Here is a 96,025-nt window from a genome sequence, read left to right on the forward strand (position 1 = left end):
CCGAAAACCATGGCAAAATCAAACGCCAGCAAAAGTATTTGCTGACTAAAATGTCCAGCCCCACCACACGGGGGTATGAGGAGCCGGAACCAAAATATATTTGGCACTGACATTCATCGACACACTATTGAGTTCTCAAAGAACACACGCACACACCATCTCGCAGGTTTAACCCCGGTCGATCGGTGAGGCAACTTATCAAGCTTAGCTCAGGCGGGAACCCGAATCAAAATCGGGGTCTCGTTCGAGCTAGTGTGATCGTCAGGCGCTCTACGTCCTACCTCGTTTCCCTGGTCCTTTGCTCAGCCTTTCGGCTCAGCGCGTCGGCCCCGGGTCGGTGTCCGTGTCGCTCTGACTCGAATAAAGTTACGTGTCGGCGTGCACGATGTCAAATCGCCTGGTCAGGAATGGTTTTCGACGAAACGAAATCGTCTCCTGCCGTTCACATGATCAATCCGCGGCGCCGACCCGCTCCACCTGACCACCCAATGCCTGCAGCTGCTCAACGAATTTCGGGTAGCCGCGGTCGATGTGGAAGACGTCGTGCACTTCGGTGGTGCCATCGGCAACCAGACCGGCGAGTACCAATCCGGCACCGGCGCGAATATCCGACGACCACACCGGCGCACTCGACAGCCGCGGAATTCCGCGCACCACCGCGTGATGTCCATCGGTCCGGGCATCGGCGCCCAGCCGGATCATCTCCTCCACGAAACGGAAGCGGGCCTCGAAGATGTTCTCGGTGATCATCGAGGTGCCGTCGGCAATCGCCGCCAGGCCAATGGCCATCGGCTGCAGATCGGTCGGGAATCCGGGAAAGGGCAGCGTCGAGAAATTGACCGCGCGCGGCCGATCGGCCTGAATCACCCGGAAACCGTCCGGTTCGAATGAAATGCGCGCACCGGCCGAACGCAGCTTGTCCAAGACGAGGGACAGGTGCTTGGGATTCACTCCGGTAACGCGGACATCGCCCATGGTCATCGCCGCAGCGATCCCCCACGTCGCCGCCACGATCCGATCACCGATCACCCGGTGCGTCGTTGGTGCGAGACGCTCGACGCCCTGAATGGTGAGCACCGATGTACCCGCCCCACTGATCCGCGCCCCCATCCGCACGAGCATGTTGCAGAGGTCGACGATGTCGGGTTCGCGGGCGGCGTTATCGATGACCGTTTCGCCCTCGGCCAGCACGGCCGCCATGAGGATGTTCTCGGTCGCACCCACCGAAGGGAAGTCCAGCCTGATCCGCGCGCCCTGCAGTTCCTCCGCGCGCGCGACGACACAACCGTGCTCGATTTCGCTGGTCGCGCCGAGCAGGCGCAGACCGGCCTGATGCATATCCAACGGGCGCGAACCGATCGCGTCGCCGCCCGGCAGTGCGACGACCGCACGATTGCAGCGGGCCATCAGCGGACCGAGTACGCAGACGGACGCGCGGAATTGCGTTACGGCCGGAAAATCCGCGTGGTACTTCGGCTCCGCGGGCGTGTTGATCGTGACCACCGAACCGTCGATAGCGACATCGCAGCCGAGACCGCGCAGCACATCACCCATCAACGGCACATCGAGGATGTCCGGGCAGTTCGTAATGGTGGTCGTGCCCTCGGCCAGCAAGGCAGCCGCCATCAACTTGAGGACGCTGTTCTTCGCACCCCCGACCGCGACCTCACCGACGAGTCGATTCCCGCCAGTAACCAAAAACCGTTCCATGCCGCCTCTCCGCGTATTCGGCGCACTATTGGTGCAAAGGATAGTTGCGTTGCGGGCCGCTGGTAGCGGTGCCGGGGTTATCTCCAGGTAGCTGGTCGGACTTCCCGAGTGTCCAGCAACTTTTTGCGAGCGTGTTGGGCGCCGGACGGTCGGTCGCGGGCTGTGTCCCGGGTCTCCCCAAGTTACCCACGTCTACACCAGATCAGTCGTGCGGGATTCGGATGGTGAAATCGCGTCGGTCGTTCAGTCCGATGTCTGCTCCCCACCAGGCTTCCACAGCACATCGCCACCCGGGTTGGCGGCTCGGCTCAGGATGAACAACAAGTCGGAGAGACGGTTCAGGTACTTCGCCGGAAGGATATTCGTATCGTCCGGATGCGCCTCGATCGCGGCCCAGGCGGAACGCTCCGCGCGGCGCGCAACCGTACGGGCGGTGTGCAGGAGGGCGGCCAACGGTGTGCCGCCGGGCAGAATGAACGAATTCAGTGCTGGCAGTTCGGCATTGAACTCATCACACCAGGCTTCGAGGCGGTCGATATAGGGCTGGGTGACGCGCAGCGGCGGGTACTTCGGCTCGGCGACCACCGGGGTCGACAGATCCGCACCCGCGTCGAACAGATCGTTCTGCACCTGCCGCAGTACCTTCAGCAACTCCGGCGCGGGTGCACCGAGCGCGATGGCCACGCCAATGGCGGCATTGGTCTCGTCACAGTCCGCATAGGCGATCAGCCGCGGATCCGTCTTTGCCACCCGGGAAAAGTCGCTGAGACCCGTCGTTCCATCGTCGCCGGTCCGCGTGTAGATCCGCGTCAGGTGCACACTCACATGGCCCACCCTATCGCTGCGAGCACACCCATATTTCAGCTAGCGGATTTCGCCTAGAGACCGGGCAGACGGCGGGTGCGATCCGACGGCCGGGATTCGACCCAGGATAGGAAGGCTGCCAATGAGCCACGGTCCAGGGCCAGTTCGTAATTGCCGTCATTATCCGAAACCGCGGTGACCGCGATCTCGTCGGTCATGATGTCGTATTCGTCACCGCGCGGGCCGCGCCGATCACCGATCTCGATGCCCTGGCGTCGAATGGTGGAGTCGGGACCCAGCTTGAGGCTGGAGAGTTTGTAAAAGACGAGCCGATCCTCGTCGTATCGGATCAGGCCGTGCCGCCAGCCTTGACCGCCGCGCGCGGGCAGCACCCGCAGGATCGCCGCAGTACCGCCTCGGCGCAACATGATCAGCCGATAGGTCGAAGCGAGCGCCAAGAGAACGAGCGTGAGCACCAGAATGATCAGGAGAACCATCCCGGTCTGCAATGCTGTTCGTCCCTTCGCTCCGCCGCCGTGCCGACGACACAATGTCCGATTGGCGGTGTTCGCGGGCCCTCCCCGCGGTTACGTAAGCTACCGCTTCCGAGCCCGAGCGCACACCGCCGTTTGGTCATTCAACCACGGCCCCGAGTTTACAAATGGCCGGGCCTTGTCTTTGCGGAATCGGACCCGGAAACGCCACTGTCGGCGGCGAAGACAACTTCACCGCCGACAGTGGCGAATGCAATCCCGATGCGGTGCTTACGCGTTCGCGTTCGCCTCGACCGCGCGCACCTGACCCTCGGCCGCCAACTTCGCTTCCACGGTCGCGTCGGCGTCGGCCAGCACCCGACGGGCCGCCTCGACGTCGATCTCGTCGGCGAACTCCGCGGACTCGGCCAACACCCGGACCGAGGTCGCGGTCACCGAGAAGAACCCGCCGTGCACCGCCGCGGTGATCCGCTCACCCTCGGTGGGCACGATGCTCACGATGCCGCCCTCGATCAGCTGGCCGAGCAGCGGCTCATGGCCCGCCAGGATGCCGATCTGGCCCTCGGTGGTCTGCGCGCTGACGAACGTCGCCTGGCCGGACCAGAGCAAACGCTCGACGGCGACGAGATCAACTGACATCTCCGACATGGGTGACTACTTTCCGGCGATCTTCTTCGCGGCCGCCTCGACGTCGTCGAGACCACCGCAGGAGTTGAACGCCTGCTCCGGGAAGTGGTCGAACTCACCCTTGCAGACGCGGTCGAACGCCTCGATGGTGTCGGTCAGCGGCACCACGGAACCCGGCTGGCCGGTGAACTTCTCGGCCACGATGAAGTTCTGGCCGAGGAACTTCTCCAGGCGACGGGCCCGGCCGACGAGGACCTTGTCCTCTTCGGAGAGCTCGTCCATGCCGAGGATGGCGATGATGTCCTGCAGTTCCTTGTACTTCTGCAGGATCCGCTTCACCTCGTTGGCGACCCGGAAGTGCTCCGCACCGACGATCGAGGCCTCCAGGATGCGGGAGGTCGAGGTCAGCGGGTCGACGGCCGGGTAGATGCCCTTCTGCGAGATCGGGCGGGAAAGCTCGGTCGTCGCATCGAGGTGGGCGAAGGTGGTCGCCGGGGCCGGGTCGGTGTAGTCGTCGGCGGGCACGTAGATGGCCTGCAGCGAGGTGATGGACCGACCACGGGTCGAGGTGATGCGCTCCTGCAGCTCACCCATCTCGTCGGCCAGCGTCGGCTGGTAACCGACGGCCGAGGGCATGCGGCCGAGCAGGGTCGACACCTCGGAACCAGCCTGGGTGAACCGGAAGATGTTGTCGATGAACAGCAGCACGTCCTGGTGCTGCACGTCGCGGAAGTACTCGGCCATGGTCAGGGCCGAGAGGGCGACGCGCATACGGGTGCCCGGCGGCTCGTCCATCTGGCCGAAGACGAGGGCGGTGTCCTGGAGGACGCCCATCTCTTCCATTTCCAGGTGCAGGTCGGTGCCCTCACGGGTGCGCTCACCGACGCCCGCGAACACGGACGTACCGGAGAACTCACGCGCGATACGCGTGATCATCTCCTGGATCAGCACGGTCTTACCGACACCGGCACCACCGAACAGACCGATCTTGCCGCCCTTCACGTACGGGGTCAGCAGGTCGATGACCTTGATGCCCGTCTCCAGGATCTCGGTCTTACCCTCGAGCTGGTCGAATGACGGGGGCTTGCGGTGGATGCCCCACTGCTCGCCGTCGCGGCCGAGGCCGGGGGTGTCGAGGCAGTCGCCGAGGGCGTTGAACACGTGGCCCTTGGTGATGTCGCCGACCGGCACCGAAATCGGCTTGCCGGTGTCGGTGACGGTGGCGCCACGGACCAGACCGTCGGTGGGCTGCATCGAGATGGTGCGCACGATGTTGTCACCGAGGTGCTGGGCGACCTCGAGGGTCAGGGTCTTGGCCACCGAGGTCAGAGTGATCTCGGCGTGCAGAGCGTTGAACAGCTCAGGGATCGAACCCCGCGGGAACTCGACGTCCACGACGGGGCCGATGACGCGGACGACGCGACCTGTTTTCGCGCCCGTCCGGCTCTCTTGAGTGACAGCTGCGGTCATTAGTTGGTTCTCTTCCATGTCTTATTTGCGGCCTTCGGGGGCCCTACGTGGTTACGCTGCGCTTCCGCCTCCGGGCCCTGACCTCAGGCCGCGGCAGCTTAGTCGCGGTCGGAGCTCGAAGCCAGCGCGTTCACGCCGCCGACGATTTCGCTGATTTCCTGCGTGATCTGGGCCTGCCGCACCGAATTCGCCTGCCGGGTAAGCACATTGGCCAGTTCGTTGGCGTTGTCGGTGGCTGCCTTCATTGCGGTGCGCCGAGCCGCGGACTCGGATGCCGCTGCCTCGAGCAACGATGAGTAGATGCGGGTGTTGATGTACTTGGGCAGCAGTGCCGCCAGCAACACATCGGCATCGGGCTCGAACTCGTACTGCGCGGTGAGTTCCGCGGTCGGCGAGTCGCTGAAGCTGTCCTCACCCATGTCGTAGTCTTCGTCGACGAAGCTGACCTGGATCGGCGCCAGCCGGCGCACCTCCGGGGTCTGGGTCAGCATCGAGACGAAACGGGTGTACACGATGTGCAGTTCGTCGACACCCTCGATATTGCCGGTCCCGTTCGGGGCGGGCACCTCACCCTCGGAGCCCGCCATGAAGGCGTCCACGAGGTGATGGCACGCGGCCGAGGCATCGTTGTACTTCGGCTGCTGGGAGAACCCGGTCCACGCATTGACCACCGGACGACTCCGGAAGGTGTAGTACGTGAGGCCCTTATTGCCCATCACGTACAGCACCGGCTCCTTGCCCTCGCCACGCAGGGTGACCATGAGCTCCTCGGCGCGCTTGAGCACGTTGGAGTTGTAGCCACCGCACATACCGCTGTCACTGGTGATCACCAGCACGGCGGCCCGGCGCGGGTTGGCCCGCTCCGTCAGCAGCGGGTGCGACAGACTCGTCGACGCACTCGCCAACTCGCTGAGCACCTTGGTGATCTCCTCGGCGTACGGCTTCGCGGCCGCAACCCTGGCCTGGGCCTTGGAGATTCGCGAGGTCGCGATCAGCTCCTGGGCCTTGGTGATCTTCTTGATCGAACTCACACCACGAATGCGGGAGCGCAATTCACGCAAGCTTGCCATCAGCGGTTCACACTCCCTTCAGTTCATTCGTGAGAATCGAATAGCGCATTGCTCGCTCGATTACTTCTCGACGTGCTTGCGGGTCACCGACAGCGATTCGACCTCTTCGTGGTCGAGTTCACCGGCGGCGGCCTCGTTCACGACGCGCGAACCGTCGGAAGCGAGGAAGCTCTGCTTGAACTTGTCGGTGGCCTCCTTGATCGCGTCGGCGGCGTCACCCTCGAGGCGCTTGCTACCACCCTCCAGGGCGTCGAACGCGCTCTGCGCGGTGCGGTGCAGGTCCTCCAGCAGTTCCGCGTTGAAGCGGCGGATGTCGGCGACCGGAACCGAGTCGAAGTAGCCGCCATCGACCAGGAAGATCGAGACGATCTGATCCTCGACCGCGACCGGCGTGTACTGGTCCTGCTTGAGCAGCTCGACCCAGCGCGCGCCACGCTCGAGCTGCGCCAGCGACGCGGCATCGAGGTCGGAAGCGAAGGCGGAGAACGCCTCCAGCTCGCGGTACTGCGCCATTTCCAGACGCAGCGAACCGGCGACGGTCTTCATGGCCTTGGTCTGGGCGGCGCCACCGACACGGGAAACCGAGGTACCGACGTTGATCGCCGGGCGGACACCCTTGTTGAACAGGTCGGACTCGAGGAAGACCTGGCCGTCGGTGATGGAGATGACGTTGGTCGGGATGAACGCCGAGATGTCGTTGGCCTTGGTCTCGATGATCGGCAGACCCGTCATCGAACCGGCGCCCATCTCGTCGGACAGCTTCGCGCAACGCTCCAGCAGACGCGAGTGCAGGTAGAAGACGTCACCCGGGTACGCCTCGCGGCCCGGCGGACGACGCAGCAGCAGCGAGATGGCGCGGTACGCCTCGGCCTGCTTGGTCAGGTCGTCGAACACGATGAGGACGTGCTTGCCCTGGTACATCCAGTGCTGGCCGAGGGCCGAACCGGTGTAGGGCGCAAGCCATTTGAAGCCAGCGGAGTCCGAGGCCGGTGCCGCGACGATGGTGGTGTACTCCATCGCGCCGTGCGCCTCGAGCGCGGACTTCACGCCGGCGATGGTGGAGCCCTTCTGGCCGATGGCGACGTAGATGCAGCGCATCTGCTTCTTCGGGTCGCCCGACTCCCAGTTGGCCTTCTGGTTCAGGATGGCGTCGATGCAGACCGCGGTCTTGCCGGTCTTGCGGTCGCCGATGATCAGCTGACGCTGACCACGACCGATGGCGGTCAGGGCGTCGATGGCGGTGATGCCGGTGGCCATCGGCTCCTCAACCGGCTGACGCTGCAGCACGGTCGCGGCCTGCAGCTCGAGCACGCGCTGCTCTTCGGCCTCGATTTCGCCGAGGCCGTCGATCGGCTGGCCGAGCGGGTTGACCACGCGGCCGAGGAACTTGTCACCGACGGGGACCGAGAGCACGTCGCCGGTGCGGCGAACCTGCTGGCCCTCTTCGATTTCCGCGAACTCACCGAGGATGACCGCACCGATCTCACGGTCCTCGAGGTTCAGCGCGACGCCGAGCACACCACCCGGGAACTCGAGCAATTCATTGGCCATCGCCGAGGGCAGGCCACTGACGTGCGCGATGCCGTCGCTGCAGTCGGTGACAACACCGACTTCTTCGATGGAGGTTTCCGGGGTGTAGCTCTGGGTGTAGCTCTCGATCGCGCTACGGATCTCATCGGTGGAGATCGTCAGCTCCGCCATAGTCTTCCTGCTCTCGCTGTCTGGTCTGAATGTCGGGGGTGGTGGGTGTCAGGCCAGAGCCCGACGCAGCCGTTCCAGTCGGCCGGTGGCGCTGCCGTCGATCAGGTCGTCGCCGACGGTCACAACGACGCCGGTCAGCAGACTCGAATCGACCTGCACGTGCACCGTGACCGGCTTGCCGTAGATGCGCTGCAACGATGCCGCGAGATGGTCCCGCTGCTGGTCGGTCAGCGCGACCGCGGCGCGCACATGCGCGACGATCTGGTCGCGCCGAGCGGCGGCGAGATCGGACAACTCGTCGAACGCTTCGCCGATGCTCGTCCTGGACCGAGTGACCACCTGGTCCGCAAGGGTCTGGGTGATGGACTCGGCCTTACCTGTGAGCAGCCGCTCGATCAGCGCGCGCTTGGCCTCCGTGGGCTTCACGCGATCCGAAAGTGCCTGCTCCAGATCGGGGTTGTCGCCGATGATCCGGGCCAGCCGGAACAACTCGTCCTCGACCGCCCCGAGCCGTCCGCTGTCGGCGGCCGACTCCAGCAGCGCCTCCTGGCCGAGCAACACCAGGGTGTCGACCAAATCGGCGGTGCGCGACCAGTTCTGGGCCACCGCGGTGGTCAGCACCGCCAGGGTGGCGGGGCTGACCTTGCCGCTGAAGACCCGTTCGCTGAGTTCGGCGCGCACCGAGCCGGGAACCGACACGTCCGCGAGCGCAACACGCAGCGAACGCTGGTCATCCAGCACGGCGACAACGGCGAACAGTTCCGACCCCGTTGTGGCCGCAACACTGTCGCTCCCGGTCAGAGCGGCCCGAAGTGCCTCCCGTGCCCGAGAGCTGGCCTCGCGGCTCGCTGCGTACATGCTTCTCACTTTCGCGTCGCTACCTTCCGACCCCGATGCTGGCATTCGACTGATCGAGTTCGGCGAGGAACCGATCGATCGATGCCGCCTGCTTAGCTTCGTCCGAAACCGACTGTCCGATAATCTTTTCGGCCAAATCGACGGCAGTTTTGCCAACTTCGGCGCGCAGCTCGGTCAGGATCTGCTGGCGCTGAGCTTCCAGCTGGCTGTGACCGGCGGCGACGATGCGGTCGCTTTCGGCCTGTGCTTCCGCGCGCATCTGCGCGAGGATCTGCTGGCCCTGGGTGCGTGCGTCCTCGCGGATGCGCGCGGCCTCGAGCCGGGCGTCGGCCAACTGCTGCTGGTACTGCTGCAGCGTCAGCTGGGCTTCCTCCTGCGCGGCCTCGGCCCGCTGGATGCCGCCCTCGATCTTGTCCGTACGTTCATCCAACACCTTGATAAGGCGCGGGATGACGTACTTGTAAAAGATGACGCCGATGATCGCGATGCAGACCACCGACCACACGATGTCGTAGGTCTCGGGGATGAGGGGATTGATGTCGTCCCCTGTCTCCGCGGCGAGCATAGAAAGCGTGTTCATGGCTATCTCAGAAGATGAAGCCGGCGACGAGGCCGATCAGCGCCAGGGCCTCGGTGAAGGCGATACCGAGGAACATGTTGGTGCGGATGGTGCCCTGCATCTCAGGCTGACGAGCGAGGCCCTCGATGGCCTTACCGACCACGATGCCCACACCGATGCCGGGGCCGATAGCGGCCAGACCGTAGCCGATGGCGCCGAAGCCCTTGAACTTCTCGGAGGTGGTTGCCGCTTCCTGGGCCAGGTACGCGAGGCTCATGAGTCTACTTTCCCTTTCTGTTGCTCACCCGCCGGTCGGCGTGGTGTAGCAGGTATTCGGTAGTTGTTCGGTCAGTGCGAATCAGCGTGTTGCGCGAGTCCGATGTAAACGGCCGTCAGCAGGGCGAAAACGTAGGCCTGCAGGAAGATGACCAGCATTTCGAACAGCGTGAACCCGAGTCCGGCGAGCAGCGAGAAGGGTGAGAACACCTTCATCCAGGCCGCCGCGTCGAAGAGGAAGAACCAGGTGGCGCTGAAGAACAGCACCAGCATGATGTGACCGGCCAGCATGTTGGCCATGAGTCGGACGGTCAGCGTGAACGGACGCAGGATGAACGTCGAGACGAACTCGATCGGGATCAGCAACACGTGCAGAGCGGGCGGAACATTCGGAACCACGATGCTGCTGCGCATATAGGTGACGAACCCGTACTTCTTGATACCCACGAAGTTGAACGCGAGGTACGCGATGAGGGCCAGCACCAGCGGCATGCCGATTCGGGCGTTCGACGAGATGTTCAGCCCCGGAATAGTGCCGGAGAAGTTGAGAAACAGAACCGCGAAGAAGATCGTCGCGATCAATGGGAGGTACTTGCGACCGGTTTCCTTACCGAGCACCTCTTCGGCAATCTGATCCTTGACGAACACCAGACCGGTTTCGGCGATGTTCTGCAGGCCGCGCGGGACGATGCGAGGATTGCGGAATGCCAGCACCATGACGAGCACCAGCACTGCGGTCATCAGCAGCCGGATCAGCATCAAACGGTCGAGTTCGAACGGCGTACCCTCGAACAGCACTGCTGGAGGGAAGAAGTCGGACAGCGATGGCGCGTGGAACTCGCCCGCCAAAGTGGTGACGCTCAGCGTTCTCTCCCGTGTTCGGGCCGCGGGTACGGTCATTCCCGCGGTTCGATCGGACATTGACGATCAATTGGGTCGACTCAGGTCGGCTCGAAATTCGTCAGCTGCTGTGCGGCAACCCGCATGGGCGTCTGTACGTAGTGTCGGCGACATCGTCGACATGCAGAACCGGAACCCATCGGAGCCCGGCACGGCAGTAAGCATAGCTGCCACCTGGCGGGATCTTGGTGATCCCCCCTTGCTTGGTCGCTTGCTTACCAACACTTTACCAAGTTATCTACGACAGCGTGTAGGTGGGTGGGATTATTGCTGCGCAGAAGGTGAATCGGACCTATCGGTCGGTACGTTTACATACGGAACCTTCTGTCGCAGAACGCCATACGTCTCCGCGCCGAGCACGACGAGCAAGGACCCGACCACCGTCAGGAACAATGCCATCCGGTCGTAGAAGTCGAAGCGCTGCAGCACCGCGATCACGATCATCGCGACCAGCAGCTTGCCCACCCAGCTCACCAACATGACCAGGCCTGCGGTGCTCGGCGGCAGCTTCGCGCCGAACAGCACCACGGCCGCGGTGGTGAGAATGAACCCGCCGCCGATGGCGGCGCCGAGCAGCGCGCCCCAGAGTCCGGACAAACCGGCCACCGCCGAGGCGATGGCCACCGACAACACCACCAATACCGCCAATCCGATCACGCCGTAGCGCAGCGCCGCCTTCAAAGGGGCGTCGGGACCGGGGATCGGATTAGTGAGACTCACGACCCGAACTTTACCTGGACCTTGCATTACGAATCCGCGGGCTCCTTGCGACGCAAGCCCGGTATCGCGGTCACCACCAGCGCGAAGACCAGCCCGCCCGCCATCATCAGCACGACGATCCGTCGATCATGGATCAGCGAAGTGCCGACGGCGCCGAACGCCAGTACGCCGACCCATAAATAGATCACCAGCACAACGCGGCGGTGCGAATGTCCGATCTGCAGCAGCCGGTGATGCAAGTGCATTTTGTCCGGTGTCGAGAAACTGACACCGGCGCGGACCCGGCGCACGATCGCCAGCAGCAGATCCAGTACCGGAATGAACATCACCGCACCGACCAGCAGCAGCGGCGAAAGCAGACCGACAATGTCGCGAGGTCCGTAGCCCGCCAAGTTGATTCGGCCCGAGGCGCCGGTCGACACCGCCGCCAGCATGAGCCCGATCAACATCGAACCGGAATCGCCCATGAATATCCGTGCGGGCGAAAAGTTGTGTGGCAGAAATCCCAGACAGGCGCCCGCCAGCGCGGCGGCGAGCAGGGCTGGTGGATAGGTGTCGACCGAACCGCCCTGGTTGTAGAGCAGGCCGACGGTGAATACGAAGACCGCGCCCGCGCAGATCAGACCGAGTCCGGCGGCCAGACCGTCGAGTCCGTCGACGAAATTCATGGCATTGACGATGGTCACGGTGATGCCGACGGTGACCAGACCGCCCTGGAGTGCGTCCAACACCACAGTTGTGTCGTTGAACGGGTTGTAGATGACGTACCAGCTCAGGCCCATGACCGCCATCACACCGGCGGCGGTGACCTGACCCGCGAATTTGGTCAGCGCATCCAGGCCCCACCGGTCGTCGACGATGCCGACGACCACGATGATCGTGGCCGCGACCAGCACCGCCGGAATATCCGGCGCGTAATCGAAACCCCTTCGCAGCGCGGGCAATTGGTGCGCGAAGAGGACAGCCCCGACCACCCCGACGTACATGCCGACCCCGCCCATCCGCGGAATCGGTTTGACGTGCACATCGCGCTCACGCGGTACCGCAACGGCACCGAATGCGATGGCCAGCACCCGAATTCCGCCGGTCGCGAGAAAGGTCACCGTCGCCGAGATGAGAATCACGAGCAGCAGCTCGCGCAACGGAACTACAGCACCCGAACCGATCATCCGATTATCTGATCCGCCATACGATCACCGCGTCCCGAGGTCACCGGGTCGCGACGCTGGTCAGCGCCTCCGGGGACATCCCGAGCACATCGGCGATATCGCCGACCGATACCGCGCCCTCGCGCAGGATCCGTGGCTGATCCGCGGTGAGGTCGACGATGGTGGAGGCGACCGCGTGTTCGGCCGGGCCGCCGTCGAGGTAGACCCCGACCAGATCGCCGAGCTGATCACGCGCCTCGGCGGCGGTCTTGGCAGGCGGCTGCCCGGAGATATTGGCACTCGAGACCGCGAGCGGGCCGACCTCGCGCAGCAGTTCCAGCGCGACCGGATGCAGCGGCATCCGCAACATGACCGTGCCGCGCGTATCACCGAGGTCCCATGCGAGCGAGGGTGCTTGCTGCACAACAAGACTCAGCCCGCCGGGCCAGAATGCCCGGATCAGTTCGCGAGCCTGCGGGCGCACCGAGAACACCAGGCCGTCGATCGTGTGCCAGGAACCGACCAGCACCGGTACCGGCATATCCCGACCGCGCCGCTTCGCGGCGAGCAGTTCGCTCACCGCGGTCGAATCGAATGCGTCGGCGGCTAGGCCGTACAGCGTGTCGGTAGGCAGCACGACCAGACGTCCGGATTTCAGGGCGCTGGTGGCCGCGGTCAGTCCGGCGGCGCGCGAGTCGGCATCCGCGCAGTCGTAGACGGTACTCACGGCCCCCATCCTGTCACGCTCCCCCGCCTCCCCGAATACTCAGGCCATACTTTTGGGCGTTCCCGACGAGTTACCCATGTACTCACGAAATCAGTTGTCACCGTCTTCTTCGGGCTTCGCCCTCGGAAGTTCAACTGCGGGTCGCGGCGACGAAACGGGGCTTATCTGCAAGGTCGGGGTGTTCGACGATGTCGGTGAAATCACCCTGTTCGGCCAGGAGCGCGGCGAGATCGGAGCCGTTGGTGTCATCGTGTTCGATGGCACAGGAGCCGCCGGAACGCAGCAGGCGGGTGATGGTGGGCAGCATCTGCCGGATGACGTCCAGTCCGTCCGGACCGCCGAAGAGGGCCAGCCGCGGGTCGTGATCGGCGACCTCGGGATCGAGTTCGGCGTCTTCGGGGATGTAGGGCGGATTGGCGACGATGAGATCGACCCTGCCATTGAACTCGGTGAGCAGATTCGGGTCGGTGACATCGTCGGCGTAGAGGGTGATCGGCGTATCGCCCTCGGCAATGCGCACGTCGGCATTGCGGCGTGCCCACTGCAGGGCCGCGGGATCGATCTCGATCGCGTGCACGTCCGCATCCGGGCGGGCCTGGGCGATGGCCAGCGCCAGCGCGCCGGATCCGGTGCAGAGGTCGAAGACCACCGGTGCGTGATCGTGTGGCAGCGCCTCCAATTGCGCCAGTGCCCAGGCGAACAGCAACTCCGTCTCCGGACGCGGGACGAAGACGCCGGGACCGACCGCCAGGTCGATCTCGCCCATCGATACGGTACCGGTCAAGTGCTGCAATGGAATTCGCTCCGCGCGCCGGGCGACCAGTGCGCGGTACTGCTCGATCACCTCGGGGGTGACCAGGGGTGTCAGTGCCAACCGGGTCCGTTGCACGCCGAGCAGATGGGCAGCCAGATGTTCGGCATCGGCCTGCGGACTGTGCACGCCCGCGGCGCGCAAGGTCTCGACGGCTTGGTTGATGGCCGGGCGCAATGCCACGCGAGTTCCGGACATGGTGTCGACACTCCCCGTTCTTGGCGTACCCGGTGCGCTACCCATGTTGTCACCGAGTCGGTTGATTTCTCCGGAACATCGGGCCGGTGCCGTCGACTATTCGGCCGCCATGCGCGCTTCGCGATCCGCCTTCCCCAGCGCATCCAGGAGCGCGTCCATATCGCCGTCCAGCACGGCGTCGAGGTTGTGCGCCTTGAAACCGATGCGATGATCGGCGATCCGGTTCTCCGGGAAGTTGTAGGTGCGGATGCGTTCGGAGCGGTCCACCGTGCGGATCTGGCTGGCCCGGCCCGCCGCAGCCTCCTGATCCGCCTGCTCCTCGGCCAGTGCCTGCAGCCGGGCCGCGAGCACCTGCATGGCGCGGGCCTTGTTCTGCAGCTGGGAACGCTCGTTCTGGCAGGTCACGACGATGCCCGAGGGCAGGTGGGTGATGCGGACCGCGGAGTCGGTGGTGTTGACGCCCTGGCCGCCCTTACCGGAGGAACGGTAGACGTCGATGCGCAGATCGGATTCATCGATCTGCACCTCCTCCACCTCGTCGGGCTCGGGGTAGATGAGTACGCCCGCGGCCGAGGTGTGGATGCGGCCCTGCGATTCGGTGACCGGAACGCGCTGGACGCGATGCACACCGCCCTCGAATTTCAGGCGCGACCAGACGCCGTCCCTAGTGGCGTCGCGGCTTTTGATCGAGAGCGTCGCATCCTTGTAGCCGCCCAGGTCGGAGACGGTGACACCGAGGATTTCGACCTTCCAGCCGTGCCGCTCGGCATAGCGCACGTACATGCGGGCCAGGTCCGAGGCGAATAGCGCGGATTCCTCGCCGCCCTCGCCGGATTTGACCTCGAGCACCACATCGTCGCCGTCGTGCGGATCGCGCGGAGCGAGTAGGTCGGCCAGCTGCTGCTCCAACTCGACGACCTGGCCCTGTAGATCGGGGACCTCGGCCGCGAAGGCGGCATCGTCGGCGGCGAGCTCTTGTGCGGCGGCGAGATCATCGCGCGCAGTGGTGAGTTTGTTGTAGGTCGCCATGATCGGGGCCAGCTCGGCGAAGCGTTTGCCGACCCGGCGTGCGGCGCCCGGATCGTTGTGCAGCGCCGGATCGGCCAGCTGCAGCTCCAGGCCCGCGTGCTCGGCCAGAATGTCATCGATCGCGGACGGTTGCGTCACGGTGCTTCCTCTCTTACCAGTACCGGCCATATAAAAGCGCCGACGCCCGGCCTGCTGAGCAGGACCGGGCGTCGGCGAGGAAGCTACTTGCTGTCTGCGTCGGCCTTCTTGCCTGCACGCTTGCCGTAGCGAGCCTCGAAGCGGGCCACGCGACCACCGGTGTCGAGGATCTTCTGCTTGCCGGTGTAGAAGGGGTGGCACTGCGAGCAAACTTCGACGGTGATGTGTCCCGACTCCTTGGTGCTGCGAGTCTGGAAGGTGTTGCCGCAACCACAGACGACCGTGGTCTCGACATACGCCGGATGAATTCCTGCCTTCATGGGTGTCCTCTCGATATTGGTCGCCGGGTCGCCCGTGCAGATCGCGCGGACGTGAACCGGAACCGACTAGGCGGGAGGTCTGCTCACCAGAGCAGACGCAACAGCCGTTCAGTATGCCAGAACGGCGGTTACGCTCCCAAAACGCCCCCGGCCCCCGGATTTGTTCCCGCCCAGGTAGTCCCCAGGTTCTCATTGCCGGTTGAACTATTGGCACGCGGTGATCGTGTTCTTACAGAACCCTTAATTCGGGTAGTGCGCTACTCGTGGATACGAACACCACTGTTCATAGAGTTGAAGGCCTGATGCACATCGGCGTGCCGAGACAGAAAGGAGAACCCTGTGAACAGCCGCGTTGCGCTGGCGGTCTTCGTTTCGTTGATTTTCACTGCCGCGGTCGGCTGGTTTACCGCTCCGGATCGCTCGGACACCTACGTGTACGCGAAACCCACTGCCGCACAGTTCGATCCAGCCAATACCGCCGTGAGCACCGGTAGCCCGGCCGCCACGACGGCGATCATCCTGGCCTTCATGATCGCCGGCGCGGCAGGCATCGGCCTCGCCTTCTTCAGCCCCAGAACGCCGAAAGGGCGCTCCCCCGCCTCCCCGCGCCTTTTGCCGGACGTCGGGTGCGTGGAGACCCCCGTTGCGGACCGGCGGCAGCCAGCGAACTCCAGTTCTGGGCGTACCCGACGAGTTACCCATGTGCGCACGAAACCAGTTGTGGCGTATGCGCAAAAAGTACGGGGACTCCGCTCGAGCGGAGTCCCCGTTCATTCACTCGTCCAGCGCACCCGGCGCGGTCTTGCTGACCTGCATCAGGAACTCGAGGTTGTTCTTGGACTTCTTCAGGCGGTCGATCAGCAGATCGATCGCCTGGTGCGAGTCCAGGCCGGACAGTACGCGGCGCAGCTTGTGCAGCACCGCGGCCTCGTCGGGGCTCAGCAGTAGCTCGTCCTTACGAGTACCGGACGGGTTGACGTCCACGGCCGGGAAGACGCGCCGTTCCGCGATCTTGCGGTCCAGCTTGAGCTCGGCGTTACCGGTGCCCTTGAACTCCTCGAAGATCACCGTGTCACCGGTGGAACCGGTCTCGACCATGGCGGTCGCGATGATGGTGAGCGAGCCGCCGTTCTCGATATTGCGCGCCGCGCCGAGGAACCGCTTGGGCGGGTACAGCGCGGTCGAGTCGACACCACCGGAGAGGATGCGGCCCGAGGCGGGCGAGGAGTTGTTGTACGCACGGCCCAATCGGGTGATCGAGTCGAGCAGCACCACCACGTCTTTGCCCATTTCCACCAGGCGCTTGGCGCGCTCGATGGCGAGTTCGGCGACCGAGGTGTGATCTGACGGCGGCCGGTCGAAGGTGGAGGCGATGACCTCACCCTTCACCGAACGCTGCATATCGGTGACCTCTTCCGGACGCTCATCGACCAGCACGACCATGAGGTAGACCTCGGGGTTGTTGATGGCGATGGCGTTGGCGATGTCCTGCATGATCGTCGTCTTACCGGCCTTGGGCGGGGAGACGATCAGGGCGCGCTGGCCCTTGCCGATCGGCATGATCAGGTCGATGACGCGGGTGGTCAGCTTGTTCGGCTGGGTCTCCAGCCGCAGCCGCTGGTTCGGGTACAGCGGGGTGAGTTTGGAGAATTCGGGGCGCCGCTTGGCTGCCTCGACCTCACCACCGTTGACCGTGTCCAGCCGCACCAGCGGATCGAACTTCTGGCGCTGGTTGCTCTGCTCACCATCGCGCGGAGCGCGCACCGCACCGGTGATCGCGTCACCGCGGCGCAGGCCGTTCTTGCGGACCAGGTTCATCGAGACGTAGACGTCGTTCGGTCCGGCCAGATAACCCGAGGTGCGCACGAAGGCGTAGTTGTCCAGCACGTCGAGGATGCCAGCGACCGGCTGCAGAACGTCATCCTCGCGGATCTCGAGCTCGCGGGCCTCACCGCCACCGGCGCCGCCCTCGCGGTCGCGACCACGACGACGTTCCCGGAAGCGACGTCCCCGCCGTCCGCGACCGCCCTCGTCCTCGTCACCGCCACGGTTGGCGTCGCTACGGCCACCGGCCTCGCCGCCACGGCCGCCATTGGCACTGCCGTTCTGACTGCGTTCGCCCTGGCCACGCTCGCCGCCCTGGCCACGCTCGCCGCCCTGGCCCCGCTCGCGACGGCGTTCGCCCTGCTCCTGGTCCGATTTGGGCTCGTCACCACGGGCCTCGCCCGCAGCGGCCTCGCCACCGGCGCGCGCCTGGTCACGCCCGCGGCGCTGCCTGCCGCGACCGCGCTGACCGGCCTCGCGACCGGAATCCTCGGTGGTCTCCGACGGCGCGGCCTCGGCCTGCGCCTGCTCGGCCTTCGGCTCGGCCGACTTGTCAGCAGACTTCGGCGCTGCGGCTTCCGCGACGGTCTCCTGCGCGGGAGCGGCCTTGGCCGGGGCCGTTTTCGCCGGGGCAGGAGCCTCCTTCACCGCGGCGGCGGCAGCGGGCGCCACATCGAGGGTGCCTTGCTCGGCCTTTACCGGCGCCGCCTTGGCGGCATCCGCATCGGACTTCACCTCGCCACGCGCGGACTTCTCCGGCTTCGCCGACTTTCCGGCCTGATTCTCCTTGATGGCGGCGATCAAATCGCCTTTGCGCATTCCAGAGGTGCCTCGGATACCGAGCTCCCCCGCGAGCGCGCGCAACTGCGGCAACAACATTCCAGTCAGCCCCGATCGTGCGACGTCGGTTTGTTCGCTCATCTTCGAAATCTGTCCGGAGTCACTTTCGCGGTCCCCCGTCGGGTTGGAATCCACCCCGGGTGTCGCGAGCAGGTCCGTATCTGTCACGGAAATCCTTTCCTTCCCTCGATTGCCGTGTGCCGTTTCGAGGGTTTCGTCCCGCAGTCCGGGCGTTGTGCCGGACTCGGATGCGAGGGCCGAACGCAAAGTTCGGACCGGCGCTTTTGCCGTATCACCTGCCCCGCCGGACCGGCGGCTTCGCCACCAGTTCCTGAAAGGTGGAAGAGATCATTCCAGTTGCGCAGCTACGCAGCACCCCCATGGCCTGGAGGCTCGAGCCTGGAGCCTGCTGGAGCGATTGCCCTGATGAAGCACCGGCGTCTGATGCGCACGATGTACGGACGTGCTCAGGATAGCTGGCAACCTGGAATCTCGGCAAGGCAGACTCGCCGTCAGTCGACCCGGACGCCTTCCGCGAGTCCCGGCTCGACCACACGCAGGCCGTCGATGGCGGCGAGTTCACGGAGTTCGGCGGGGAATTCGCTGGTACCCAAGGCCAGTACGGTGGGTCCGGCGCCGGATACCGTGGCCGCGATGCCGGCCGCCCGCAGGCGAGCGATCCACGTCGTGGTCAGCGGCAGCGCGGGCGCACGCTGGGTCTGGTGCAGACGATCTGCCGTCGCGGGCAGTAGCAAGTCGGGACGCTGCGTCAGGGCGATGACCGCGAGTGCGGCACGACTGACGTTGAACGCGGCATCGCCGTGTGGCACGACCTCGGGCAACAGGCCGCGGGTATGCGCGGTCGATGACCGCTCTTCCGGAATCAACACCACCGGACGCAGCGCCGGATGCGGATCCAGGCGCACCGCGCGGTAGACGCGACCGTGATCGGATGCCGCGACACCGTCATTGGCGGCGTCCGCGGCGGTTTCGGTCCAGGACACCACGATTCCGCCGAGCACGCTGGCCGCGGCGTTATCCGGATGGCCCTCGAATTCCGAGGCTAGCTGCACCAATTGGTCACTGCCAATGGCCAGTGCGGGATCCAGTTTCGCGGCCAGACCACATCCGGCGGCGAGACCGCCGACCACGGCCGATGCCGATGAACCGAGACCGCGCGAATGCGGAATCACGTTGCGGCACACCACATCGAGACCATCGGCCCAGACGCCCGCCGCCTCCAGGCCGCGCTCGATCGCACGTACCACGAGATGCGAAGGGCCCCATGGCACATCGTCGGCGCCCTCACCCTCCACTCGGATGGTGAGGCCGGAATCGGTAGTGCGCACCTCGATCTCGTCGCAGATACCCAAAGCCATACCGAGCGAATCGAATCCGGGGCCGAGGTTGGCACTGGACGCGGGCACCCGCGCGGTCACGGACAGACCGGCGGGCAGCGTCCTGGTCATGACTCCGCCGCGCTGGTGCTCCGCTCCGCCATGCCCAGAGGGCGCTGTGACATGATTCGCTCGCTGCGCTCGCTCATGCAGTTGGCTCTCGCGCGAATTCAACTCAGGCCAGCTCTAGTTCGTGGGCGACCGCGATCGGGTCGACCGGAATAGCCTGTACCTGCGGCATTCCCGCGAGTGCGTTATCCGGATCCTTGAGACCGTTGCCGGTCACCGTGCATACGACGGTCAGCCCGGAATCCAACCAGCCCTCGTTGCGCGCGGCGAGCAGGCCCGCGATGCTGGCCGCCGACGCGGGCTCGACGAAGACACCCTCGGTCGCGGCGACCAGTCGGTATGCCGCCAGGATCTCGTCATCGGTGGCGGCGCGGAAGGCGCCACCGGACTGCTCCTTGGCCTCCATCGCGCCGTTCCAGGACGCGGGCGCACCGATCCGGATCGCGGTGGCGATGGTCTCCGGCTCCTTGACCGGGGCACCGTTGACCAGCGGCGCGGCACCGGCGGCCTGCACACCGAGCATGCGCGGCAGCCCGCTGGTGATGCCATCGGCGTAGTACTCGCGGTAACCGCGCCAGTAGGCGGTGATATTGCCCGCGTTGCCGACCGGAAGGGCGTGCACATCGGGGGCCTTGCCGAGCACATCGCAGATCTCGAACGACGCGGTCTTCTGACCCTCGATGCGGGCCGGATTCACCGAATTCACCAGACCGACGGTCGGGAATTCCGCGGTGACCTTGCGGGCCAGCTCCAGACAGTCGTCGAAGTTGCCGTCGACCTGGATGATCTTCGCGCCGAGCATGACGGCCTGGGCCAGCTTGCCCATGGCGATCTTGCCCTGCGGGATCAGCACGGCACAGCTCATACCGGCGCGGGTCGCGTAGGCGGCGGCCGATGCCGAGGTGTTGCCGGTGGACGCGCAGAGCACCGCCTGCTGACCGCGGTACTTCGCATCGGTGATCGCCATCGTCATGCCGCGGTCCTTGAAGGACCCGGTCGGATTCAGGCCCTCGACCTTGAGATACACATCACAGCCGGTCAGCTCGGACAGGTGCGGTGCCGGCACCAGCGGGGTGCCGCCCTCGTACAGGGTGACCGGGTCCCAGTCGGCGGCGCCAGCCAGCCGATCGCGGTAGGCGGCGATCAGGCCGGGCCACCGGGAGTGGACTCCGACCTGCGGCGCGACGCCAGTCGTCGGCCCACCCGTCGCCCGGCCGCCACCGTTCACAGAATCGCTGCGCGATGCTGTCGTCATTCTTTGGTGCCTTCCAATCTCAGAACGCTGGTCACGGATGTGACGGACTCCATCTCCGCCAAGGCGGCGACGGTATCCGCGAGCGCCGACTCCGACGCATGGTGGGTGACCACGACCAGGCGTGCACCCTCGCCGTGCCCTTCCTGACGGACGGTGGAGATGCTCACCTCATGCTTGGCGAATTCGCCCGCCACCTTGGCCAGCACCCCGGGACGGTCTGCCACCTGCAGGTTCACGTGGTAACGCGTGGGCGTATCACCAATCGGCGCGATCGGTAGCTCAGCATAAACCGACTCGCCCGGAGCACGGCCACCGTAGAACTTATTGCGCGCGGCCATCACCAGATCGCCGAGCACCGCGGAGGCCGTCGGGGCACCGCCAGCGCCCTGACCATAGAACATCAGCCGACCGGCGTTCTCGGCCTCCACGACCACCGCGTTGAACGCACCGGTCACCGCGGCCAGCGGATGCTTGCGCGGGATGAGCGCCGGGTAGACGCGCACCGAGACGCGCTCCTTACCGCCCTCGTTCGGACCGGGTTCACCGGGGCCAGCGGGGACCCGCTCGCAGATGGCGAGCAGTTTGACCGTGCAGTCCAGCGCGGAGGCGGTCTCCAGATCCTCCGCGGTGATCTTCGAGATGCCCTCGCGGTACACATCGGCCGCGGTCACGCGGGTATGGAAGGCCAGTGAGGCCAGGATCGCGGCCTTCGCGGCGGCGTCGTATCCCTCGACATCCGCGGTCGGATCGGCCTCCGCGTAGCCGAGGCGGGTGGCCTCTTTCAGGGTGACCTCGTAGTCGGCACCGGTCTCGTCCATGGCGGAGAGGATGAAGTTGGTGGTGCCGTTGACGATGCCGACGACCTTGTTCACCCGGTCACCGGACAGCGACTGGATCAGCGGGCGCACCACGGGGATCGCGCCCGCGACGGCGGCCTCGAAGTACAGGTCGGCGCGGCTGCGCTCGGCGGCGGCGGCGAGTTCGCCGGTGTAGTCGGCCAGCAGGGCCTTATTGGCGGTCACCACGGATTTGCCCGCGTTCAGCGCGGCCAGGATGAGGCGGCGGGCCGGATCGATGCCGCCGATGACCTCGACCACCAGTTCGACATCGTCGCGGGCGACCAGCGCGTCCGCGTCGGTGGTCAATAGTTCGGCCGGAATGCCACGGTCGGCGTCCAGGCTGCGTACCGCGACACCGCGCAGCACCACTGGCGCGCCGACCCGGGCCCGCAGGTCATCGGCGTGGTCGCGCAGAATCCGCACCACCTCGGTGCCGACATTGCCCATCCCGAGGACCGCGACGCCGATCGGGCGATCGGTTCCCCACACTCCGAACTTCGCGGCTTCGGGCACACTCGCCACCCGACCACCGGCCGTGATCGAATCGCTACGCGATACTGCGTTCATTGCACCTCCAGGCTGAGCAGATCCGCCACCGTTTCCCGGCGCAGAATGAGTCGCGCTACGCCATCACGCACGGCGACGACCGCCGGACGAGTCAGCTGGTTGTACCGGCTGGACATCGAATAGCAGTACGCGCCGGTGGCGGCGACGGCGACCAGGTCGCCGGGGCCGACATCGGCGGGCATCCACGTGTCGCGGATGACGATATCCCCACTCTCACAATGCTTTCCGACGACTCTGGCGACCACGGGCCCGGCCTCGGAGGAGCGCGAGACCAGGCGGCAGTCGTAGTCGGCCTGGTACAGCGCGGGGCGGATATTGTCGCTCATGCCGCCGTCGACGCTGACGTAGCGGCGGCGCAGTCCGCCGTCGAGTGAGACGTCCTTGATGGTGCCCACCTCGTAGAGGGTGACGGTGCTCGGACCCGCGATGGCGCGGCCCGGTTCGACGGCGATCTTCGGCTCGGGCAGTCCGGCGCGGCTGGCCTCGGTGGCCACCAACTTGCGCAGGCTCGCGGCGAATTCGTCCAGCGGCGGCGGATCGTCATGGGGCAGATACGAAATACCAAGGCCGCCACCGAGATCCAGCGTGGCGATCTGCACGGTGCGCTCGATGCCGAACTTATCGATGGCTTCGCGCAGCAGGCCGAGCATGCGGCGCGCGGCGATTTCGAAACCATCGATTTCGAAGATCTGCGAGCCGATATGGCTGTGCAGACCGACAAGTCGGAGATTATCGGCCTCGAAGACGCGAGCCAGCGCCGCCATGGCATCGCCGCCCGCGATCGAGAAGCCGAACTTCTGATCCTCGTGTGCGGTCGAAATGTATTCGTGGGTATGGGCTTCCACGCCGACGGTGACCCGGACCAGCACATCCTGCACGACACCGGCGCGGCCCGCGATGGCCTCGAGGCGCTCGATCTCGATCAGCGAATCGAGCACCACATGACCGACGCCCGCCTCGACCGCGGCCGTCAACTCGGCGGTGGATTTGTTATTGCCGTGCAAGGCGATTCGGTTCGCCGGGAAACCCGCGTGCAGCGCGACGGCCAGTTCACCGCCGGAGCACACATCCAGTGACAGGCCCTCGTCGCGGATCCAGCGGGCGATCTCACCGCACAGGAATGCCTTGGAGGCGTAGTGCACTCGCGCGTCCGGGCCGAAGGCGGCGACCATATCGCGGCAGCGGGAACGGAAGTCGTCCTCGTCGATGACGAACAGCGGGGTGCCGAACTGGGCGGCGAGTTCCTGTACCGAGACACCGGCCATCCGCACGACGCCGTCGGCGTCACGAGAAGCATTGCGTGGCCAGACATTGGCGGGCAGATCGATCATCTGCCCGGGACCGCTCGGACGCTCCGCGAGGCTGGGTGCGTGCGGGATTTCTGCGTGCCGGGGACCGGCAGGATGGACACTCACATGCGCTCCGGTGCACTAACGCCGAGCAGCCCGAGGCCATTGCTCAGCACTTGACGGGTGGCATTGGCCAGGGCGAGCCTGGCGGCATTGGTCGGGGTGACGGGTTCATCGCCGAGGGGCAGCACGCGCAGATTCTTATTGGTCTGGAACCGGTGGTAGGCACCGGCCAGTTCCTCCAGATACCGTGCGACGCGGTGCGGTTCCCGAAGACTCGCCGCACTGGCGACCGCACGCGGGTACTCGCCGATGGTGCGGATGAGTTCGCCCTCTTCGTCGGCGGTGAGCAGACCGAAATCCGGTGTCACCGTGTCGTATTCGAATTCGGCGGCGTTGCGCGCGATGGACGCGGTCCTGGCGTGTGCATATTGCACGTAGTAGACCGGGTTTTCGTTGCTCTGACTGGTCCACAGGTTCAGGTCGATATCAATGCTCGAGTTGACCGAACTGCGTACCAGCGAGTAGCGGGAGGCATCGACGCCGATGGCCTCGACCAGGTCGTCGAGGGTGACCACGGTGCCAGCGCGCTTGCTCATCCGCACTGCCACACCGTCTTTGACCAGGTTGACCATCTGCCCGATCAGCACCTCGACGGTGGCCGGATCATCGCCGAACGCGGCAGCGGCGGCCTTCAACCGGCCGATGTAGCCGTGATGGTCGGCACCGAGCATGTAGATGCACAGGTCGAACCCGCGCGAACGCTTGTTCTGGAAGTAGGCGATGTCACCGGCGATATAGGCGGCATTGCCGTCGCTCTTGAGGACCACCCGGTCCTGATCATCGCCATATTCGGAGCTGGCGATCCACCAGGCCCCGTCCTTCTCGTAGAGATCGCCGGAATCCTTGAGCTTGGTGACGGCCTGTTCGACGGCACCGGACGCGAACAGCGAACTCTCATTGAAGTACACATCGAAGTCGGTGCCGAATTCGTGCAGCGACTCCTTGATGTGGGCGAACATCAGCTCGACGCCCGCGGCACGGAACAGCTCCGTCTGCTCCTGTTCGGACAGGGTCAGCGCCTCGGGGTGCTCGGACACGATCTTGGTGGCGATCTCGCCGATGTACTCGCCTGCGTAGCCGTTCTCCGGAGTCGGCGCGCCGGTGGCGGCGGCGACCAGCGATTTGGCGAAGCGGTCGATCTGCGCGCCGTGGTCGTTGAAGTAGTACTCGCGGGTCACGTCGGCGCCCTGCGCGGCCAGGATGCGGCCCAGCGCGTCACCGACCGAGGCCCAGCGGGTGCCGCCGAGATGCACCGGACCGGTCGGATTGGCGGAAACGAATTCCAGGTTGATCCGGGTGCCCTTCAGGGCGTCCGAGGTGCCGTAGCTCGCGCCCGCGGTCAGCACCTGGCTCAAAATCGCGCCCTGCGCGGACGCGGCCAGCCGGATATTCAGGAAGCCGGGACCGGCGACCTCGGCAGTTTCGACGGCATCGGCGTTGGCGAGGGCCTCGGCGAGCCAGGTCGCCAACTCGCGCGGATTCGTTCCGGCCTTCTTGCCTACCTGCATGGCCACATTCGTGGCATAGTCGCCATGTTCCGGATTACGGGGGCGCTCCACGTTGACCTCGTCGGGCAGGACCGCAGGGTCCAGTCCATGTTCGACAAGCACCTTCGCCGCGGTCGCGCGAAGGAGATCTGCAAGGTCAGCTGGAGTCACGAGTCTCTATCCTATGGTCTGGGCAGGTGTACGCCTCGAGTGGGCACCTCGGCGGAGCACTCCGCAACCACCCAGCACCATGGATCAATACATGGAAAGAGCACAGCGAGCTATGCCGAGCAGCACGAGCGCCAAATCGGCCAAGGCCGTCCGGGCCGCGGGAAAGGTCGCACCTTCCCGCAAAAAAGGTGACGGCAAGGTACCGATGGGCAAAGGCCCGTTGCGGAAGCGCCAGATCCCATGGCTGGTCATCGGTGCCGCCGTGGTGATCGTCGCACTGATCGGGGCACTCGCCTTCAGCCTGGTGCCGAAGTACCGGGACAAGGCCGAACTCGAGAAGTTCACACCGACCGCGCAGAAGAAGGATCCCTCGGATCAGATTGCCGGGGTGACCAAGAAGGATTACCCCGCTGGCCTGCATGTCGCCGGGACACAGCGGGTCGCCTATGACCAGACGCCGCCGTTCGGCGGTCCGCACGACCAGGTCTGGGCGAACTGCATGGGCGTGGTGTACAGCAAGCCGATTCGGGTGGAAAACGCGGTGCATTCGCTCGAGCACGGCGCGGTGTGGATCGCCTACAACCCCGACAAGGTCGACGCCGCGGGTATCGACGCCCTGAAGCAGAAGGTCGAGGGTAAGCCGTTCACGCTGATGTCGCCGTTCCCGGGCCTGGCGTCGGCGGTCTCGCTGCAGTCCTGGGGTCACCAGCTGAAGTTGGACAGCGCCGACGATAAGCGGGTCAACCAGTTCATCACGGCACTGCGCGAGAACCAGTACGCCTACCCCGAGGTGGGCGCGAGCTGCTCCAACCCCGCCTTCGACGCGAACAATCCGACGCCGTATGACCCGACGCCGCCCGGACCCGACGCGGTTCCGATGGACGGCAAGGGCCTGAGCCAGGACCAGACCGAACTCGGCGGCGCGGCCGGTGGGCTGCCCGGCATGCCCAATATCCCCGGCGTGCCCAGCATCCCCGGCGTGCCCAGCATCCCCGGCGTGCCCAGCATCCCCGGCGTGCCGAATATCCCGGGTATGCCCACCGGAATTCCGACCCAGCCCACGGAAGGTCAGTAGATGCCCGCCGATACGGATATCGAACCGGACATTGCCACCGATTCCGCGGGTTTGGGCGCACAGGCGCAGCGGCAGCGCACCCCGCTGCTGGTACTCGGCGCGATCGGCATTCTGCTGATCGGATTCGCCGTCGGCGTGCTTGCTCGGCTCCCGCTGGACGGCAATTCCGAACCCGATCCCGGCGCGGTCGATATCGGATTCAGTCAGGACATGTCGGCGCATCACGCGCAGGCGGTCGAAATGGCCGGTGTCGCGCTCATCGGCTCCACCGATAACGATGTGCGCAGGCTGGCCTACGACATTCTGACCACCCAGCAGGGCCAGATCGGCCGGATGCAGGGATGGCTGCAGATGTGGGGTAAGCCGAATCAGAATATCGACGGCTTTATGGGCTGGATGACCGAACAGCCCGGCCACGCGCACTCCGGCGTGGGTGCCACCTCGGGCCACACCATGTCCGGTCCATCGTCATCGATGCCGGGCATGGCGACCACCGCGGAGCTCACCGCATTGCGCCAGGCCACCGGCCCCGCCCTGGACACGATGTTCCTGCAACTGATGCTGCGCCACCACCAGGGCGGACTCACGATGATCCAGTACGCGGCCCAGCACGCGGAAACCACCGCCGTGCGCACCCTCGCCGCCGCCATGGCGACCACCCAGCAGGGCGAAGCCCAACTGATCACCACCATGCTCACCGCACGCAACGCGACGCCACTGCCGCTGAACTGATCACAGGTGTCGGGCCGGAACCGAAACTCCCCGGCCCGGCACACTTTTTGGCGGACGCCGATCAATGCGATACGCTTGGCCCCGCCCGATCGCCCGCCACACCCGGCGCCGTTCGAGATCTATCCCGCCCTCGTAGCTCAGGGGATAGAGCGTCTGCCTCCGGAGCAGAAGGCCGCAGGTTCGAATCCTGCCGAGGGCACGCAGGCCACCTGCCAGAACCACTGGTAGGTGGCCTTTTTCGTGCCCGAACCTCGGTGTCGTGCAGTTACCGTGAGTACCCGCGTTTTGCCGTCTTCATCCGCTGTGTGTTGCACGGTTTATCGCACGCCTCGGCCCGGCGAGACATGGAGCCGATAACGGTAGGGTTCTCAACCATGCATCCGTCGAACCGCGACCGCCGGACGGGCGAACATGCGGAAGGATCGCCAGTAGGCGCGATCCGAAGACGATCCCGCACCACACGTACCGCGCGAGATTGCGGCAGTCGACTTCAACGACCGGCACGAGATCGTTTTCACAGGTGTTGAACCGATTCCCAGTCATGTGGCAGACCTGTTCCCAGAGGGCAGCTGTGCTGCTGGCCGACTGATCTACCCGACACAACTGGAACGGTGGACATGACCAACGAAACCAACCTGATGCCCCAAACCTCGGAGCCGCTCCAGTTTGTCTCCGATCTACTCGGCGACGTCGCAGAGCCGAATGCGGCCGGTCGCACCGTCACCGATCCGACCGACGCAGCCCGACAAATTGCCCAGGAGACTCGCTCTCGTATTGCAGCCGTCCTGGACAAATTCGCGGGGACACCGGCCGTCCTATTGAGCGGAGGCATCGACTCGATATATGTCGCCGCTGTCGCTGTCGAACTCGGCGTCAAGCCCGTTGCCATAACCATTGTGACCGATGGCCAGTCTGACGAATCCAACGCAAGTAACGCAGCCGCCGAGCTGGGTTTGCGGCACGACATCATCCAGTTGAGCACTGATGAAGTTGACGATCTGTCCCGCGATGTCATGCGTCGACTCGGCACATCCGAGCTTTGGGAAGTAACCGCCGGTATACCGCTGCTTGCCGCTCGTCGCAGCTTCGACACCATCCCAAATCTGGGCGCCATCCTCACCGGCAGCGGAGCCGACGCCATCTTCGGTGGCGGACAAAAACTCAGCTACCCAGCAACTTCTCCAGAAGCACGGGAGGAACTCGATCGGCTCATCCGCACCGAGTCGGCTGCGAACTTCCGCTATGACCGACTGGTGCCGCACTTCTATCCCGCCCTACTCGACCACTACGGCGAACGGCTGATTCATGTCTTTCAGACCGTGCGATGGTGGCGGATTGCCGAACACTTCGCTCCAACAGCACTTTTCGGCGAGCGCGACGGCCGCTCTATCGACAAGTTCGCCCTGCGCATCGCATGTGATAATCAGCTCCCAGCAGGTGCCGAACATCTCGCCTGGTCTGCGAAAGCGCCGATTCAGCGCTCATCGGGCCTCATGTCCGTTCTGGCCAACTCGGCCCGCACCTACGCCGCGAACTTGCCAGGCGCACGAACCTACACCGATCCAATGAACGAGGATGCCGAAGCTGTCGCCACTCGGCTGTATCTATCAATCCTCCAGCAGAGCTAGCCCGAGACGGTCCCCACCCAAGCCAGCTCCTCGGGCGTCGGCTTGCGCCGAATCGGGATGGCTGGGAGGAACTCCGCCGTCCGCGGCCAGCCAGCTCGAGCACGATTGCCCGCCCGATATTCCGGCCCGAGCCCGTGACCAATGCGGTTTTACCTGCAATTCCGAAGTCGTCACTCATTTGCGCTGTCCTTTGGTCAGGTTGCTTCCCGATACGACTGTCGCGGTGGGCACCTCGGTCGACCTCGTTGAATCCCCTGGTCATGCCCGAGATGCCCGGCCTCTCCCAGCGTCGCATCACGTCACCTGCGCATCCCCGCCCTCCGCATAGGCCAATGATCTCGCTCGACTCGGACGAGTCGAGCACCACTCGGCGGGTTTGGGGTGCATGGTGGTAGTGGGCGTCAATGACACGTTCGAGGAGCGCCAATGGGTGCGAAGTATGAGCGGATCGCGGGCGATGTGCGGCACCGGATCGTGGCGGGAGGGCGGGTTCGGCGTGCCGCAGAACGTTATCAGTGGGAGAAGGATCGAGCGTTGCTGTCGGAAGCGATCCGAAGGACTACAGGCGCAACCGAATACGACACCGGGCTGAGCATCGGCGATCTGGAATTCTTCGCCCGCTACCAGACGATCGAGGCGGATAGCGGCGTCGCCGCCGTCTTCGAGGTGCCGGTCGGAACCCGCATCTTGCGCCGCGACTATCGAACCCGACTCAAGGGCGACGGTTCCCCGGTCAGTCTCACCACGTCGTATTTGGTCTACGGCGTGGTGGCAGCCAATCCGAGGCTGCTCGATGCCGATGAGGAACCCTGGCCCGGTGGCACCCAGCACCAGCTGCACACCGTGAATATCGAGATCGATCGCATTGTGGAATCCATAACCGCGCGTCCGCCGAGCGCGACCGAGATGGCGGAACTCGATATCCCGTCCGGTGTCGCGGTCTTGGCCGTACGCAAGCAGATGATCGATACGAAAGGACGTACCGTCGAGTTCTCCGACATCGTATTGCCGGGTGACCGCACCGAATTGGTATTTGTAACTCAGCTCAGCCGATGGGACAGGCCATGACGCAACGTGTGGCGGTAGGCGGCTCGGCTCCTTGGGACAGCTGTCCTGATTCGAAGGTGGATCGCCGCTCGGTGTTCCGGTCGCGCAGGTGCACGTTGCCGTAACCTTCCACATAAGCCGGGGTGAGTGGGAGGACACGTCGATGACATATCCGCCGGGTGGGCAGCCGCCATTCGGACAGCCGCAGGAACCGGAGCAACCGGGTTATGGGCAGCCCTATCCCCCGCAGACCGGGCAGGGGTATCCGCAGCCAGGGGGTTATCCGCCGCCCGGCGGCCAGGGTTATCCGCCATCCAGCGCGCAGGGGTATCCACCACCCGGCGGTCAAGGGTATGCGCCACAGGGTGTGCCCGGATATCCGCCACCGGGCGGAAATCCGCCGGGCTACCCGGGTTATCAGCCGCCGAAGCAGCGCAGGACTGGCCTGATCATCGGACTGCTGGTGCTGGTGCTCGCCATCGCGGGTGCGGTGGCAGCGGGCGTGGTTCTCACCGTGCAGGGCAGGACGCCACTCGCCTCGGATGAGAAGAAGATCGAGGTGGCCATCCACGATTTCTACGACACGCTCGGATCGCGTGGTTTCGCCGCCGCGGCGGCGAAGGCGTGCGCGGCCGACCGTGCCGACTTCGACACGCTGACCGAAGAGCAGAAGAAGGATTTCGATAGCGCCAAGGTCGAGGTCAGCATCGACAAGATCGACGATATCGTCGTCACCGGTGACCGCGCGACGGCCCGGATCACCGGCAAACTCACGCTGACCATTCCGGGCGAGACCCCCGATACCGACACCGGCACCACCGAACACCTGCGCAAGGAAGACGGGACGTGGAAGGTCTGCTCGGCGGAGGCGGGTAAGAACTGACGTAATCTCGTCGAATGAGCTGCTGCGGACCGTCGCGTCGGACCTTCCTCAGCGCCGTCGGATCGGCCGCGTTGATCGCACTCGCCGCACCGGGTTCGGTTCGGGCCCAACCGAATCCGCTCTTGGCGACCGATCTGGAGATCGTCACGGTCACCGATCGATCGGTGATTCTCACCTGGACGACGGTGGCCCCGGATCCCACCGGACGACTGCTGCCGGTCGATACCGACGCCCAGGTGCGCTTGGGTCCGGCGGACTCACCGCTGGCACCAGGGACGGTCTACGCCGAGGACGAGCGGACCCCGTTCCACTACGCCGAGATCGATGGCCTCGAACCCGGCCGCACCTACCGATTCGAGGCCTGGTCGAACGGCGCCAAGGCCGCGCCCGCTGTCTCGCTGACCACCGTCACCCCTGGAAGTCCCGAATCCACAGGCGAATTCACCACCCTGACCCCGCCGCCGGGCCGCCAACTGCACACCATCGCCCTCGCCAATGATGTGCACTACGGCGAACAGATCAGCGGGCTCATCGTCGGCAGCCTGCCGCCGGGCTTCCAGCAGGAGCCGGGCCTACCGCCGTATCCGGAGGTGATGCTGGCCGCACTGCTCGATGATCTGCGCCGCCCCGACCGCGGCGCCGACACACTGCTCATCGCGGGCGATCTCACCGCCGAGGCGCGACCGGAGGAATCGCGGGCGGTCCGCGCACATCTGGACACCTGGGGCATGCCGGGCCGCGACTACTTGGCCGTGCGCGGCAATCACGACCGTCCGCACATCGGATCGGAATATCAAGGCTGCCTCCCGGCACCCGCGGATCATCACGACTGCTGGGCCGAGCAGTTCAATCCACGCCAGCAACTGATCGAGCACGAGGTGCGGGGCCTGCGGCTACTCGGCCTGGACACCAGCGAACTCGACGGTTCCGGCGGCAGCATCGAACGTCCGCAATTCGACCGGCTCGGCGAACTGCTGCGCACCGATCCGGACCGCCCGACGCTGGTATTCGGCCACCACCCGGTGACCACCGAATCCGGTCTGACCAATACCGCCGGACCGGGTTTCGTCCTCAACCGCTCCGACAGCCTCGAACTCCAGACGCTCTACGAGCGCGCTCCCGGAGTATTTCTCCAGCACAGCGGCCATACCCACCGCAACCGTCGCACTCGTCCGGATACTGGCTGTGCGGTGGAATTCCTCGAGGTGGCAGCGGTCAAGGAGTATCCGGGCGGCTACAGCCTGCTGCGCCTGTACGAGGGCGGGTACATGATCAATTTCTACAAAACCCGCACCGCCGCTGCGCGCCGCTGGAGCGCGATGACCCGTGGTGAATACTTCGGGCTGCTGCCGGATTACACGCTCGGCACCTTCGCCGATCGCAATCACGTTGTGCTGCGGGACTTCTCGGGACTGAGCTGACTCGCACGGCGAACCACGGCGGCCGCAGCCGTACCGATACCATCCGCGCACGTCGGACGCGGTATCTTGCTTAGGTAAGCCTCATCATATGAAGTGGAACCTTGCAGGTGTCGGAAGGACTCGAACATGTCGATCAGATGGAAATCGGTTTCCGCAGCGCTGGCCGTCAGCGTCGCGGCGCTCGGCCTGACGGCCTGCTCGAATTCCTCGGACGACAAGAACGAGATCACCGTCTACAACGCCCAGCACGAATCCCTGACCAAGGAATGGGTGGACGAGTTCACCAAGGAGACCGGCATCAAGGTCACGCTGCGCCAGGGCGGTGACACCGCACTGGGCAATCAGCTGGTCGCCGAGGGCGCCGCCTCCCCCGCCGATGTCTTCCTCACCGAGAACTCACCCGCCATGGCACTGGTCGAGAACGCCGGACTGTTCGCCGACGTGGACAGCAAGACCCTGGACCAGGTGCCAGCGCAGTTCCGGCCGTCCACCGGGAAGTGGACCGGAATCGCCGCCCGCTCAACGGTTTTCGTCTACAACAAGGATAAGATCGCGGCCGACCGGCTGCCCGCGTCGCTGCTGGATCTGGCGCAGCCGCAGTGGAAGGGCCGCTGGGGTGCTGGCGTTTCCGGCGCCGACTTCCAGGCCATCGTCGCGGGTCTGCTCGTGCTCAAGGGCGAGGACGCCACCAAGGCCTGGCTCAAGGGCATGAAGGACAACGCCACGGCGTTCCCGAACAATGTCGCGACCATGAAGGCGGTCAATTCCGGCCAGCCCGACGGCGGTGTGATCTACCACTACTACTGGTACCGCGACCAGGCCAACACCAAGGAGAGCAGCAACAGTACCGCGCTGCACTACTTCAAGAACCAGGATCCCGGCGCCTTCGTCTCGGTTTCCGGTGGCGGCGTGCTGAAGTCGAGCAAGAAGCAGGAGTCGGCACAGAAGTTCCTGGCGTTCATCACATCCAAGGCGGGGCAGGAGATCCTGCGCGACGGGACCTCGTTGGAATACCCGGTTGCCAGTGATGTCGCGGCCAATCCGGCGCTGCCGCCGCTGTCCTCGCTGCAGGCACCGGCCGTCGACCCGAGCAAGCTCGACGCCAAGAAGGTGACGGCGCTGATGACCGACGCGGGTCTGCTCTAGTCATGGCCCTTCGGACCGCTGTCGCCGCACCCCGGGTCGGGAGACCGGGGCCGCTGGTCACGATCGTCGCCCTACTGCTGGTGGCGGCGACGTTCGTGCCGCTCGGCTACATCGTGTCCACCGTCTTCACCACCGGCCCGCACGAAGCCGCGCAGCTGGTGTTCCGCCCGAGAGTCGGTGACCTGCTGCGCAATACGGCCGCGCTGGTGCTCGTCACCGTGCCCATCTGCGTGGTGCTCGGCGTCGGGCTGGCGTGGGTGGTGGAGCGGACGAATGTGCCGGGCGCGGCGTGGTGGGGGCCGGTCTTCGCGGCGCCGCTGGCCGTGCCCGCGTTCGTGAACAGCTATGGCTGGGTCAGCGTCTTCCCGACCATGCACGGACTGTCGGCGGGCGTGGTGATCTCCACGATGTCGTATTTCCCGCTGGTGTATCTGCCCGCGGCGGCCACCTTGCGCCGCCTCGATCCGGCGGTGGAGGAATCGGCACGCGCGCTCGGTTCCGGCCCGGTCGCGGTGTTCACCCGAATCGTATTGCCGCAGTTGCGATTGGCGATTCTCGGCGGCGGGCTGCTCATCGCGCTGCATCTGCTCGCCGAATACGGCGCATTCGTGATGATCCGCTTCGACACCTTCACCACCGCGATCTTCGAGCAGTATCAATCCAGCTTCGCCGGTCCGGCGGGCAGCATGCTGGCGGGTGTGCTGGTGCTGTGCTGCCTGGTGTTGCTCGCGGCCGAGGCGGGCGCGCGCGGTAAGGCGCGCTACGCCAGAATCGGCAGCGGTGCGCCGCGTGCGGCGACCCGAGTTGCGTTGGGACCGAGCACGATTCCGGTGCTCCTCGCATTGGCCGCGGTTGTCGCCTGCTCGATCGGGGTGCCGCTGTGGACCATCGTGCGCTGGCTGCGCATCGGCGGTGCGCGGGTCTGGGATATCACCGAGATCGGTACGGCGCTCGGGCAGACCATCGCGCTGGCGGCGATGGCCGCGCTGATCACCACGGTGTGCGCATTTCCGGTGGCCTGGATCGCAGTGCGCTCCACCTCGGCATTCGCCCGAACTGTGGAGGGCGCCAACTACATTACGAGTTCGCTGCCCGGCATTGTGATCGCGCTGGCCATGGTGACCGTCACCATTCGGTGGGCGCCGCCGCTCTATCAAACGGTGGCCATGGTCGTCGCGGCATATGTGCTGATGTTCCTGCCGCGGGCGCTGGTCAGCGTGCGCGCCGGACTCGCGCAGGTGCCGGTCGGGCTGGAAGAAGTGTCGCGCTCGCTGGGACAGTCCGGTCCGGTCACCTTCGTTCGCGTCACGCTGCGGCTGACCGCACCCGCCGCGGCCGCCGCGGCCGCGCTGGTCTTCGTGGCCGTCGCGACCGAGCTGACCGCGACATTGCTCCTGGCCCCCAGCGGAACTCGCACCCTCGCAATGCGATTCTGGTCGCTGTCGGGCGAATTGGACTACGCCGCGGCCGCACCCTACGCACTCATCATGATCGTCGCCGCGATTCCGGTGACATATCTGCTGTTCACCCAATCCAGGAAGGCGGCCGGGCTATGAGTCGGCTTGTCGTGGACGACGTTTCGAAGACCTTCGGCCAGCAGCAGGTGCTGGGCGGAATCAGTTTGGACGTGCCCAATGGCAGTTCGACCGCGGTGGTCGGCTCGTCGGGTTGCGGTAAGACCACGCTGCTGCGGGTGATCGCCGGATTCGAGGCCCCGGATGCTGGTTCGGTCGCCATCGGCGCGGAAACCGTGACCCGCGACCGCTTTTCGGTACCGCCGCAGCGGCGCAATGTCGGCTATGTCGCGCAGGACGGTGCACTGTTCCCGCATTTGACCGTCGGCCAGAACATCGCCTATGGCCTGCACCGCGGATTCTGCGGTCTGCGCCGCGGTAAGAGCCGGGTGAACGAACTGCTGGAGATGGTCTCGCTGGATCCGTCCTACGCCGACCGCCGTCCCCATCAGCTCTCCGGTGGCCAGCAGCAGCGCGTCGCGCTCGCCCGCGCCCTCGCCCGTAAACCCGATGTCATGCTGCTCGACGAGCCGTTCAGCGCACTCGATGCCGGGCTGCGCGCCACCACCAGACAGGCCGTGGCCGAGACGCTGCGTGCGGCGGGTATGACCAGCATTCTGGTCACCCATGACCAGGAGGAGGCGCTGTCCTTCGCCGCGCAGGTCGCGGTCATGCGCGAGGGAGTATTCACCCAGGTCGGCGCTCCGGAAGAGGTCTACGCGGCGCCCACCGACCTGTTCACCGCCAAGTTCCTCGGTGATTGCGTGCTGCTCGACGCGGTGGTCGACGGCGATATCGCCAAATGCGCACTCGGCCGGATTCCGGTGCAGAGGTCGGCGCCGTCGGGTCGGGCGACCATCATGATCCGACCGGAACAGCTTGTTGCGCATGTGGTTTCCGATGGTGAACCGAGCAGTGGGATCGTGTGCGATGTGGAGTTCCGCGGGGCGGATGTGATGCTGACCATCACACTCGACGGTGACACCGATCCGGTGCTGGTGCGCCGTGCCAGCGTCGCCGCGCCGACCGTGGGTCAGCGGGTGCACTTGGACGTGCTCGGCACCGCCGTGGCCTTCGAAGCCGCGGCCTGAACCACGGACACCCGGCTCGGCGGTGGCGTATCACCGAGCCGGGCACCCATGGCGGCGCACCCTTATCTTGGAGCGAGCGGCGGGAATTGAACCCGCGTAAACGGCTTTGCAGACCGTTGCCTAAACCACTCAGCCACGCCCGCCTCGCCATGAATATTGCCGTCGCCGCATCGAATTGCCCACGATTGCGCTCACCGTGATCTCAACTGGCGAGCAATGATCGAAACCCGTCACGGCGGCCCCATCCGGCGCGTCACATCGCGGCAACTGATTTCGCAAGGACATGAGTGCCCCACCGGGTACGCGCAAATCTCGGCCGGGCACTCGACCACCGGTCCGCAATGCAACTTTCGCCGCACTCACCGGTCGACGGAAGCCCCGGGAAGGCGGGGGAACATGCAATGATCGGAGCCATGTCACGGCCACGCCCACTCCCGCAGGATCCGATCGAGGAGGCCCATCGCCAATGGGTCGGCCACGGCTGGGGCGATGTCGCCGACGGCATGGCGGCGGTGACCTCGCTGGTGCGGGCCCAGCAAATCGTGATGGCACGGGTGGACGAGGCACTGAAACCGACCGGTCTGACCTTCTCCCGATATGAACTTCTCATGCTGCTGTCTTTCAGCAAGACCGGTGCACTGCCGATGGCGAAGGCCAGTGCGCGCCTGCAGGTGCACCCCACCAGCGTGACGAATACCGTCGATCGACTGGAGGCCGCGAAACTCGTCGAGCGTGTGCCGCATCCCAGCGATCGGCGCGCCACCCTTATCGAAATCACCACTGCCGGAAGGGAATTGGTAGCTCAGGCAACCGAGGAACTCAATGCGAAGGTCTTCGCGCTCCCCGGACTTCCGCCGGATCGGCTGCACACCCTGCTGCAATTGCTCGCCGAATTCCGCCATGCCGCTGGCGACTTCGACACCGGTGACGCACCGGCACGCTGGTCGACCCACGCGGAGTAGCAAACCGGCCAGACCGGTCGGTCTATACACCGCCCCGACGACCAACCGGTAACGGTCTGGCATCCAACTAGCGAATTCCCCGCCCCGTCGTCTTGGCAGCGAACCCGAAAGGGTTCACCATGGATTCCATGGTGCTGGTCTTGGGGGTTTCGGCGGGCGCTGGTGGTGCTCGCGCGATGCTGACACATTCCGATCAGCCGCACCTCCCTCCGATTGATCGCTGTCAGGTGCCGCGTCGGGCGGGTGGTGGGGTCGAGGAACCGGTCTTCGAGGCGATTCGGCAGATGCGCGCGGCCGCCGACCGGCGCGACGAACTGATCAGCGGAACCGCCGTCACCTGTCGCTGCCCGCTACACGCCGACGCCATCCGAACCACCGCGGACCGCAACCGGCTCACCATCGTCGACGAACCGCTGGCCCAACTGCGGTACCTGCGTTTCACCGGCCGCCTGCCCACCAGCGGTTCGGTTATCCTCTACGACCTCGGCAGCTCCGGCCTAACCATCACCCACGCCGACTGCCGGACCGACACCATCCTGTCCAGCAAACGCAGTACGGTGCTCGGCGGCGATGGCTATGACGCACTGCTGCGCTGGCAACTCGCACGCGGCGGGGTGCTCACCGACAAGCCGACCAGCCGCAGGCACCGGGAAAAACTCAGCAGCGCCCGTGTGATCACCGCCATGGACACCAACTCCGGCGAGCGCGCCGTGGTCACCCGCAGCGACCTCGCCGAATTGTGCGCCGCTGGCATCCACCATTCGGCCTCGTTCGTCCGCCAATTGATCGAGGAAACCGGAGTCCAGCCGGAGGCGCTCGTCCTACTCGGCGGCTGCACCCGAAACCCCAGCATCCGCGAGGAACTGACCGAAATGATCGAACTCCCGGTCATTTACGACTCCGAGCCGGAGTACGTCTCGGCCCGCGGTGCCGTCCTGCTCGCCGCCGAACGCCCCATCGGCGATGTGCGCATGGCGCGACTGCGCAGCGGAGCGCAGCCGGGTTCCCTGCTGCCGACCACCGTCGACCGCCGCAAACTCATTGCCGCGGCTGCGGTTACGATCGCATTGGGCGCAACGATCGTCGGCCTCCTCGCCATCGACCACACCGCCGCTCAGCGCCCGGACGGCGGCAACGCCCCGACTCCGGTGGAGATCGTAGGCATCCCGGCGAAGCCGTTCAACTGAGCGTCCAGCACGAGCGGGCGCACACGCCGTCTCGCTGCCCTCCAGCAGGGCGCCCACGCTCGCGCATATTCGGCGGGGATCGCGCATTGCGTGCACCGTGTGCGAGGTCGCGACCTGGGATGCGGGGACCGCCACCGCGGATCTGTCGCAATCGTTTCGGCAGCGTGGCCGTCACTGATTCGAATACACCTGTGTCCGGCCGAGATTCACTCGGCCGGGCACGGTGCTTATTCGAATACCTCAGTGCGGCAAGGTGTCAGCGGTTGGTGAACATTGCCGGACGCTTCTCGACGAAGGCGGCCATGCCTTCCTTCTGATCCTCGATCGCGAACAGCGAGTGGAAGACTCGGCGTTCGAAGCGCAGGCCCTCGGACAGGGTGGTTTCGAAGGACCGGTTCACCGCTTCCTTCGCGATCATGGTCACCGGGAGCGACATCGATGCGATGGTCTCGGCGACCTCGAGTGCGGTGTCGAGCAGTTCGGCCGCGGGGACAATGCGAGAGACGAGTCCGGCGCGCTCGGCCTCTTCGGCATCCATATTGCGGCCGGTGAGCACCAGATCCATGGCCTTGGCCTTGCCGATCGCTCGGGTCAGGCGCTGCGAGCCACCGATGCCAGGGATGACGCCGAGTTTGATCTCCGGCTGACCGAATTTGGCATTATCGGCGGCGAGCAGGATGTCGCAGATCATGGCCAGCTCGCAGCCACCACCGAGGGCGTATCCGGCAACGGCGGCAATGGTCGGCTTGCGGAACTGCGCCAGCCGGTCCCAGCGGGCGAAGTAGTCGTTCATGAACATATCCATGTACGACTTGGGCTGCATCTCCTTGATATCGGCACCGGCCGCGAAGGCCCGCTCCGAACCGGTGATGACGATGGCGCCGATCGCGTCATCATGCTCGAGTTCGTCGAGCGCGGCAATGACATCGTCGAGGACCTGGGCATTCAGCGCGTTCAGCGCCTTGGGGCGGTTCAGCGTGATCCAGCCGACCCGGCCCTTGCGCTCCAAAAGAATCGTCTCGAAATCGCGCCCACCCGTCGCCCGGCCGCCACCCCCCACGGAATCGCTTCGCGATACATCCATCTTTAGGCACCCTCTTGGTCAGAACGGTTACGGATATCGGTGACGATAGCGGAGAAGTCCCTTCCCGCCTGCGCCTGGTTGAAACGGGCGTAGATCTCGGCGGCGAGCAGTCCGAGTTGACCGTCGACACCGTTATCGCGCAGGGCGTTCGCGGCCAGACCCAGGTCCTTGGTCATCAGCGCGGTGGCGAATCCGGGCTGGTAGTCGTTATTGGCCGGGCTGGTCGGTACCGGACCGGGAACCGGACAGTAGCTGGTCAGCGCCCAACTCTGGCCGGAGGCGGTGGAGACAACGTCGAAGAAGGACTGGTGGCTCAGGCCCAGCTTCTCACCGAGGACCAGCGCCTCGGACAGGCCGATCATCGAGATGCCGAGCAGCATGTTGTTGCAGATCTTGGCGGCCTGGCCGACGCCGGAGCCGCCGCAGTGCACGACCTTGCCGCCCATCACCTGGAGTATGTCGAGCGCATCGGCGAAGTCGGCCTCGCCGCCGCCGACCATAAAGGTCAGCGTGCCAGCGGCGGCACCCGCGACACCGCCGGAGACCGGGGCGTCCAGTGCGCGATGACCTGCGTCGCTGGCGCGGACGGCCGCCGCCTTGGCGTCGGCGACATCGATGGTGGAGCAGTCGATGAACAGGGTGCCGGCGTCGGCGGCGGGCAGCAGGTCGGCGTAGACGTCGAGAACCAGCTTGCCGTTGGGCAGCATGGTAATCACGACATCGCGGCCAGCGGCGGCCGCGACGGCCGAATCCACCACGGTGGCACCGTCTTTGCGCGCCTGCTCCTGTGCGGCGGGGACCGGGTCGAAGGCGAGTACGTCATAGCCGGCCTTGACCAGGTTCGCGGCCATCGGCCCGCCCATATGGCCGAGACCGAGGAAACCGATCTTCTTCGTCACTTGCTTTCCTCCGGTGTTGTCCGGTCGCCGCGCGGGCTCCGCTGCGGCAAACCCAGTTCCCTATTGCCCAATTCGGCGAAGTACGCGTCGACCTGCGCGTCGGTGACATCGGCGAGCGTCGCGGGCGACCACTGCGGGTTGCGGTCCTTATCGATCACCTGCGCGCGAATGCCTTCGACCAGATCGTGCGAGGCCAGCGCGGCGATCGAGACCCGGTACTCCTCGTTCAGGACGGCCTCGAGGCTGGTCGCGGCGCGGGCCGCGCGCAGCGAACGCAGCGTCACCTTGAGCGCCACAGGCGATTTGGCGAGCAGTTCGGTGGCGGCCCTGGCGGCCTCCGGCGACCCGTGCGACCGCAACCGATCGACGATCTCCTCGACGGTATCGGCGCTGTAGCAGGCGTCGATCCAATCCCGCTGGGCGAGGAGTCCGGACTCCGGTGCGTCCGTGGCGAATTTGGCGATGGCGATCGCCGCGGTCTCGGTCCGCAGCGTTTCCAGCAGTGCCGGAATATCTTCCGAGGCCATGTAGTAGTCGGCGAAGCCCGCAGCAATGGCGTCACCAGCATTCATGCGCGCGGTGGTCAGTGCGACGTGCGTGCCGATCTCGCCGGGGGTGCGGGCGAGCAGGTAGGTGCCGCCGACATCGGGGATGAAGCCGATACCGACCTCGGGCATGCCGACCTTGGAGCGTTCGGTGACGATGCGGTGGCTGCCGTGACCGGAAAGTCCAACGCCGCCGCCCATCACGATGCCGTCCATGACCACGACATACGGCTTCGGATAGCGGCCGATCAACGCGTTGAGCACGTACTCGTCGCGCCAGAAGACGCCGGTAGCCGAATCCGCCGTGGTGGCACCGCTTTTCGCGTCATTGTGAATGGCGACGATATCGCCGCCCGCGCACAGCCCGCGCTCCCCCGCACCGGTGACGACGACGGTACGCACCTCGTCGTCATCCACCCAGGCCCGCAGTGCGGCGGTAATGGCAAGGGTCATCGGATGGTTCAGCGCATTGATCGCCTGTGGCCGGTTCAGTGTGATCAGACCGAGCCCGTCACGGTTATCGATAATGACTTCGGACTCGTTCATGCTGCTCCTACCACCGAGCGGGCGACGACCACCCGCATGATTTCATTGGTGCCCTCCAGAATCTGGTGCACCCGCAGATCGCGAACGATCTTCTCCACGCCGTATTCGGCCAGGTAGCCGTACCCACCGTGCAATTGCAGCGCTTTATTGGCGACCTCGAATCCGGCGTCGGTTGCGAATCGCTTTGCCATTGCGCACAATTCGACCTTGTCGTCGGCGTCCGCATCCAGCGCGGCCGCGGCCCGCCACAGCAACGTCCGCGCCGCCTCCAGCGAGGTGCGCATATCCGCGAGCTGGAATTGCAGTGCCGGATTGTCCAGCAGTCGATTGCCGAATGCCTTGCGCTCGGCCAGGTATGCCACCGACTTGTCCAGCGCAGTCTGACCGCCGCCGAGCGAGCAGGCGGCGATATTGAGCCTGCCGCCGTTGAGTCCGTTCATGGCGATGCGGAAGCCATTGCCCTCGATGCCGAGCATATTGGCGGCGGGCACCCTGGCATTGTCCAGAATCACCTGACGGGTGGGCTGCGCATTCCAGCCCATCTTCTTCTCATTGGCGCCGAAGGAAATTCCCGGGGTATCGGCCGGCACAATGAACGCCGAAATCCCGCGTGCACCAGCATCGCCGGTGCGCGCCATGATGACGTACACGTCGGTACTGCCCGCGCCGGAGATGAATTGCTTCACCCCGGTGAGCAAATAGTCGTCACCGTCGCGAACGGCCTTGGTACTCAAGGCCGCCGCATCCGATCCGACACCCGGCTCGGTGAGTGCGTAGCTGCCGAGCCATTCCATCGAGGTCAGTCGGGGCAGCCAGTGGTTGCGCTGCTCCGCATTGCCGTAGCTGTCGATCATCCACGAAACCATGTTGTGAATGGAGATATACGCCGCGATGGCCGGGCAGCCGGTGGCCAACTGCTCGAAGATGCGCACGGCGTCGAGCCTGCGCAGTCCGGAGCCACCCACATCCTCACCGATATAGATGCCACCCATACCGAGCGAGCCGGCCTTGCGCAGCACATCCACCGGAAAGTGCTTCTGCTCATCCCATTCGAGGGCGTTCGGGGCGAGATATTCGTCGGCGAAGTCGCGCGCCATCGCGGCGATGGCGCGCTCGTCGTCATCGAGTGCGAACACGATCGTCAACCTCTCGTCGGTGCGCTCGTTCAGTCCATGGTCGGAATGACGAAGTGGTTGCTGTCTTTGAGACCGGCGGGCCAGCGCTGGGTGACCGTCTTGGTCTTGGTGTAGAAGCGAATCGAATCCGGGCCGTGCTGGTTCAGATCGCCGAAACCGGAGCGCTTCCAGCCACCGAAGGTGTGATACGCGATCGGCACCGGAATCGGCACATTGATGCCGACCATGCCGACCTGCACACGGGCGGCGAAATCCCGTGCGGTGTCACCGTCGCGGGTGAAGATCGCGACACCGTTGCCGTACTCGTGCTCGTTGGGCAGGGCGAGCGCTTCGTCGTAATCCTTGGCGCGCACGATCGACAGCACCGGACCGAAGATCTCTTCCTTGTAGATCCGCATGTCCCGGGTGACCTGGTCGAAAAGCGTCGCGCCCGTGAAGTAGCCGCCCTCGCTGCCGTCCACCGCCAGGCCGCGGCCGTCGATCACCAATTCGGCGCCCTCATCGATGCCGATCTGGATGTAGTTCTCGACCCGGCCGAGCGCGTCCTTGGTGACCAGCGGCCCGAAGTCGGCACCCGCGTCGTCGGAGCGTCCGACATTCAGCTTGGCGATCCGCTCGATCAGCTTCTCGCGCAGGCGATCCGCGGTCTCGGCACCGACCGGGACGGCAACCGAGATGGCCATGCAGCGCTCGCCCGCCGAGCCGTAACCCGCGCCGATCAGCTGGTCGGCGACATCGTCGAGGTCGGCGTCGGGCATGACGATCGCGTGGTTCTTGGCGCCGCCGAAGCATTGTGCGCGTTTGCCGTTCGCGGTGGCGGTTTCGTAGATGTACTGCGCGATCGGGGTGGAGCCGACGAAGCCGACGGCCTTGACGGTCGGCGAGTGCAGGATCGCGTCGACCGCTTCCTTATCGCCATTGACCACATTGAATACGCCCGCGGGCAGACCGGCCTCGAGGAACAGCTCGGCCAGCCGCAGCGGCACCGAGGGGTCGCGCTCGGATGGCTTGAGCACGAAGGCATTTCCACATGCCAGCGCCGGACCGGCCTTCCACAGCGGGATCATGGCCGGGAAGTTGAACGGGGTGATACCCGCGACGACGCCGAGCGGCTGACGCATGGAGTAGACATCGATCCCGGTGCCCGCGCTCTCGGTGTACTCGCCCTTGAGCAGATGTGGGATACCCGCCGCGAATTCGATGACCTCGATGCCGCGCTGGATATCGCCCTTGGCATCGGCAATGGTCTTGCCGTGCTCGGAAGACAGCAGTGCCGCAAGGGAATCCATCTCGTCCTGCACCAGCGTCAGGAATTTCATCAGCACCCGCGCCCGCTTCTGCGGGTTGAAGGCAGCCCAGACCTGCTGCGCCTCGGCGGCATTCGCGATGACGGCATCGACCTCGGCCTTGGACGCCAACGGCACCCGCGCCTGCACCTCGCCGGTATTCGGATCGAAGACATCACCGAAGTTGCCCGAGCCTCCGGCGACATGCTGTCCGCCGATGTAATGAGTCAGTTCGCGAACCATGCCAGTCCTGTTCTCGTAGTCGACGCCGCGCATCGCGCGATCTACGGTCATCCTATAGTTGGATCTCCAAGTAAAATAGACGGGCAGGCGGACTGTGACCGATCCCACAGCAATCGTCGAGCGAACTATGACCGCGCACACGACGGTGAACCGAATTACCCGACAACCATGCGGCCACCGACGGCTTCCCCTTCCGAGCAACCCGCCAGGACGCGTTCACCTAGCGCTGTGACCGCCATCACCGTACGATTAGTTTGACGTCCTAGTATCGGGCGCCATACAGGATCTCCCCGGAGGACCCCGTGGCCGATAGCACCGCGCTCTACACGCCCACCCATCCCGTCCGATTCGTGACCTCGGCCGCGCTATTCGACGGGCATGATGCCGCGATCAACATCATGCGGCGGATTCTGCAGGCGCAGGGGGCCGAGGTCATTCACCTGGGGCACAATCGCGCGGTCAGCGAGGTCGTCGACGCGGTGCTCACCGAGGATGTCCAGGGCGTCGCGGTGAGTTCGTATCAGGGCGGACATGTCGAATACTTCGAATATCTCGCCGATGCGCTGAAAGAGGCAGGGGCCGAACATGTTCGGATCTTCGGCGGTGGCGGCGGGGTGATCGTCCCCGAGGAGATCGCGCGACTCGCCGAATCCGGTGTCACGATCTTCTCTCCCGAGGACGGCCAGCGACTCGGCCTGCCCGGCATGATCAATCAGCTCGTTCGCGCCTGCGATATCGATCTCGCCACGGAGCCGCCGGTGCTGGACGCGGTGCTCGCCGGTGAGCGGGCCGCACTTGCCCGTGCGATCACCTGTCTGCAGCAGGACACACTGCCGGAATCCGATCGGCAGGCCCTGGCGACGGCCGCCGCCGCGCGCACTGTGCCGGTCCTCGGTATCACCGGCACGGGCGGCTCCGGAAAGTCCTCGCTCACCGACGAATTGGTGCGCCGTCTGCGGTCGGATCAACAGGACAAATTGCGGGTCGCGATTCTCGCGGTGGATCCGACCCGGCGGCGCGGCGGCGGCGCGCTGCTCGGCGACCGCATCCGGATGAACGCCCTCGATGCCGACCATATTTTCTTCCGCTCGCTGGCCACCCGGGGCGGCCACGAATTGCCGCAGAATATCGATGCCATCGTGACCGCCTGCAAGGCCGCGGGATACGACCTGGTGATCCTGGAAACCCCAGGCATCGGCCAGGGCGACGCCGCGATCACCGACCACGTCGATGTGGCGATGTATGTGATGACACCGGAATTCGGCGCGGCCTCCCAGCTGGAGAAGATCGATATGCTGGATTTCGCGGATGTGGTGGCGATCAATAAGTTCGAACGCCGCGGCGCCGCGGACGCGCTGCGGGATGTGTCGCGCCAGCTGGTGCGCAATCGCGAGGAGTTCACGAAGTCCCCCGAGGATATGCCGGTATTCGGCACCAGCGCGGCCACCTTCAACGATGACGGGGTGACTGCGCTCTACCAACACCTCACCGGATTGCTCGCCGTGCGCGGTCTGCCCATGGAGCCCGGCGTACTTCCCAAGGTGAGTACTCGCGCCTCGACCAGATTCGCGCAGATCATTCCGCCCGCCCGGGTGCGCTATCTCGCCGAGATCGCCGAAACGGTGCGCGGCTACCACGCCGTGACCGCCGAACAAATCGTCGCGGCACAACGCTTGCAGCGCCTCGACCAGGTGGCGGCCGAACTGCCCGAGGATACCGCGGTGGCCGAGCTGGCCGAAAAGGCGCGTGCCACATTGCATGCCGATAGTGCCGCATTGCTCGCGGACTGGCCCGAACTCGCCGAATCCTATCGGGGCGAGGAGCAGGTGGTGCGGGTGCGCGATCGCGAGATCCATACCCCGCTGCGCCGGGAGACATTGTCCGGCAATTCCATTCCACGCGTCGCGCTGCCCCGATTCACCGATCACGGTGAGCTGCTGCGATTCCTGCGTTCGGAGAATTTGCCCGGCCGGTTCCCGTTCACCGCGGGCGTCTTCGCATTCAAGCGCGATAACGAGGATCCGGCGCGGATGTTCGCGGGCGAAGGCGATCCGTTTCGCACCAATCGGCGGTTCAAGGTGCTCAGCGAACATGCCGACGCGACTAGGCTTTCCACGGCCTTCGATTCGGTGACGCTCTACGGTCACGACCCCGCCGAACGCCCGGACATCTACGGCAAGGTGGGCACCTCGGGTGTTTCCATCGCCTCGCTCGACGATATGAAGGCGCTCTATGACGGCTTCGATCTGACCGCGCCGTCCACCTCGGTATCGATGACGATCAACGGCCCGGCCCCGACCATCCTGGCCTACTTCCTCAATACCGCCATCGACCAAGCGCTGGAACGCTTTTCGACCGCCGAGGGCCGCGAGCCCACCGCCGAGGAGACCAAGGACATCACCGCGCGGACCGTGGCGACAGTGCGTGGCACGGTGCAGGCCGACATTCTCAAAGAGGACCAGGGCCAGAACACCTGCATCTTCTCCACCGAATTCAGCCTGCGCATGATGGCCGATATCCAGGAGTGGTTCGTGCGCAACGGCGTTCGCAATTTCTACTCGGTCTCGATCTCCGGCTATCACATTGCCGAGGCCGGTGCGAATCCGATCAGCCAGCTGGCCTTCACCCTGGCCAATGGATTCACCTATGTCGAGGCATATCTCGCGCGCGGAATGCAGATCGACGACTTCGCGCCGAACCTGTCGTTCTTCTTCTCCAATGGCATGGATCCGGAGTATTCGGTGATCGGCCGGGTCGCCCGGCGGATCTGGGCCATTGCCATGCGAGATCGCTACGGCGCCAACGAACGTTCGCAGAAGTTGAAGTACCACGTCCAGACCTCGGGCCGCTCACTGCACGCACAGGAGATGAGCTTCAACGACATTCGCACCACCCTGCAGGCGCTCATCGCCATCTACGACAACTGCAATAGCCTGCACACCAATGCCTATGACGAGGCGGTGACCACGCCCACCGCGGAATCGGTGCGCCGTGCGCTGGCCATTCAGCTCATCATCAACCGCGAGTGGGGCGTCGCGATGAACGAGAATCCGCTCCAGGGCAGCTTTCTCTTCGATGAACTGACCGATCTCGTCGAGGAGGCCGTACTCGCCGAATTCGATCGCATCAGTGAGCGCGGCGGAGTGCTCGGCGCCATGGAGACCGGCTACCAGCGCGGCAAGATCCAAGACGAATCCATGCGGTACGAGCACCGCAAACACGATGGCTCACTGCCGATCATCGGCGTCAACACCTTCCGCAACCCGCACGGGGAACCGCATCGGGTCATCGAATTGGCGCGCGGCACGGAAGCGGAAAAGCAGTCACAGCTGAAGCGCGTGCGCGAATTCCAGAACAACCATCGCGACGCCGCACACGCCGCCCTGGCTCGCCTGGACGCGGTGGCCCGCACCGACGACAACATTTTCGAGACCCTGATGGACGCCGCCCGGGTCTGCACCCTGCAGCAGATCACCGACACCTTCTTCACCGTCGGCGGCCAATACCGCCGCAACGTGTGAAATAGGGCGGGCACTGGGGACAGCTCCCCGCCTCCAATGCAGCTCGCCCGCGACGCATTGAAGAACGAGATCTGTCGTCGGCCGCGCTAAACGGCGAATCTGGATCTCTTCCCATTCCGAAGTCGGTGATATCGGGTCTAACCATGCGAGCGCGTCCATTCCACCTCGCCTTCGTCGTGATGTCGTCGGCAAGCTCCCCACCGCCGAGAACTTCGCATCGACCCGGCGATGGGGCTGAAATAGACACTAGGCGTGGGTATTTCAGTCCGTAACCGCCTTGCCGTCCACAATCGTCTCCACCGAGGACAACGCACGGTTACCGTTGGACTCATGTACCCCGGCGGGGAGAACGTCACAGGTGAGCGGTTGCGCGCTGCGCGTGAAGTGGCGGGACTCAGTCTGTCCGCCCTCGCCGCGCGCACGCACTACTCCAAGGCGCTGCTCGGATTATTGGAGACCGGGCAGCGCCGCGTCCTACCCGCGCACGTTCGCGCCTACGCCGATGCGCTGGGGATCGGCTCAGCGCTGTTCATCGAACCGGCCGATGGCGAACGGGCGGCGGCGGAGTGGATTCATCGAGTCGCCGCGTCGGACCTGTGTGCGGACACCCTGGATCGCCTGGAACTGGCGGTGGACGACTTGGCAGCGGGCTACCCGACGACCCCGCCGGGAGAATTGCTTGTGCGCATCCGTCAGCACCTCGGCTACGCCGGACGACTCATGGACAGCCGCAAGCCCCTGGCCCAGCACCGCCGCTTGCTCGTCACGGTCGGCTGGCTGTCGCTGCTGGCCAGCACATGCCATATCGACCTGGGCGAAATCTCCGCCGCAGCGGCACGGGGACACCTGGCATGGAAGCTCGCGGACGAAGCGGGGCACCGTGAGATCGCGGCATGGTGCCTGGAAACACGAGCATGGCAGCAACTGACGGATGGGGAATTCGCGGCGGCGGCCGAACTGTCACGCGCCGCGCAATCCCTTGCCCCGGAGGACAGTTCAGCGTTCATCCAAGCCACAGCCCAAGAGGGCCGCGCATTGGCGCGGCTCGGGGACAGCAAGGCTACGTACGGGGCTTTACGCCGCGTCGCCAGGCTGGTATCCGGGCTGAGCACGCCCGACCGGCCCGAACATCATTTCCGCTACGACCCCGCGAAGTCGGATGCCTACGTGGCCACTACGCTGGCCTGGCTCGGTGATCCAGCGGCGGAGTCCTACGCCCGGCACGTTCTCGCCGATCTGGCAGGCGCAGCGACCGTCCGGCCGCGTCGAATCGCTTCGGCGAACCTGGATCTAGGGCTGGCGCTGGTCGCGGCCGACAAGCCGGACGAAGCGGCACACGTCGCGATGGCGGCGGTGGAATCCGGGCGCCTGGTGCCGTCGAACTACTGGCGCGTGTCCGAGGTTGTCATGGCGATCGAAGGCCGAGGCGCGCCTGATGCGGCCGTGGTGCGCGAAGCGTTCCGCGACACCTACCGGGCATAGCGGCGAAAGGCTTCGACGCGGCCGAACAGCGCGATATCGCCGACGCGGCGGTGCGGACATTCCTGTCCGCGTACGGGTCCCGCTGATTGCGAACGCGAGCGAATACGCGCGTGTGACAATCGCGACGTCAGGGCTTCGACACGATTGGAGACGGCGGACATGGCGCTATCGGACATCCGGATGGTCGACGCGCACATTCATCAATGGGACCCATTCGCCACGCCCCGCGAATTCAGCGCGGTCGCGAAGGTGTTCCGGGCGGTGCCGCTGCCGATCGACGTGGCCAAATGGCTGGCACCGCGTAAGGATCGCGAATTCGTCGGGGATCCGTCGGCCTACGCGGATGAATACCTGCCAGCCAACTATCGCGCGGATGCCGCTGGCCTGCCGGTCGAGACGATCGTGCACATCGAGGTCGCATGGACCGGGCCGGACAAGTCCGAGGAGACGGCATGGGTGGCCGGGCTGCCGTTCGGTGGCGACAACCCCGACCTCGGGGCGATCATCGGCAATGCCGATCCCGCGGCACCCGATTTCGCCGAACTCCTCGATGCGCACGCCGCCGCATCACCGCTGCTGCGCGGAATTCGCGCGCATGTGGCGCATCACCCCGATTCGGGTGTACGGCCGTATACGAAGATCGAAAGTGCCCTCACCACGAAGGAATTTCTGAATGGTTTCGCACTGCTGGCCGAGCGCGGGCTCACCTTCGAAGCCTGGCTGTATTCGCACGCACTACCGGATGTGACCGCATTGGCCCAGCGGTATCCCGAGGTGCCGATCGTGCTCGACCATCTCGCCACCCCCGCGGGCATTTTCGGTCCGATCGGCAAACACACCGGAACCAATCCGAGCCAGCGCCGGGAACTGTTCGTCCGCTGGCGCGACGACCTCACGGCACTCGCCGAAAACGCCAATGTGGTGGCCAAAGTCAGCGGCCTCATGATGCCGGTGCTCGGCCACCCGGTGCCACGACGCGGCACCTCGACCCCAGTTCCCGTGCTATTGGACCGAATTCGCCCGCTGTTCGACCACGCCTATGACGTCTTCGGACCCGATCGGCTGCTCTGGGGATCCAATTTCCCGGTGGACAAACCGATTACGACCATTCCCGACGGTGTCGAGATCATCAGCACCGCGATCACCGAGCACGGCGGCGGCCGCAATGAACTCGAACAGATCTTCCGAACCAACGCCCAGCGGATCTATCGAATCGAATCCTGATGATGGATGGCGCCGAGGTGACATAGCGCGAGCCTGACTTGTCGGTGGCGATCGATAGCATGTGCCGCATGAAAGCAACCGGCACCTTCTCCGTCGTCTCCTTCGTCCCCACCGACGTCGTGCCGGATCCGGCCGTCACCACCGCGCTGCCGGTCGGCATCGCCACCATCTCGAAGGAGTACGCCGGTGCGATCACCGGACGCTCCACGACCCTGTTCACCTCCGCTTTCGACCACGCGACGGGCATGGGGACCTATATCGCGATGGAGTCGTTCGAGGGCGCGCTGCACGATCGCGGGGGCAGTTTCAACTTCGCGCATTCGGCGAGCACGCGCGGCTCCGACCGCACCGACGAATTCTTCGTCATCGTCGCCAACAGCGGCACCGGCGAACTCACCGGCATCTCCGGCACCGGCGGTCTCACCGTCGATAGCGATGGTGTACACCACATCTGGTTCGATTACGAACTCGACTGATCGCCTCGGACGACGAAGGCCTCGGCGATCTGACGGGTCAATGTGTCCCGGGCCGTGGCCAGGGACGGGCCGTACCAGGTGAGGCTGCGGCCCTCGACCAAGGCGACCGGAAGGCCCGGAAAGGCTTCGGGGCCATCGGATCTGGTGAATACGTAGGGCTCGTCCGGTAGGAGGACGAGTTCGACGTCGCGGGTCAACTCGTCCTCGGCGATGTGCGGGTAGCGCCCGGGACGGTCGGCGTGCACGAGCCGGAGTCCGAGGCGCGCGGCCAGGTCACCGGTGAAGGTGTCGTGACCGACCACCATCCAGGGATTGCGCCAGATCGGGATCACCGCGTTGCGCGGCGGCTCGGCAGGTGGTGCAGCCCAGGATGATTCGGCTTCGACGAGCCAGTCCGGCACCTGGCCGGCCAATGCTTCGGAGAACAGTCGGCGCAGCGAGGCGAACCCTTCCGCCAAGGTCTCGATCTTGGTGACCCACACCGGTATATCCGCACCGCGCAGCCGTTCGACATCGATGCGCCGGTTCTCTTCCTGATTGCACAGCACCAAATCCGGCCGGAGCTCGATAATTCGGCGCACATTCGGGTTCTTGGTGCCGCGCACCCGCTCAACGTCCAACTCGGCGGGATGTGTGCACCAATCCGTCGCCGCAACAAGGATTTCCGGACGACTCACCGCGACGGCTTCGGTCAAGGAAGGCACCAGCGACACCACTCGTCGAACCGGACGACCGATCGCAACGGCTGCGCCGAGATCGTCGACGGTCATGACAGGACCCGACGGCAGAGGACGCGCAGCCGTTCGGGTGGCACGGTCGGCAGCACATTGCCCGCGCCGAGTACCAGCAGGTAGAGGATCTGCGCCGTCTCCTCGGCCGCATCCTCGGCGTACCCGCAGTCCATGAGCAGGGTGCGCAGGACATCGAGCCGGGTGCTGTCCACACGTTCCTTCGCCGCCGCGGCGATCGGATCGTCCAGCGCCCAGGCGCGCACGGCCACCTCGATACTGGCGGGCTCGTCATCCTCGAGTACCAGATCGATGAGCAGTTCGAGCCGACCGCGCGGATCGAGGTCGGCCGCCTCGATCTCGCGCAGATACCGCGTGGTGTGCTGTTCCTCGAAGTAGCCGAGCAGCGCGGATTTGTAGCCGGGCATACCCGAAAAGTGGTGGTAGAACGATCCGGTGCTGAGCCCGGTCGCCGCGACCAGCTTGTCGATCGTGAGTCCGGTCGGCCCGGCTGTGCCGAGGATCACCAGCCCTGATTCCAGCCATGAAGTCTTGCCTGCCACGCTCGCCAGCCTATAACATAATTTTTGTTCTGTTCTGGAACACCCCATAATTTCCGCGTTTACGGAGGTCGCGATGACCGCGATGACCACATCGTCCGCACCCAGCGCCAGCACATCCGCCCGCTGGGCGGCACCCGTTCAGATCACAGGTGCCGCACTCGTCGGGCTGATCGGAGCGGCACACCTGCTCGTCGTGCACGCCTTCAATGGCGATGACTCCGCTGGCGAAGAGATGATCAACGAACTGTCCAGGAGCACGACGACCGCGCTGTTCGACGGGGGCAGGCAGATCAGCGTCTTCGATCTCAATACCGGTTACAGCGTCGGAATGGGCCTGTTCGGACTGCTTTTCGGGCTACTGGTGATCAGCGCGGTCCGGGCCGCGCCGCAGTTGATCGCCCGCTGGTCGTTGTTCAATGCCATCTGCGTGGCGATGGCCGGTGGCCTCTGCTGGATTGCGGCGCTCTACTTTCCCGAACCGGTGATCGCGGTATCCGCGCTCGCGACACTGTGTTTCGCCGCCGTACTGGTGGCCGGGCCCGTCGAACGGCGCTGAAGCACGGTCAGCGCTCCAGCGCGTGATAGAGCGCGCGCAGATCGCGCAGCCCGGCCGCGGCCATCGGCTCGTCCTCGGCGATCATCCGCAGCGCCCGACGCAGCAGCATCGGATCCAGATCGTCTATGGCGGGACGGAATTCGACCTTCGGCAGATCGGGCAGTTGGGTCCGATCGCCGTAGGGATCGTCGGATACCGCCGGGCGCGTATCGCGTTCGATGCCGACGATGAGCGTATCCAGGTCGAGGCCGCGCAGGGTGAGGATTTCGCGGGGACGCTCGTCGAGACGTTCGGCGAGCAGATAGCAGACCGCCGCCACATGCTTGCACGGCCAGCCGGGATCCGGGCAGGTGCAGGAGAAGTCCAGGTCCGCGGCCGTCGTCGGGAGCAGATGTTCGCCGAGGCTCATCGGCAAAGCGCCGGAGGCGATTTCGGCGAGCACGCCCGGCGCGGTCCGGATGGTTTCGACGAGCAGTTCCAGTTCCTCGTCGCGCAGCGGCCGAATGGCGAAGACAGCGGTGAACGGGCGCGGCTGACTCCCCTGTACTTCCGCGGTGACCGCGCCCGGTTCGATCCGGTAGCTCACCACCTGCCCCGCCCGGGCGTAGGTGCGGCCGCGGGCCAGCCGACCGGGTTCGGCCATTGCCTCGACCGCCTCGATGAGCGCCTTACCCCACCAGGTGCGCCCGAATCCGCCACGGCGGCTGCGCGCTTCCACCCCGCCCTTGACCGGACGGCGCTTGCCGTACTTGCTGTAGTCCTCGAAGGGGCTCAATCGCCGACCGCCTCGGCGCCGAGGGCGAAGAGCTGGTGCAGTTCGTCGGTACTCAATTCGGTGATCCAGTTCTCGCCGGCGCCGATGGCCAGATCGGCGAGTTGACGTTTGCCGCTGATCATTTCGTCGATCTTCTCCTCGATGGTGTCGACGCAGATCAGCTTGCGAACCTGCACATTGCGCTGCTGACCGATCCGGAAGGCCCGGTCGGTGGCCTGGTTCTCGACCGCCGGATTCCACCAGCGATCCAGGTGCACAACATGATTGGCGGCGGTGAGATTCAGTCCGGTGCCACCGGCCTTGAGCGATAGCAACATCAGCGGCGGGCCGCCCGGCTCCTGGAATCGCTCGACCATGGTGTCGCGCTGCTTCTTGGGCACCCCGCCGTGCAGGAAGGCAATCGCGGTGCCGAAGCGCTCGATGAGATATGGCGTGATGAGATCACCGAATTCCCGGAACTGGGTGAACAGCAATGCCTTCTCGCCGTCCGCGAGCACCGCATCGAGGACATCCTCCACCAGCGCGAGCTTGCCGGAACGGTGGCGGCCCCGGTGCAGTACGCCCGAACCATCGCCGAGGAAATGCGCGGGATGGTTGCAGACCTGCTTGAGCCGGGTCAGCGCGCCGAGCACGGCACCCTTGCGCGCCATCCCCTTCGCATCCTTCAGTTTGGCCAACATGTCGTCGACCACCGCCTGGTACAGCGCCGCCTGCTCAACGGTCAGGTTGGCGCGCACCGTCATCTCCAGCTTCTCCGGCAGATCGCTGATGACGGTGGGATCGGTCTTGACCCGGCGCAGCACGAACGGCTGGGTGATGGTGCGCAGCCTGCTGATCGCGTTCTCGTCCCGATCGCGTTCGATCGGCACGGCGAAGCGGGCACGGAAGGTCTGTGCGCTGCCGAGCACCTTCGGCATCGTGAAATCCAGAATCGAGCGCAACTCCTCCAACCGGTTCTCCACCGGAGTTCCGGTGAGCGCCAACCGATGTCGCGTGGGCAGTGCGCGGGCCGCCTTCGCCTGCCTGGTCCCCGCGTTCTTGATGTGCTGCGCCTCGTCGAGCACCACGCGGTCCCATTGCTGGCGGGCCAATTCGACCGCGTCCCTTGCCAAGAGCGAGTAGGTGGTGATCACCAGATCCGCATCGGCGACGGCTTCGTCGAGTTCGTCGCCGACCCGCCGCCCCGCGCCGTGATGCACCAGTACACGCAGGTCCGGCGCGAACCGCTCGGCTTCGCGCTGCCAGTTGCCCACCACCGACATCGGGCACACCAGCAGTGTCGGCCCCGGTGCACCATCGTCAGGTCGGATGCGGCCCTCGATCCGTCCGGCTCCGCCGCGCCGCGCCGCGCCGCGCGAAATGATTTCCGCCGCAACGTATTGCGCGGCACCCCCAGATTCGTTGGGCGCGACCGGTGGCGCGGTGTGTACCTCTTGGCCGGTGCGGGCGGCGTCTTCGGTCAGCGAGCGGCTGGTCTCGCGTTCGTGCACCAGCAGGGCCAGCACCTGCACCGTTTTGCCCAGCCCCATATCGTCGGCGAGAATTCCGCCGACGCCATAGCGGCTCATGGTGGCGAGCCATGCCAAGCCACGTTCCTGATACGGCCGCAGTTGCGCTTTGAGGCCGACCGGCGGGGTGACCGGTTCGAGATCGCGGGTCCGGTCCAAAAGGTCCGCGGCCCAGCCGGTCGCGGTGACCTCGGTAATCGGCACCTTCTCGACATGGCCGGTGACGAGTTCGCCGACCAGATCGGCGAAGGTGATTTCGGAGTCGTCGAGATGGGCGGCGACATAGCGGGCGGCCGCGGCGAGCACCTTGTGGTCGGCCTGCACCCATTCGCCGCGCAACTGCACCAGATCCGATTTCGAGCGGATCAGCCTGGCCATCTCGGCCTTGGTCAGCACGGTATCGCCGAGCGCGAGTTCCCAACGGTAGGAGACGAGTCCGCGCATGCCGACGGTGCTCTCCGCGGCGGGGACGGCGCTGTCCACCCGCAGCCGCATGGTCGGCGCGGTGATATTCCAGGCCCGCGGCAGCAGCAGCCGGACACCGGCCGCCTGCAACGCATGCGCACCGTGCTCGACCAGATCCGCGACCACCTCGGTCGGCAGCAGCAGATCCATCGACTGCGGATCGTTCGGCAGGTCGCGCAGTCGCGGATAGGCCCGCGTCGCCTGCCCCAGCTTCTCGATCGCCGTCCGGACCAGCACCGGATCACCCAGCAGCGGAACCGGATTCGGCGCCTCACCATCGGCGCGCAGACAGACCTGCAGTCGCCACAGCGCCACCGAATCATCGGCGTCGGCATCCGCCGCACCGAAGGCGATATCGCCCTCCGGCTCCAGCAGACGCAGCACCAACTCCGGCTCATCCCCGGTCAGACTCGCCCGCCAGCGTTCCAATACCTCGGCCAGCTGATAGCTGCCGCCGTCGACGGCGACATCACCTATAAGCGCGGCCACCAGCGGATGCACCGACGGCGGCGGATCCATCAGCTCCCTGGCGATCGGATCGGCGAGCTCGGTGACCATATCCTCGAGCAGCACGGCGGGCTTCCCCGCGACGCGCAGCGCGGGCGGCATCGCCACTGCCAACTCCGCCAGCCACGCGCGCTGCCGCTCCCCGCCGACCAATCGCCATCGCACCCACCACTGCCCGTCATCCCGGCGCAGCTCCGGTGCCACCCGCCCGGCCCGCACCCACCGCTCGACCCCGTGCGCCACATGCGCGAGAAACCGCAGATCCCCCGAAACCGCCTCGACGGGCAGCCGCTGGCGCAATGCCGCCGCGGCCGCAGCGGGCACCATCGCATGCGCCCGCACCTGCTCGGTCTCCGCATCCACCCCGTTGGCCAGCACCTGCGCCCGATGCCGGAACTTCGATGCCGCCAGCACCGCACCCAGCGGATCGGGCAGCGCGACAACCGGGGCCTCCTGCCACAGCAGCAACCCCGATCCCGGCGACCACAGACCGTGCAGCATCACCCCATCCAATCAGGTGCCTCCGACAGCGATCGGACGGCGGCCAGGCCGGTCTCCCAGATTTCTGGACAGAACCGGAACATATTGGCATATCCGCTGGTCACGGGGCCTATATCGAGGCCAGAGAGTGTTAGGCGGCGCCGATGACGAGGGCGCTGCGGGGTGGTTTCGAAGACGTCGGCCGATGTGCAGGCATGCTCACCGTGCGTGCGCCAGCAGGTGGAATGCGCCGCGGATGACGGACTGGCCGGCAAGTGTCACCGACAGTGTGTCGAGGGTGGTGTGTGGGTCGGAGACCATAAGACTTGTCGCCAGGGTTCGGTCGTCGGTGGTGCGGGCCAGGTAGTGCAGGGTGACCACGCCTGGTTCGCTGCCACCCTTGTACCAGACCGTGGGGAATTGTCTGGTGTCGAGGTTGAGTCCCTCGTCTTTCTGCGATAGGGCGTGGCCGATTTCGGGTTGGTCGAACTGCGCGAGTCCGGCGAAGGCGTGGCAGATATCGGTCGGGGCGGCGAACCATTCGATCTGGTCGATGTGTTTCGGCTCGGGCCAGGTCTCCTGCAGGTCCGGGAGGGGCCGGTACTCCAACTGTTCCAACGCGGCGACTCGGTCATGGGGTGACAGCGCCAGGTAGCGCTGCGCGCAGGTCGTGTCGCTGTTTCCCTTGAGCTGGAAGAATGCCTTGGTTGTCAGGAACGGGGTATTCGTGTCGGGTTGCCGATGACCGAACAGCCTCAGCTGGCGTTCCACTGCGTCCCGGCCCAGCTGGTGGATCAGATGGTCGGTGGCGGTGTTGTCGCTGATCGAGATCATCAGTTCGGCATATTCGGCCAACGAGGCGGTGGCGCCTGCTGGACGGTTCTGCATGGTGCCCGACGGCAGGCTTTTCCAGTCATCCCTGATCGCCAATCGCTCGTCCCATCCGACGCGTCCTTCGGCGACCGCGCGGGCGAGGGCTCCCAAGACATAGAGCTTGAACGCCGAACCGATCGGGCGCAGCGTGTCGGGGTTGAGGCCGTGCACGATCCGGCAGTGGTCGTCCGGTTCGATTTCCGCTGCTGCGAAGGACACTCGCCGGCCGAGCCGGGCGAGCTGCGTATCGATCTCGGCCCACGATGCTGGTGGCGGAACGTCGGTGGTCAGGCGCACTTCTTCGATCAACCCGGCCGTGTTCGTGCGAACCGTGACGAGATAGTTGCCAGTGTCACCGTGCACCGCGGCTTGGACGAAGTCCGGTCGTGCCGCGACGATTTCACCGACGACGAGCCGGCCGATCCGCATCAGGGCGGCATTGAATCCGTCCGCCCCGCTGCTGGCGTCCAGCAGGCCGGATGCCAGATGGTCCCGAATCTCCTGGTCCGGCAGGGGACTTCGGGTCGACGCTGACACTATCCAGTCCAGTTGTGCTGTGGCGGTGGGTGCGCTCTCGATCATTGCGCTGACCTTTCGGTGATGTCGTTGCTGTGAGCCGATTTCGCTCGTCCGCGGTATACGGCTGTTGTTCGCGAATCCGCCCTACCGCTTGTAGCTCGACAGAAATCGGGCCAGCGGTCCGGGCTTGGTACCGGGAAGAACCCAGTCGGCGATGTCGGCGACCACGGCAGGGTCGAGGTGGTGCGGCCGTTGGTAGTCGGCGGGTGTGGAACGTCCGGAACCGGAGAAGAACATGTGGTCGTCGGCGTCGTGAACGCGGATCGTGACGCCGGGCCGGTGGGCCAGTCCCGCCCGCCAGCGGGGCAGGTCCTCGTCGACGGTCACCTGGTAGTCGCGGCCGCCCTGGATGACGAGAACCGGCTTGTCCAGCTCTGCGGCGGTCGCGACCGGGTCGTAGTCGCGCAGATCCAGCCAGTACGAGGCCGGCCAACCGAACAGCAGCTCCGTGGCCGGGGTCGCGGGTGACAAGTTCACACTCTCCACGAGCGCGGCTTGGCGCGTGATCGACTCGACCGCGCCCGCCATGTCCTGGCCGGAGTCGAGCGCGGCCAGATAGTGAACGGTTCGGACGGCGGCGCGGGGCAGCGGCAGCGTGTCACCGGCCAGGATCACGATGCCGGCAACGGACGGTTCGGCCGCCGCGACCCGCGGAGCGGCCTTCCCGCCGCCGCTGTGGCCGACGACGAACACCCGCGCCGGGTCCACATCCGGATGCTGTTGCAACACACCGACTGCGGCTATCGCATGCGGTAGGTACTCCTCGACCATGGTGAACCCGGGTTCGACCGCCACCTGGCCGTGCACATAGTTCACCTTGTCGAACCGCAGCACCGCCACGCCACGGCTGGCCAGGCCCCATGCCAAGTCTTTGAACGGCTTGTTCGGTCCCGTGGTCAAATCCCGGTCGGTGGGCCCAGACGCCAGCAACACCACACCCGGGCGCAGGCCACGTCCCCGGGGCACGGTCAGCGTGCCCGGCACGGCCAGCCCCCCGGATCCGACCGTGACCTCCTGCTCGGTGAATTTGCGCGGCGCGGCGTAGCGGGGCGGTGTCCACGCCGACGTGATCGGCGGGGCGAGCCGGAAACCGTGCAGCCTGCCGGTGTCGTCGACCGAGACGACGACCGTAAGCCCGCCACGCTCGCAGGTCACCGGGACGCTCATCTTGATCAGACCGGCTCCGATCGGCTCGCCCAGCGCCGCGCCCACCGTGCGGACCGCCCCGATTTTGGCGATCTCGCCACGCCACGCCACCTCTACCGTCTCGGCGGACACCGCCGCCCGCAGCCGAGGCGCGAACATGTCCTCGATCTCGGCGAACCGCTGCGTACGCGCGAGTTCGACCACGGCCGCGGCAATCGCGGCCGGATTGACATCCACCATCACATCCGTACCTTTCTCGCTTTTTGAGAAAGGTATCATGATGTGAGATCGTTAGGTAGTGGATGCATTCGAACTACTGGCACACCCGGTGCGACTGCGGATCGTGCATGCGATGCGCGGTGGGCAGATCCGCACCACAGCACAGCTGTGCGCCCGCCTTCCCGACGTATCGAAAGCGATGGTCTACCGGCACGTCGACCTGCTCGCCGACGCCGGAATCCTGGAAGTCGCCGAGGAGCGGCGGGTACGCGGCGCGGTGGAGCGCCACTATCGGCTGCGCCAGGACCGGGCGAGCGTCGATGCCGAGGCTGCCGCGGCACTGTCGCCCGAGGACCACCGACGCATCTTCGCCACCTCGCTGGCAGTACTGATCGCCGAGTTCAACGCCTACCTCGACCGGGAAAACCCCGACCCGGTAACCGATCTCGTCGGATACCGGCAGCACGCCGTCTGGCTCAGCCGACCGGAACTGGAACAGATGATCACCGAGCTACGCCAGGTGATCTTGCCCCGGCTGGCCAACCAGCCGACCCCCGACCGCGGGCAGTACCTGCTCAGCCCGATCTTCTTCCCCATCGAACCACCATCAGCCGACCCTGAAACCAAATGAGGCGAGCGGAAATCGACCTCTGCGGATCTGCAGAGCCTCGCTTGTCGCTCCTGCCGCGACAAACCTCGAACCCACCAGCGAACGAGATGCGCCGAACGAGCACGGTTGCCGCATAGCGCGCGGAGTGGTCCTCTCGGTAACAAACGATTCTCAGCGGCGAACCCCAGGCTCGCTGAAAATGACTCGTCCGGAACCGAATTCGGTAGCGGCGAAAATGTTCTGACCTCGGATCGCTCAGCGTTCCTGATCTTCGTCCTCGATACGTGCTCGGATCGCCTGCACCGTGCGGTCCTTCGGGATGCGCTCAGGCCAGCAGGTCACCGCGACGATCACGACCAAGGGCAGCCCGATCACAACGACATACCCGAGCACGATCCATCCGCTCATCGAATCTCGCTGTCCACGACCGACAGCGGCTCTACGGCGATCGTCGCGCACATCGCCACGGCAATCGCCGAAATCACGTCGGTGTCAGGTTCGGCGAACTCGACTTCCCATCCGTCGCTATCGACCAGTGACCATGACCCGTCCTCGCGCTGGAGATAGCTGTACCCCTCGTCGCCGTCCGGAGCCATCGCCAGCTTCCTGGCGTCTTCGTCATCGAATCGCGCGGGGAGTTCCATCTCCCGTCCCCCTTCAGCCGTCGTTGGTGGTGAGCACCCACCGCCGGGGTGCCGTTGAGGGCACGGCATCGACCCGGCGGCGGGGCTGAAAAACACGCTAGGCGTGCGACTTTCGGGAATGGAGTACTTCGGCGTCCACAGGCGTCTACAGCACAAAGCGCGTTAGGCTGGTCTTATGGAACCCGGTGCGCTGATGCGCGCCGCTCGCGAGGCGGCGGGTATCTCGCTGCGCGCTATGGCCGAGCGGAGCTACTACAGCCGGGCGTATCTGTCACTCATCGAGACCGGCCAGCGCCCGGTGCCTGCCGGTGTCGTCGCTGCCTACGAAAGGGTGCTGGGCGCGGACTTGGAGCGGCTGACGGCGGTGGCGCGAGCGCCAGCCAGCGTCGACCCCGTCGCCCTGTCCGACGTGGCAGTAATGCTGGCGGCTACGCGCCGAATCGAGGACGCGGCAGGGGCTTTGACGGTTCTACCGGCCGTGCGGGGCATGGCCGAGATGGCCGAGGCCTTTGCCGGTGAGGCACGTGCAGGACGGAGCGACGCGGCGTGCCTCGCGTCGGAGATCACGCAGTATCGGGGATGGCTGGAGCACGCGATCGGAGCCGACTCTGCCGCCCGGCGAAGCCTCGGCACGGCAGCGAGCCTGGCGAAGGAGTCCCGCGACCCGGACCGGATTGCGCACAGCCTGGGCTTTCTAGGCTACGTGACGGTCAGCGCGGGGAATTACGACGAAGTCCTCGCACTGTCGGACGCCGCGCTGGCGGTACGAGACGCGCACCCCGTCATCACGGCCTACGGACGGATGCGACGAGCCGAGCTATTGGCCGCGCACGGAGAGACGCGCCAAGCACAACGCGCGCTGGCTCTGGCCGACGCTGCGGCGGAAGCGGCGGACGGCATCGAGGCCCCCGCGTCGATGTACTGGTGGAGTACTGGATTCGGAGCTGTGCAGCGTGGCGGCGTTCTGGCGCTGCTGGGGTACACAGGCGAAGCAATCGAGGAAGCGACACACGGGCTGGCCGCGATGCCAGCCGAGCATCGCAGGTCCGAATGGTTGGCATCAGCGCTACGCCGCGTCGACCCGGACATGAGCGCGGGCGATTCGGTCGCATCGCAAACATGACACATGGTGGTGGCGACACCGCTGGTCTGTCGCTGATCGAGTCCGGCAAACGTGCTGTGCCCGCCGCTGTCATCGCCGCGTACGAGTCCGCGTTGGGCGAATCGGCAGATGGCGAGCGGGCTGGCGCGGAGTGGATTCGGCGCGTGGCCGCGTCGGATGTCGGTGGTGACACCCTCGACCGCCTCGAACTGGCTGTCGATGATCTGGCGTCGGCGTACTCGACCAGTCCGCCCGGTGAGCTGCTGAACGATATCCGGCAGCATCTCGGCTATGCCGCACGCTTGTCCGGCCGCGCCGAATCGCGACGGCGAACATAGATCTGGGCTTGGCCCTGGTAGCGGCCGATAAGCCGGACGAGGCGGCTGATGTCACGCTTAGGGCCGTGATTTCCGGCCGCCTGGTCCCGTCGAAGTTCTGGCGCGTCGCCGAGGTGGTGTCGGGAATCGAAGGCCGAGACGCACCGGATGCGGCAACCGTCCGCGACGCGTTTCGCGACACCTACCCGGCGAAATCGAGCGCTTCCTGACCGACGGCGCATCGCGGATCTGAACACCTGACGGCAGCGACATCGCTGGTCGACGATAGTTTCCGGGATACCGAGCCAGACAGATATAGATTGGACACAGCGATACCGGCTGGACACGAAACAGTCTCTGACCTCGGCTAGATGGACTGATCGCTACCACTCGGACAAAATTCGGAGAATACTGGTATATCCGCTGGTCATCGCGAGAGAACCGCAGTTGGGTGTCAACGGAAGCGGAGGGCAAAGCATGACGATTCTGCTCCAGGTACTCGAGCAGAGCTTCACGCCGACTACGCCGTGGGAACGGCGCAAATTCACCTTCGTCAATGCCGACAAGATCGTCGGCATGCGACTCGACGGACAATCCGGCGTCTGGCTGGATCTGTCGCGTCCTGGTGAATCTCAGCGTCTGGCCCGAACCCTGGACCCGCGTGAGGCGGTCACGTTCCTGCTCAACACCTTCGCGAAGATCGCCGAATGCGAGGAGCGCGGCGGCTCGTGGTTGATCGGGCACGATGGCGCGCACCCGGAGTCCATATCGGCGACCAGATTCCCGCCGCGGACGAGCGAAGTCGCCGATGACGAACTGCTGGCGCGCGCCTGGTTGTGAGCCCTGACCGGCTCGCTTCTCGAGGCGCTCCAGCTAGGCGCTACGAATGTCGGTGCATGCGGGTACATCTGACACCGTGCGTGCCGACATTCGACGATGGCTGCGTGCCCTGCTCGCGGTGGCGCTGCTCGCCGTGCCCGCATGCGCTGACCTGGGCACCGAACCGGTCGCGCGCACACCGGACAGCCCGAGCCGGGCCCAGCTCGAGCATCTGCTCGCCTCGGTGCGGGTCGTCGCCGTGCGCGGGCATCCGGGTGGTTATGAGCGCGGATGTCAGGAGGGGCGGGGATGCGTATTCGGTCCGTCCTGGACAGATGACTACGACGGACCCGGTGGGCACGACGGCTGCGATACCCGCAACGACGTGCTGAGCAGACAGCTGACCGGAGTGAGCTTTCGGCCCGGCACCAACGGCTGTGTGGTCACCGCGGGCACCCTCGACGATCCGTACACCGGCAACCGGATCACATTCAGCAAAGCCGATGCGGGCGATGTCCAAATCGACCACGTCTACCCGCTGGCCGCTGCCTGGGATATGGGTGCGGTGTACTGGCCACGCGAGCGCCGGGTGCGGTTCGCCAACGATATCGATGCGAATCTGCTCGCCACCGCCGCGAACACCAACCAGGCCAAGGGCGACAGCACGCCGTCGGCATGGCTGCCGCCCGCGCGGGCGAACCATTGCTTCTATGCGGGCAGATACCTCACCGTGGCGGTCCAGTACGACCTGCCGGTGACGGCCGCGGATAGCGCAGTCCTGATCGATATCGCCCGCACCTGCCCGTGATTCGCGTCCGGCGCCGCGTGCGTCTCGGGAGGATGCATTCCAGCTGTACTGCGCCTCGCACCGGGCCGGACTCAGGCTCCGGTGGCGACCGGACGCTTCGGGTCATTGGACCACTGCGACCACGAACCCGGGTATAGGGCCGCCTCGATGCCAACGGCGGCGAGTGCGGCGACCTGGTGGGCCGCGGTGACGCCGGACCCGCAGTAGACCGCGATCGGTCCGGACCCGAAGGCGGCGAACCGATCCCGCAATGCGTCCAGAGCATGGAATCGGCCGCTGGCGTCGAGGTTGTCCGCGGTCGGTGCGCTGACCGCGCCCGGAATGTGTCCAGCCTGCGGATCAACGGGCTCCACCTCGCCGCGATAGCGTTCGCCCGCACGCGCATCCAGCAGTACACCCGACCATTTGGCGGCGGCATCGGCATCGATCACCGGCATCTGCCCCGGCTGCACCTCGACATCACCGAGTTCGGGATCGGGTTCCGCGCCGGTGGCGATCTCGCCGCCCGCACTGATCCACGCGGGCAGGCCGCCGTCGAGAATCCGCACATCCGCGATCCCGGCCCAGCGCAGCAGCCACCAGGCCCTGGCCGCGGCCATACCGCCGGTCGCGTCGTAGACGACCACCGGATCCCCGTTGCACACACCCCAACTGCGCGCACACTTCTCCAGCTGCGTCGGATCGGGCAGCGGATGCCGCCCGCGCGCCGGTGACGGTGGCGCCGCCAGTTCGGTTTCCAGGTCGACGAAGACCGCGCCCGGGATATGCCCTTCCAGATAATGCTGCGGGCCGTCCGGATCCCCCAATGCCCATCGCACATCCAGTAGACGAACCCGCTTGTCTGCCAATACTTCCCGAAGTTCATCCGTCGAGATCAGTACCGCGCTCAACAAAGCTCCTAGTTCTGAATCCGTACCCTACGAGCACCGACGCTCCTCACCCTACGCATTCACTAGCACAGATGTCAGCGCGCCATGAAAGGTACCGGCGGGTAGACAAGACCCCTTTCGGTCGGCAGCACACGCCCTCGGGAGTGCGCGCGCCAGCAATTCAGTCCAGTTTCGAGCGACTGGCTGTGACAACTGGACTGATGACCGGGGAAGATCCCAGAAATGTCCAGGCTTTCCCCGGCGCTCGCCGAATCCTCACCAGCAGCATCGGCTACCGCGCAGGCGCGGCTCACCCAGCCGCTCGCCGCCGGTGTCGTGACCGCTTTGGTCGGGTTCACCAGCGCATTCGCGGTAGTGCTCAGTGGTCTGACCGCGGTGGGGGCCAGCTCGGCGCAGGCGGCATCGGGACTCTTGGCACTCTGCGTGACCCAGGCCATCGGCATGATGCTGCTGAGTTACCGGTATCGGCTGCCCATCACACTGGCCTGGTCGACACCGGGCGCAGCGCTGCTCGCCAGCACGGGGGCCGTCGCCGGTGGCTGGGCGGCGGCGGTCGGCGCATTCGCGATCACCGGAGTGTTGATCGTGATCACCGGACTCTGGCAGCGGCTCGGCAATCTGGTCGCCGCGATTCCGGTGGAGATCGCGCAGGCCATGCTCGCCGGAGTGCTGCTGCCGCTGTGTCTCGCACCGGTGAAGGCCGTGCAGGCCAGTCCGGCGGTGGTGGTCCCGGTGATCACGGTGTGGCTGGTGCTACAGCGATTCGCCAAGCGCTGGGCGGTGATCGCGGCCTTTGCCACCGCCGCGATCGGGGCGGGCATCAGCATCGCGGTGCAGCACAAACATCTCGATCTCGCCGCCATGGCACCGTCGCTCGAATTGACCATGCCGCAATGGAGCTGGCAGGCGATGATCGGTATCGCCATCCCGCTCTACATCGTCACCATGGCGTCCCAGAACATTCCGGGCACCGCCGTCATGAAGTCCTTCGACTACCAAGTGCCATGGCGCGCTTCGATGACCGTCACCGGTATCGGCACCATCCTCGGCGCGCCCGCGGGCGGCCACGCCATCAATCTGGCCGCGATCAGCGCCGCGCTCTCGGCGGCTCCGGCCGCGCACCCGGATCCGAAGCGTCGCTGGATCGCGGCGTGCACCGCGGGCGCCACCTACCTGCTCCTTGCGCTCGGCTCGGCCGCACTCGTCACACTGATCGCCACCGCCCCCAGGGGCACGCTGGAAACCGTTGCCGGACTTGCCCTGCTGGCCACCCTCGCCGCGGCGCTGGCCGGTGCGCTGAAGTCCGAACAGCACCGCGAGGCGGGTGTCGTCACCTTCCTGATCGCCGCATCCGGAGTCGGGTTCCTCGGCATCGGGGCGGCCTTCTGGGCTCTGGTCGCGGGTCTGGTCGTCCGCAAAGTTCTTGCGCACCGTCAGGACTGACGTCCTTTCGGGGATGGCCCGAGCTGAACGACAGTGCGGCTCGGACTGAGAGGCCTGCCCTGAGCTTCGGGTGCAGCGGCAGCCTCCGCAGGACGCAACCGCGCCTGCGCTGGGCTACATGCGACTCAGCAATGTCAACGGGTCCTCGAGCAATCCGGCGACGGTCGCGAGGAACCGGGCGGCGAGCTCACCGTCGATCATCCGGTGGTCGAAGCTGATACCGAAGGTGGTCACCCAGCGGACGGCGAGCTCATCGCGAAATACCCACGGGCGCTTGCGGATCGAGCCGAGGCACAGGATGGCCGCCTCACCCGGGTTGACCAGCGGAACACCGGTGTCGACACCGAAGACGCCGACATTGGTAATGGTGAAGGTGCCACCGCGCAGGTCCGTCGGCGTGGCGGCGCCGGAGCGGGCGGTCTCGGCCAGCCAGCCGATTTCGCGGCACAGCTCGCGCAGGCTCAATGCCTGGGCTTCCTTGAGATTGGGCACCAGCAGGCCGCGTTCGGTGGCCACCGCGATGCCGAGGTTCACATAGTGCCTGGTGACGATCTGTTGATTCGCCTCGTCCCAGAAGGCGTTGATACCGGGATACTCCGCGAGTGCCGCGAGCACCGACTTGGCGACCAGGGCCAGCGGCGTCAGCGTCAGGCCCTCGAAGGATTTGGTGGTGCGCAGGTGATCGAGCAGTTCCATGGACGCGGTGAAGTCGATGGTCACGAAGGTACTGGCCTGCGGGATGGTGCGGGCACTCAGCACCATTGCGGCAGCCATGCGTTTGCGGATCCCGCTGATCGGCGTGCGTTCCTCGCGAACCGCGGGCCGAATGATCCCCGCGTTCGGATCGGTGACCGAGGGCGGCACGGGCAGTGCGGTGGCCTGGTCGCCATCGCCGATGCGGCCCGCCACGGCCCGCGGCTGCGATACCGGGACGGCGCCGCGCACGTCATCGATCGTCACCGCGCCATCGGGGCCCGAACCCGCGATATACCAGAGGTCGATCCCGAGTTCCTTGGCGAGCTTGCGTGCCGCCGGGGTAGCCGCGGCCCGGCGCATCCCCGCCGTATCGCTCGCCCCCAGGTCGCCGGGCTTCGCGCCGACCTCCTGCGAATCACCCTGCAGCGCAGGGGATTCCGCTGGCACCGGCCGACGCCGCCGGGACACCGGCTCGCCTTCGGGCCCATACCCCACCAGTACCGAGGTCCGCCCGTTCGCACCCTCCTGCGCGGCTCCGGTCTCCAGGTCGTTGCGCACCCGGATCAAAGGCGCGCCCACCGCGATCGTCTGGCCGGGTTCGGCGAGCAATTCGACCACCGTGCCCGAGAAGGGCGAGGGCAGCGATACCACCGCCTTGGCCGTCTCCACCTCGGCGATCGTCTGATTCAGCCGCACCGTCTCGCCGATACCCACCGACCACGACACCAACTCCGCGTCGGCGAGTCCCTCGCCGAGGTCGGGTAGTCGGAATTCCAGAATATGACCCTGATCTTCGGCGGGGGCGCGATCTTCCACTGGGGCACCTCTCAGTCAGCGGTAGTCAGGCGGCGAGCGAGCGATCGACCGCGGCGAGGATGCGGTCCGGATCGGGCAGGTGGTGCTTTTCGAGCTTAGCCGGGGGGTAGGGGATGTCGAACCCACCGACGCGCAGTACCGGCGCCTCCAGGTGGTAGAAGCAGCGTTCGGTGATCCGCGCGGCGATCTCGGCGCCGAGTCCGGCGAAGACCGGCGCCTCGTGTGTCACGATCAGCCTGCCGGTCTTGGCCACCGATGCCTCGATGGTGTCGAAGTCGATCGGCGAGAGACTGCGCAGATCGATCACCTCGAGCGAATGGCCCTCCTCCGCGGCGATTTTCGCGGCGGTAATGGCGGAAGCCACGGTGCCGCCATAGGCGACGATGGTGGCGTCGTCACCATCGGCGCAGACGCGCGCCCGGTGCAGTGGCAGTGCGTCGGCGTCGAAGTCGACCTCGGCCTTATCCCAATAGCGCCGCTTGGGTTCGAAGAAGATCACCGGATCATCGAGCGCGATCGCCTGGCGGATCATGAAGTACGCGTCGGCGGGATTGCTCGGCGTCACCACGCGCAGTCCGGCGGTGTGCGCGAAATACGCCTCGGGCGACTCGGAGTGATGCTCCACCGAACCGATCCCACCGCCGAACGGAATGCGAATCGTGATGGGCGCGATCACCTTTCCCTGCGTCCGATAATGGATCTTGGCGACATGCGAGACGATCTGGTCGAAGGCCGGATAGACGAAGCCGTCGAACTGGATCTCGCAGACCGGCCGCCAGCCGCGCAGTGCCATGCCGAAAGCCGTTCCGACAATGCCGGATTCGGCCAGCGGCGTATCGATGACGCGATTGCTCCCGAAATCCTTCTGCAGGGTGTCGGTCACTCGGAACACCCCGCCGAGGCGACCGATATCCTCCCCCATCAGCACGACCTTCGGGTCGTCGTCCATGGCCCGTCGCAGCCCGGCGTTGAGTGCGGCGGCGAAGGTCGTGATCATGTGGGAACTCCTTCCGGTCGCGCGGTGGCCTGGCCGGGATCACCGGCCAGGTACGCCGCGTACTCGCTGCGCTCTTGGCTGATGAGCGGATGCGAGGTGGCATAGACGTGATCGAACAGCTGCGACGGCGCCGGATCCGGCATGTCGATGGTCGCGGTGCGCACCTGGTGCGCGACTTCGTCCGCGCGTGCACCGACCTGACGCTCGAATGCCGTGTCCCACAGCGTCTCTCGTTCGAGTAGCTTGCGCATCCGCTCGATCGGGTCGCGGCGGGCCCATTCCTCGGTCTCGGCGGCGGAGCGGTAGCGCGTCGGATCGTCGGCGGTGGTGTGCGGGCCCATCCGATAGGTGAGGGCTTCGATGAAGGAGGGGCCGCCACCGGTCCTGGCCCGCGCAGCGGCCTGTCGGGTAACCGCGAGCACGGCGAGTACATCGTTGCCGTCGACCTGTACGCCCGGAATCCCATATCCGTAGGCGCGCCGCGCGATCGGGGTCGCGCTCTGGATTCGGACCGGGGAACTGATCGCCCAGTGGTTGTTCTGGCAGAAGAACACCACCGCCGCGCTCCAACTCGCGGCGAAGCCGAGTGCCTCGGCGAGATCGCCCTGGCTGGACGCACCGTCACCGAAGTAGGCGATGGTCGCGATCTCCGCGCCGTCGAGGTGGGCGGCATAGGCGTAACCGGTCGCGTGCAGGCCTTGGGAGCCGACGATGATATTCGGATTGGTCATATTGACCGCGCGCGGATCCCAGCAGGAGTGCGCGACCCCGCGCCACATCCGGGTGAGTTCGGTCGGATGGACGCCGCGGCAGTAGGCCACGGCGTGCTCGCGGTAGCTGCAGAAGACGTAATCGTCGGGGTTCAAGGCATATGCCGAGCCGACCTGCGCGGCCTCCTGCCCGAGCATCGGCGCCCACAGTCCGAGTTGCCCCTGCCGTTGCAGCGCGGTTGCCTCGACGTCGATCCGACGGGTGACGACCAGGTCCTGGTACAGCGCACGCAGCTGTTCGGACCCGATATCGGTGATCAGGGCGGCGTGTTCGCGATCGAACACGCGACGGCCGTCGGGTTGTACCAACTGAACCGGGTACTCGGTTTTATTCGTCATTCGGGATCGCCTCCTGACTGCGAGCACAGGGCGGGTGTGCCCCATATCACATAGCATCCACGAGAAGGCGATGTGCGCAAGTGATCAATACGCGAGTAAGCAGAATGCCCAATTCTGAACCGCGAACTGATGTCATACTGCGTCGTATGACCAGTAGAGAACCCGCCGACGTGACCTTGGACGCCACCGACGCGCGGCTATTGCTGGAACTGGTCGCCAACCCACGTGCGACCGGCGTCGAGCTGGCCACCCGGCTCGGTTTGTCCCGCAATACCGTGCAGGCGCGGCTGTCGCGCTGGGAGGCGAGCGGGGTGCTCGCGAGCTTCGAGCGCCGGGTGCAACCGCGAGCACTCGGCTATCCGCTGGCGGCCTTCGTCGCGGTCGTCGCCGATCAGCACCGACTGGATTCGGTGGTCGACGAACTCGCCGAAGTGCCCGAGGTGACCGAGGTGTGTGGCATGACCGGGCTGACCGACCTCACCGTGCGGGTGGTCGCGACCGATGCCGACGATCTGTATCGGATCGCCGGTCAGATATTGAAGATTCCCGGTGTGGAGCGCACGAATATGGCATTGGTGATGCGGGAATTGGTCGGCCCGCGCACGGCCCCGCTATTGGACCGGCTGGCCGGATCCAGCTGATCGTTGGCCGACGGCTTACAACAGGTCGAGGAATTCGGTGGCTGTCATTCCGGCCTGCCGGAGGATCGAGGCGAGCGTGCCGCGCTTGACGGTGCCATGCAGCGGCACCACCGCAGTCCTGCCGTCTTCGCGACGATAGACCGCATGGCTGCCTGCCGTTCGCACGTGTTCGAATCCGACAGATTCCAAGACTCGCAAGACCTTCCGCACCGGAAGGTCCGACAGCGCCGGGCTCACGCCGCGGTGCCGGGAATCTGGAATGAAGTCACCAATGGTGTGGCGGTTAGCTGGGGTTCCGGCGCCTCGGCGAGGTAGAGCGCGACCGCTTCACGCAGATTGTTCAGAGCCTCCTCGATCGTCTGGCCCTGACTGGCGACATCGACCTCGAGGCACTGTGCGACATACCAGTCCTCTTCCTGGTGCACCGCAGCCGTCAATACTCGCTGATCAGCCATGGAAGTAGTGTCCCACAAGGTCTTCGGCCGCCGCATCGTCCGGCTCGGGTCAGTCGGTGAGGAGGGTGGTGGCGGCGGTGCGGATTATTTCGGGGATTTCTACTGGCTTGCGGGTTTCGTTGTCCACGTAGACGTGGACGAAGGTGCCGGTGGCGGCGAGTTCGAGGGCATCGCCGTCTTCGCGGAAGATGGCGAGGTCGTAGGTGATGCTGGAGCGGCCGAGGCGGGAGACGCGCAGGCCGACCCTGAGCTGGTCCGGAAAGCTGAGCGAGCCGTGGTACTGGCAGGAGGTCTGGGCGACCACGCCGAGGGCGGGCAGTTCGCGGATATCGGTGCCGGTGGCGTGCATCAGCCAGGCATTGACCGCGGTGTCGAAGTACGAGTAGTACGTCACGTTGTTGACGTGGCCGTAGTGGTCGTTATCGGCCCAGCGGGTCGGCACCGGCCAGAGGACTGGATACTGCTGCGTCACCCGGCCGACGATAGCTCAGCCGGGGTGGTGCCCTGCCGGTGGTCGCGCGGACTCACGCCGAAGTGGCGTTTGAACGCCGTACTCAGGGCGAACGCGCTGCCGTAACCGACTTGGCGGGCAATGGATTCGATGGTGGCGTCGGATTCCTGCAGCAGGTCGGCGGCCAGGGCCAGGCGCCATTCGGTGAGGAACGACATGGGCGGCTCACCGACCAGATCGGTGAAGCGGCGGGCCAGCGCGGCCCGCGAGACACCGACCGCATCGGCCAGGCTGGCGACCGTCCAACCGTGGGCCGGATTGTGCTGCAGCAGCCGCAGCGCCTTGCCGACCAGCGGATCGCTATAAGCGTGATACCAGGCGGGCGCGTCATTGCGCGCGAACCAGGCGCGCAGGGCCGCGATCAGCACCATATCGAGCAGCCGGTCCAGTACGACGCCCTGTGCGGGCTCATCCTTGGTGGCCTCGTCGACCAGGATGTCGAGCAGCCGGGTGTCGAAATCGCCGCGCTGCAGCACGATTACCGGCGGCAGGGCGCGCAGCAGCCGCTGACTGGCCGCGCCCGCGGACTCATAGGTGCCGGTCACCATCAGCGTGGCGCCGTCCGCGTCGGTCCCCCACTGACGCACACCGAGACTCAGTGTCTCGCAGAGGATTTCACCGTCGGCCGTCTTGGTGATATTGCCGGGGTCGATGAATATCTGCGGTTCGGTGGCCGGATCGTCGGCGACCGTATAGGGATCGGGACCGCGGAAGATCGCGATATCGCCCGCGTTCAGCTCCCGCGGCTTACTACCAGCCGCATCGGTCATAATCCAGGCCGTGCCACGGATCATCGAGACCACCGTCAGCGGCGCCCGATCCTGGATGCGCAGCGACCACGGCGGATCGAGCAGTGAACACATGACGAACGCGCCTCGGGCGCGTGGACCTTCGAGCAGACTGGCGAGCGCATCCACGCATCAACAGTAGACGCTGACGCATGATCACGAGCCGCTGAACTATGTCTCGTCGCGGCCAGCGCCGATGTACTGAAACCATGACAAACAGCAGCTCTCACCAGCGTCCCATCCTCGTCACCGGCGGCACGGGCAAGACCGGTGGCCGCGTCGCCGCCCGGCTGCGCGCGGCCGGTCACGCGGTCCGCATCGGATCGCGCGCGGCCGAGATCCCGTTCGACTGGGCTGATCGCGGCACCTGGACACCGGCGCTGTTCGGTGTCGACGCGGTATATATCGCATTCCAGCCGGATCTGGCGGTGCCCGGCGCGGACGAGACCATCCGCGCATTCGTCAACGCGGCGAAGGCCAACGAGGTGCGCAAGCTCGTCCTGCTCTCCGGCCGCGGCGAGCCGGAGGCCGAGCAGTGCGAGCGGATAGTGCAGGGCTCGGGATTGGACTGGACCATCGTGCGCTGCAGTTTCTTCGCACAGAATTTCAGCGAGGGCGCCTTCCTGGAGTACATCCTCGCCGGTGCGGTGGCGCTGCCCAATGGTGATGTGCCGGAACCGTTCGTGCACGCCGACGATATCGCCGACGTCGCCGTCGCCGCGCTGACCGAGGACGGACACGACGGCGAACTCTACGAACTGACCGGACCGAGGTCGTTGACCTTCGCCGAGGCGGTCGCCGAGATCGCCGCGGCGACCGGACGCACGATCGAGTTCATCCCGATCTCGCGCACCGATTTCGTCGCGGCGCTGACCGAATACCAGGTCCCCGCCGATGCGGTCAGCCTGCTCGACTACCTGTTCGGCACCGTATTGGACGGTAGAAATTCCAAAACCGAGGATGGCGTATGGCGGGCGCTGGGGCGGGAACCGAAAGATTTCCGGGATTTCGCCGATGTGACGGCAGCCACAGGAATCTGGAACATTCAGGACTCGTAAGATAGTTGGAACGCTATAGAGACCACCGCGCGGACGCCGATCTCAACGGCGAGATCCGCGGAGCCGGTTAACCGAGCCGATGATGTCCCGGACCGACTCCCCGCGCGGTTCCGGATCAACCGCGACCAGGAGGTCGCATGCCAGGACGCGCCTTCGGATAACGCCCGGCTCGAGGTACCGATCGCGAACCGCGCGGGATCAATCGGTACCGTCGAATCGGTGGCCACCACGACGATCGATCCGCAGACCCGGATAGCGCGCGCCGCAGTGTTCGTGGTGTTCGCACTGAACGGCTTCCTGTTGGCCATGTGGGTGGTGCACATCCCGGCCATCACCGACCGCACCGGTATCGCGCACTCCACCCTCGGCATGTTCATTCTGATGCTGGCCGGTGCTGGCATTGTCGGTATGCGCATCGCGGGGCCGCTGGCGGACCGCTTCGGCAGCCGGACCATGGTCGGAGCCGCCGCGGCGATCACCGCGGTGTCGGTGCTCGGCCCCGGACTCGCGACGGGGCCGGTCACCCTGGCGATCGCGTTGGCCTGTTTCGGTTTCGGGAACGGCGCGCTCGACGTCTCGATGAATACCCAGGCGGTACATGTCGAGCGGGCGTATCAGCGGCCGATCATGTCGGCATTCCACGCATTGTTCTCCGGTGGCGGCTTACTCGGCTCGCTGTTGGGCGCGGCTGCCCAGAGCGCGGGATGGGATGTGCGCTCGACGTTATCGCTCGCCGCGGTGGGCGGGTTGCTGGTGCTCGCCGCACTTGTGCCGCGACTGCTCGGCGATACCGGATCGGTTGCGGACGAACCGAATCCGGACCCGCTCAGCCCAGATCCGCCGAACATCGGCACGCACGCGCAGAGCCACATTCCGCCGGGCCATCGACAGGACCGCGTTGCGCAGGACATGGGCGATGGATCCGAAACGCCCACCCACACAACCGCATCGGAGCCAGCCGCCTCGGCGGACCGCTCCCGAAGAGTCCTGACGCTGGCCGCGATCGCATTCGCACTCTTGCTGACCGAGGGCGTGGCCGCCGACTGGAGCGCACTGCAGGTCCGCGACCACCTCGATGTCGACGACGCCACCGCCGCACTGGCATTCGGCGCATTCTCCGGCACCATGACCGCGGGCCGCTTCGCCACCGACCGGGTGGCCGGAGCCTTCGGCAGCGTCGCCGTGGTCCGCTACGGCACCTTGATCGCCGCGTGCGGGCTGGTGCTGATCATGACATCCGGATGGCTACCGCTGACGCTGCTCGGCTGGGCCATGTGCGGTCTCGGCCTCTCTGGCGGCATACCGCAAATCTTCACCGCCGCAGGCAATCTCGGCTCCAGTACAGCGGCGACCGATATGTCGCGCGTCTTCAGCCTCGGCTACTTCGGCCTGCTCGCCGGCCCCTCCATCATCGGCTGGATCACCGCCATCGTCCCCCTCACCATCGCCATGGTCGTCCCCCTCATCGCCGTCCTACTGTGCTGCCGCTACGCCGGTGTGGTCGGCCCTCAGCGGAAATAGCGGTCAGTCCACGAGCGCGGCGAGTTCCCGCCATTGCGGAAGTGGCAGCGCCGTCGGATCGGCGGTGAGCACTTGCAAACACACGTGATCGGCACCCGCGTCCACATGCTGCCGAACGCGCTCGCCGATCACATCCACATCGCCATATGCCACCACCGAATCCATCAGCCGCGCACTCGGACCGCCCACAATATCCTCGTCACCGAAACCGCATCGGCGCAGATTGGCCACCTGATGCGGCGCGGATTCGAGATACCCGGCGATGTGCGCCTTGGCCACCTCTCGGGCCCGCGCCCGGTCGGTATCGAGGACAACAACCTGCTCGACACCGAGAAACGCCTCCGGCCCGATGATCCGCCGCGCAGCCGCGGTGTGTTCGACCGGCGCGTGATACGGATGTGCACCCCAAGTCCGTTCGGCGGCCAAGGCCAGCATTGCGGGTCCGAGCGCCGCGAGTACCCGTCGCGGCGCGGAGTCCGGCATCGGCCCGTACTGCGGAATGGCGTCCATCGCATCGAGATATCCGCGCATCAGCGCCAGCGGCCTGCCACCGGATGGAACCGTGTAGCCCCCGACTTCGAGGGATCGGCCACCGACCCGCTGACCGCCGAGCCCGAGTAGATAGCGGCCGGAAAACGCCTCGCCGAGCGCGCGTTCGGCCGTGGCCATGGCCATCGGATCACGCAGTGCCACATTGGCAATGCCCGCCGCGACCACGATCCGCTCGGTCGCCCCGAGCAACAGCCACGCCTGCCCGACCGTATCGCGGCCGAATCCCTCGCCGAACCACAGTGCGCCGTAACCCAATTCCTCGATTTCGGCGGCGGCATCGCGCACCCGCCCGGCCGATTGTCCGTCGAAGGCGAAGGTCCAGATGCCGACGCGACCGAGTTCATGCTCCACCATCACCGTGCTCCCTACCTTAAACCGGAGAAGTTCTCCGTTTCCCTGACGCTACGATAACGGAGAACTTCTCCGGTTAACAAGGGGTGCGTATGCGAGTCGACGCTCAGCGGAACTACGAACGTGTACTCGAGGCCGCGACCGCGGCATTCGCCCAGGAGGGCCCCGAGGCCTCCCTCAATGACATCGCCCGCCGCGCCGGAGTCGGTCCCGGGACCCTCTACCGACACTTCCCCAACCGGCACGCACTGCAGGCGGCCGTACTACGCGAGCGGATCGAAGCGCTCTGCGGACATGCCGAGGCGTTGGGGTCGACCGAGCCGACCGCGGCGCTCATCGACTGGCTGCGGGCTCTGCTCGTCCACGCCCGTACCGACCACGGCCTGGGCGGCGCGGTGCTGGCCGGACCGGTCGACCTGGATTTCGACTGTCAGCAGGCCATTCACCGATCAGGTGCTGCCCTACTCGCCAGAGCGCAGCGCACCGGCGGCATCCGCGCGGATATCGCTGTCGACGATGTCATCCAACTGGTCGTGGGCATTGCCCTCGCTGCACGTCATGGCAGCGATCCCGACCAACCGGACCGCCTGCTCGGCATCCTCATGGACGCGCTGCGCTGTCCGAGCGAATAGCGCCGCGCGCCAGCGATATCGGTAAGTTCGAGGGATGTTCGACAACAACAGGCTCGAGCGCAGGATCAATCACCTCGAGCGCAAGCTCGACATGATCATGAAGCACCTCGGTCTCCCTGATCTCGTCCCGGCGTCGGCCTCCGGAGAAATCGACGAACTCATTCGGCAGGGCAAGAAGATCCAGGCCATCAAGCTCTATCGCGACCTCAATCCGGGCAGCGGCCTGAAGGAGGCCAAGGATGCGATCGAGGCGCGCGAACGGCATTTGCGATAAGGACTTCTCGGTGTGACGATGCCGCTCGGCACTGCGCGTTGCGCTGAGCGCTGAGGGCGTTCAGCGCGACGGCCCCCTGTTCGTATCGAACAGCGGGCCGTCGCTTGGAAAGTTGCCGCGCGCGGCAGCGAGTTACAGCGCTTTCAGTTCCTCGGTGACCGCGCCGACCGACTTCTTCGCGTCGCCGAAGAGCATGGAGGTGTGGTCGGCGTAGAACAGCGGGTTGTCGATTCCGGCGAAGCCGGAGTTCATCGACCGCTTCAGCACGATCACGCTCTTGGCCTGGTCGACGTTGAGTACCGGCATGCCGTAGATGGGGCTGGAGGAGTCCTCGCGGGCGGCGGGGTTGGTGACGTCGTTGGCGCCGATCACCAATGCGACATCGGTGCGGGAGAATTCGCCGTTGATGTCGTCCATTTCCTTGAGCGCGTCATAGGAGACCTCGGCCTCGGCCAGCAGCACGTTCATGTGGCCGGGCATACGACCGGCGACCGGGTGAATGGCGTATTTGACCTCGACACCCTTGGCCTCCAACAGCGAGGCCATTTCCTTGACCGCATGCTGGGCCTGGGCCACCGCCATACCGTAGCCGGGGACCACGATGACCTGGTTGGCGTAGGCCATCTGGATCGCGGCGTCCGCGGCGGAGGTGGCCTTGGCCTGCTTCTGCTCACCACTACCGGCGCCGGGAGCGGTGCCGCCGCCACCGAAGCCACCGGCGACGATGGCGGGGATGGAGCGATTCATGGCCTTGGCCATCAGGTTGGTGAGGATGGTGCCGGATGCGCCGACGATCATGCCCGCGACGATCATGGCGGTGTTGTTCAGCGCCAGACCCGCTGCGGCGGCACTCAATCCGGTGAGGGCGTTGAGCAGGGAGATGACGACCGGCATATCCGCGCCACCGATCGGCAGCACGACCATCAGGCCGAGCACACCGGCGAGCACGAGCACGGCGATCATCCAGTACTGCGGCACACCGTCTTTGGTTGCGCCGATACCGATCACCACCGCGGCGGCGATCGCGCCGACCAGCAGTAGCAGGTTCAGCGGCTGCTGGAGCTTGCCGAGACCGATCGGACGCCCGGGTAGGATTTCCTGCAGCTTGCCGAACGCGATCAGCGATCCCCAGAACGACACCGAACCGATGATCGCCGCGAACAGCGACCCGATCACGATATGGACCGTAGGTTCCTCGTCGAAGTGCGAAAAGCCTTGACTGTTGAGGAATTCCGACCACGCGATGAGCGCGACGGTGCCACCACCGACACCATTGAACGCGGCCACCAACTGCGGCATCGCGGTCATCTTGGTGTATTTCGCGGGTGGCACGCCCAGCACGACACCGACGACCAGACCGGCGACGATCAGAATCCAGTTGGAGGTGTGGCGGATCGAGATCAGGGTGGCCACCACTGCGATGACCATGCCCGCGGCGGCGATCAGATTGCCGCGCACGGCGGTCTTCGGGCCGGTCAGGCCCATCAGACCGTAGATGAACATGCCGAAGGCGATGATGTAGAGACCGTTGACCAGGTAGGTCACATTGTCGAAGGTATGCATCACGCTGCTCCCTCTGACCGCTCCGCTGCGGCGACCTTCACAGGTGCGGCCTTCTTGCCCTTGAACATGCCGAGCATCCGGTCGGTAACCACGAAACCACCGATGACGTTCAGGGTTCCGAATACGACGGCGACGAACAGGATGATCTGGGTCAGGATCGAGGGATCCTCGACATTGCCCAACGTCACCAGGGCGCCGAGCACGACGATGCCGTGAATGGCGTTCGTACCCGACATCAACGGCGTGTGCAGGGTATTCGGGACTTTGGAGATGACAGCGAAGCCGACGAACCCGGACAACACCAGGATCGCGATATTGGCAAGCAGTTCGGTGTACATCAGGCATCCACCTCACGGGTAACGCAGGAGTCCGCGAGCACCTGGTCACCGAAGTCGGGCGCGATCTTCCCGTCGACCAACATCAGTTCCAGTAGTGCCGCAATATTTTTCGAGTACAGCTCGCTGGCGTGCTCGGGCATGGTGGCGGGCAGGTTCAGCGGCGAGGCGATGGTCACCTCGTGCTTGACCACGGTCTGACCGGGTTCGGTGAGCTCGCAGTTGCCGCCGGTCTCACCGGCCAGATCCACGATCACACTGCCGGGCTTCATCCCCTGCACCGCCGCGGCGGTGACCAGGCGCGGCGCGGGGCGTCCCGGCACCAGCGCGGTGGTGATCACCACGTCGAAGCCCTTGATCGCATCTTCTAGGGCCTGCTGCTGGGTGGCCTTTTCCTCATCGGTGAGCTCTCGGGCATACCCGCCCTCACCGGCGGCGTCGATGCCCAGATCCAGCCACTGCGCACCAACCGACCGCACCTGATCGGCGACCTCGGGGCGCACGTCGTAGCCGGTGGTCCGGCCGCCGAGCCGCTTTGCCGTGGCCAGGGCCTGCAGACCGGCGACGCCGACACCGAGCACCAGCACGGTCGCGGGTTTCACGGTGCCCGCCGCGGTGGTCAGCATCGGGAAGAAGCGGGTCGATTCCGACGCGGCCAGCAGCACAGCCTTGTACCCGGCGACATTGGCCTGCGAGGACAGCGCGTCCATCACCTGGGCACGCGAAATCCGCGGAATCGCCTCGACGGCGAAGGCTTGCACCCCGGCCGATTTCAATGCGGGAATCTGGTTGTCGGCATTGCGGGGGGCGAGGAAGCCGATCAGGGTCTGCCCGCTGGTCAGCTTCGCCACCTCGGCGTCGCTGGGCGGAGCCACCTTCACGACCACGTCGGCCGACCACGGATCACCGATGGTCGCGCCCACCTCTTCATAGGCCGCGTCCGGAATGAGCGCACCGAGTCCGGCACCCGCTTCGACCACCACTTCCACGCCCTGCTTCAGCAGGCTCGGGATGATCTTCGGTACCAATGCGACACGCCGCTCGCCCGCGTTTGACTCGCGAACGACTCCGACACGCGCTCCGCGCGGCGACTGGTCGCCTACGCTCTGCGTTGTCTCCACTTGTCAGACTTCCTTCTCTGGCTGAGCTTCAAGCAACCGGTCGACGACCGGACGATGTTACTGGAGAGTAAGTTCGTCCAAATCCTCGCAACTGTACCCGGCTCGCGGTGAGCGTAGCTGAGATGACGGTCACAAGTTGCGGCCGGAATCCACCGGTATGTCGGATTCGCGACATCGGGACGGACATGGCGAGTACCTCCGGCACACGCGGTTGATCAGGGCTTTATCGTTTTCGATAGTTGTCGTCGCAGGTAACGGCCACAAGAGCGAACGTAGTGGTCCCTTACTAACCTTCGGGTTCGAATCCTGGTCAGTGCGACACAAAACTCGAGTGGCGTGATGTGCATCATGCCCGAGTCTGTCGCCAATGAGTCGTACGTCGTATGGTCGGCCCTGTGAACGACTGCGTGTTCTGCCGCATCGCGGCGGGCGAGGCCCCGGCGACCAAGGTCTACGAGGACGACACGCTGTGCGCCTTCCTGGACATTCGCCCCATCGCGCGCGGCCACACGCTGATCATTCCGAGACGGCACGCCACCGAACTGGAAGATCTGGACGCCGAATTGGGTGCCCATATCTTCCGCGCCGGACACCGGCTCGCGCTGGCGATCCGGCGCAGCGGCCTGGCCGCCGACGGCGCGAATCTGGTACTCAACGACGGCAAAGCCGCCTTCCAGACCGTCCCGCATGTCCACCTGCACGTGATCCCGCGCCGACACGGCGACAAACTGAGCTTCGCCGCCGGACTGCTGCTGCGACGTCCGCATGATCCACGGTCCACCGCGGCGGCCATCCAGGCCGGAATATCGGCGTTGGACAACGATGACGAGACAACCGCCGAGCAAAGACGACGCTGGGCTGGTCGACAAGATGAGGAAGGACAACAAGGATGACCGCCCCCGCGCTGCATCGGGCCGAGCTGAGCAACCTGCTATCGGAGCAATGGGATGCGATTGCGGCCCTGGTCGCCGATCTGGACGAAGAGCGTTGGCACACACCGTCTCCGCTGCCGGGGTGGTCGTTGTTCGATGTGGTTGCCCATGTCGTCGGGACCGAATCGTGGTTGCTCGGCGAGCGCCCGCCCGCACATGATCCGATTCGGCCGAAGACCGATGTCACCACGCTGCCGCATGTGCGCAATGAAACCGGTGTGCTCAACGAGATCTGGGTCGACCGGCTGCGGCCGCTGTCCGGTAAGCGGCTGCTGGAGCTCTACCGCGAGGTCATCGATCGCAGACGCGCGGCGCTGGCCAGCTTCGGTGACGACGACTGGGCGGCCGAGACCGTATCGCCGATCGGCAAGGTCAGCTACGGCCGGTTCATGCTGGTGCGGCTGTTCGACTGTTGGATGCACGAACTCGATATCGCCGATGGACTAGGCGTTTCCGTCGACGAGGGCGGACTGCGCGCCGAGCTGGCCTTCATCGAACTCACCAACAGCATCGGCCGTGCGGTGGCCAAGGGTGCGCAGGCGCCGGATGGCTCCCGGATCACCTTCGAGCTGACCGGCCCGCTGCCGCGGACATTGCACGTCGCGGTGGACGGGCGGGCCAATATCGTGGAAACCCTGGACGCGCCCGCCACCGTAGTGGTCGGCATGGACTCCGGCCTGTTCGCCCGACTGCGTGGCGGACGCACCGAGGCGGATGCGCACGCGGGCGAGTTCACCGTCTCCGGTGACCAGGAGCTCGGCAACCGCTTGGTCCACAATCTGGCCTTCACCATCTGAGCCTCGGTGCGACTGTTCCTGTCCAGCTACCGATTCGGTGCGCACTACGACCGGCTCGCCGCACTCGTCGGCGAGCCGGGCCGAGTCGCGGTGATCCCCAACGCATGTGACGCCTGGCCCGCGGCCTGGGCGAGCGCGGTCACCAGCGATGTGACCCCGCTGCGTCGGCTCGGCTACTCCCCCGATGTGCTCGACCTGCGCGATTTCATCGGGCGCGCAAGCGATTTGGAGCTGGCCCTGGCCGACTACCCACTGGTGTGGGTGCGCGGCGGCAATACCTTCGTACTGCGCGCCCAATTCGCCCGCAGCGGAGCCGATGTCGTACTGCCGAAGCTGCTCGCCACCGATGCGCTGGTGTACGCCGGATACAGCGCTGGCGCCTGTCTGCTGACGCCGGATCTGCACGGCCTGGAATCCACCGATGATCCCGCCGAGGTCGCACCCGCCTGCGGTGTCGAACCACAGTGGGACGGACTGGGTTTGGTCGACCACCGCATCGTGCCGCATCTGGACTCCCCGACCGACCCGGATGGTGCGTCCGTGCTACTTGCCGCCCGCTATCGCGCCGACGGCGTCGCGCACTGGGCGCTCACCGATAATGACGTCGTCGTGGTGGACGGCGACCGAACCGAGGTGCTGCGGTGATCGGTACACCGCCGACGCTGGGACCTCACGGCGCGTCAGGTGCGAGTTCAGGTTCCGCGCGCACCGCCTCGCGGCCGCGGAACACCACCCAGCGCATCGCGCTGTACATGTAGCCGGCCTCGCACGCCCCCGCGAGCAGGCGTGAGAGGTGGTACTCCAGGCCGAGCGCGGTCAGACCGCTGCCGACGCCGAGGATGAAGGCGAGGTAGTTGACGATGATCACCAGCACATAGACCGCGGCCTGTCTGCCGACGGGTGCGTGCGAGTGGAAGTTGAAGGTGCGGTTGAGCACGAAGCTGAGCCCGAACGCGCAGACATAGGCGACCGTCACCGCGAGCCACACCGGCAGCCCCAGCCCGCCGTGCAGCGCCGTGAGCAGCGCCAAATCGACGCCGAAGGTGAAGCCATTGATCAGCGCGAAGCCGAGAAAGGTCGGCGCGACAAGCCGATTCAGCCCCCACGGCAACCGTGCGACCACCGCCGCACACCACCGGGAGAAGCCGGCCACCATGGCCTCAGTGCTCGTCACGCCGCCAGCATGCCAGCGACAGGTGTCCACCAAGTGATCACCGGGCGAACCGCGCCCGCTGCAACAAGATCAGGCGGCGGCTTCTCGGCGCTGCCGTCGCGGCGCTCACCCGACCTCGATCAGCCGATTTGGGTAAGCGGTGAGCGACGGTCCATATCGGACCAGGCGACCAGCCAGCGGCGGCGGGTGACGTCGTCGACCTCCTCCAGGAGTGCGTCCAGGAGCCTGCGAGGGTCGCGCTGCCACCGGTCGGACAGGGTGGCGATGGCGGTCTTGCCGAACATGCCGGAACGATCCAGTGCGGTGATCCATTCGCTGACGTCGCCCGCGTGGATGCGGTGCAGCGCGTCGGTATCGATGTCACCGTCGACGAATTCGTAGGAGAACACGGCGGCGACCAGTTCGCGGTAGTCCGGCGACTCGACCTGCATGAAACCTCCCTAGGTGTCGCTGCGCACCTTGGATTCGGGCATCCCATCCGGAACCGCGGATGCCTTTGCCCCGGAATTCTTACCGTCGAACCGGCCCGGCACCACTGGACCGGCCCACATCCCGCCGGTCTCCGCGTTGTAGCAAACCTCCAGGGAGAACCGGCGCCGCGACTGTTAGGGTCGACCGTCCACTGCGGCCTTCCCGCCGTATAGCGTGAGTTGTGTGGACCTGCATGACCTGATTTCCCGCCTGCCCGACGGTGCGCTGCTCACCGACCCCGACCTGTTGGCAGGCTATCGGCAGGACTGGGCACGCGACCCCGATGCGGGCACGCCGCTGGCGGTGGTCCGTGCGACCGGCACCGATGACGTCGCGGCAACATTGCGCTGGGCGCACGAGCACCGGGTCGCGGTGGTGCCGCGCGGGGCCGGTTCCGGACTGTCCGGCGGTGCGACGGCCGTGGACGGCGGCATCGTGCTCAGCACCGAACGCATGCGCGCGATCACGGTCGATCCGGTCACCCGCACCACGGTGGTGCAGCCGGGCCTGCTCAACGCGGAGGTCAAGCGCGCGGTAGCCGAATACGGTCTGTGGTACCCACCGGACCCGTCGTCATTCGAGATCTGCTCGATCGGCGGCAATGCCGCCACCAATGCGGGCGGCCTGTGCTGTGTGAAGTACGGCGTCACAACCGATTACGTGCTCGGCATGGAGGTGGTGCTGGCCGACGGCACGGTGGTGCGGCTCGGCGGACCGCGCCTGAAGGATTCGGCGGGCCTATCGCTGACCAAGCTGTTCGTCGGCAGCGAGGGCACGCTCGGGATCATCACCGAACTCACCCTGCGGCTGCTGCCCGCGCAACCACCGCAATCCACCGTGGTCGCGAGCTTCGCGACGCTGAGCGCCGCCACCGAGGCCATCCTCGGCATCACCGGAACGCTGCGCCCCGCCATGCTCGAATTCATGGACGCGGTCGCGATCAACGCGGTCGAGGACGAAATGCGGATGGGTCTGGATCGCGAGGCGGCGGCGCTGCTGGTCGCGCGCTCGGACGCGCCGGGAGAATTCGCCAGGCATGAAGCCGAAGTCATGGTCGGCATCTGCGAAAAGGCCGGTGCCACCGAGGTTTTCCACACCGAGGATCCGGAGGAGGGCGAGGCCTTCACCGCCGCACGGCGTTTCGCCATCCCGGCGGTGGAGAAGATCGGGACGCTGCTGCTCGAGGATATCGGTGTGCCGCTGCCGCGGCTCGCCGATCTGGTCAATGGGATCGCGGCCATCGGCGCCCGCAATGAGGTGCTGGTCTCGGTGATCGCACATGCCGGGGACGGCAATACCCACCCGCTCATCGTGCACGACCCGGCCGATGCGGCGATGACCGAGCGCGCACACCGTGCCTTCGGCGAGATCATGGATCTGGCCATCGAACTCGGCGGCACCATTACCGGCGAACACGGGGTCGGCCGATTGAAGAAGGCATGGCTGCCCGATCAGCTCGGCCCCGATGTGATGGCGCTCACTCGCCGCATCAAGGATTCGCTCGACCCGCATGGCATCCTCAACCCAGGCGCGATCCTCTAGGAACATTCCCGGCCGCGAAGGAGTTTGATCCGAACATGACCACCAGGCTCGAGCACAATGTCGCCGATACCCGGTTCGAGATCTATCTCGACGACACCCTCGCCGGATACGCCGACTACGCCGAACGTGACGATCAGAAGATCCGCGACTTCCACCACACCATGACCTTCCCGGAGTTCCGTGGCCGTGGCGTGGCCGCCCAAGTGGTCGAATACGCGCTGAACGACTCACGCGCCGAGGGCTTCGCCATCATCCCGACCTGCTGGTATGTCGAGAAGTACATCGCCGACCACCGCGAATACGCGGATCTGGTGGCCTAGCGGTAGCGATCGCTTGCGGGTCGCTCGAAAAGATCAGCGGTAGCGATCGCTTGCGGGTCGCTCGAAAAGATCAGCGCAGGTAGTCGGCGAGGATCGGGCCGATCACCGCGAGAGCTTCGGGGCCGGTGAGCCTGTTGTGCTCCTCGCCGACCTGGTGGTCGACGATGCTTCCGGTGACGTAGTGCCGCCAGGTTTCCGCATTCGGGACGACGCCCGGTCGGCCGTTGATGCCGCTGAAGAAGATCAGGTCACCGTCGAAGACCTGCGGATGGTAGTCGGCGCCTTCCCGGATCAGCTGCTGGTAGTCGTAGTAGAGGTGTTCGAGATCCGCCGGGGTCAGGTCCGCGAAGGTGCCGCCGGCGGCGCGCAGCAGTTCGGCAGCGCGGTCGGCGAGCGCGGCGTCGGTATCACCGGTGCCCAGCAGTACGGGATCGATGCCGCCGAATTCGGCGAGCAGTGCCTGCGGTGGCGGCATCTCGACGGCGCTCTCCGGTTCCACATCGGCACGACCGTCCATGATGACCAGGGCCGATACCTCGGCGCCCCGACGCTGGAGTGCAACGGCGACGGCGTGCGCGATCGGGCCGCCGGCGGAATAGCCGAGCACGCGGTAGGGGCCCGCGGGCTGAGTCAGCAGGATCTGGTCGACGTAGCGGGCGGCGCGTTCGGTCAGGGTGATATCGGGTCGGACACCCTCGGCGAGGGCCGGTGACTGTAGGCCGTAGATCGGGTGGTCACCGTCGAGGTATTGCACCAAACCGGCGTAGCACCACGCCAATCCGATCGCGGGATGGACGCAGAACAGGCCGGGACCCGTGCCCGCCGCACGCAGTGGCAGCACGGTGCGCAGTGCCGGATCGACCCCTGGCTGCTCCCCTTCGATAATGCGCTGGGCAAGGACGGCGGGGGTCGGTTCGCCGAACATCCACTGCACCGGCATGGTGAAGCCGCTGCGCTCGCGGATTTCGGTGACGAGCCGGATGGCGACCATGGAAGTGCCGCCGAGTTCGAAGAAGTTGTCGTCCAATCCGATTCGGTCCGCGCCGAGCACGGCTTCGAAGGCCTCGACCACGAGATGTTCGGTGCTGGTGACCGGGGGGCGATACGGCAGGTCGGTACGCCGCATGGTCGTCGGCGGAGCCCGGTGCACGACTGTGCCCGGCGGTGCGGTGACATCGAGGTCGCCGATGACCACGGACGGGTCCGCGGTCACCTCCTCGAGTACCTGAACGAATTTGCGCGCCAAGGTCTGCGCGGTGGTCTCCTCGAACAGGTCGCGGGCGAAGGTCAGCGCTCCGGTGATCCCGGCGGGTGCGCCATCGGCGTCGAACTCCTCGGCCAGCATCCACTCCAGGTCGTATTTGGCGCCGACCGCGGCCAGCGACATCGGAGCGATCTCCAGGCCGGGCAGGCGAACCGGTTCGCGATCGAAGTTCTGGAACGCCAGGATCACCTGGAACAGCGGCGAATGCGCGGTCGACCTGGCCGGTGCGAACACTTCGATCAGCCGCTCGAAGGGCAGATCGGCATTGCCGAAGGCGTCCAGATCGGCGTCTTTGGTTGTGGCGAGTACGTTTTCGAAGGTCGCGTCCGGTTCGACCCGGGTGCGCAGCACCAGGGTATTGACGAACATGCCGACCAGGTCATCGAGTTCGCCGTCACCGCGCCCGGCGGTGACCGAACCGATCGCCACATCCGCCGCATCGGACAGCCTGGCGAGCAATACGGCGAGGGCGGCATGCGCCACCATGAATACGCTCGCGCCGTGCCAGCGTGCGGTCTCCCGAATCCGTTGCTGCACAGCGATATCGATATCGAACTCGACCATGCCCGCACGGTGGCTGGCCACCGCGGGGCGCGGATGGTCGGTGGGCAGCGCCGACACTTCCGGCAGTCCGTCCAGCGCGCCGCGCCAGTACTCCAACTGCCGGTGCGCCGCGCTGTCGGGATCATCGTCGGCACCGAGCAATTCGTACTGCCACAGTGCGTAATCGGCGTACTGCAAGGGCAATGGTGCCCACTGTGGTGCGCCACCGACCCGCCGCGCGGCGTAGGCCAGCAGCACATCACGGGTCAGCGGCGCCAATGACCAACCGTCCGAGGCGATGTGGTGCATGACGACGGTGAGGATCCAGCGCTGCGGCTCGAGGCGCAGCAGCCAGACGCGCACCGGCATTTCGCGGGTCAGATCGAAACCCTGGGCGGCGGCGCGGATGGTCAGCTCCACCGCGTTCTGCGTGCCGATATCGGCCAACACCACCGGTACCACGGCTTTCGCCGCCGGGAGGATGTCCTGATAGGGGTCGCCCACCGCATCCACCGGATAGACGGTGCGCAGCGATTCGTGCCGGTCCACCACATCCGCAATGGCCGCCCGGAGCGCGTCCAGTTCCAGCTCACCCTTGACCTCGACCGCGATCGGCACATTTTGGGCGGCCGAGCACGGATCGTAGCGATTGAGGAACCACATGCGCCGCTGCGCCGCCGACAGTGGGGTGTGCCGGGGTCGGTTGCGCGGTCCGGGCCGCGGGCCAGGTGGGGCGGCCCCGGCCCGGATCGCGTCGGCGAGATCGGCGACAGTGGGAGCATCGAAGACGGCGCGAACCGGAATCCGGGCATTGAGTGCAGCACCGAGCCGGGCGACAATGCGAGTGGCGATCAGTGAATTGCCGCCGAGGGCGAAGAAATTGTCATCGAGGCCGATGCGCGCGACTCCGAGCAATTCGCCGAAGGTCTCGGCAACCACTCGTTCGGTAGGCGTCTCGGGCGTGCGGTATCGACCGCCGCGCAGGTCTGGTGCGGGCAGCGCCCGGTGGTCGAGCTTTCCGCTCGCGGTGCGCGGCAGCTCGGGCAGCGCGATGACGAGCGCGGGCACCATATACGACGGAAGGCGCTGTGCCACAGTGCTCTTGATGATGTCGGGAGTGAATTCACTATCCGGCATCGGGACGATATAGCCGACGAGCAGTTCGCCGACCGCTGGATCGTGGTGCACGCACACCGCCGCTCGAGCCACCGCTGGGTCGGTGAGTAGCGCCGATTCGATCTCACCGAGTTCGATGCGCAGACCGCGCAGCTTCACCTGCTGATCCGAGCGGCCGAGGTAGTCCAGGTCGCGGCCGCGCCAGCGCACCAGATCGCCGGTGCGGTACATCCGCTCACCCGGCTGGCCGTACGGATCGGCGACGAATCGTGTCGCGGTCTGGCCGCCGTGCCCGTGATAGCCGCGGGCCAGTGCGATGCCCGCCAGGTACAGCTCACCGGCAACGCCTTCGGGCACCGGGTGTAGCCGGTCGTCGAGCACCAGCGCGGTCATACCCGCGATGGGGCCGCCGATGGTGACCTCCGCGCCCGTGCGCAGCGGGTTGCTGCCGGTCGCCCAAATGGTCGTCTCGGTGGGACCGTAATCATTGAAGTGCAGGCGATTCGGCGCGCTCCAGCGCGCGGCCAGTTCGGGCGGGCATCGTTCGCCGCCGGTAATGATCACGCGTAGTTCGTCGCATCCGGTCGGGTCGATCGAGGCGAGCGCCGACGGTGTCAGGGCGATATGCGAAATGCGTTCGCGCACTAGTAGTTCCGTGAGTTCCGGGCCGCCGAAGGCGCTAGGTCCCGCGATGACGAGGGTCGCTGCCGCGCCGACGGCGATCAGGAGTTCCAGGACCGCGGCGTCGAAACTCGGGGAGGCGACGTGCAGGACGCGCGAGGCGCTGGTGGTGCCGTTGCGATCACGCTGTGTCACCGCAAGGTTGGCGAGTCCGGTGTGGGTGACGACGACACCCTTGGGTCGGCCGGTCGAGCCGGAGGTGAACAGGACGTAGGCCGGGTGCGCTGGATATATCCGTCGGGGTTCGATCGGCGAATCCGATGTGGTGGTGAGAGATTCGATGACCTCGGGGTCATCGAGGGTCAGCCACCTGACAGCACCGGGCAGACGCTGCCCGATCGCGCTCCTGGTGATGCCGAGTGCTACACCCGAGTCCGCGATGATCTGTTCGATCCGCTCGGCCGGGTAGCCGGGATCGATGGGTACGAAGGCCGCCCCGGTTTTGGCGACCGACCAGACCGCGAGCACCGACTCGAGTGAGCGGCGCAGTGCCACCGCGACCAATGCCTCGGGGCACGCACCCGCCCCGATCAGCGCTCTGGCCAGCCGATTCGAGTGCGCATCGAGTTCGGCATAGGTCAGCGTCGCGGTGCCGTCGACCACCGCGACGCCCGCCGGATTCGCGGCGACCGCATCCGCGAGCAGGTCGGCGAGAACGCGCGGTGCTTGCGCGGTCCTGGTCCATCGCGCCAGCAGATCTCGGTGCTCGGCAGGTGCGAGCAATTCGATATCACCGACGGGTACCGTGGGATCGGCCACCACCGTGCGCAGCACCCGCAGCCAGCGCTCGGCCAGCTGCCCGACGGTGGCGCGGTCGAAGAGATCGGTGGCATAGGCGATCCGGATCCCCAGTCCGGACGAATTGGTCTCCGCCATCGTGATGCTCAGATCGAAACGGATGCTGCGCTGATCGAGTTCCAGTGCCTCGCCGCGCAGATCGGGCAGTGCGAGTTCGACCGGGGCGAGGTTCTGGTACACCAGCATGGTTTGGATCAAGGGGTGCCTGGCCGCCGAGCGGGTGGGTTCGAGCAGATCGACGAGCCGCTCGAAGGGCACATCGGCGTGGGCGAGCGCGTCGAGGTCGATGCGCCGTACTCGACCGAGTAGCTCGATGAATGGTTCCGCGGCATGTATTTCGGTCCGCAGCACCAGGGTATTGACGAACATGCCGACCACATCGTCGAGTTCGGCGGCGCCGCGCCCGGCGACAGGGGTGCCGATGGCGATATCGGTGGTGCCGCTCAGTCGCGCGAACAAGACCGCGAGTGCGCTGTGCAGTACCTGGAATCGGGTGCATTGGTTCGCGCTGGCGAGCGCGTCGAGCCCGGCGGTGAGTTCGGCACCGAGCTCGCGGTAGATCGTGGCTGCCCGCAGTGATGCGGTTGCCGGGCGGGGGCGATCGGCGGGCAGCGGCAATTGGTCGGGAAGTCCGTCGAGTGTGTCGGTCCAATACCGGATCTGCTGTGCCAGTGGCGATTCCGGATCCCGCTCGGAACCGAGACGCTCGTGCTGCCAGAGGGTGTAGTCGGCGTACTGCACCGGAAGCGGGGTCCAGTCGGGTGCCGCGCCATGCCGCCGGGCGGCGTAGGCGGTCATGACATCGCGGGCCAGTGGGCCCATCGATAGGCCGTCGGCACTGATGTGGTGGATCACCACCACCAGTACCTGGGTATCCGGTGTGAGCTGGAACAGCCGGATGCGCAGCGGCACCGCGGCGGTCACATCGAATCCCGCACCGACGCATGCCATGATCGCGCCGGGCAGTTCCTTATCGGCGACAGCGATCGGAACCAGCTCCGGCACAGCGGAATCCGTTGGCACGATGACCTGATATCCGACACCGTCGCGGGCCGGATACCTGGTCCGCAGTGATTCGTGCCGTTCCAGCACGTCACGCATGGCGGCTTCGAGGGCTGCCGGATCCACCTGGCCGGTAAGGCGCAGTGCGATCGGTACGTTGTAGGCGCCGGAATCCGGATCGTATTGGTTGACGAACCACATCCGCTGCTGCGCGGGTGACAGCGGAATCCGCTGTGGCCGTTGCCCACGGCGCAGACCGGTGGTGTCCATCGCGGCGGTGTCGCCGAGTGCCGCGGCAAGCGCCCGTACCGTCGGTTCTTCGAAGATCAGGCCGACCGGCACCGAGGTCACCAGGGCCGAGCCGAGCCTCGCCGCGACCCTGGTCGCCGATAGCGAATCGCCGCCGAGTGCGAAGAAGTCATCGCCCGCGCCGACCCGTTCGCGGCCGAGCACCGCACCGAAGATATCGGCGACAATGTGCTCCCGGCCGACCGGCTCGACGTAATCGGCCACCGCCGGTTCGAGTTCGGGCAGTGCACGCTGGTCGACCTTGCCGTTCGCGGTCAGCGGGAGCTTCCTCAGCACGGTGATAGTCGTGGGCACGAGGTATCTCGGCAGACGGTGCAACAAGTACTCGCGCAATTGTGCCGCCGTCAGGACGGCATCCCCGGTCGGCACCACATAGGTGGCCAGCACCTGATCTCCGGCCGGGCCTCGGCGCGGTATCGTGATCGCCGTCTCGACCCCGTGGCACTTGCGCAGCACGGCGTCGACCTCACCCGGCTCGACTCGGATGCCGTGCACTTTCAGCTGGGAGTCATTGCGCCCCAGGTACTCCAGTCGCCGTCGGGAGCTGCGACGGACCAGATCGCCGGTGCGGTACATCCGCTCGCCCGCCGCGCCGAACGGGTTCGCCACGAACCGCCGCGCCGACAGCCCTGGCTGTCCGACATAGCACCGAGCCAGTCCAGGCCCCATTACATACAGTTCGCCAGTCGCGCCGAGCGGGACCGGCCGCAACCACGAATCCAACACGGCCAGACCGGTTCCCGGCAGTGGTGCGCCGAGATCCACCGGCTCGTCCGGACATAACGGTCCGGTGCAGGTCGCCGCCACTGTCGTTTCCGCCGGACCATACGAGTTCAGCACTATCCGGCCGTTGCCGAGGCGCGCGGGCAGGTCGGGCGGGCACGGCTCGCCACCGATGACGAGCACCCGCACCCCGGCCATCGCGGTCGCGGGCACCGTGGCCAGCACTGCGGGCGGTATGAATACGTGAGTAGCGGCGGATTCGATGATCACCGCGGACAGTTCGGCACCGATACTCGCCGCTGGCGGCGCGATGACCAGGGTCGCTCCGCAGTAGAAGGTCGACAGCCACACCATGATGGCGGCATCGAAACTCGGGTTCATACAGTGCAGTACGCGGTCACCGGACCGGGCTCCGATGTGCGCGGCGGTACCGGCCACCAGCCCGCTCAGCCCGGCATGGGTGACCACCACGCCCTTCGGCGCTCCGGTCGAGCCGGAGGTGTACACGATGTAGGCCGGATGCCCCGCGCGCAATGGCCGGCGCGCCAGCGGAGTTGCCGTGCGGGCCGCGACGGCCGGATCGTCGAGCAGCAGCCACGACAGCGAATCGGGCAGCCGATCCCGCACCGCCGATACGGACAGCCCGCATAGCGCGCCGCAGTCGGCGGCGATATCCGCGAGACGCTGTGCGGGCTGTGTCGAATCGACCGGTACGAATGCCGCGCCCGTCTTCGCAACGGCCCAGACCGCGATCATGCATTCGGGTGAGCGTGGCACCGCGAGCAGCACAGCGGTTTCCGGTTTCGCACCGGCATCGATCAGGACCCTGGCCCATCGATTCGACTGCTCGTCGAGTTCACGGTAGGTCAATTCCGTTGTGCCATAACGTATCGCAACCCGATCCGGCCGCATTCCGCCCGCCAGGATATCGGGGAGCAGCAGCAGTGGCTGCGGACGCGCACGCAGCACATCGCCGGGCTCGGCTCCGCTCATCCCGATGACCAGCTGGTTCGGATCCGCCCCCATGCGCACGAATATCCGGGTCAGCCGATCCGCCAGCCGGTTGGTCTGGGCGGCATCGAAATACCGCGCCGAACTGTTCAGCACCAGACGCAGACGGTCCCTGCCGTGCGCCGCCAGCGACAGCGGATAGTGCGTACCGTCATGGGCGCGGAACCCGCTGATCCGTAGTGCGGCCCGCTGCGCGGCGGTCATGAGTGCCGCCGCATCCACCGGATACGACTCGAAGACGAGCGCGGTATCGAACAGCTGGCCGATCCCGGCCGCCGCCTGAATATCGGTGAGCCCCACCGTGTGCTGCTCGAGCAGCGCCGCCTGCTCGCGGTGCACGCGCGCCAGCAGGCCCGCGACCGACTCGTCGGGGGCGAGGGTGATCCGGACCGGAATGGTGTTCACCAGCATGCCGACAATGCGTTCGGCCCCTGCTAGACCGGGCGGACGTCCGGACACGGTCGCCCCGAAGACGATGTCGTGCTCACCCGTCAACTCCGCCAGCAGTAACGCCCACCCGACCTGCACGACCGTATTGAGCGTCACGCCATAGTCAGCGGTAATACGGTGGAGCGCGGACACATTCGATGCGGTCAACGCAACGTCGATTTTGTGCGTGGATTTCGGTGCCGAGTCGATGGCGGACCGCCCGACGGTCACCAGGGTCGGTCCCGCCAGACCGTCCAGCGCATCGGCCCATGCGGCGCGGGCGGCCGCATCGTCTCGGGCCGTGAGCCATTCCAGGTAATGGCGATAGGAGACCACCGGCGCGAATGCCGAACTATCGCCGTCTGTTTCGTACAGCGCGAGCAGCTCGCCGAACAGCAGCGGCATCGACCAGCCGTCGAGGATCAGATGGTGATTCGTGATCACCAACCGGACGTCGTCCTCGCCGCACCGAACGCACAGCATGCGTAGCAGCGGTGGCCGATCCGGGACAAAGGGTGTCGCCAGTTCCGTGTCGGCGAGTCGGTCGTAGTCCGCCGGAGCCGCCTCGATATAGGTCCACGGCATGGTTGCCTGCGCCAGTACCAGCTGGACCGGCGCATCGTCCCCGGCCAGGAATGCGGTGCGCAATACCTGGTGCCGCCGTACCAGCGCGTCGGCGGCCCGCGCCAGGCGCGCGGCGTCCACCGGGCCCTCGAACTGGATCACCGTCTGCACCGAGTACCCGTCGGTGCGACCGGCAGCCAGCTGCACGTGGAACAGCAGTCCCTGCTGCAGCGGTGCCAGCGGCCACACATCCTCGAATGCCGGGTACCGCGACTCCCATTCCTCGATCCGCTGTTGTGTGGCGGATACCAGCGGCAGATCCGAAGGGGTGAATCCACCCGCGTCCGGTGCGCGCAGCAGGTCCGCGAGCGCGGTCAGCTCCGATATCCATTGCCGTGCGATCACATCCACTTCGGCACCATCCAGCACCGCGGGCAGGAACTGCCAAACCGCCTGCAGGACCGGCCCGTCGGCGGTCTCTACGGTCACGGCATCGATCGTGACCGCACCGGCCGCGGGCAGTTCCTGATCCCCACTGCCCAGAGCATCGACAATCGAATCCGGCAGCCACGGCGTCCCCGTACCGACGGCAGCCACCTGACCGAGATAGTTGAACCCGAGCTGTGGCCACTGCCCTGACAACTGTTCCCGCCCAACCGGATTCAGATACCGCAACAACCCGAATCCGATACCGCCACGCGGTACCGCACGCAGTTGCTCTTTGACCGCCTGCAATGTCGCAGCGGGCGCACCCGCCGCCGCGACATGCAACCGCACCGGGAATTGACCGGTGAACCAACCCACCGTCCGCGAAAGTTCCGCCCCCGGCACCAACCCCTCATCGCGCCCGAGCCGCTCAACGCCCACCAACACCGGCCCTTGGTCCCCGCGCCACCGCGTCACCGCGGTCGCCAGGGCGCTCAATAACGCCTCCTCCACCCCACACCGGAACGCCTCCGGCAGCCGCTCGACGAGTGTCCTGCTCACCTCGACCGAGAGCCGCACTTCGGTCCGCTCGCGCCTGCCGGGCAGCTCGGGATCGACCCGACCGGGCAGCACAACCGGGTCGCCGTCGCGAGCATCGCATTGCCGCGCCCCGACGGCCGCATCACCGTGCCCGCTCGGCACCGCAGTGTCCAGCTCGCGGCGCTCGGACAGCGCAGCATCGTCTCTGCCCGGCGAGGCACCACGCTCATCGTCCGCAACGCGTGTGCGCATCAAGTCACCATGTGCCTCGGCAACACGATGACCGCGTGACATCCCGTCTGCGGAGTCGAGGCCGCGACCGCGCATCGGCGGATCGGGTGTGGCGAGCACCGTCGACCAGTAGGCCAACTCGTCGACCACGGAATCGTCGGCGGCGACCACGGCCAGTGCGTGCGCCCAGGTCCGCATCGACGTGCCGACGGGTGGGAGCACCGGCTCCGCACCCGCCGCGATCTGCCCCCACGCGACGATCAGATCGGCCAGCACGATCCGCCAGGACACCGCGTCGATCACCAGATGATGCGCGACGACGACGAGGCGACCGGCCCGCCCCGGTCCATCATCCAGCCACACCAGGGCCAGCATTACCCCATGCGCCGGATCGAGACGATCCGTGGCTTCCGCGATCACCCGCGCGACGCCGACCCGTTCCGGTGGATGGACCAGCAGGGTGTCGGCATCGACCGCACCGACCGGACGGACCTCGAGCTCGCCGTTCACGAGGATGGCGCGCAGCATGTCGTGCCGATCGAGCACGGCCTGCACGGTGCGCACCAGCGGCGTTCGCTCGATGCCGACCGGCAGGGTAAGGACCATCGTTTGGGCGAAGCGACGGATGTCGGTCGGCTGTTCGAGCAGCCAGGAGACGATCGGCGTGCGGGGTACCCGGCCGATGCCCGCGCCGGGTACTTCGTGCAGCACCGGACTGGTCTCGGCCCGGGTCGTGACGAATCCGGCCAGTTCGGCGGGGGTCGGGTGCTCGAAAACATCGCGGGGCGTGCAGATCAGGCCCGCGGCGCGAGCACGGGACACCAGTTGGATCGCCATGATCGAATCGCCGCCGAGGGCGAAGAACGACGATTCCGCGTCGACCGCAGGCGTGCCGAGGATCTCCGCGAACATCGTGCACAGCGTGCGTTCGGTTGCCGTACCCGCCGCGCGCACCGGGGCGGTATCGGCCGGTTCGGGTTCCGGCAGGGCGCGGCGGTCGATCTTGCCATTGCCGGTCAGCGGTAGCGCGTCCAATACCGTGATCGATCCAGGCACCAGATGTCCCGGCAGCCGGTGTGCGCAGTACTCGCGCACCGCCGAAATATCCAGGCGCACCGGGTTTTCCCGGTGCACAACCGGAACCACATACGATGCCAATATCGATCCGCCCGCGTCGGTGCGCCGCAATACCGTCACTGCGATCTCGACTCCCGGATGGGCGTCCAGCACGGCGTCCACTTCACCCGGCTCGACCCGCATACCGCGTAGCTTCACCTGGAAGTCCGTGCGGCCCAGGTATTCCAGCACCGAATCCGCGCGCTCGGACGCCCCGTTGCCGCTCGGATCGATCGGCCGACCGGCCTGCCAGCGGACCAGATCACCGGTCCGGTACATCCGAGTTCCGGCCGGGCCGACAGGATCGGCCACGAACCGCTCCGCGGTCATTGCCGCACGCCCTGCATAGCCCCTGGCCAGCGCGGACCCCACGATATACAGCTCACCGGCGACCCCGATCGGCACCGGGCGCAACCAGCGGTCCAGCACCAGCAATCCGGCCCCGGGCACCGGCCGACCCAAGCCGGACGGGCGCGCCAGCGTCAATGGCTCGGTGAAGGTCACTGCGACCGTGGTCTCGGTCGGCCCATAGGAATTCCGCAGCGTCCGCCCGACCCCGAACCGCGCCACCAACTCCGGCGGGCAGATATCACCGCCGGAAGACAGCGATCGCACCCCGTCCAACGAACCAGCGGGCAGGGTCGCCAATACCGCTGGCGTCGAATACATCTGCGTCACGCCGAAGTCGCGGACCAGCCGCGCCAGCTCACCACCGGCCGTGTGGTCCCCCTCCGCCACCACAAGTGTCGCACCGACCGAGAACGCGCCGAGCAACTCCAGCAGCGAGGCGTCGAAACTCGGATTCAAACAATGCAGGACCCGCGATCCCGGTCCGGCCCCGGACGAATCAGCGGCTGCGGCAACAAGTCCCGTCAACCCGGTATGGGTCGCCACAACCCCCTTCGGCACACCGGTCGACCCCGAAGTGAATACCACGTAGGCGGCCTGCTCTGCCCGCGCAACCCGGCACCCGCTGCCAGCAGCGGCAGCACGTCGGCCTCCGACGCACCCACCGCAACCATCGCCCCACCAGCA

85 protein-coding genes and 2 tRNA genes are annotated in these 96,025 nt (G+C 66.0%); 34 read left to right on the forward strand and 53 right to left on the reverse strand.

Features of this window, described 5'->3' with window-relative positions; genetic code table 11:
• Nucleotides 1–450: 450 nt before the first annotated feature.
• The 24 genes from murA to argS form a co-directional block, all read right to left on the reverse strand.
• Nucleotides 451–1,710 (reverse strand): UDP-N-acetylglucosamine 1-carboxyvinyltransferase, encoded by a 1,260-nt coding sequence (gene murA, locus ABZ293_RS31245; protein ID WP_355186518.1) that lies wholly within the window; start codon nt 1,708–1,710, stop codon nt 451–453.
• A 243-nt stretch (nt 1,711–1,953) separates the two neighbouring features.
• Nucleotides 1,954–2,535, reverse strand: a complete 582-nt coding sequence (locus tag ABZ293_RS31250) for a cob(I)yrinic acid a,c-diamide adenosyltransferase (protein WP_355186520.1) — start codon at nt 2,533–2,535, stop codon at nt 1,954–1,956.
• A 53-nt stretch (nt 2,536–2,588) separates the two neighbouring features.
• Nucleotides 2,589–3,011, reverse strand: a complete 423-nt coding sequence (locus ABZ293_RS31255) for a DUF2550 domain-containing protein (RefSeq protein WP_040687141.1) — start codon at nt 3,009–3,011, stop codon at nt 2,589–2,591.
• Nucleotides 3,012–3,278: 267 nt separating this feature from the next.
• On the reverse strand, nt 3,279–3,656 hold the full coding sequence (locus ABZ293_RS31260) for a F0F1 ATP synthase subunit epsilon (RefSeq protein WP_354961195.1): 378 nt from the start codon (nt 3,654–3,656) through the stop codon (nt 3,279–3,281).
• A gap of 6 nt (nt 3,657–3,662) precedes the next feature.
• Nucleotides 3,663–5,105 (reverse strand): F0F1 ATP synthase subunit beta, encoded by a 1,443-nt coding sequence (gene atpD / locus ABZ293_RS31265; protein ID WP_063047772.1) that lies wholly within the window; start codon nt 5,103–5,105, stop codon nt 3,663–3,665.
• Between the two features lie 98 nt (nt 5,106–5,203).
• Entirely contained in the window at nt 5,204–6,175 is a 972-nt protein-coding gene (locus ABZ293_RS31270) for a F0F1 ATP synthase subunit gamma (protein ID WP_355186522.1), read from the reverse strand.
• 60 nt (nt 6,176–6,235) lie between these two features.
• Nucleotides 6,236–7,876: a F0F1 ATP synthase subunit alpha gene (gene atpA, locus ABZ293_RS31275; protein ID WP_354961197.1), complete on the reverse strand. Its 1,641-nt coding sequence runs from the start codon at nt 7,874–7,876 to the stop codon at nt 6,236–6,238.
• Nucleotides 7,877–7,924: 48 nt separating this feature from the next.
• Nucleotides 7,925–8,734, reverse strand: a complete 810-nt coding sequence (locus ABZ293_RS31280; RefSeq protein WP_354961198.1) for a F0F1 ATP synthase subunit delta — start codon at nt 8,732–8,734, stop codon at nt 7,925–7,927.
• 19 nt (nt 8,735–8,753) lie between these two features.
• A complete protein-coding gene (locus ABZ293_RS31285; RefSeq protein ID WP_354961199.1) occupies nt 8,754–9,314 on the reverse strand; it encodes a F0F1 ATP synthase subunit B in 561 nt (186 codons plus the stop codon).
• 7 nt (nt 9,315–9,321) lie between these two features.
• Entirely contained in the window at nt 9,322–9,570 is a 249-nt protein-coding gene (locus ABZ293_RS31290; protein ID WP_355186524.1) for an ATP synthase F0 subunit C, read from the reverse strand.
• Between the two features lie 71 nt (nt 9,571–9,641).
• Entirely contained in the window at nt 9,642–10,490 is an 849-nt protein-coding gene (gene atpB, locus ABZ293_RS31295) for a F0F1 ATP synthase subunit A (protein WP_355186526.1), read from the reverse strand.
• Between the two features lie 243 nt (nt 10,491–10,733).
• Nucleotides 10,734–11,216, reverse strand: coding sequence for a hypothetical protein (locus ABZ293_RS31300; RefSeq protein ID WP_355186528.1), 483 nt, complete (start codon nt 11,214–11,216; stop codon nt 10,734–10,736).
• The gene (locus ABZ293_RS31305) at nt 11,216–12,358 is read right to left on the reverse strand and encodes an MraY family glycosyltransferase (protein ID WP_354961202.1); all 1,143 of its coding nucleotides are present in this window, start codon (nt 12,356–12,358) and stop codon (nt 11,216–11,218) included. The genes ABZ293_RS31300 and ABZ293_RS31305 overlap by 1 nt, the downstream gene beginning before the upstream one ends.
• A 40-nt stretch (nt 12,359–12,398) precedes the next feature.
• On the reverse strand, nt 12,399–13,064 hold the full coding sequence (locus tag ABZ293_RS31310; RefSeq protein WP_354961203.1) for an L-threonylcarbamoyladenylate synthase: 666 nt from the start codon (nt 13,062–13,064) through the stop codon (nt 12,399–12,401).
• A gap of 130 nt (nt 13,065–13,194) precedes the next feature.
• Entirely contained in the window at nt 13,195–14,073 is an 879-nt protein-coding gene (gene prmC / locus ABZ293_RS31315; protein ID WP_355186530.1) for a peptide chain release factor N(5)-glutamine methyltransferase, read from the reverse strand.
• A 96-nt stretch (nt 14,074–14,169) separates the two neighbouring features.
• Nucleotides 14,170–15,240, reverse strand: a complete 1,071-nt coding sequence (prfA, locus tag ABZ293_RS31320) for a peptide chain release factor 1 (protein ID WP_354961205.1) — start codon at nt 15,238–15,240, stop codon at nt 14,170–14,172.
• An 83-nt stretch (nt 15,241–15,323) separates the two neighbouring features.
• A complete protein-coding gene (rpmE, locus tag ABZ293_RS31325) occupies nt 15,324–15,560 on the reverse strand; it encodes a 50S ribosomal protein L31 (protein WP_354953468.1) in 237 nt (78 codons plus the stop codon).
• 428 nt (nt 15,561–15,988) lie between these two features.
• Entirely contained in the window at nt 15,989–16,111 is a 123-nt protein-coding gene (locus ABZ293_RS31330; RefSeq protein WP_355186532.1) for a hypothetical protein, read from the reverse strand.
• 223 nt (nt 16,112–16,334) lie between these two features.
• Nucleotides 16,335–18,392 (reverse strand): transcription termination factor Rho, encoded by a 2,058-nt coding sequence (rho, locus tag ABZ293_RS31335; RefSeq protein WP_355186534.1) that lies wholly within the window; start codon nt 18,390–18,392, stop codon nt 16,335–16,337.
• 344 nt (nt 18,393–18,736) lie between these two features.
• On the reverse strand, nt 18,737–19,693 hold the full coding sequence (thrB, locus tag ABZ293_RS31340) for a homoserine kinase (RefSeq protein WP_355186536.1): 957 nt from the start codon (nt 19,691–19,693) through the stop codon (nt 18,737–18,739).
• A gap of 103 nt (nt 19,694–19,796) precedes the next feature.
• Nucleotides 19,797–20,945, reverse strand: coding sequence for a threonine synthase (thrC, locus tag ABZ293_RS31345; RefSeq protein ID WP_355186538.1), 1,149 nt, complete (start codon nt 20,943–20,945; stop codon nt 19,797–19,799).
• Nucleotides 20,942–22,351 carry a homoserine dehydrogenase gene (locus tag ABZ293_RS31350; protein ID WP_355186540.1) on the reverse strand — a complete coding sequence of 470 codons (1,410 nt, stop codon included), beginning with the start codon at nt 22,349–22,351 and terminating at the stop codon, nt 20,942–20,944. Before ABZ293_RS31350 ends, thrC begins: the two co-directional genes overlap by 4 nt.
• On the reverse strand, nt 22,348–23,766 hold the full coding sequence (gene lysA, locus ABZ293_RS31355) for a diaminopimelate decarboxylase (protein WP_355186542.1): 1,419 nt from the start codon (nt 23,764–23,766) through the stop codon (nt 22,348–22,350). Before lysA ends, ABZ293_RS31350 begins: the two co-directional genes overlap by 4 nt.
• A complete protein-coding gene (gene argS, locus ABZ293_RS31360; RefSeq protein ID WP_355186544.1) occupies nt 23,763–25,421 on the reverse strand; it encodes an arginine--tRNA ligase in 1,659 nt (552 codons plus the stop codon). The genes lysA and argS overlap by 4 nt, the downstream gene beginning before the upstream one ends.
• A gap of 112 nt (nt 25,422–25,533) precedes the next feature.
• Here argS and ABZ293_RS31365 point away from each other — a divergent pair, with 112 nt between their 5' ends.
• The 10 genes from ABZ293_RS31365 (at nt 25,534) to ABZ293_RS31410 (ending at nt 35,958) form a co-directional block, all read left to right on the forward strand.
• Nucleotides 25,534–26,496, forward strand: coding sequence for a DUF3105 domain-containing protein (locus ABZ293_RS31365; RefSeq protein ID WP_355186546.1), 963 nt, complete (start codon nt 25,534–25,536; stop codon nt 26,494–26,496).
• Nucleotides 26,497–27,228, forward strand: a complete 732-nt coding sequence (locus ABZ293_RS31370; RefSeq protein WP_354953484.1) for a DUF305 domain-containing protein — start codon at nt 26,497–26,499, stop codon at nt 27,226–27,228.
• A gap of 126 nt (nt 27,229–27,354) precedes the next feature.
• Nucleotides 27,355–27,427, forward strand: a tRNA-Arg gene (locus tag ABZ293_RS31375).
• 418 nt (nt 27,428–27,845) lie between these two features.
• Nucleotides 27,846–28,856 (forward strand): asparagine synthase C-terminal domain-containing protein, encoded by a 1,011-nt coding sequence (locus tag ABZ293_RS31380; RefSeq protein ID WP_355186547.1) that lies wholly within the window; start codon nt 27,846–27,848, stop codon nt 28,854–28,856.
• A gap of 426 nt (nt 28,857–29,282) precedes the next feature.
• Entirely contained in the window at nt 29,283–29,924 is a 642-nt protein-coding gene (locus tag ABZ293_RS31385; RefSeq protein WP_355186549.1) for a UTRA domain-containing protein, read from the forward strand.
• 142 nt (nt 29,925–30,066) lie between these two features.
• Entirely contained in the window at nt 30,067–30,786 is a 720-nt protein-coding gene (locus ABZ293_RS31390) for a hypothetical protein (RefSeq protein WP_355186551.1), read from the forward strand.
• Nucleotides 30,787–30,800: 14 nt separating this feature from the next.
• On the forward strand, nt 30,801–32,207 hold the full coding sequence (locus ABZ293_RS31395) for a metallophosphoesterase family protein (RefSeq protein ID WP_355186553.1): 1,407 nt from the start codon (nt 30,801–30,803) through the stop codon (nt 32,205–32,207).
• A 126-nt stretch (nt 32,208–32,333) separates the two neighbouring features.
• A complete protein-coding gene (locus ABZ293_RS31400; protein ID WP_355186555.1) occupies nt 32,334–33,353 on the forward strand; it encodes an iron ABC transporter substrate-binding protein in 1,020 nt (339 codons plus the stop codon).
• A 2-nt stretch (nt 33,354–33,355) separates the two neighbouring features.
• The gene (locus ABZ293_RS31405) at nt 33,356–34,909 is read left to right on the forward strand and encodes an iron ABC transporter permease (protein WP_355186557.1); all 1,554 of its coding nucleotides are present in this window, start codon (nt 33,356–33,358) and stop codon (nt 34,907–34,909) included.
• Entirely contained in the window at nt 34,906–35,958 is a 1,053-nt protein-coding gene (locus ABZ293_RS31410) for an ABC transporter ATP-binding protein (RefSeq protein ID WP_355186559.1), read from the forward strand. The genes ABZ293_RS31405 and ABZ293_RS31410 overlap by 4 nt, the downstream gene beginning before the upstream one ends.
• A 68-nt stretch (nt 35,959–36,026) precedes the next feature.
• Here ABZ293_RS31410 and ABZ293_RS31415 read toward each other — a convergent pair.
• A tRNA-Cys gene (locus tag ABZ293_RS31415) sits at nt 36,027–36,101 on the reverse strand.
• 270 nt (nt 36,102–36,371) lie between these two features.
• Here ABZ293_RS31415 and ABZ293_RS31420 point away from each other — a divergent pair.
• Complete coding sequence (locus ABZ293_RS31420; RefSeq protein WP_355186561.1) at nt 36,372–36,920, forward strand: MarR family transcriptional regulator; 549 nt, start codon at nt 36,372–36,374, stop codon at nt 36,918–36,920.
• Between the two features lie 128 nt (nt 36,921–37,048).
• Nucleotides 37,049–38,107: an Hsp70 family protein gene (locus tag ABZ293_RS31425; protein ID WP_355186562.1), complete on the forward strand. Its 1,059-nt coding sequence runs from the start codon at nt 37,049–37,051 to the stop codon at nt 38,105–38,107.
• A 256-nt stretch (nt 38,108–38,363) separates the two neighbouring features.
• Here ABZ293_RS31425 and ABZ293_RS31430 read toward each other — a convergent pair whose 3' ends face one another.
• From ABZ293_RS31430 to ABZ293_RS31450, 5 genes are read right to left on the reverse strand one after another with little or no spacing between them, the layout of a single operon-like run.
• Complete coding sequence (locus ABZ293_RS31430) at nt 38,364–39,191, reverse strand: enoyl-CoA hydratase (protein WP_355186564.1); 828 nt, start codon at nt 39,189–39,191, stop codon at nt 38,364–38,366.
• Nucleotides 39,192–39,193: 2 nt separating this feature from the next.
• Nucleotides 39,194–40,090 carry a 3-hydroxyisobutyrate dehydrogenase gene (mmsB, locus tag ABZ293_RS31435; protein WP_355186566.1) on the reverse strand — a complete coding sequence of 299 codons (897 nt, stop codon included), beginning with the start codon at nt 40,088–40,090 and terminating at the stop codon, nt 39,194–39,196.
• Nucleotides 40,087–41,181: an enoyl-CoA hydratase/isomerase family protein gene (locus ABZ293_RS31440; protein WP_355186568.1), complete on the reverse strand. Its 1,095-nt coding sequence runs from the start codon at nt 41,179–41,181 to the stop codon at nt 40,087–40,089. The genes mmsB and ABZ293_RS31440 overlap by 4 nt, the downstream gene beginning before the upstream one ends.
• The gene (locus ABZ293_RS31445) at nt 41,178–42,317 is read right to left on the reverse strand and encodes an acyl-CoA dehydrogenase family protein (protein ID WP_355186570.1); all 1,140 of its coding nucleotides are present in this window, start codon (nt 42,315–42,317) and stop codon (nt 41,178–41,180) included. Before ABZ293_RS31445 ends, ABZ293_RS31440 begins: the two co-directional genes overlap by 4 nt.
• A gap of 29 nt (nt 42,318–42,346) precedes the next feature.
• Complete coding sequence (locus ABZ293_RS31450) at nt 42,347–43,846, reverse strand: CoA-acylating methylmalonate-semialdehyde dehydrogenase (protein ID WP_355186642.1); 1,500 nt, start codon at nt 43,844–43,846, stop codon at nt 42,347–42,349.
• A gap of 302 nt (nt 43,847–44,148) precedes the next feature.
• On the opposite strand from ABZ293_RS31450, the gene icmF reads away from it, so the two are divergent.
• From icmF to ABZ293_RS31470, 4 genes are all read left to right on the forward strand, one after another.
• Nucleotides 44,149–47,367, forward strand: a complete 3,219-nt coding sequence (icmF, locus tag ABZ293_RS31455) for a fused isobutyryl-CoA mutase/GTPase IcmF (RefSeq protein WP_355186572.1) — start codon at nt 44,149–44,151, stop codon at nt 47,365–47,367.
• A 330-nt stretch (nt 47,368–47,697) separates the two neighbouring features.
• Entirely contained in the window at nt 47,698–48,849 is a 1,152-nt protein-coding gene (locus ABZ293_RS31460) for a helix-turn-helix domain-containing protein (protein ID WP_355186574.1), read from the forward strand.
• A gap of 159 nt (nt 48,850–49,008) precedes the next feature.
• The gene (locus ABZ293_RS31465) at nt 49,009–50,073 is read left to right on the forward strand and encodes an amidohydrolase family protein (protein WP_355186576.1); all 1,065 of its coding nucleotides are present in this window, start codon (nt 49,009–49,011) and stop codon (nt 50,071–50,073) included.
• 68 nt (nt 50,074–50,141) lie between these two features.
• Nucleotides 50,142–50,549 (forward strand): DUF3224 domain-containing protein, encoded by a 408-nt coding sequence (locus ABZ293_RS31470; RefSeq protein WP_355186578.1) that lies wholly within the window; start codon nt 50,142–50,144, stop codon nt 50,547–50,549.
• Here the strand turns inward: ABZ293_RS31470 and ABZ293_RS31475 are convergent.
• The gene (locus tag ABZ293_RS31475) at nt 50,534–51,319 is read right to left on the reverse strand and encodes a helical backbone metal receptor (protein ID WP_355186580.1); all 786 of its coding nucleotides are present in this window, start codon (nt 51,317–51,319) and stop codon (nt 50,534–50,536) included. The genes ABZ293_RS31470 and ABZ293_RS31475 overlap by 16 nt on opposite strands.
• Nucleotides 51,316–51,840: a TetR/AcrR family transcriptional regulator gene (locus ABZ293_RS31480; protein WP_354953522.1), complete on the reverse strand. Its 525-nt coding sequence runs from the start codon at nt 51,838–51,840 to the stop codon at nt 51,316–51,318. The genes ABZ293_RS31475 and ABZ293_RS31480 overlap by 4 nt, the downstream gene beginning before the upstream one ends.
• Nucleotides 51,841–51,913: 73 nt before the next feature.
• On the opposite strand from ABZ293_RS31480, the gene ABZ293_RS31485 reads away from it, so the two are divergent.
• Complete coding sequence (locus tag ABZ293_RS31485; protein WP_355186582.1) at nt 51,914–52,396, forward strand: hypothetical protein; 483 nt, start codon at nt 51,914–51,916, stop codon at nt 52,394–52,396.
• 7 nt (nt 52,397–52,403) lie between these two features.
• On the opposite strand, the gene ABZ293_RS31490 is transcribed toward ABZ293_RS31485, so the two are convergent.
• The 4 genes from ABZ293_RS31490 to ABZ293_RS31505 all read right to left on the reverse strand — a co-directional run bounded on the left by ABZ293_RS31490 (nt 52,404) and on the right by ABZ293_RS31505 (nt 58,969).
• On the reverse strand, nt 52,404–53,171 hold the full coding sequence (locus ABZ293_RS31490) for an SWIM zinc finger family protein (protein ID WP_355186584.1): 768 nt from the start codon (nt 53,169–53,171) through the stop codon (nt 52,404–52,406).
• Entirely contained in the window at nt 53,168–56,152 is a 2,985-nt protein-coding gene (locus ABZ293_RS31495) for a DEAD/DEAH box helicase (RefSeq protein ID WP_355186586.1), read from the reverse strand. Before ABZ293_RS31495 ends, ABZ293_RS31490 begins: the two co-directional genes overlap by 4 nt.
• Nucleotides 56,153–56,350: 198 nt before the next feature.
• Nucleotides 56,351–57,586: a serine hydrolase gene (locus ABZ293_RS31500; protein ID WP_355186588.1), complete on the reverse strand. Its 1,236-nt coding sequence runs from the start codon at nt 57,584–57,586 to the stop codon at nt 56,351–56,353.
• An 81-nt stretch (nt 57,587–57,667) separates the two neighbouring features.
• Nucleotides 57,668–58,969 carry a hypothetical protein gene (locus ABZ293_RS31505; protein WP_355186644.1) on the reverse strand — a complete coding sequence of 434 codons (1,302 nt, stop codon included), beginning with the start codon at nt 58,967–58,969 and terminating at the stop codon, nt 57,668–57,670.
• A gap of 58 nt (nt 58,970–59,027) precedes the next feature.
• Between ABZ293_RS31505 and ABZ293_RS31510 the strand changes: the two genes are divergently transcribed.
• A complete protein-coding gene (locus ABZ293_RS31510; RefSeq protein WP_355186590.1) occupies nt 59,028–59,579 on the forward strand; it encodes a helix-turn-helix domain-containing protein in 552 nt (183 codons plus the stop codon).
• A 234-nt stretch (nt 59,580–59,813) separates the two neighbouring features.
• On the opposite strand, the gene ABZ293_RS31515 is transcribed toward ABZ293_RS31510, so the two are convergent.
• Entirely contained in the window at nt 59,814–59,966 is a 153-nt protein-coding gene (locus ABZ293_RS31515) for a hypothetical protein (RefSeq protein ID WP_355186592.1), read from the reverse strand.
• Nucleotides 59,963–60,202 (reverse strand): hypothetical protein, encoded by a 240-nt coding sequence (locus ABZ293_RS31520; protein WP_355186594.1) that lies wholly within the window; start codon nt 60,200–60,202, stop codon nt 59,963–59,965. The genes ABZ293_RS31515 and ABZ293_RS31520 overlap by 4 nt, the downstream gene beginning before the upstream one ends.
• Nucleotides 60,203–60,377: 175 nt before the next feature.
• On the opposite strand from ABZ293_RS31520, the gene ABZ293_RS31525 reads away from it, so the two are divergent.
• From ABZ293_RS31525 to ABZ293_RS31545, 5 genes are all read left to right on the forward strand, one after another.
• On the forward strand, nt 60,378–61,325 hold the full coding sequence (locus ABZ293_RS31525) for a helix-turn-helix transcriptional regulator (protein ID WP_355186595.1): 948 nt from the start codon (nt 60,378–60,380) through the stop codon (nt 61,323–61,325).
• Nucleotides 61,322–61,642 (forward strand): hypothetical protein, encoded by a 321-nt coding sequence (locus tag ABZ293_RS31530; protein ID WP_355186597.1) that lies wholly within the window; start codon nt 61,322–61,324, stop codon nt 61,640–61,642. The genes ABZ293_RS31525 and ABZ293_RS31530 overlap by 4 nt, the downstream gene beginning before the upstream one ends.
• 65 nt (nt 61,643–61,707) lie before the next feature.
• Nucleotides 61,708–61,851, forward strand: a complete 144-nt coding sequence (locus ABZ293_RS31535) for a hypothetical protein (protein WP_355186599.1) — start codon at nt 61,708–61,710, stop codon at nt 61,849–61,851.
• Between the two features lie 247 nt (nt 61,852–62,098).
• On the forward strand, nt 62,099–62,461 hold the full coding sequence (locus tag ABZ293_RS31540; RefSeq protein WP_354953546.1) for a hypothetical protein: 363 nt from the start codon (nt 62,099–62,101) through the stop codon (nt 62,459–62,461).
• A gap of 76 nt (nt 62,462–62,537) precedes the next feature.
• Nucleotides 62,538–63,248, forward strand: a complete 711-nt coding sequence (locus ABZ293_RS31545; RefSeq protein WP_355186601.1) for an HNH endonuclease family protein — start codon at nt 62,538–62,540, stop codon at nt 63,246–63,248.
• A gap of 71 nt (nt 63,249–63,319) precedes the next feature.
• Here the strand turns inward: ABZ293_RS31545 and ABZ293_RS31550 are convergent, their stop codons facing one another.
• A complete protein-coding gene (locus ABZ293_RS31550) occupies nt 63,320–64,126 on the reverse strand; it encodes a sulfurtransferase (RefSeq protein WP_355186646.1) in 807 nt (268 codons plus the stop codon).
• A 234-nt stretch (nt 64,127–64,360) separates the two neighbouring features.
• On the opposite strand from ABZ293_RS31550, the gene ABZ293_RS31555 reads away from it, so the two are divergent.
• Nucleotides 64,361–65,581 carry a benzoate/H(+) symporter BenE family transporter gene (locus tag ABZ293_RS31555; RefSeq protein ID WP_355186603.1) on the forward strand — a complete coding sequence of 407 codons (1,221 nt, stop codon included), beginning with the start codon at nt 64,361–64,363 and terminating at the stop codon, nt 65,579–65,581.
• 114 nt (nt 65,582–65,695) lie between these two features.
• On the opposite strand, the gene ABZ293_RS31560 is transcribed toward ABZ293_RS31555, so the two are convergent.
• From ABZ293_RS31560 to pdhA, 3 genes are read right to left on the reverse strand one after another with little or no spacing between them, the layout of a single operon-like run.
• Entirely contained in the window at nt 65,696–67,093 is a 1,398-nt protein-coding gene (locus tag ABZ293_RS31560; protein WP_355186605.1) for a dihydrolipoamide acetyltransferase family protein, read from the reverse strand.
• A gap of 25 nt (nt 67,094–67,118) precedes the next feature.
• Nucleotides 67,119–68,090 carry an alpha-ketoacid dehydrogenase subunit beta gene (locus tag ABZ293_RS31565; RefSeq protein ID WP_355186606.1) on the reverse strand — a complete coding sequence of 324 codons (972 nt, stop codon included), beginning with the start codon at nt 68,088–68,090 and terminating at the stop codon, nt 67,119–67,121.
• Complete coding sequence (gene pdhA, locus ABZ293_RS31570; protein ID WP_355186608.1) at nt 68,087–69,199, reverse strand: pyruvate dehydrogenase (acetyl-transferring) E1 component subunit alpha; 1,113 nt, start codon at nt 69,197–69,199, stop codon at nt 68,087–68,089. The genes ABZ293_RS31565 and pdhA overlap by 4 nt, the downstream gene beginning before the upstream one ends.
• Before the next feature lie 146 nt (nt 69,200–69,345).
• On the opposite strand from pdhA, the gene ABZ293_RS31575 reads away from it, so the two are divergent.
• Nucleotides 69,346–69,840, forward strand: coding sequence for an Lrp/AsnC family transcriptional regulator (locus tag ABZ293_RS31575; RefSeq protein WP_355186610.1), 495 nt, complete (start codon nt 69,346–69,348; stop codon nt 69,838–69,840).
• 15 nt (nt 69,841–69,855) lie between these two features.
• Here ABZ293_RS31575 and ABZ293_RS31580 read toward each other — a convergent pair whose 3' ends face one another.
• The 4 genes from ABZ293_RS31580 to ABZ293_RS31595 are packed head-to-tail and all read right to left on the reverse strand — an operon-like array spanning nt 69,856 to nt 71,723.
• The gene (locus tag ABZ293_RS31580) at nt 69,856–70,077 is read right to left on the reverse strand and encodes a type II toxin-antitoxin system HicA family toxin (protein WP_355186612.1); all 222 of its coding nucleotides are present in this window, start codon (nt 70,075–70,077) and stop codon (nt 69,856–69,858) included.
• Nucleotides 70,074–70,295, reverse strand: coding sequence for a type II toxin-antitoxin system HicB family antitoxin (locus ABZ293_RS31585; RefSeq protein WP_327095706.1), 222 nt, complete (start codon nt 70,293–70,295; stop codon nt 70,074–70,076). Before ABZ293_RS31585 ends, ABZ293_RS31580 begins: the two co-directional genes overlap by 4 nt.
• 49 nt (nt 70,296–70,344) lie before the next feature.
• A complete protein-coding gene (locus ABZ293_RS31590; protein ID WP_354953560.1) occupies nt 70,345–70,767 on the reverse strand; it encodes a thioesterase family protein in 423 nt (140 codons plus the stop codon).
• On the reverse strand, nt 70,764–71,723 hold the full coding sequence (locus ABZ293_RS31595; RefSeq protein ID WP_355186614.1) for an AraC family transcriptional regulator: 960 nt from the start codon (nt 71,721–71,723) through the stop codon (nt 70,764–70,766). The genes ABZ293_RS31590 and ABZ293_RS31595 overlap by 4 nt, the downstream gene beginning before the upstream one ends.
• A gap of 80 nt (nt 71,724–71,803) precedes the next feature.
• On the opposite strand from ABZ293_RS31595, the gene ABZ293_RS31600 reads away from it, so the two are divergent.
• Both ABZ293_RS31600 and ABZ293_RS31605 read left to right on the forward strand, forming a co-directional pair.
• On the forward strand, nt 71,804–72,652 hold the full coding sequence (locus ABZ293_RS31600) for an NAD(P)H-binding protein (RefSeq protein ID WP_355186616.1): 849 nt from the start codon (nt 71,804–71,806) through the stop codon (nt 72,650–72,652).
• A gap of 219 nt (nt 72,653–72,871) precedes the next feature.
• Nucleotides 72,872–74,173 carry an MFS transporter gene (locus ABZ293_RS31605; protein WP_355186618.1) on the forward strand — a complete coding sequence of 434 codons (1,302 nt, stop codon included), beginning with the start codon at nt 72,872–72,874 and terminating at the stop codon, nt 74,171–74,173.
• 3 nt (nt 74,174–74,176) lie between these two features.
• Here ABZ293_RS31605 and ABZ293_RS31610 read toward each other — a convergent pair whose 3' ends face one another.
• On the reverse strand, nt 74,177–75,079 hold the full coding sequence (locus ABZ293_RS31610; protein WP_355186620.1) for a TIGR03620 family F420-dependent LLM class oxidoreductase: 903 nt from the start codon (nt 75,077–75,079) through the stop codon (nt 74,177–74,179).
• 89 nt (nt 75,080–75,168) lie between these two features.
• On the opposite strand from ABZ293_RS31610, the gene ABZ293_RS31615 reads away from it, so the two are divergent.
• Nucleotides 75,169–75,708: a helix-turn-helix domain-containing protein gene (locus ABZ293_RS31615; RefSeq protein WP_355186622.1), complete on the forward strand. Its 540-nt coding sequence runs from the start codon at nt 75,169–75,171 to the stop codon at nt 75,706–75,708.
• Between the two features lie 34 nt (nt 75,709–75,742).
• Nucleotides 75,743–75,982, forward strand: a complete 240-nt coding sequence (locus ABZ293_RS31620; RefSeq protein ID WP_355186624.1) for a hypothetical protein — start codon at nt 75,743–75,745, stop codon at nt 75,980–75,982.
• Between the two features lie 132 nt (nt 75,983–76,114).
• Here ABZ293_RS31620 and ABZ293_RS31625 read toward each other — a convergent pair whose 3' ends face one another.
• The 3 genes from ABZ293_RS31625 to ABZ293_RS31635 are packed head-to-tail and all read right to left on the reverse strand — an operon-like array spanning nt 76,115 to nt 79,001.
• Complete coding sequence (locus ABZ293_RS31625; protein WP_355186626.1) at nt 76,115–77,545, reverse strand: NAD(P)(+) transhydrogenase (Re/Si-specific) subunit beta; 1,431 nt, start codon at nt 77,543–77,545, stop codon at nt 76,115–76,117.
• Nucleotides 77,545–77,883, reverse strand: coding sequence for an NAD(P) transhydrogenase subunit alpha (locus ABZ293_RS31630; protein ID WP_355186628.1), 339 nt, complete (start codon nt 77,881–77,883; stop codon nt 77,545–77,547). The genes ABZ293_RS31625 and ABZ293_RS31630 overlap by 1 nt, the downstream gene beginning before the upstream one ends.
• A complete protein-coding gene (locus ABZ293_RS31635; RefSeq protein ID WP_355186630.1) occupies nt 77,883–79,001 on the reverse strand; it encodes a Re/Si-specific NAD(P)(+) transhydrogenase subunit alpha in 1,119 nt (372 codons plus the stop codon). Before ABZ293_RS31635 ends, ABZ293_RS31630 begins: the two co-directional genes overlap by 1 nt.
• Nucleotides 79,002–79,396: 395 nt before the next feature.
• On the opposite strand from ABZ293_RS31635, the gene ABZ293_RS31640 reads away from it, so the two are divergent.
• The 3 genes from ABZ293_RS31640 to ABZ293_RS31650 are packed head-to-tail and all read left to right on the forward strand — an operon-like array spanning nt 79,397 to nt 81,375.
• Nucleotides 79,397–79,894, forward strand: a complete 498-nt coding sequence (locus ABZ293_RS31640; protein WP_355186632.1) for an HIT family protein — start codon at nt 79,397–79,399, stop codon at nt 79,892–79,894.
• The gene (locus tag ABZ293_RS31645) at nt 79,891–80,730 is read left to right on the forward strand and encodes a maleylpyruvate isomerase family mycothiol-dependent enzyme (RefSeq protein WP_355186634.1); all 840 of its coding nucleotides are present in this window, start codon (nt 79,891–79,893) and stop codon (nt 80,728–80,730) included. The genes ABZ293_RS31640 and ABZ293_RS31645 overlap by 4 nt, the downstream gene beginning before the upstream one ends.
• Nucleotides 80,731–80,736: 6 nt before the next feature.
• Nucleotides 80,737–81,375, forward strand: a complete 639-nt coding sequence (locus tag ABZ293_RS31650) for a Type 1 glutamine amidotransferase-like domain-containing protein (RefSeq protein WP_354953588.1) — start codon at nt 80,737–80,739, stop codon at nt 81,373–81,375.
• 25 nt (nt 81,376–81,400) lie between these two features.
• Here the strand turns inward: ABZ293_RS31650 and ABZ293_RS31655 are convergent, their stop codons facing one another.
• Together ABZ293_RS31655 and ABZ293_RS31660 are read right to left on the reverse strand one after the other, a co-directional pair.
• Entirely contained in the window at nt 81,401–81,886 is a 486-nt protein-coding gene (locus ABZ293_RS31655) for a GtrA family protein (protein ID WP_355186648.1), read from the reverse strand.
• 137 nt (nt 81,887–82,023) lie between these two features.
• On the reverse strand, nt 82,024–82,335 hold the full coding sequence (locus ABZ293_RS31660; protein ID WP_354953590.1) for a hypothetical protein: 312 nt from the start codon (nt 82,333–82,335) through the stop codon (nt 82,024–82,026).
• A gap of 223 nt (nt 82,336–82,558) precedes the next feature.
• On the opposite strand from ABZ293_RS31660, the gene ABZ293_RS31665 reads away from it, so the two are divergent.
• Both ABZ293_RS31665 and ABZ293_RS31670 read left to right on the forward strand, forming a co-directional pair.
• Complete coding sequence (locus tag ABZ293_RS31665; protein ID WP_355186636.1) at nt 82,559–83,917, forward strand: FAD-linked oxidase C-terminal domain-containing protein; 1,359 nt, start codon at nt 82,559–82,561, stop codon at nt 83,915–83,917.
• 35 nt (nt 83,918–83,952) lie between these two features.
• Entirely contained in the window at nt 83,953–84,237 is a 285-nt protein-coding gene (locus tag ABZ293_RS31670) for a GNAT family N-acetyltransferase (protein ID WP_355186638.1), read from the forward strand.
• A gap of 70 nt (nt 84,238–84,307) precedes the next feature.
• Here the strand turns inward: ABZ293_RS31670 and ABZ293_RS31675 are convergent.
• On the reverse strand, nt 84,308–96,025 hold an 11,718-nt coding region (locus ABZ293_RS31675; RefSeq protein ID WP_355186640.1), incomplete at its 5' end, for an amino acid adenylation domain-containing protein.

Origin of the sequence: Nocardia sp. NPDC005998, from assembly GCF_040614395.1 — a bacterium.
Taxonomy (GTDB): domain Bacteria; phylum Actinomycetota; class Actinomycetes; order Mycobacteriales; family Mycobacteriaceae; genus Nocardia.

Bases quoted from the DNA above. Each gene is read 5' to 3' on its own strand.
- murA (WP_355186518.1), bottom strand. From the start codon at position 1,710: ATGGAACGGTTTTTGGTTACTGGCGGGAATCGACTCGTCGGTGAGGTC.
- ABZ293_RS31255 (WP_040687141.1), bottom strand. From the start codon at position 3,011: ATGGTTCTCCTGATCATTCTGGTGCTCACGCTCGTTCTCTTGGCGCTC.
- ABZ293_RS31260 (WP_354961195.1), bottom strand. From the start codon at position 3,656: ATGTCGGAGATGTCAGTTGATCTCGTCGCCGTCGAGCGTTTGCTCTGG.
- atpD (WP_063047772.1), bottom strand. From the start codon at position 5,105: ATGACCGCAGCTGTCACTCAAGAGAGCCGGACGGGCGCGAAAACAGGT.
- ABZ293_RS31270 (WP_355186522.1), bottom strand. From the start codon at position 6,175: ATGGCAAGCTTGCGTGAATTGCGCTCCCGCATTCGTGGTGTGAGTTCG.
- atpA (WP_354961197.1), bottom strand. From the start codon at position 7,876: ATGGCGGAGCTGACGATCTCCACCGATGAGATCCGTAGCGCGATCGAG.
- ABZ293_RS31280 (WP_354961198.1), bottom strand. From the start codon at position 8,734: ATGTACGCAGCGAGCCGCGAGGCCAGCTCTCGGGCACGGGAGGCACTT.
- ABZ293_RS31285 (WP_354961199.1), bottom strand. From the start codon at position 9,314: ATGAACACGCTTTCTATGCTCGCCGCGGAGACAGGGGACGACATCAAT.
- ABZ293_RS31290 (WP_355186524.1), bottom strand. From the start codon at position 9,570: ATGAGCCTCGCGTACCTGGCCCAGGAAGCGGCAACCACCTCCGAGAAG.
- atpB (WP_355186526.1), bottom strand. From the start codon at position 10,490: ATGTCCGATCGAACCGCGGGAATGACCGTACCCGCGGCCCGAACACGG.
- ABZ293_RS31300 (WP_355186528.1), bottom strand. From the start codon at position 11,216: ATGCAAGGTCCAGGTAAAGTTCGGGTCGTGAGTCTCACTAATCCGATC.
- ABZ293_RS31305 (WP_354961202.1), bottom strand. From the start codon at position 12,358: ATGATCGGTTCGGGTGCTGTAGTTCCGTTGCGCGAGCTGCTGCTCGTG.
- prmC (WP_355186530.1), bottom strand. From the start codon at position 14,073: ATGTCCGGAACTCGCGTGGCATTGCGCCCGGCCATCAACCAAGCCGTC.
- rpmE (WP_354953468.1), bottom strand. From the start codon at position 15,560: ATGAAGGCAGGAATTCATCCGGCGTATGTCGAGACCACGGTCGTCTGT.
- ABZ293_RS31330 (WP_355186532.1), bottom strand. From the start codon at position 16,111: ATGCCTGCCGCGCCGGCGATCATGAAGGCCAGGATGATCGCCGTCGTG.
- thrB (WP_355186536.1), bottom strand. From the start codon at position 19,693: ATGACCAGGACGCTGCCCGCCGGTCTGTCCGTGACCGCGCGGGTGCCC.
- thrC (WP_355186538.1), bottom strand. From the start codon at position 20,945: ATGACGACAGCATCGCGCAGCGATTCTGTGAACGGTGGCGGCCGGGCG.
- ABZ293_RS31350 (WP_355186540.1), bottom strand. From the start codon at position 22,351: ATGAACGCAGTATCGCGTAGCGATTCGATCACGGCCGGTGGTCGGGTG.
- ABZ293_RS31365 (WP_355186546.1), top strand. From the start codon at position 25,534: ATGCCGAGCAGCACGAGCGCCAAATCGGCCAAGGCCGTCCGGGCCGCG.
- ABZ293_RS31370 (WP_354953484.1), top strand. From the start codon at position 26,497: ATGCCCGCCGATACGGATATCGAACCGGACATTGCCACCGATTCCGCG.
- ABZ293_RS31380 (WP_355186547.1), top strand. From the start codon at position 27,846: ATGACCAACGAAACCAACCTGATGCCCCAAACCTCGGAGCCGCTCCAG.
- ABZ293_RS31385 (WP_355186549.1), top strand. From the start codon at position 29,283: ATGGGTGCGAAGTATGAGCGGATCGCGGGCGATGTGCGGCACCGGATC.
- ABZ293_RS31390 (WP_355186551.1), top strand. From the start codon at position 30,067: ATGACATATCCGCCGGGTGGGCAGCCGCCATTCGGACAGCCGCAGGAA.
- ABZ293_RS31395 (WP_355186553.1), top strand. From the start codon at position 30,801: ATGAGCTGCTGCGGACCGTCGCGTCGGACCTTCCTCAGCGCCGTCGGA.
- ABZ293_RS31400 (WP_355186555.1), top strand. From the start codon at position 32,334: ATGTCGATCAGATGGAAATCGGTTTCCGCAGCGCTGGCCGTCAGCGTC.
- ABZ293_RS31405 (WP_355186557.1), top strand. From the start codon at position 33,356: ATGGCCCTTCGGACCGCTGTCGCCGCACCCCGGGTCGGGAGACCGGGG.
- ABZ293_RS31410 (WP_355186559.1), top strand. From the start codon at position 34,906: ATGAGTCGGCTTGTCGTGGACGACGTTTCGAAGACCTTCGGCCAGCAG.
- ABZ293_RS31420 (WP_355186561.1), top strand. From the start codon at position 36,372: ATGTCACGGCCACGCCCACTCCCGCAGGATCCGATCGAGGAGGCCCAT.
- ABZ293_RS31425 (WP_355186562.1), top strand. From the start codon at position 37,049: ATGGTGCTGGTCTTGGGGGTTTCGGCGGGCGCTGGTGGTGCTCGCGCG.
- ABZ293_RS31430 (WP_355186564.1), bottom strand. From the start codon at position 39,191: ATGGATGTATCGCGAAGCGATTCCGTGGGGGGTGGCGGCCGGGCGACG.
- ABZ293_RS31440 (WP_355186568.1), bottom strand. From the start codon at position 41,181: ATGAACGAGTCCGAAGTCATTATCGATAACCGTGACGGGCTCGGTCTG.
- ABZ293_RS31450 (WP_355186642.1), bottom strand. From the start codon at position 43,846: ATGGTTCGCGAACTGACTCATTACATCGGCGGACAGCATGTCGCCGGA.
- ABZ293_RS31460 (WP_355186574.1), top strand. From the start codon at position 47,698: ATGTACCCCGGCGGGGAGAACGTCACAGGTGAGCGGTTGCGCGCTGCG.
- ABZ293_RS31465 (WP_355186576.1), top strand. From the start codon at position 49,009: ATGGCGCTATCGGACATCCGGATGGTCGACGCGCACATTCATCAATGG.
- ABZ293_RS31470 (WP_355186578.1), top strand. From the start codon at position 50,142: ATGAAAGCAACCGGCACCTTCTCCGTCGTCTCCTTCGTCCCCACCGAC.
- ABZ293_RS31475 (WP_355186580.1), bottom strand. From the start codon at position 51,319: ATGACCGTCGACGATCTCGGCGCAGCCGTTGCGATCGGTCGTCCGGTT.
- ABZ293_RS31485 (WP_355186582.1), top strand. From the start codon at position 51,914: ATGACCGCGATGACCACATCGTCCGCACCCAGCGCCAGCACATCCGCC.
- ABZ293_RS31495 (WP_355186586.1), bottom strand. From the start codon at position 56,152: ATGCTGCACGGTCTGTGGTCGCCGGGATCGGGGTTGCTGCTGTGGCAG.
- ABZ293_RS31500 (WP_355186588.1), bottom strand. From the start codon at position 57,586: ATGATCGAGAGCGCACCCACCGCCACAGCACAACTGGACTGGATAGTG.
- ABZ293_RS31505 (WP_355186644.1), bottom strand. From the start codon at position 58,969: ATGGTGGATGTCAATCCGGCCGCGATTGCCGCGGCCGTGGTCGAACTC.
- ABZ293_RS31515 (WP_355186592.1), bottom strand. From the start codon at position 59,966: ATGAGCGGATGGATCGTGCTCGGGTATGTCGTTGTGATCGGGCTGCCC.
- ABZ293_RS31520 (WP_355186594.1), bottom strand. From the start codon at position 60,202: ATGGAACTCCCCGCGCGATTCGATGACGAAGACGCCAGGAAGCTGGCG.
- ABZ293_RS31525 (WP_355186595.1), top strand. From the start codon at position 60,378: ATGGAACCCGGTGCGCTGATGCGCGCCGCTCGCGAGGCGGCGGGTATC.
- ABZ293_RS31530 (WP_355186597.1), top strand. From the start codon at position 61,322: ATGACACATGGTGGTGGCGACACCGCTGGTCTGTCGCTGATCGAGTCC.
- ABZ293_RS31540 (WP_354953546.1), top strand. From the start codon at position 62,099: ATGACGATTCTGCTCCAGGTACTCGAGCAGAGCTTCACGCCGACTACG.
- ABZ293_RS31555 (WP_355186603.1), top strand. From the start codon at position 64,361: ATGTCCAGGCTTTCCCCGGCGCTCGCCGAATCCTCACCAGCAGCATCG.
- ABZ293_RS31565 (WP_355186606.1), bottom strand. From the start codon at position 68,090: ATGATCACGACCTTCGCCGCCGCACTCAACGCCGGGCTGCGACGGGCC.
- pdhA (WP_355186608.1), bottom strand. From the start codon at position 69,199: ATGACGAATAAAACCGAGTACCCGGTTCAGTTGGTACAACCCGACGGC.
- ABZ293_RS31575 (WP_355186610.1), top strand. From the start codon at position 69,346: ATGACCAGTAGAGAACCCGCCGACGTGACCTTGGACGCCACCGACGCG.
- ABZ293_RS31585 (WP_327095706.1), bottom strand. From the start codon at position 70,295: ATGGCTGATCAGCGAGTATTGACGGCTGCGGTGCACCAGGAAGAGGAC.
- ABZ293_RS31600 (WP_355186616.1), top strand. From the start codon at position 71,804: ATGACAAACAGCAGCTCTCACCAGCGTCCCATCCTCGTCACCGGCGGC.
- ABZ293_RS31610 (WP_355186620.1), bottom strand. From the start codon at position 75,079: ATGGTGGAGCATGAACTCGGTCGCGTCGGCATCTGGACCTTCGCCTTC.
- ABZ293_RS31615 (WP_355186622.1), top strand. From the start codon at position 75,169: ATGCGAGTCGACGCTCAGCGGAACTACGAACGTGTACTCGAGGCCGCG.
- ABZ293_RS31620 (WP_355186624.1), top strand. From the start codon at position 75,743: ATGTTCGACAACAACAGGCTCGAGCGCAGGATCAATCACCTCGAGCGC.
- ABZ293_RS31625 (WP_355186626.1), bottom strand. From the start codon at position 77,545: ATGCATACCTTCGACAATGTGACCTACCTGGTCAACGGTCTCTACATC.
- ABZ293_RS31630 (WP_355186628.1), bottom strand. From the start codon at position 77,883: ATGTACACCGAACTGCTTGCCAATATCGCGATCCTGGTGTTGTCCGGG.
- ABZ293_RS31645 (WP_355186634.1), top strand. From the start codon at position 79,891: ATGACCGCCCCCGCGCTGCATCGGGCCGAGCTGAGCAACCTGCTATCG.
- ABZ293_RS31655 (WP_355186648.1), bottom strand. From the start codon at position 81,886: ATGGTGGCCGGCTTCTCCCGGTGGTGTGCGGCGGTGGTCGCACGGTTG.
- ABZ293_RS31660 (WP_354953590.1), bottom strand. From the start codon at position 82,335: ATGCAGGTCGAGTCGCCGGACTACCGCGAACTGGTCGCCGCCGTGTTC.
- ABZ293_RS31670 (WP_355186638.1), top strand. From the start codon at position 83,953: ATGACCACCAGGCTCGAGCACAATGTCGCCGATACCCGGTTCGAGATC.